Below are 106,986 nucleotides of genomic sequence, written 5' to 3'. Positions count from 1 at the left end.
CCACTGCCGATTGCGCCTGGGCATCCAGCCCCTGCTCGCCGGCCTCAAGCACCTCAATCGCCTCGAGAACGTCCTGGCCCGTGCCGAGTGGACGGATGCCGACACGGCGGAAGGGTTGCTCTGCGACAGCGAGGGGCGTCTGGTGGAGGCCACCTGCATGAACCTGTTCTGGCAGCGCGATGGCAAGCTGGAGACGCCCCGGCTCGACCGCTGCGGCGTGGCCGGCACGCTGCGGGCGGCACTCCTCGAGCGGGCGTCGATCCATGAGGTCGACGCCTGCCCCTCGGTGCTCGATGGGGTCGAGGCGCTGTGGCTCGGCAATTCGCTGCAGGGGCTCTGGCCGGTGGCGAGGCTCGACGATGCCGAGGGCAATCCCATTCGGCACTGGCGCCTCGGGCCGGGGCATCGCCGCCTGCAGGCCCTGGCCCATGAGGCGCTGGGCTATCCCCCCATCACGTGATGATTGAACGAGGACACGCATGCTGCGTCTGCTGAAGATCCTGCTGGTGCTGGCCGTGCTGGCGGCCCTGGCGCTACTCGCCGGCCACCGTTACTGGCAGTCGCGCCTCGAGGCGCCCATCGCCCTCGAGGCGTCGACGCTCTACGAGGTGCCGGCCGGCGCCGGCTACCATCGCGTGATTGGCGAGCTGGCCGAGCGCGGTATCCTCGAGAAGATCTGGGCCTTTCGCCTGCTGGCGCGCCTGGAGCCCGAGAGCCTGCCCGACCTGCGCCCCGGCGAGTATCGCCTCGAGCCCGGGATGAGCGGACGCGAGCTGCTGGCGCTGCTGGGGAGCCACGAGGTCGTCACCTACTCGCTGACCATTCCCGAGGGCTGGACCTTCGGCCAGATGCGCGAGGCCCTCGACGAGGCGCCCAAGCTCGAACACCGCACCGCGGGGCTCAGTGACGGCGAGGTGATGGCGCTGCTCGACCGGGAGCAGCGCCACCCCGAGGGCTGGTTCTTCCCCGATACCTATCGCTATCACAAGGGGCTCAGTGACCTGGAGATCCTGCGTCAGGCCCTCGAGCGCATGGAGACGACCCTTGAGAGCGTCTGGGAAGCGCGCGATGAGGACCTGCCGCTCGAGAGTGCCTATCAGGCGCTGATCATGGCCTCGCTGATCGAGCGCGAGACCGGTGCGCCCGAGGAAAGGCCCGAGATCGCCGGCGTGTTCAAGCGCCGCCTGGAGCGGGGCATGCGCCTGCAGACCGACCCCACCGTGATCTATGGCATGGGCGAGCGCTATGCGGGCAACATCACCCGGGCCGACCTGCGCGAGCCGACCCCCTACAATACCTATGTGATCGACGGGCTGCCGCCGACGCCGATCGCCCTGCCGGGACGCGACGCCCTCGAGGCGGCGGTACATCCGGCCGAGGGCGAGACGCTCTACTTCGTCGCGCGCGGGGATGGCACCCACCACTTCTCGCGCACCCTGCGCGAGCACAACAACGCGGTGAACCGGTATATCCGCAATCGCTGACCATGGAGCGGCATCGAACATGACCGAGCGCGGACGATTCATCACCCTGGAAGGCTGCGAGGGCGTGGGCAAGTCCACCAACCTCGCCCTGGTGGTCGAGCATCTTCGGGCCCGCGGGCACGAGGTGGTGGCGACTCGCGAGCCGGGGGGCACCCCCCGGGCGGAAGACATTCGCCGGCTGCTGCTGGATCCGGTCGAGGAGGAGCCCCTCGACCCGGATGCCGAACTGCTGCTGGTCTTCGCCGCCCGTGCCCAGCACCTGGCGCGGGTGGTCGAGCCGGCCCTCGCGCGCGGTGCCTGGGTGGTCTGTGACCGCTTCACCGACGCCACCTACGCCTACCAGGGCGGCGGGCGCGGCATCGACGCCGCGCGCATCGCCGAGCTCGAGGCCTTCGTTCAGCAGGGCCTCGAGCCCGATCTCACGCTGCTGCTGGACATGTCCATGGACGCCGCCCAGCGGCGACTCGACGGTCGCCTCGCGGGGCAGGGCGAGGAGCGCGACCGCTTCGAGCGCGAGCGCGACGACTTCTTCGAGGCGGTGCGTCGCGCCTACCTCGCGCGTGCCGAGGCCGCCCCCGAGCGGGTGGTGGTGATCGATGCCGGGGCCGGGCTAGACGAGGTCAAGGCCGAGCTGTTGGCCCGCCTGGACGCGCGGATGGGCGCATGGCGATGAGCCCCGTCGAGGTGCCGCGCCCGCTGCCCTGGCTGATGACGCGCTGGCGCGAGCTCGTTCAACTGGCCGATGCCGGGCGACTGCCCCACGCCCTGCTGATCTCGGGCGGTCACGGCATCGGCAAGCAATCGCTGGCCGAGGCGCTGGTCGCCCGCACCCTCTGCGCCTCGCCCGGCGAGACCGCCTGCGGCCGCTGCCACGCCTGCCACATGCTGGCCTCGGGCTACCATCCCGACCTGCTGCGGGTGGCGCCGGAGGAGGGCAAACGGCTGATCCGCATCGGCCCGGTGCGCGAGGTCAACGCCTTCGTCGCCCAGACCGCCCAGCAGGGCGGCTATCGGGTGATCACCATCGCCCCGGCCGAGGCGATGAACGTGGCGGCTTCCAACGCGCTGCTCAAGAGCCTCGAGGAGCCGGGCGGGCGCACCCTCTTCGTGCTGCTCTCCGACATCCCCTCGCGACTGCTGCCGACCATCCGCTCGCGCTGCCAGCACTGGAGCCTGCCCGTGCCGGCCGAAGACGACTGTCGGCCCTGGCTGACCGAGCAGCTGGGCGGCGAGGAGGAGGCCCGCTTCTGGTTTCGGGCCGCGGGCGGACTGCCGCTGCGCGCCCTGGAGCTCGCCGAGCCCAGCGCCCGGGCGTTGCGCCAGCAGCTGGTCGAGACCTTCGACGCGCTGATGCGCGGTGGCGAGCCGGTCGCCGAGGCAGCCCGCCTGGATCGTCAGTCCATCGATGCCATCCTGTGGTACGGTATCATCTGGCTCGAGGACCTGATTTGTCTGGGGCTCTCGGGCGATACCGCCGAGCTGCGCAACCCCGATCTGCTGGTGCTCTACCGCCAGGCGGTCAAGAATGGTCGTGTACGCGACTGGTTCCGCCTGCTGGACTATGCCCGCGAGCAGCGGCGCCTGCTGGCCGAGGGCGGCAACCCCAACCCCCAGCTGACCCTCGAGGCCTGGCTGGTACGCTGGTCCACGCTGCTGCGTTCCTGACACGCCGCGGCGCCCTGGATCCGCCGACGCATCGCAAAGGGAGATACCATGGCCGCACAGAAGGCGCTTTCGCTGACCATCCAGGATGTCCCGACCCTGCTCTCGGCCTACATGCCGGTGCTCGAGCGCGGTGGCATCTTCGTGCCCACCCGCGAGCGCTATGCGCTGGGCCAGGAGGTCTTCCTGCTGCTCATGCTGCCCGGCGACGAGGAGCGAGTGCCGGTCACCGGCCAGGTGGTGTGGGTCTCGCCCGAGGGCGTGGCCGGCCGCCGGGTCCCCGGCATCGGCATCCACTTCAGCCCCGACGACCAGGCCGTGCGCGACCGCATCGAGACCCTGCTGGCCGGCCAGCTGGACAAGGGCGCCCCGACCTACACCCTCTGAGGACGGGCCCGGCCGCGCGCCGGCCTTCACGCTTCTGAACCCACTCTGCGATTCCGGAATTCCCCTGCATGTTCGTCGACTCCCACTGCCACCTCGATCGCCTCGATCCCGCCAGCCACGATGGCGACCTCGCCGCCGCCCTCGAGGCCGCCCGCGCCCGTGACGTGCGCCAGTTCCTGGCCATCGCCGTGACCCTGGAGGACGTGCCGGCCCTGGCCGAGATCAGTCGCGCCCATGACGACGTGGTGATCTCGGCCGGCATCCACCCCCTGCAGTCGCTCGAGGCGGAGCCCGACGTGGCCGCGATCATCGAGTCGGCCGAGCGCTTCGGCGCCGTGGCCATCGGCGAGTGCGGGCTGGACTACCACTACCTCGACAAGTCCCCCGACGCGGTGCCCTCCCGGGAGGTGCAGCTCGAGCGTTTCCGTCGCCAGCTGATCGCTGCCCGCGAGCTCGAGCTGCCGGTGGTCATCCATACCCGCGAGGCCCGCGAGGACACCCTGGCGCTGATCCGTGAGCACGTCGACCCGGCGGTGGGCGGGGTGCTGCACTGCTTCACCGAGGATCTGGACATGGCCCGGGAGGCCGTGCGCCACGGCTTCTACATCTCGCTCTCCGGTATCGTTACCTTCCGCAACGCCGAGTCGCTGCGCGAGGTGGCCCGACGCGTGCCGCTGGACCGGCTGCTGATCGAGACCGACAGCCCCTACCTGGCCCCGGTGCCGCACCGCGGCAAGCCCAACGAGCCGGCCTGGGTGGTCGAGGTCGCCGAGTGCATCGCCGAGGCGCGGGGCATCAGCCTCGAGGAGCTCGCCGCCCAGACCACCGCCAACTTCTACCACCTGTTCCGCGCGGCGGCCCCCGAGGCCCCGGCGGGCGTCCGCGACGCCCTGTCCCGCGCCGGGCTGGTCTAGGCCGAGACGCCACCGACAGAGGCCGTTGCCATGACCCTCGATCCCCTGCTGGCTCAGATCGAGCCCCACGGCGAGATTCCCCCCGTGGATCGCTGGCACCCCGCGCAGCGCGGCGAGATGGACCTCACCATCGCCGCCGACGGACGCTGGCTCCACGAGGGCACGGCCATCGCCCGGCCGCGCCTGGTGCGCCTGCTGTCGACCATCCTGCGCCGCGAGGCCGAGGGCGACTACTGGCTGGTCACGCCGGCCGAGATGCAGCGCATCCGCGTCGAGGATCGTCCCTTCCTGATCGTCGATGCCGAGCTCGAGGCGGGCGACTGGTGGCTCACCACCAATGTCGGCGACCGCGTGCGCCTCGACGATGAATGCCGACTGACCCTCAGCGAGACGCCGGCCGGGGAGACGATCCCCGAGGTGCCGATCCGCTTCGGCCTCGCGGCCCGCCTGGGGCGCAACGTCTACTATCGGCTGGTGGAGCAGGCCGAGACCCGGGAGGGCAAGGAGGGCGCCCTCGAGCTGGGACTGACCAGCGGCGGGACCTGGCAGCCGCTCGGTCGACTCGAGGCGGACGAGCGCCGGGACGGCGACGGCCCATGAGCGAGCGCGGCGCCTCTTCCCCGTCGCTGACCGCCGAGCAGCGGGCGGTGGTCTCCCACGCGCGGGGGCACGCCCGGGTCGCGGCCGTGGCCGGGGCCGGCAAGACCACCACCATGGTGGCCCGGGTGCTGCACCTGCTGGCGCGCGGCGTGCCGCCGGGGCGGATACTCGTGCTGATGTTCAACCGCTCGGCCCGGGAGGACTTCCAGGCGCGGCTCGCGGCCATGGCGCCGGCCGGCCAGGCGCTGCCCGACGTGCGCACCTTCCACTCGCTGGGCCATCGGCTCACCGCCAGCCTGACCCGCTGGGGCGTGCTGGCCCCGCGTCAGCTGCTCACCGCCGACTGGCAGCTCGAGCGGCTGCTGCGTCAGGCGACCCTGGCGGCGCTCGCCGAGGAGCCCGAGGCCCGGGAGACGGCGCTGGACGCCGAGCGTCTCGAGGCGCTGGCGCACTTCTGCGGGCTGGTGAAGGCCGAGATGGCCTCGCCCGCCGAGCTGCATGCGCGACTCGACTTCGGCGAGGAGACCGGCCACTTCGTGGCCGCCTTCGAGCATGCCGAGCGGCTGCTGGCCGAGCAGGGGCTGATGACCTTCGCCGACCTGCTCTACCGGCCGCTGCTGGCGCTGGAGGCGGACGCCGCGCTGCGCCGCCGGGTCCAGGGCTTCCTCGATCACGTGGTCATCGACGAGTACCAGGACATCAATACCGCCCAGCAGCGCCTGCTGGCGCTGCTCGCCGGCCGCGAGGCCGAGGTGATGGCGGTGGGCGATGCCAACCAGTGCATCTACGAGTGGCGCGGCGCCCACCCCGACACCATGCTGGAGAACTTCACCGCCACCTTCGGCGCGGCGCACGACTACCCGCTCTCCACCACCTTCCGCCACGGCCACGCCCTGGCGCTGACCGCCAACCACGCCATCGCCGCCAACCGCCGGCGCCCCGACCAGCTGTGCCTGGCCGCCCCCGACAATCCCCACACCGGGCTCGCGGTGGGGCAGGGCGGCCGGGCGCTGCTCGACGAGCTCGGCGCCTGGCATCGCCAGGGACGGGGCCTCGACGAGGCCTGCCTGCTGGTGCGCAGCTGGGCGCTCTCGGTGCCGCTGCAGCTGGCGCTGCTGCGCGAGGGCATCCCGTTCCGGCTGGCCCGGGAGGATCGCTTCGTCTTTCGCCTGCCGCTGGTGGAGGCCCTGGCCGGCTACCTGCGTTTGGCGCTGGAGCCCCGACTGCTCCAGGATCCGGGGCACCTTTCGCTGCTGCTGGCCCAGCCCACCTCCTTCGTCGCCCGGGAGCGGATCGCCGCCCTGGCCACCCGGCTGGCCGAGACCCAGCGCTGGCCTGAGCGTCACGATCCCCTGCTGGAGGGGCTCAAGCCCCACCAGCGGCGCACCCTGAAGCGGCGCTGGTCGCTGCTCTGCGAGCTGCCGCGCCGCTCGGCCTGGCCGCCGGCACGCCTGCTCGACCACGTGCTCGAGGCGGTGGAGGCCGAGAAGGTCCTGAAGCGCGCCGCCGCGCGGCGCGACAAGGGGGAGGAGGACGTGCGCCTGCTCGACGTGCTGGTCGAGCAGGCCCGGGAGCTCGGCAACGACACCGCCGCCTTCATCGAGCTGCTGTGCCGCCCGGTCGAGAACCGCCAGGACGGCGTCCTGATCACAACCGTGCACGGGGCCAAGGGGCTCGAGTGGCCGCTGGTGCTGCTGGCCGGCACCAACGAGGAGGACTTCCCCCACTACACCCGCGATAACCCGCTGACCCCGGGGCGGCTGGAGGAGGAGCGGCGACTCTTCTACGTCGCCATCACCCGGGCCAGGGAGCGCCTGGTGCTGCTCCACGACGGCGGCGAGCACCGCCCCAGCCGCTTCATCGGCGAATCCGCCTGGCAGGACGGTGAGCGGGTCGCCCGCCGACTGGCCGAGGTCGATCACGGCGCCGGGAGGCCGGTCGAGCGTGAGGCGCCAGAAAGCGAGGCCGCCGAGCCGGGCGCCCCGCTGGAGGTCGCCGACCCCGCGCTCGTCGGCCGCTACCTGGCGGCGCTGGGCCACTCGCTGCCGGTGGCCAGGGCGCGGCCCGCCGCGCCGGAGCCGGGCCGCGTCGCCCCGGGCCAGTTCCGGGTCGGCCAGGCCCTGCGCCATGCGGTCTTCGGCGAGGGCCAGATCGACGTGGTCGAGGGCGATCCCGACAACCCGGTGATCGAGGTACGCTTCCGCACGGCCGGCCGGCGCCGCCTGATCGCCTGCCGGGCCCCCATCGAACTGCTGGACGGAGTCGACGCATGAACGGGCCGCTGATCTCGGCCGCCACCCTGGTTGATGCCCTCGAGGGGCCCCATCCGCCTCGCCTGCTGGACTGCCGCGCGCGGCTGGGCGAGCCCGATGCCGGTCGCCGGCTGTGGGTCGAGGCCCACCTGCCGGGCAGTCTGCATGTCGATCTCGATCGCGACCTGGCCGCCGCGCCGGGAGAGGGCGGTCGGCATCCGCTGCCCGACCCCGAGGCCTTCACCGCGGTGCTGCAGCGCCTGGGTATCACGGCGGAGCAACCGGTGGTGGTCTATGACGACATGGGCGGACAGCTGGCGGCGGCGCGCGCCTGGTGGATGCTCGCCTGCTGGGCGGGGCATCCCGACGTGCGCCTGCTCGACGGCGGACTCAAGGCCTGGCTGGCGGCGGGGAGCGAGCTGCTGGAGGACGGTGACCCGGACGCCGCGCCGGCGCCGTCGGACTGGCGGCCTGCCTATCGCGACGCGGCCCTCGTCGCGGTCGACGAGGTCGCCGGCGCCAGCGCGCTGAAGGTCGACGCCCGCAGCCGCGAGCGCTTTCGCGGCGAGGCCGAGCCCGTGGACCCGGTGGCCGGCCACATTCCCGGCGCGGTGTGCCGCCCCAGTGCCGATAACCTCGACGCCAGCGGCCATTTCAAGCGCGCCGACGCGCTGGCCCGCGAGCTGCCCGAGGCCGACGCCTTGATCGCCTACTGCGGTTCGGGGGTCACCGCCTGCCATAACGTGCTGGCCTACGCCGTGGCCGGGCGAGCGCTGCCGCGGCTCTATGTCGGCTCCTGGAGCGAGTGGATCCGTGATCCCGAGCGCCCCATCGCCATCGGCGACTGAGTCGACTCGGGTATGCGATCGGAACCTCACATAGAACGTAAAGCGGCCCCGCCATGGCGGGGCCGCTTCATTGGGGTCGTGCTATCGGGGCGGTGCGTTACATATTCGGGTAGTTCGGTCCACCACCGCCCTCCGGTGCCACCCAGGTGATGTTCTGGGCGGGGTCCTTGATGTCGCAGGTCTTGCAGTGCACGCAGTTCTGGAAGTTGATCTGGAACTTGGGCGTGCCGTCGTCGGCCTCGACCACCTCGTAGACGCCGGCCGGGCAGTAGCGGCTCGCGGGCTCGGCATAGGTGGGCAGGTTGTCGCGGATCGGCAGCTCCGGATCGGCCAGCTTCAGGTGACAGGGCTGGTCCTCCTCATGGTTGGTGTTCGACAGGAACACCGAGGAAGGCTTGTCGAAGGAGAGCTTGCCGTCGGGCTTCGGGTAGTCGATCTTCTCGCACTCGGCCGCCGGCTTCAGGGTGGCGTGGTCCGGCGTGGTGTCGTGGACGTTGGGCAGCTTGCCGCCGAGCAGCTGGTCGAGGAAGTTGTAGGCGCCGCCGCCGACGGTGCCGTACTTGTGGATCGCCGGCCCGAAGCTGGCGCTCTCCTTGAGCTCCTGATAGGCCCAGCTCGCCTCCCACTTCTCGGTGAAGGTGGTGAGCTCGCGTCCGCCCTCGTCGCCCTGTTTCAGGGCCTCGAAGACCGCCTCGGCCGCCACCAGGCCGGATTTCATGGCGGTGTGCAGGCCCTTGATCTTGGCGAAGTTGAGGGTGCCGGCGTCGCAGCCGATCAAGAGACCTCCGGGGAAGGTCATCTTGGGCAGACAGTTGAGGCCGCCCTTGGCGATGGCCCGGGCGCCGTAGGCGACCCGCTTGCCGCCTTCCAGGTGCTGCTTGAGCACCGGGTGGTGCTTCATGCGCTGGAACTCGTCGAACGGCGACAGCCAGGGATTCTGGTAGGAGAGGTCCATGATCAGGCCGACCACCACCTGCTGGTTCTCGGCGTGATAGAGGAACCAGCCGCCGTGGGTCTGCTTGTCCAGCGGCCAGCCGGAACCATGCAGCACCAGCCCGGGCTCGTGCTGCTCGGCGGGGATGTCCCACAGCTCCTTCAGGCCGATGCCATAGTGCTGGGGATCCTTGCCCGCATCGAGCTCGAAGTCGCGGATCAGCCGCTTGCCCAGGTGGCCGCGGGCGCCCTCGGCGAACAGGGTGTACTTGGCGCGCAGCTCCATGCCCGGCATGTGGCCGTCCTTGGGCTGGCCGTCGGCGCCCACGCCCATGTCGCCGATCAGGATGCCGCGCACGGTGCCGTCCTCGTCCTGGATCACCTCCTGGGCGGCGAAGCCCGGGAAGATCTCCACGCCCAGTGCCTCGGCCTGCTCACCGAGCCAGCGGCACAGGTTGCCGGCGCTGATCACGTAGCGGGTCGACTCTTTATCATGGTTCTGGCCGCCGGTGTTGTGCATGGTCTTGGGCACCAGGGCGTTGGGCAGCTTCTGGGCCTTCTCGGCATCCTTGAGCAGATAGAGCTCGTCACGAGTCGCGGGGGTGGTCAGCGGCGCGCCGCGCTCTTCCCAGTCGGGGAACAGCTCGTTGAGGGCGCGGGGCTCGAAGACGGCCCCGGAGAGGATGTGGGCGCCCACCTCGGAGCCCTTCTCCACCACGCACACCGTCAGCTCCTGGCCGGCCTCGTTCGCCTGCTGCATCAGGCGAGATGCCGCCGAGAGCCCCGAGGGCCCGGCACCAACGATGACCACATCGAAGTCCATGGAATCGCGTTCGACTTGTTCTTCCACCTGCACTCTCCTTGCTGTCCCGAGGACGCGGCCACCGGATGCGACCAACGTCGATAGGATTTAAAACGGTCGTTTGCTTCTAGCCATGTCTCATGATAGGCATAATAGCGGCAAAGGGTCACCCCCTGCGATGGTGCAGGGCGCAAGGGTACCCGGCGTGGCCCTGCACGGCCGGGGATTGTTGATCCGGACCGGCCATGGCACATTGGGGGCGTTTTTCGCTGCAGCGCCTATCAAACGCTTGCATGAAACGCATAAGGGTATGCCAGCCGGTTCCAAGGAGGCGTGTGTCCCGCCCGCTCGTTCGGGTGGTCGAGGCCGCTTCTTCCATCACCAGGTTCCCAGAGTGAACCAAGCGAGGACACTATGAAGGTACTCGTCGCGGTCAAACGCGTCATCGACTACAACGTCAAGATCCGGGTCAAGCCGGATAACTCCGACGTCGACCTCACCAACGTCAAGATGGCCATGAACCCCTTCTGCGAAATCGCCGTGGAAGAGGCCGTGCGCCTGAAGGAGAAGGGCGTCGCCACCGAGGTCATCGTGGCCACCGTCGGCCCCAAGGCCGCCCAGGAGCAGCTGCGTACCGCGCTGGCGCTGGGTGCCGATCGTGCCGTGCACGTCGAGACCGATGAGCGCGTCGAGTCGCTGGGCGCGGCCAAGGCGCTGGCCAAGATCGTCGAGGAAGAGCAGCCGGGACTGGTGATCCTCGGCAAGCAGGCCATCGACACCGACAACAACCAGACCGGCCAGATGCTGGCGGCGCTGACCGGGCTGCCCCAGGGCACCTTCGCCTCCGAGGTGGTCATCGAGAACGACACCGCCAAGGTGACCCGCGAGGTCGACGGCGGCCTGCAGACGGTGTCGCTGACCCTGCCGGCCATCGTCACCACCGACCTGCGCCTGAACGAGCCGCGCTACGCCAAGCTGCCCGACATCATGAAGGCCAAGAAGAAGCCGATGGACGTCAAGACCCCGGCGGATCTCGGCATCGAGGTGGCCTCGAAGGTCAAGCTGGTCAAGGTCGAGCCGCCGGCCGAGCGCCAGGGCGGCGTCAAGGTGGGCTCCGTGGATGAGCTCGTGGACAAACTCAAGAACGAAGCCAAGGTGATCTCATGAGCATTCTCGTCCTGGCCGAACACCATGACGGCGCCCTGGCCGGCGCTACCGCCCACGTGGTCGCCGCGGCCCAGCAGATCGGTGGCGACATCGACGTGCTGGTGGCCGGCGAGAACGTCGGCGCCATCGCCGAGGCCGCCGCCCAGCTCGACGGCGTCAGCCGCGTGCGCGTGGCCGACCACGCCGCCTACGCCCATCAGCTCGCCGAGCCCATGGGCGCGCTGCTGGCCGAGCTCGCCGACGACTACAGCCATGTGCTGGCGGTGGGCTCCACCACCGGCAAGAACGTGCTGCCGCGCCTCGCCGCGCTGAAGGACGTGGCGCAGCTCTCCGAGATCATCGCGGTGGAGAGCGCCGACACCTTCAAACGGCCGATCTACGCCGGCAACGCCATCGCCACCGTGCAGAGCGACGACGCCCTGAAGGTGATCACCGTGCGTGCCACCGCCTTCGACGCGGTCGCCGAGGGTGGCAGCGCCGCCATCGAAGCGGTGGACTTCGTGGCCGACAACGCCCAGTCCAGCTTCGTCGGCGAGGAGCTGGCGCAGAGCGACCGCCCCGAGCTGGGCGCGGCCAAGGTGGTCGTCTCCGGCGGGCGCGGCATGGGCAACGGCGAGAACTTCAAGCTGCTCGACGGCATCGCCGACAAGCTCGGCGCGGCCATCGGCGCCTCACGCGCCGCGGTGGACGCCGGCTTCGTGCCCAACGACATGCAGGTCGGCCAGACCGGCAAGATCGTCGCCCCGGAGCTCTATATCGCCGTGGGCATCAGCGGGGCCATCCAGCACCTGGCGGGCATGAAGGACTCCAAGGTGATCGTCGCCATCAACAAGGACGAGGAGGCGCCGATCTTCCAGGTCGCCGATTACGGCCTGGTCGGCGACCTGTTCGACGTCCTGCCGGAGCTCGAGCAGAAGCTGTAGGGAAGATCGCTTCCAGGTCGCGCTCTCGACCGTCACCGGCCTGGTGGGCGACCCGTTCGACGTCCTGCCGGAGTTCGAGCAGAAGCTATAAAACGACTTCGCTCGTCCCATCAAGGCCGGCCCCCTGTGGGCCGGCCTTGTCGTATGTCGACACTATCCGGTAGCAGCTCCTTGATTAACGTCCTCTATAAAAGAGATAACGAGAACTATTAGCAACAAGTGTGCTTCTCTGCCATTCTTGGGGGTGAATCGGGGCGAGGGCCCCACGGACACCCGCAAGGAGGAAGCATCATGCCGCATACCCTTCCTGATCTTCCCTATGCCTACGACGCCCTGGAGCCGTACGTCGATGCGCTGACCATGGAGATTCACCACTCCCGTCACCATCAGACCTACGTCAACAACCTCAACGCCGCCCTCGAGGGCACCGGCCTTGAGGAAGTGCACGTCGAGGAGCTGATCGCTAACCTCGACCACGTTCCGGACAGCCATCGCCAGGCCGTGATCAACAACGGCGGGGGGCACGCCAACCACTCCATGTTCTGGCAGATGATGTCGCCCGACGGCGGTGGCCAGCCAAAGGGCCAGGTCGCCGAGGCCATCGAGAGCGAACTGGGCGGCTTCGACGCCTTCAAGGAGGCCTTCACCAAGGCGGCGCTGGGCCGCTTCGGCAGCGGCTGGGCCTGGCTGAGCGTCACGCCCGAGGGCACTCTTAAGGTTGAGAACACCCTCAACCAGGACAGCCCGATCATGGAGGGCCGCTGGCCCGTGCTGGGCCTGGACGTCTGGGAGCACGCCTACTACCTGAAGTACCAGAACAAGCGTCCGGACTACGTGGCGGCCTTCTTCAACGTTATCGACTGGTCAGACGTCGAGCGTCGCTACCAGAACGCCACCGGCTAGGCTCGTCAGCCGAGACAGGCTGAGCGAGTCACCAGTCTGGCCGGCTGGATCCGAGCGAGAGCCGCGCCTTCATGAGGCGCGGCTCTCTTCGTTGCGGCGTCGGTGTCCTCAGCGCCGCGCGGGTGCGGCCTGCAGCCCCCACATGAAGTAGGCGCCGCCGAGCAGCGAGGCGACGAGCCCCGCGGGGATCTCCTCGGGGAACAGCAGCTGGCGACCCAGGCCATCGGCCAGCACCATCAGCAGGGCGCCGGTCAGCGCCGCCCCGGCCAGGTGCACCCGGGCCCGGGTGAAGCCCAGCAGGCGCGCCATGTGGGGTGCCAGCAGGCCGACGAAGGAGAGCGGCCCCACCACCAGGGTGGCCCCGGCGGTAAGCAGCGCCACCATCAGCAGCAGCACCAGTCGCGAGCGCGCCAGGGGCAGCCCCAGGGCCGTGGCGGTGGCACCGCCGATCGGCAGGATGTCCAGCCAGCGGGCCAGCGGCGCGGCGACCAGGGCCAGCAGCAGGGACGCGGCGGCCACCACCAGGGCGCTGGTCGGGTCGACGTAGTAGGTGGAGCCGGAGAGCCAGGCGATGACCTGCTGGCCGCGGGGGTCGCCCCCGGCGAGCACCACGCCCTTGACCGCCTCGAACAGCGCGGTGATCGCCACGCCGGTCAGCAGCAGCCGTTCCGGCTGGAAGCCGCTGGCGCGGTTGAGTCCCACCAGCACCGCCAGGCTGGCCAGCGCCCCCAGGGTGCCGGCGGCTACCAGGGTCAGGTTGCCGGGGGCGGGCAGCAGGAAGATGGCGCCCATCAGGGCGATGGCGCTGCCGCCGCTGATGCCCAGCACCTCGGGGCTGGCCATGGGGTTGGCGGTCAGGCGCTGGATCAGGGTGCCGGCGATGGCGAGCATGATCCCGCAGCCGGCGGCGGCCAGTGCCCGGGGGGCGCGCCACTGCAGCAGCGTCCAGTCGGTGGGCGAGGCCCACCGCCAGCCGTCGGGCCCCTGACCGGCCAGCACCGCTACCATGCCCACGCCCAGCATGGCGATGGCGAGCCCACCGGCCAGCCGCCCGGGCGCCGGATGTCGCCGGCCCAGGACCCGGGCCTCGCGCGGGGGCGTCTCGCCGGTGAGGCGCAGTCGCGGAATCAGCCACAGCAGCAGCGGCGCGCCCAGCGCCGCGGTGGTGGCACCGGTGGGAATCAGGGTCGGCAGGTGGCCCGAGACGTGCTGCAGCGCCAGGTCGGTGGCGGCCAGCAGCAGCGCGCCGAGCAGTGTCGACCATAGCAGTCGAGTCCCCAGGCGCCGTGCGCCGGCCAGGCGCACGATGTTCGGCGCGGCCAGGCCGATGAAGCCGACGATGCCCACGACGCTGACCACGCAGCCGGTGAGAAAGACCGCGAGTCCCAGGCCGGCGAGGCGCAGATGCTTGAGCGAGACGCCGAGGCTACGAGCACCCGCCTCGTCGAGGGCGAGGACCGCCAGGGGGCGCAGCAGCAGCCAGGCGAGCAGGCCGCCGATCGCCAGGCGCGGCGCCAGGAAGGCGACGTCCTGCCAGCCGTTCTGGGCCAGCGACCCGGCCCCCCAGATCAGCAGCCCCTTGAGCTCCTCCTGATGGAAGAGCAGCAGCACCATGGAGAGCGCCCCGAAGTAGAGGTTGACCACCAGCCCGCCGAGTACCACCACGACCGGCGCCAGGCCGCGTCGCCAGGCCAGGGCGAACACCAGGCCCATGGCCAGGCCGCCGCCGGCCAGCGCTACCCACTCTCGCCCCAGCCCCAGCAGGCCCGGGGCCATCAGCGAGGCGGCCATCAGCGCCAGGTTGGCGCCGCTGGCCACGCCCAGGGTGGTGGGCGCGGCCAGCGGGTTGCGCAGCACCTGCTGCATCAGCACCCCGGCGAGCGCCAGGCCGCCGCCTGCGAGCAGCGCCATGGCGAGTCGCGGCCACCAGGCGTAGTGCAGCACCAGGCTCGTGGCGGCCTCGGCCGCCGCCGCGGGATCAATCATCGCCGCCAGTCCCGCCCCCAGGCCGGGGCCGTCGAGCAGGTGGCCAAGGGCGAGGACCAGCACGCCGAGGGCCAGCGGCAGGCAGAGGCGCCCCGGGGTCAGCAGGGGGCGCCAGGGACGTCGGGAGGCGAGGGCGTCAGGCGGCATCGTCGGACTCCAGGGCGTTCACCAGCTGTTCGGCGAAACGCTCGGCCGAGGGCAGGGCGCCGAAGCTCCAGATCGGCGGCAGCACGATGGGCGTCCCACGGCTCGCCTCGACCAGGTGGCCCCAGAGGCCGCCGTCGTCCAGGCGCTCGCGGACCCCGGCGGGGTAGGGCTCCACCACGACCAGGCGGGCGTCGAGGCCGGCCAGCGCCTCGATGCCCACCAGCGAGAAGCCCCAGGCGTTGGTGGAGCCGGTCCAGGCGTTGTCGAGCCCCAGCCGATCGAGCACCGCCTGGTAGAGTCCGTTGTCGCCGAAGACCCGCACGTGGCGGCGATCCATGAACTGCACGACCAGCAGCGGCGGGGGCGTGTCGCCGAGGCGCCGGCGCAGGGCCTCGAGCCGGGCCTCGGTCTCCTCGATCAGGCGAGTGGCCGCCGCGGGGCGCTCGATCATCTCGCCGAGTACGCGGGTCAGTTCGCGCATCTCCGTCCAGGTGTCGCGCCCGGGGCGATAGAGTGGCAGGGACGCGACCGGGGCGATGCGCTCGAGACGCGGCGTCAGGTTGGCGAACATCGGTGAGATCAGGATGCGCTCCGGCGCCAGGCTCGCCAGCCGCTCGAGGTTGGGCTGGCTGCGCAGCCCCAGGTCGCTCGTCGAGGCAGGCAGGGCGGGCTCGCCCACCCAGGCATGGTAGGCCTCGACCTGGGCGACGGCGGCAGGGGGCGCGCCGAGCGCGACCAGCGTCTCGGCCAGCGTCCAGTCGAGGGTGGCGAGGCGCGGCGGGCCGGTCGCGGCCGAGGCGGCGACGGCCGAGGCGGCCACGAGCGCGGTCAGCAGGACGACGAGCCAGCGCAGGCGGGGCGATCCGAGAAACACGGCGAGCTCCAGGGGCGGATGAGGCCGATCAGTGGGCGATGGCGACGCGGTGCTCGCCACAGGGGTGGGCCATGACGTGCATGGGGATGCCGTAGATGGCCTGCAGGGTGTCGCCGTTCATCATCTCCTCGGGCGTGCCCTTGGCCAGCAGCCGGCCGCCGTGCAGGGCCACCAGGCGGTCGCAGTAGCGCGACGCCATGTTGATGTCGTGAAGCACGATGATCACGCCGAGGCCCAGCTCCCGGCACAGCCGGCGGGTGAGGGCCAGCACCTCCACCTGGTGGGCGACGTCCAGCGCCGCCAGGGGCTCGTCGAGCAGCAGGAAACGGCTGCCCTGGGCGAGCAGCATGGCCAGCCAGACGCGCTGGCGCTCACCGCCGGAGAGGGTATCCACCTGGCGGTCGGCGAAGGGCGCGGTATGAGTCAGCGCCAGGGCCCGGTCGATGGCCGCCTCGTCGTCGCGTCCATGACGGCCCAGCAGGCCGCGCCAGGGGTAGCGGCCGAAGCTCACCAGCTCGCGGCCCGTGAGGTTGTCGGCGGCGGGCAGGTGCTGGGGCAGGTAGGCGACCCGCCGCGCGAAGGCGCGATGGCCCCAGCTCGTTAGCGGCTTGCCGTCCAGCCTGAGCTCGCCCCGGCTGGCGGCCTGCTGGCGGGCCAGCAGCTTGAGCAGGGTTGACTTGCCCGAGCCGTTGTGGCCGATCAGGCCGTGGATCCGGCCCTCCGCGAAGGCCAGGTCGAGGGGCTCGAGCAGGCACTGGCCGTTGACCTCGAAGGAGGCGGCGCGCGTTTCGATCATGGGAGGCTCCGCTCGCGGCAGGCCGCCCCTGGGGGCGGTGAGAGTTTGCGCAAAGCGTAATTCAAATAATAATACTTATCAATGCTATTGGTTGGTTCACACGCCGTCATGGCGTAGGCTTGGCCTCCCGTTTGCAAGGATCCTCTCGATGTCTTCCACCGCTTCCAGCTTCCAGGCCCTGGGGCGCCTGTTGCGCTATGCCCGTGGCTATCGGCGTCGCATCATCGCCGCCACGCTCTGCTCGATCCTCAACAAGCTCTTCGATATCGCCCCGGAGATCCTCATCGGCGTGGCCATCGACGTGGTTGTCAATCAGGAGGAGAGCTTCGTCGCCGGGCTGGGCTTCACCACCGCCGAGCAGCAGATCCTGGTGCTGGGCGCGCTGACCTTCTTCATCTGGGCCGGCGAGTCGCTGTTCGAATACCTCTTCCAGGTCCTGTGGCGCAACTTGGCCCAGCGCCTGCAGGCCGACCTGCGGCAGGACGCCTACGAGCACGCTCAGCGCCTGGACATGGGCTTCTTCGAGTCGAGGAGCTCGGGGCAGCTGGTCGCGACCATGAACGACGACGTCAACCAGCTCGAGCGCTTCCTCGACGGCGGCGCCAACGCCATGATCCAGGTCGGCGTCACTGTGGTGGCGGTGGGCGCGGTGTTCTTCGTGCTCTCGCCGCTGATCGCCCTGCTGGCCTTCACGCCGATCCCGCTGATCATCTGGGGCGCCTTCTATTTCCAGCGCCAGGCCGGGCCGCTCTATGCCGATGTTCGCGAGCGGGTGGGTGAGCTCTCGAGTCGCCTGGCCAACAACCTGGCCGGCATCGCCACCATCAAGAGCTTCACCGCCGAGGCCCGCGAGGCCGAGCGTCTCAGGGCCGCCAGCGAGGCCTACGTGGAGGCCAATCGACGGGCGATTCGCTTGAGCTCGGCCTTCATCCCGGTGATCCGCATGGCGATCCTCGCCGGCTTCCTGGCGACCTTCACCGTGGGTGGCATGATGGCGCTCTCCGGCGAGCTCAACGTGGGCGCCTACGGCGTGCTGGTGTTCCTCACCCAGCGGCTGCTCTGGCCGCTCACCGGCCTGGCCCAGGTGATCGATCTCTTCGAGCGGGCCATGGCCAGCACGAGGCGCATCCTCGACCTTCTGGCCACGCCCATGCGGGTGCGCGACGAGGCCAGCGGGGCGCTGGTCGCGCCGGTTCGCGGTGCGGTGCGCTTCGAGGACGTGAGCTTCCGGTACGAAGGGGGCGCCGGGGTCCAGGGCATCGACCTGGCGGTGCCGGCGGGGCACACCCTGGCCCTGGTCGGGGCCACCGGCTCCGGCAAGTCGACGCTGATCAAGCTGCTGCTGCGCTTCCATGACCCGGCCGCGGGACGGGTGCTGATCGACGACCAGCCGATCCGCGAGGTCTCCCTGGCCTCGCTGCGCGGCGCCATCGGGCTGGTCAGCCAGGACGTCTACCTGTTCGAGGGCTCGGTGCGCGACAACATCGCCTACGGCAAGCCGGACGCCCCCGAGGACGAGATCGTCGCGGCGGCGCGTACCGCCGAGGCCTGGGACTTCATTGAGGCGCTGCCCCAGGGGCTCGATACCGCGGTGGGGGAGCGCGGCGTGCGCCTCTCCGGCGGCCAGCGCCAGCGCCTGTCGCTGGCCCGGGCGCTGCTCAAGGACCCGCCGGTGTTGGTGTTGGACGAGGCCACCAGTGCCGTGGACAACGAGACCGAGGCGGCCATCCAGCGCTCGCTCACGCGCATCGGCCATGGCCGCACCGTGATCATGATCGCCCACCGGCTCTCGACCATCGTGCATGCCGACGAGATTGCCGTCGTCGAGGCCGGGCGCGTGGTCGAGCGGGGCAGCCACGCCGAACTGCTCGCCCGGGAGGGCCGCTACGCCGCCCAGTGGCGGGTGCAGACCGGTGAGGTCGAGGCGGCGACCCCGACGCTGGACTGACGCTAGCCTCTTGATGTTCTACCAGGCGGCGGCCGGAGGGCCGCCGCCGCCATGTCGACCGGCCGGCGCATGACTCGCCCCATAAGAAGAAGTTCCCGCTCGGGTTGTTGTTATTAATGCGAGTCATTATCATGCGCGTTCCCGTGCATAAGACCCAGAGGCTTGCTTCCCCATGTTCCCATCCGCTTCTCACCGCGTCGGGGTCGATCCCCTCGCCGCGGCCGTGCGCCGCGCCCTCGGACTCGCCACCCTCGGCAGCCTCATGCTGGGCTCGCCCGCCCTGCTGGCCCAGACGGCCGAGCCCGCCACGACGCTCGAGACGGTCACCGTCGAGGCCGAGGCGCTGTCGCTCGTCACCGAGGGCGCCGACGACTATCGGGTGGCCCAGACCGGCACCGCGACACGGCTCGACCTGACGCCTCGCGAGACACCGCAGGCCGTCTCCACGGTGACCCGCGCCCAGATCGAGGATTTCCGCCTCGACGCCATCAACGACGTCCTGGAGAGCACGCCGGGCGTCACGGTAGAGCGGCTGGAGACCGACCGGACCTACTACACCTCGCGCGGCTTCGAGATCTCGAACTTCCAGGTCGACGGGCTGCGGGTGCCGATGCCCTACAACAACGTCCACGGCGACATGGATACCGCCCTCTATGACCGCATCGAGGTGGTGCGCGGAGCCACCGGGCTGATGTCCGGTTCGGGCAACCCGGCGGCCACCGTCAACCTCATCCGCAAGCGGCCCACCGCCACGCCCCAGGCCTCGGTGTCGACCACCCTCGGCAGCTGGGATCATCGTCGCCTGGAACTCGACGTCTCAGGCCCCCTCGACGACGAGGGTCGGGTGCGCGGCCGCCTGGTCGCCGTGGGGCAGGACGGCGACGCCTACCTGGATCGGCTGCACCGTGAGCGCGGCCTGCTCTACGGCGTACTGGAAGCGGACCTGACGGACAGCACCCAGCTGGCGCTGGGGCACACCTGGCAGCAGAACGATAGCGACGGCAACATGTGGGGGGCGCTGCCGCTCTACGACGCGGCCGGCAACCCCACAGACTACGTCGTCTCGACCACCTCGGCGCCGGACTGGTCCTACTGGGACGTGGAGACGCAGCGCAGCTTCGTCGAACTGAGCCAGCGACTCTCCGATGACTGGTCGCTCAAGGGCACGCTGACGCATCTGGACATGGTCTCCGATACCCAGCTGTTCTATCTCTACGGCACACCGAATGCCGACACCGGCGGCATCACCGACGACCAGCTGACCCTCAGCCAGTACGACCGCCACCTCGAGCAGTGGATCGCCGACGTTCACGCCAAGGGCGACGTCGAGGCGTTCGGGCGTCGCCATCAGCTGGTGCTGGGCACGGACTGGAGCCAGAGCCGCAACCAGCAGACGTCGCGCTACCCCACGGCGAGCTTCGATGCGGGCGGCCAGGGACTGCCGCCGCTGGACGACTGGAACGGCGACTACCCCGAGCCCGATGCCTGGGCGGCGTTCCCATCCACCGTGGGCGATGCCACCGTCAAGGAGCGCAGCGTCTACGGGGCCGGCAAGCTGGACCTGGCGGATCGCTGGACGCTGGTCACCGGCGCCCGGGTGAGCTGGCTGGATACCGTGGGCGAGCAGTACGGCAGCTCCCAGGACACCAGCCTCGACAACGAGCTGACGCCCTATGCCGGCTTGATCTACGACCTGACCGACCGGGCCTCGCTCTACGCCAGCTATACCGAGATCTTCAATCCGCAGACCGAAATGGACCGCAGCGGCCAGTATCTCGACCCGATCGAGGGGGCCAGCTATGAGCTGGGGCTGAAGGCCGATGTCTTCGACGGCGGCGCCGACGCCGCCCTGGCCCTGTTTCGCACCGAGCAGGACAACGTGGCCCAGCCGGACGGTCGGGTGAACGGGCGCGAGGCCTACAAGGCGGCCGACGGCATCACCAGCGAAGGCGTCGAGGTGACCCTCGCCGGCGAGCTGGCGCCGGGCTGGCAGGCCAGTGCCGGCTACACCTACCTGGAGGTCGAGGACGCCGAGGGCGAGACCACCAACACCTATATCCCGCGCCACCTGGTGCGCGCCACCACCAGTTACCGGCCGGCCGCCCTGGCCGCGCTCAAGGTCGGCGCCCGGCTGCGCTGGCAGGACGATATCGAGCGCGAGCGTGACTTCGACGACGGCAAGACCCGCCAGGACGCCTATGCGCTGGTCGACCTGATGGCCAGCTACGACTTCAGCGACAATCTCACCGGCTCGCTCAACGTCAACAACGTCACCGACGAGACGTACCTGACCAGCCTGAAGTGGGATCAGGGCTTCTACGGTGCTCCGCGCCACGTCATGGCCAACCTGACCTGGACCTACTGAGGCAGCGATTCTCAACCAGGCCAACCTGGGCCCATTCCGGCGACGGGGTGGGCCCTTGTCGTTTCTGAGGGAGGGATCGGCGCAGCCGTGCTCGTTGGAGCGATCGTTTAGGTCTCACCCATCGGACCTGCCCAGGTTCTCGAGGGGCGTTCGCCGAGGCTCTTCCGTATGCCAGGGCTTGTCGGGCATGAAAACACCGGCAGCCCGAGGGCTGCCGGAAACCGTGACCAGGCGGGCGTCGAGGATCAGAAGGCGTAGCTGAGCGTCGCCTTCACGCTGCGCTCGGCGCCGAAGTAGCAGAAGTCGAGGTCGCTGCAGCCGGCGACGTACTCCTCGTCGAGCAGGTTGCTGACGTTGAGCCGCGCGGAGACGCCCTCGAGGCCCGCCTTCGCCAGGTCGTAACCCAGGGTGGCATCGACCAGCGTGTAGTCGGGGACCTTCTCGGTATTGGCCTCGTCGGCGTAGATGTCGGCGTAGTAGCGCACCCCGAGCCCCGCCTCCAGGCCGGCGAGCGCGCCCTTCTGGAAGGCGTACTGCCCCCACAGCGAGGCCTGGTGGCGCGGCACCCAGTTGTCGGTGTTGCCCTCGTTGTCGTCGCCGGTCGCCTCGAGGGTGACGTCGGTGTAGCTGTAGCCGGCCTGCAGGCGCAGGTTGTCGGTCAGCTGGGTATGGGCCTCCAGCTCGACGCCTTGGGACTCGATCTCGCCGGTGGCGCGGAAGAAGGACTCGCTGGCGCGCTTGGTGGCCAGGTTCTCCTGGGTGATATGGAAGAGCGCCAGGCTGTAGCGGTCCCGGGTGCCCGGCGGCTGGTACTTCAGGCCCGTCTCCACCTGCTCGCCCTGGGAGGGCGCGATCAGGTCGCCGTTCCGGTCGACGGCGGAATTCGGGCTGAACGAGGTGGTGTAGGTGGCGTAGGGGGCGATGCCGTTGTCGAACAGGTAGAGGGCGCCGGCGCGGCCGCTGAACTGGGTATCGTCGAGGGCGCTCTCGATGCCGCTGTCGCGGTCGGTGTTGCTGATCGTCACCCAGTCGTGGCGCCCACCCAGGTTCAACCGCCAGTGGCCGAGGGCGAGCTGGTCCTGGAGGTAGACGCCGGTCTGCTCGAGCTCCCTCTTCTTGCGCACATCCGGATAGAAGGCGCTGGGCTCGGCCCCGTACTCGGGGGCGAAGGCATCGATGGCGGGAAAGGCCCCGGAGCCCCAGAGCACGTCGTTGTCGCGCTGCTGGTAATCGACGCCGGCCAGCAGGGTGTGCTCTGCGGCGCCGGTGGTGAGGCGGGCCTCGAGCTGGTTGTCCAGCGCCAGGGCCTCGAGCGACTCGTCGCCGCTGGAGTAGTAGCGGTTGAGTTCGCTGTCGTTGGCCCAGCCGAAGGCATAGACCTGCTCGAGCTCGACGTCGGATTCGGTGAAGCGCAGCGTCTGGCGGCCGGTCAGGGCGTCGTTGAAGCGATGCTCCAGCTCGTAGCCCAGCATGGTCTGCTCGCGCTCGAACGCGTCGAAGTCCTCCTCGCCCTCGAAGAAGGTATTGGAGACGCGACGCCCGGCATGATCGACCGCCGTGCCCGCGAAGGGCAGCCCCGAGTGATAGCCGCCTTCCGGGTCCTTGTGCAGGTAGGCGTGCAGGGTGAGGCTGGTGGCGTCGGTGACGTCCCAGCTCAGCTGGGGAGCGAAGGCATAGCGTTCCTCCTCTACCGGGCCGAACTGGGTGTCGGCGGCCCGCGCCAGGCCGGTCAGGCGGAAGGCGACGCGACGCTTGTCGTCCAACGGCCCGGTCAGGTCGAAGGCGGCGCTGCGCTGGGCGTTGTTGCCGCCGCCGAGGCGCAGCTCGCCGCTGCGCTCGAACTCGGGGCGCTTGCTGGTCTGGGCCACCAGGCCGCCGGGAGAGGCCCGGCCGTAGAGCACCGACGCCGGGCCCTTGACCACCTCGATCCGCTCGAGGAACCAGGGATCGATGACCAGCGAGCTGAAGGAGCCGCCGTCGCTCATCACCTTGAGGCCATCGAGGAAGGTATTGCTGACGCTGCCGTCGGTGAAGCCGCGCAGCACCAGGTAGTCGTAACGGTTGGAAGCACCGACCTGGTTGGTGTAGACGCCCGGCGTGTAGTCGGCGGCGCGCTGTACGGTCTCGGCGCCCCGGGCCTCCCACTCCTCGTTCTCGACGACCGAGATCGACTGGGGGGTCTCGTTGAAGGGTGTCTCGGTCTTGGTCGCCGCCTGGGCGGTGACGGTCAGGGTGGAGAGCCGTTCGGCCTCTTCGGCGTGGGCCGCCAGGGCGATGCCGGCGGCGGCGAGTGACACCGCCAGCGCCAGCGGACGTGGAGTCGACATGCAGAATATCCTTTCTGAGATCGTATGGCTTTAGTTAATGAGAATTATTACCTTTTGCTTGCCCTGAAGGGTATGTCGAATGCTCACACGCCTATGCGGGGTGCTCAGGTCGCCGATAGCAGGGAACTCGGCGGGTAGCCGAAGTGGCGGCGGAAGGCGGTCGTGAAGTTGCTGGCGTGGCGATAGCCCGAGAAGTGGGCGGCCTGCTGGACGCTGAAGCGACGCTCCAGGTAGTCGTGGGCCAGGGCCAGCCGGCATTCGCGGCGGTAGTCGAAGACGCTGCGGCCGAAGGCCGCCTGGAACTTGCGACGCAGGCTGGCGGGACTCATGGCGGCGAGTTCGGCCAGGGTCGCCAGGCGATGCTCACCGGCGGGATCACGACGGAGGGCGTCGCGGACCCGCTCTAGGCGTCGACGCTCCTGGGGAGCCAGCCGGGCCAAACGAGACGCCGGCGAGGCATCGATGCCGCCGCCATGGGCCAGCAGCTGCAGGCTCAGTCCCTCGAGCAGCAGACGCTGGGCGGCCCCTTCCAGCGAGCCGGCGAGCGCCTGTTCGAGGCCCTGGCTCAGCGGCTCGGGTAATCGCCAGGCCTGTAGCCGGGAGGCATCGGCTATCGACGGTCGCATCCCGAGCCGGGCCAGGCACGTCTCGTCGAGGCCAAGGGTCAGGGCCCGCAGGCGTTGGCCGGCTGCTTGGCAAGCGGTGAGGCCCCGCTGGCGCTCGAGCCTCACGCTCAATGCCATGCCGGGCGAGAGGCGCAGCGGTGGCTCATCGCCCAGGGCCACCTCGGCCCGTCCCTCCAGCATGACCACGATCGACAGAGGCGAGGCCACCCGTGAGCGGGAGTCGTAGCGATGGATCACCTCCACGTCGGAGGCGACCAGCTGCATGCCCGGGCGCGGCGAGAACTCCCGCACCACGCCGCGCACTACCGGGACCTCGGCCTGGATCGACAGGCCCGGCACCCGATAGTCGAGGCCGTAGCGCCGGCCATAGGCGTGCAGATCCCGAGGCGTATGGGGGCGCACCTGCGCGCGTTGCGAGCTCATGCGCTCGCCGTCGCTACCCGCTTGCCCTTCGCCGCCTTGGCGCCGCGCCGACATTCCAGCGGGCAGTTGGCGCAGTAGCCCAGCTCATCGATCAGGTAGCGGATGCAGCACAGTCGGCGGATGCGCGAGGGAGCCTGTGGCGCCTCGGGCGTGACGTAGCGTACTGGCCGATACAGCGGGTTGCGCCGCCCGTCGGCCAGGGTCCGGCTCTCCATCAGCGCCTGGGCGGGCTCGCCCACGTCCGGCCCGGCCATGGGGTGCTGGGCGAGGGCGCCGGTGAAGTGCTCGACGTAGTTGCCGGCATTGCTCCAGAACACCTTGGGCGAGGCGCCGCTCGCCGAGGCCAAGGCCTCGACCAGCGGCATCAGATGATCGTCGAGCAGGGTGGTGAAGCGCGAGAGGGCGCCCAGCTCGCTCAGTGGACGTCCGGCGTGACGGAGCTCGAGGCCGCTGGTCTGGCCATCGGCGTCCTGCACCAGGTGCAGGTCATGAAACCCCAGCGGAAGGTCGCGCTCGAGCAGCAGATTGGCCGCCAGGCCATGGGCCGCGAGCGCGCTGAAGTGCCACTTGGACCAGAGCGAGGCCACCGCTCGGCGGTCGCCGTGGCCATACCGGGTAGCGAAGCGGTCGATCAGCTCGGCGAGGTAGGCCGGCTCGAGCAGGGTGCGGGCGGGCAGGGTGTCGGGGCCGGGTGTCGGCGCGACTCGGGGGGGCGACAGGCCCTCCAGGGGACCGATGTAGAGCGTCGACAGCGCTTGGGTCATGGGGCCTCCGCCGGGGATGTCGATGCCGAATGATAAATAAAATGGGAATCGTTATCAAATGGGCATGTAAGGATCAGAGCGTGGCCTCCAGCTGCGCCCGGCACCGCTCGATGGCCTGGGTCACGTAGCGCCCGGCCATGCGTTCGGAGACGCCGAGGCGACGGCCGATCTCCGCCTGGGTCAGCCCCTCGAGTCGGTGCCAGGTCAGCGCCTGGCGCAGGCGGGGTGGCAGGGCGTCCATGGCCTCGCGCAGGCGCAGCTGGCAGAGGCGGCGCTCGGTGGCCTCCTCGGGGCAGGGGCGTGGACAGGCCAGGCACAGCGCGGGGTCGTCCAGGGGCTGGCTGGTGGGACGCGAGCAGCGGCGTCGGTGATGGTCGATGACCAGGTTGCGGGCCATGCGAAACAGATAGGCCCGGGGCTCCTCGAGCCGGCCGGGCTCGGGGTGCTGGCCGAGGCGCAGGAAGACGTCCTGGCAGAGGTCCTCGGCCAGATGGGGGCACGGCAGCTGGCGCCGCAGGTAGCCAGCGAGGTCCGTGGCGTGACGCTGGAAGAGGGCAGCGAGATCGGGGTGGGCCGTCATGTGAGCTCCGTCCTGGGAACCGTAGCGTTGCGTTTCATGATCATGAGGTGCGCTAGCACCCTTGGCGAGCCAGGCGCGGCTCGGTTGACGACGCCTGGCCCGCGGCTCGTGTCAGGCCAGGGCGGCCTCGGACGCCCGGGGCCCGGTCGGGGTCGGCCGATAGGCGGCGATGGGGTTGACCAGGGTGCCGGCGAACTGGAGGTTCTTCGCCGGGTCGGCCAGGTCGATCATCTGCTGGTGATCGTTGAGCTGCAGCCGGTTCAGGCAGGAGCGGGTGAACTCCGCCGCGAAGAGATCGTGGCGGGCGAACTGCTCCGCGAACTCGGGGTGGTCGCGCTGGTAGTCCAGCACGCAGCCGGCCACGCGCTCCCAGAAGGCTTCTTCGGTGATGTCGTCCTGTTCGACGAGGATCGCCGCCATGAAGCGCAGGAAGCAGTCGAAGACGTCGGTGAAGATCGACAGCACCTTGAGCGGCTCGGGTACCGCCACGCTGATCCGCGCGACCTCCTCGGGCAGCTCGACCTCGGTGTTCATGATGCCGATCTCCTCGGCGATGTCCTTCATGATGGCCTTCACCGGCACGCCGTCCTCGAGCTGCAGGATCAGGTTCTCGCCGTGGGGCATGAACACCAGGTCGTAGGCGTAGAAGCAGTGCAGCAGCGGCCGGAAGTAGACCCGCAGGTAGCGCTCCAGCCAGTCGCCGGTGGCGAGCCCCGAGGCCTGGATGAGCCGCGGCAGCAGCGCCCGCTCGCCCTCGTCGACGTGGAGCAGCGCGGCCATGGTCATCAGCCGCTGGCCGTCCCGCTGGTGGTGCATCGGGCTCTCCCGCCACAGGCAGGCGAGCATCTTCTTGTAGGCGCTGTAGCGGTCGAAGGCCGGCTCGATGGCGTCGCGGCGAAAGCCGATGGCGGCCTCCTCGCGCAGCACCGTGAAGCCCAGGGCACAGAGCTCCGGGTCGTCGTCGACCAGCCGCTTGATCCAGTCGTTGATGGCCGGGGTGGCGCGCATGTAGTGGGGCGAGAGGCCGCGCATGAAGCCCATGTTGAGAATCGACAGTGCCGTCTTCACGTAGCGCCGGCTCGGCTGGCTGACGTTGAACCAGGTGCGGATCGACTGCTGGGCACGATACTGATCAACGCCGTAGCCCAGGCAGACGATGCGCCCCCGCGCCACCTCACCGGCGAAGGTGATGGCCAGCTTGTGGAACCACTGCCAGGGGTGGGCCGGCATCAGCAGGTAGTCGTCGGGATCGAGCCCCCGGGCGGCGAGCCGGCGCTGGAAGTCGGCAAGCGTCGCCTCACCCAGCTCCTCGCGCAGCAGGCCCGCGTAGTCCAGGCCCTCGATGGCGCTGAAGTGGGCGTCCTCGCGGTGCACGGCGAGCCACACCAGGGTGACGGGCGCGGCCGCCTCCGGGGCATAGGCGTGATAGTCCACCGCATCGAAGCCCAGGCGGCCGTTGTTGGCCACGAACACCGGGTGGCCCTCGGTCATGGCGGCCTCCAGGGTCTGGAAGTCGGCCTCGACCAGGCCATCGGCGTCCGGGCGGGTGCCGGCGAGCTTGTAGGCGCCGCCGAACAGGGTGCTGGCGACCTCCTCCAGGTAGACCGGCAGCATGGCCTCGCCGATGCCCAGTGGGTCGCGGAACTCGAGGATGAACGCCTGGGCGTCCAGGTCGGCCGGCGCGCCCTCGACGCGCCGCTCAAGCGAGCCAAGGTCGATGGCCCAGTGGTCCAGCGCCAGCCGGCGGGCGCGGAAGCGATACTCGACGCGGCCCCCCGGCGCGGCCAGGCGATAGGTACCGACGTCCGCGTCACCTTCCAGGCACTCGGGGGCCAGCAGCTTCTCGTGGCTGAACTCGGCGATGGCCTTGCGCACCAGCCAGCGGTTGGCCCGGGCCCAGAGAGCGGGGGTCAGGTGCGCGGCGGCCCGGGCCGGGTCGGCGGCGAGTGCCGGGTCCAGGCGCGGGTTCTCGCCGCTCACCGCCGAGGCGAAGGCCGCACGGTCGCAGAAGGCCAGCTGGGCGGTCTTCTCGGGGAGCACGACCTCGCGGTCGTAGACGAAGCCGACTCGGCGGTTGAGGGGATGGATCTTGCGGTTGGTGACGTCCGGCTCGACGACGATCCGCCGGGTGGCGGGATCCTCGAACATGAAGGCCAGGATGGTGGTGATCACCTGCACGCTGAAGCCGGAACGGGGCGTGTCGGCCGGGGCCACCAGGAAGTGCATGCCGCGGTCGCCCTCGGCGACGTCATAGTGGTGGCCGATGGGGTCGTGGCGCGGGTCGTAGCACTCGACCAGGAAGGCCGGTTGACCGTCGAACAGCCCCAGGTAGCCCTGGGCGTGCTCGCACTCCTGGAGCTCGCGGTAGAACGCCAGGACGCGTTGTGGCGAGTGGCCCTGCATGCCCCAGAAGCGGGCGCGGGGGGCGCTGACCCAGGCGTGGATCAGTGCCAGGTCCTCGGGCAGCTGCAGTGGGCGCAGGCTGAAGGTGCCGAGCTCCTGGGCATGACGCGAGAAGCCGGCGCGGGTGGTCAGGGTCGGTTGGAAGAGGGTCATGGGTCAGGTCCTTGCAGAAGCGGAAGCGGAGGGCCGCGCGGGGCTCGCCTCGGCCCGGGCGAGCAGCAGGCGATGGGCCAGGGCGCAGGTGCCCAGGCCCAGGGCGGCGACGACAAAGGGGCTGGCGAGGCCCTGGGCGTCGACCAGGTGGCCGGCACCCCAGGAGGCGACGAGCACGCCGAGCCCCTGGAAGACGTGGATCTTGCTGAAGTCGCTGGCGTAGCGGTCGGGGGTGCTGAGCTGGAAGAGGCGCAGCTCCAGGCGCACGGTGACGCGGAACAGCGCCCAGCCGAACAGCAGCCGGCCGACCAGGAGGGCGGCGATCTCGCCGCTGGCCTGCAGCAGCAGGCCGGTGAGGCCGATGGCCAGGGGCACCAGGATGGCGTCGCCGGGGCGGCGGCGGCCCAGCAGGTCGAGGGCCAGCAGCGCTACGGCCACGGCGCCGGGGATGGCGAAGACCGCGCCGGCCAGCACCTCGCCGGCGAGCCCGGAGGCGCTCTCCCAGTAGCGGGCGAAGAAGGGCCGCGCCAGGGTGGCGCTGAAGGTGAACAGCAGCATCACCACGCCCAGGCGCAGGATGGCGCCGCTGGTGCCCGACCCCGCCGGGGTGTCGGGCGTGGCGTGGGGGGCGCGAGCGCGGCGCAGCAGCAGGAGGCAGACCGCGATCTGCAGGGCATCGCTGAGCGCCATCACCCGGAACACCTGCCGGGCCTGCCAGTGCTCCAGCACCAGGCCGCCGATCACGGCGCCGAGGATGCCGCCGGCATGCACCACCACCGAGAGCACGCCGATCAGGGAGGCGTGGCGCGCCCGGGGCTCGTAGTGCATCAGGTAGGGATAGACCAGCAGGTAGCTCGCCTTGGCCACCAGCATGGTCAGCGACAGCCCCCAGAACCACGGCAGCGAGGTCACCACCGCGCAGGCGAGGCTGAGGCCGCCGGCCACGACCTGGGTGCCGATCAGCAGGCGCAGGGTGCCCAGCCGGCGCGCCAGGCGCGCCCAGCCGGGCAGGGCCAGCATCACCACCAGGCAGCACATGGCCAGGTAGAGACCGATGTGCGACGGATCGGTCACGCCGAAGCGCGCGGCGAAGAACTGCGGGTAGAAGGGCAGCAGCATGGCATCGCTGACCACCGCCACGGCGGTCACGGCCACCAGCCAGGGGGTCGGGCTCATGCCGGCTCCGCGTCCATCGGTTCGAAGACGGCCTCGCTGGGGGCGCCGAAGCGCTGGTAGGCGATCCGCTCCTCGACGGGGTAGATCTCCCGGCCGGTCAGGGCGCGGATGATGCAGGCGTTGCGGTAGGGGCCCATCCCCAGGTCCGGCGCCACCAGGCCATGGGTGTGAAGCTCGGCGTTCTGGACGAAGATCTCGCCGCGCCCGCCATCGATGTCGTAGAAGCGGCCCACGGCGAAGCGGCCGGCGTCGTCGAAGGCGATCCGCGGGGTGAGGGGCGCCAGGAAGTCGGGCATATGGTAGCGGTAGCCGGTGGCCATGATCAGCGCCGGGGTGCGGTGGCGGAAGTGACGCTGCTGCTCGGCGTGCCACAGGGTCAGGTCGTACTCGCCGCGCGCGACATCGAAGCGGCAGGTCTCGAGGCTCACGTTGGTGAGCAGCTCGGAGCGCACCTCGCCGCCGAGCTCCTTGGCGTAGCGCAGGTCGTAGATGGCGTCGATCAGCTCCAGGTTGATGCCCTTGTAGAGGCTCTTCTGGCGCTGCATCAGCGCGTTGCGGGTGGCCTCGGGCAAGGCGTGGAAGTAGTCGATGTAGTCCGGCGAGGTCATCTCCAGGGTTAGCTTGCCGTACTCTAGCGGGAAGAAGCGCGGCGAGCGGGTGATCCAGTCGAGCCGGTAGCCGAAGCGGTCGATATCGGCGAGCAGGTCGTGGTAGATCTCGGCCGCGCTCTGGCCGCTGCCGACCAGGGTGATGGCCGACTGGCGCTGCAGCTCCTCCTTGTGCGCGAGGTACTCGCTGGCGTGCAGCGGGCGGGGCGCGACGTCGCGGCAGCCCTCCGGCAGGAAGGGCGTGGAGCCGGTGCCCAGCACCAGGTGCCGGGCCAGGTGATCCCTTGCCTCGCCGCTTCTGGTGTCGCGGCAGCTCACCCGGTAGACGCCTCGGGCGGCGTCGTGCTCGACCCGGGTCACCTCGGTGCCGAAGCGCAGGGTATCGAGCTGCGCCACCGCCCACTGGCAGTAGCGGTTGTACTCGTTGCGCAGCAGGAAGAAGTTCTCGCGGATGTAGAAGTTGTAGAGCCGGCCCTGCTGCTTCAGGTAGTTGAGCACGCTGAAGCGGCTCGTGGGGTCGGCCATGGTGACCAGGTCCGACAGGAAGGGGGTCTGCAGGGTGGCCTCCTCGAGGAGCATGCCGGGGTGCCAGTCGAAGCCGTCGCGACGCTCGAGGAAGAGCCCGTCGAGCTCCTCGATGGGGTCGGTCAGGCAGGCGAGGCCCAGGTTGAAGGGCCCGAGGCCGATGGCGATGAAGTCGTGGACGTGAACGTCGTGAAGGGACTGTGTCATGGTCGTGTCTCGCTGGAATCAGGAAACGGCGGCGCGGGTCGGAACTTGCGATTGGGTCTGGGCCTCGCACCAGTCGCGGCCGTGGTGGACGATGCGCTCGACGATGGCGGTGAGGTCGTCGAGGCGGGTATCCGGGTTGAGCAGGGTGAACTTGAGGTAGCGCCGGCCGCCGACCCGGGTGGCGGCGATCACCGCCTCGCCGTGGCGCGACAGGGCCGAACGGACATGGGCGTTGAGGTCGTCGAGGGCGGCATCGGTGAGGCCGGCCGGGCGGTAGCGGAATACGAGGGTGCTCATGGGCGGGTCGAGCAGGACCTCGAAGTCCGGGTGGCGGGCCAGTTCGGCGTGGGCCTCGCCGGCCAGGTCGATGACCCGCTCGAACATCTCGCCCAGGGCGTCGGCGCCCATGATGCGCAGGGTCAGCCACAGCTTGAGGGCGTCGAAGCGCTTGGTGGTCTGCAGGCTCTTGTTGACCTGGTCCGGGGTGCCGGCCTCGGCCTGGCACAGCGGGTTGAGGTAGTCGGCGTGATAGGTGACATGGCGCAGGTCGCTGCGACGGCGCACCAGGAAGGCGCTGCAGCTCACCGGCTGGAAGAAGGTCTTGTGGTAGTCGATGGTCACCGAGTCGGCCTGCTCGATGCCGGCCAGGCGATGACGATAGCGCCGCGAGCACAACAGGCCCCCGCCGAAGGCGGCATCCACGTGTAGCCAGATGCCATGCTGCTGGCACAGCGCGGCAATCTCCTCGAGGGGGTCGATGCTGCCAAAGTCGGTGGTCCCCGCGGTGGCCACCACGGCGATGGGGATCAGGTCCATCGCCACGCACTCTTCCAGGCGGGCCTTGAGGACCGCGGGATCCAGGCGGTAGTGGGCGTCGCAGGCCACCGGCATCACCGCCTGGTAGCCGAGCCCGAGGATCGCCGCGGACTTCTGCAGGCTGAAGTGGCTGACCTCGGAACCGAGGATGCGCAGGCGGCGGTAGTCCGCCGGCAGGCCCTCGTGCTTGTTGCCGCCGTGATCGTCCAGGGAGGCGCCGTGGTGGTCACGGGCGATCATCAGCGCCATCAGGTTCGATTGGGTGCCGCCGCTGGTGAAGACGCCGTCGGCGTCCTGGCCCAGGCCGATGCGGCTGGCCGTCCAGTCGATCAGCGACTGCTCGATGTAGGTGCCGCCGGCGCTTTGGTCGAAGGTGTCCAGCGAGGAGTTGATCGGCGAGAGGATGGTCTCGGCGAGGATGCCGGGCAGCACGATCGGGCAGTTGAGATGCGCCACGTAGCGGGGATGATGGAAGTAGACGGCGTCATCCAGGTAGACCCGCTCCAGCTCCTCCAGCGCCGGGCGCAGTTCGCCGAGGGGCGCGTCGAGGTCGATGGCCGCGATGAGCGCGCGGAGTTCCTCGGGGCGCGCGCCGCTGAAGGGTCGCTCCACGCTCCCCACCTTGCGCCGTACCAGATCGACGCAGCGGGTCGCCTGCTGCCAGTAGGCCTCGGCATGACGGGCATTGAAGAGAGCAGGAGCGTGGCGGGTGGGCCGCCCACAGGTACCGTCCGGCTGTATCATGGTGTCTCCGACCAGTCAGGGAATTTATTGATAATCATTATCGATTAATGGGCTTGCTCTGATCACGACGTATTCGCCATGGGGTTCTGAACCGCCGGCGGAGCAAATTTTTTCGTTGCTCGCCACGATGATGGGGTGCATTGATAAGCATTCCCATTTGTGTCACTGTCTCGACCCGTTCGAGATCACCATCGGAGAGTCGCCTTGAGGATGTTTCGCTTCCACGCCGCGCTCGTTGCGGTCGTCACCCTGTGCGGTGCCGGCCTGGCTCAGGGACAAGGGCAGTGGCAGGAGTCGCTGGTCGATCGATCCGCCGAGGCGCAGCGCCGCCAGGCCGAGTTGCAGACGCGCATCGACGCCGCCGATGACGAGACGCGCCGCCTGATCGACGAGTTGCGCCAGGCCAGGGCCGAGGCGCAGCGGGTCGAGGCCTACAACGCCGAGCTTGCGCGCGTGGTGGCGCGCCAGGAGGAGACGCTGGCGCGCCGAGAGCGCGCCCTGGAGGGCGCCGCGACGACCCGCGAGGGGCTGCCGCCCCTATTGCGTGGGATGGTCGAGCGCCTCGATCGCTGGATCGAGGCCGACCTGCCATTCCTCGAAGACGAGCGCCGGGCCCGGGTCGCGAGCCTGGAGCGCACCCTCTCCGACCCGGCGCTGTCGCCCGCCGAGCGGCTGGATCGCGTGCTCGCCGCCTGGCGCGGTGAGCTCGCCTACGGGCGCGAGCTGGATGCCTGGCGGGGGTTGCTGGACGGCGAGCGGGAGGTGGACTTCCTGCGGCTGGGGCGGGTCGGCTTCTATTACCTGACCCCGGACGGCCGCGAGGGCGGCGTATGGAAGGCCGATGAGCAGGCCTGGCAGCCCCTCGACAAGGCGTCGCGCCGGCGGCTCGAGAACGGCCTGCGCATCGCCCGCGAGCAGCGGGCCCCCGAGCTGCTGACGCTGCCGGTCTCCCAGCCCATCGCTCAACCGGAGACGACCCACGAGCGCGGGGGAGAAGCCTCATGACGCTGTCACGATACGCGGGCCGCCTGCTGCTGTGCGCGGCCCTGATGCTGCCGGCGGCGCTGATCCAGGCCCAAGGCGAGACTCAACAATCCCAGGCTCGGCAGGACACCCCGGCCTCCTTCGCCGAGGCGCGCCAGGCCGAACTGGAGCGAGACAGGGCGCGGCTGGCCGAGCTGGTCGATGACCGCGATGCCCTGCGGCGCGCCGTCGACGCCGCGGCCGAGCGCCGCGACGCGGCGGTCGCGCGGCGCCAGGCGCTCGAGGCGCAGCACGACGAGCAGCAGGCGCGCCGTGAGGCCTTGGCGCAGCGGCAGCAGGCCCAGGGCGGCGAGCTGTCGGCCGTCAAGCCGGTGCTGGAGCGTCATGTCGGCGAGCTGCGCGACGCCCTCGGCGAGAGCTGGCTCACCCTCGACGGGCCCGAGCTGCCCGCGCGCGGCGAGGCGGACACGCTGCCCGACCTCGCGCGAATCGAGTCGCTGGCCGATGCGCTGATGGCCCTCACCCGCGAGACCGGGCGCATCGAGCGGCTGACCCTGCCGGTGGCCTCGGTCGACGGTCGCGTCGCCCCCCGGGAGGTGCTGCGGGTCGGGGATCTGGCCATGATCGGCGACGGGCGCTGGCTGCGGCGGGAATCTCCCGAGCTGCCGCCGGCCGCGATGGCCGCGACCCCCGACGATGCCGTCGAGACCCTGACGGCCTTCGCGCGGGGCGAGAGCGACCGGGTCAGCCTCGACCCCACCGGCGGCGAGCTGCTCGAGGCGCTGATCCAGCGCCCCGACCTGCTGGCGCGCTTCCACCAGGGCGGCGCCGTGGGCTACGTGGTGGTGGCACTCGGCGCACTGGGGCTCTTGATCGCCCTGGGCCAGTACGGCTACCTGATGCGCGTGACCGTGCGACTGCGTCGCCAGCTCCGGGACGGCGCGAGCCTGCGCGATGACAATCCCCTGGGGCGCGTGCTGGCCAAGGTGCAGACGCTGCGCCAGGGCCTGGTGCCCGAGGCGCTGGAGGCGCGCCTCGACGAGGCGCTGCTCGCCGAGCTGCCGCGGCTCGAGCGGGGTCAGGCGCTGGTCAAGCTGCTGGCGGCGGTGGCGCCGCTGCTGGGGCTGCTCGGCACGGTGACCGGCATGATCGGCACCTTCCAGTCGATCACCGTGTTCGGCACCGGCGATCCGCAGCTGATGGCGGGCGGCATCAGCCAGGCGCTGGTCACCACGGTGCTGGGCCTGATCACCGCGGTGCCGCTGATGCTCGCCCACACCGCGCTCGCCAGCCGCAGCCGCTGGCTCTCCGGGGTGATTGAGGGGCGGGCCAGCGCTGCGCTTGCCGAGCACCTCGAGGCCCTGCCGGCCCCCGCCCCGCGTCGCGAGTCGCAGCATGCCGCTTCCCTGGCCTGAGGTGATGGCGAGCGCCACCGCGCCGCTCGCCTGGCTGGGCCAGGCCGGGGGGCCAGTGCTGGTGGCGATCGGTGCGGTGGCCATGCTGCTGTTCTCGCTGGCGCTGGAGCGCTGGTGCTACTTCCGCTTCGTCTGGCGACGCGAGCGTCAGGCCCTGGTGGCGCGCTGGGTGCGCCGCGACGAGCATGCCAGCTGGAGTGCGCTGACGCTGCGCGAGGTCTGGACCCAGGAGTTGATCGCCCGGCTGCGCCGCCCCCTGCCATGGCTCAAGCTGCTGGTGGCGCTCTGTCCGCTGCTCGGCCTGCTGGGCACGGTGACCGGCATGATCACCGTCTTCGAGGGCCTGGCCGCCAGCGAGACCAGCCAGGCCCGCGCCATGGCCGACGGCGTCGCCCGGGCCACGCTGCCCACCCTCGCCGGCATGGCGGTGGCGGTGGCCGGGCTGCTGTTCACCACCCGTCTCGAACACATCATTCGGCGCGAGGACCAGCGGCTGCATGACCGCATGGCCCGCGCCGTGGAGGAGCCCGATGCGTAGGCGTCGCCTGAGTGCCGACAGCGGCGAGACCAGCGAGGTCAACCTGACCCCCATGCTGGACGTCGTCTTCATCATGCTGATCTTCTTCATCGTCACCACCAGTTTCGTCAAGGAGAGCGGCGTGGAGATCGAGCGTCCCGCGTCCAGCGCCGCCACGCCGCGGCCCGAGGCCCAGGTGATGGTGGCCCTGACCGCCGAGGGCGCGGTGTGGGTCGACGGCGCGCCGGTGGACGCGCATCGCGTCGGCGAGGCCGTCGTGCCCCTGGTGAGTGAGCAGGGCGGGGTGGTGATCCAGGCCGATCGCGCCTCCACCACCGGCCTGCTGGTCGAGGTGATGGATCGCCTGCGCGAGGCGGGTATCGAGCAGATCGCGGTCGCGGCCTCCCGGGAGGGGGCGTGATTCGCTGGCCGTTGGCGTCCCTGGCCGGGGCCTTGTTGGCGCTGCTGCTGTTCTGGGGGCTGGCGCTGCTGGTGGCGCCGCCCGAGGCGGAGGTCGAGCGGCGCGAGAGGGTCATGACGATGAGCATGGCCGCGGCGGTCGACCAGCCGGTGCAGCCGGCCGAGACGACGGCCCCCGCGCCCAGCGCACCGCCCGCGCCGCAGCCGGCACCTCCCAGCCCGCCACCGCCGGCGCCGGTGCCCGACAGCACCTTGTCACTGCCGGAGCCGACGCCGGCCGATCCTCCGCCGGTGCGGCCCGAGGAGAGTGCCGAGCTGGACACCGCGCTGCCCGAGCTGACCGAGGCGGTGCCGACGCCTGAGCCAGCACCAAAGCCCGAACCGCAGCCCGCACCGCAGCCAGAGCCGCCACCCTCTCCCGAGCCGGCGAGCCCGTCGGCGACGACGACCGAGGCCACCGCAACGCAGCAGGCCGCCGCCTCGGGGCAGGGCGCGCCGAGCGCCGACAGCCAGGCCAGCCAGGCGGTGCAGGACGTGGGGCAGGCGACGCCTACCCGGCGCGTGCCGCCGAGCTACCCGCGGCGCGCCCAGCGCCGCGGCCTCGAGGGGCATGTGGTTGTGGAATTCCTGATTCGTCCCGATGGCCGGGTCAAGGCCGGCTCGGTCCGGGTGGTCGAGGCCCGGCCGCGTCGTGTCTTCGACGAGGCGGCCACGCGGGCCATCGCCGACTGGCGCTTCGAGGCCGATGGCCGCCTGCGTCGCGCCCGTCAGCGACTCGAGTTTCAGCTGAGGTGAGCCCATGTCGCATGCGTTGATTCGATGGCGTCCCTTCACGCGACGCCGGCTGCCCGGCCTCGCCGCTGGGCTGCTGCTGACGGCCTGTACCTCGGTGCAGGCCCAGCCGGCCCTGCCCGGGAGCTTCATTCGCGACCTCGAGGGTCTCGAGGCCCGGCTCGAGGAGGCGCCCGCCGAGGTGCTGACCGAGGTGCAGGCCAAGGCGAGCCGACAGGCCGAGCGCCTGACGGCGGGCAACGACGCCGATCGCTGGGCCCGTGCCCTCTACCTGCAGTTGGCGGCCGGCGCGGCGGCGCGCCAGGACGAGCACGGGCGAGCCGCCGCGTGGCTTTCCGCCGCGGCGGGAAGCGACGTGGCGCCCGAGGCCTGGCGCCAGGCGCGCCGTCGCGAGGCGGCGCTGCAGTACCGTGCCGCGGGGAAAACGGCCGTGGCCGCGGACCGCCTCGCCCGCTGGCTGGAGGAGGCCTCGGTGCCGCCCGTCGAGGAGCGCTGGCGGCTGATCGGCTGGCTGGCCGAGCTCGAGCGCTGGGAGGCTGCCGCCACCCGGCTCGAGGCGCTGGAGGAAGTGCCGCGGGGAGAGGGGCGTCGGACACTGGCGCTCGCGATCTATCGGCAGGCGGGCCGCGACGGCGAGGCCCTGGCGCTGCTGCGCGAGCAACTGGGGCGCGAGGCCGATCCGGCAGAGTGGCGCCGCGCCGCGGCGCTGGCGCAACAGCTGGGAGAGGCGGGGCTCGCTGCGGCGCTCTGGGAGGCCGGCTGGCGGCGGGGCGCCCTGTCGGGTGAGGAGGACCTGCGGCGCCTGGCGAGGCTGCACCTCGCCGGAGGCACTCCCGCACGGGCGGCCGAGCATCTGGAAAGGGGGCTCGCGGCCGGCGTGTTGGCGAGCGATGCCCGTCACCGGCGGCTGCTGGCCACGGCCTGGGAGGCGGCGCGCGATCATGGCCGGGCGCTATCGGCCTGGGAGGCGGTCGCCCGCGACAGCGAGCAGGCAACCGACTGGCTGCGCCTGGGCCAGCTGGCCCACGGCTGGGGGGAGGAGGCGCTGGCGGGCCGCGCCCTGAGGCGGGCCCGCGCGCTGGGCGCCGAGGAGGCCGAGGCGTGGCTCGCCTCGCTGCCCGACGCCGGTGAGGAGGGCGCCGCGGCGCTCGCCGATCAGGTCGAGAGGTCGGTCCAGACCGGGGCGTGATCCGAGGGCTTCTCCATGGCGCGCAGCGCGTAGTCGATGCCGGCGTCCGCGACGCGCTCGGCGAGCGGTGCACTGACCAGGATATGGTCGATGCGCAGCCCGCGCCGGGGCTCGCGCTCGAAGCCGCGGGAGCGATAGTCGAACCAGCTGAAGCGGTCGTCGACCTCGGGATAGCGGACGCGGTAGCTGTCGGTCAGGCCCCAGGCCTTGATGCCGGCGAGCCACTCGCGCTCCACCGGCTGGAAGCTGGTCTTGCCCTCGCGCAGCCAGCGTTTGCGGTTGGCCTCGCCGATGCCGATGTCGATGTCCTCGGGGGAGATGTTGAAGTCGCCCATCACCGCCAGGTGCTCATCCGCGCGGTGCTGCGTCTCCAGCAGTCGCTGGAGCTGAGCGTAGAACCGGCGCTTGTGGGGAAACTTCACCGGGTGCGCGACGTTCTCGCCCTGGGGAAAGTAGCCGTTCCAGACGGTGATCGGCGTGCCGCCATTCGGCGTGAATCGCGCGCCGATCATGCGGCGCTGGGCGTCGTCCCCGTCATCGGGGAAGCCCTTGAAGACCGCCTCGGGCTCGCCGCACTGGGCCGTGTCGATCATCAGGGCCACGCCGTAGTGGCCCTTCTGGCCGTGGAACTCGACGCGATAGCCCATCGCCTCCACGGCGGCCACGGGAAACTCGCTGTCCTGGACCTTGGTCTCCTGCAGGCCGATCACCGCCGGGCGATGCGCCTCGATCAGGGCCTCGAGCTGGTGCAGCCGGGCACGAATGCCGTTGATGTTGAATGACACCAGGCGCATCGGTCAGTCGTCCTTGTGCTCGGTCGTGTCGGGGTGGATCGCGATGGACGGCCCCGCTTCCTGGCGGGCCTGCTTGCGCGCCGCCTGCAGCTTGCGCTGCTGGCGCTTCTTCTGGGAGAAGCGGGTCGACGAGGTCACCTGATCGGGATTCTCGTGGCGCCACTTCTTGAAATCCTTGCGCTTGCCGGTGCGAATCTGCACCTTGTCGGCCAGCGAACGGGTCTTCTTTCGGCGTGTCATGGTGCAACTCCTGCATGTTAGGGCGCCATTCTAGCAGCCGCGACCCACCTGCCGACAGCAATCGAGCGCCGACGGGCGTCCGGGGGCGCCCTCGCCGCCGGAGGCTGTTACAATGGCGGTTTGCGTCACGCACCCCATCCACCCAAACGGACATGACAGCACAGCCTATGAGCGAGTCGGAACAGACCCCAGCACCGGCCCAGAACCGCAAGCCCAAGCGTCGTCGGCGCAAGCCGCGGCGGCGTCAGTCGAACTGGGATCTGCGCCAGTTCCAGGTTCCCGCCGTGGCGGGCAAGTGGCGCTTCCACGACTTCGATCTGCCGCTGCCGCTGATGCGGGCGATCCACGCCCTGGGGTTCGAATACTGCACGCCGATCCAGGCCGAGGCCCTGGCACAGACCCTGCTGGGCGGCGACGTGGTCGGCAAGGCCCAGACCGGTACCGGCAAGACCGCGGCCTTTTTGATCTCGATCCTGGCCTACTTCCTCGAGGAGGAGGCGCCCAACGCCCAGAAGCCGGGCGCGCCGCGCGCGCTGATCGTGGCCCCGACCCGCGAGCTGGCGCTGCAGATCGAGAAGGATGCCAAGGCACTGGCTCGCTTCACCGACCTCAAGGTGGCGAGCGTGGTGGGCGGCATGGATTACCAGAAGCAGCGCGAGGCGCTGGGCGACAAGCTCGACATCCTCGTCGCCACCCCGGGCCGGCTGCTGGACTTCCACGAGAAGCGCGACGTCGACCTGACCCAGGTGGAAGTGCTGGTGCTCGATGAGGCCGACCGCATGCTGTCGATGGGCTTCATTCCCGACGTCAAGCGCATCATCCGCCATACGCCGAACACCGAGCAGCGCCAGACCTTCCTGTTCTCGGCGACCTTCAGCCAGGACATCCTCAACCTGGCCAGCCAGTGGACCCATCAGCCGGCCCACGTGGAGATCGCGGTCACCGTCGACAACGCCGCCGACATCGACCAGCGCGTCTATCTGGTCGGCGACGAGGACAAGCAGCGCCTGCTGGTCAACCTGCTCAAGCAGGAAAGCTTCGAGCGCGTGATGGTGTTCGGCAACCGCCGCGACCTGGTGCGCAAGCTCGACGACCTGCTCGAGAAGGCCGGCATCAATGCTGCCATGCTCTCCGGCGACGTGCCCCAGAACCAGCGCATCGAGACCCTCGAGAAGTTCCGCGAGGGCCAGATCCAGGTGCTGGTGGCCACCGACGTGGCGGGACGTGGCATCCATATCGAGGATGTCAGCCATGTGATCAACTACACCCTGCCGGAAGATCCGGAGGACTATGTCCACCGCATCGGCCGCACCGGCCGCGCCGGCGCCAAGGGCGTGTCGATCAGCTTCGTCGGCGAGGAGGATGCCTTCTCCCTGCCGGAGATCGAGCGCTACATCAACGACAAGCTGCCGTGCGAACACCCGCCGGAAGGGCTGCTCTGACGGCCCATGCTTGACGAGGCGCTGAAGGGCGAGATCCAGGAGGCCTATCGCCGAGTGCTCGAGGGCCTGGGGCTGACGCCGCGCTACGGGCAGCGGCTGATGATCGCCGAGATTGCCCGCACCCTGGCGGGCATCGAGGCGGACGACGCCGGCCGGCGCCTGAGCGACGAACACGTCTGCGTGCTCGAGGCCGGCACCGGCACCGGCAAGACGCTGGCCTACCTGCTGGCCGCGCTGCCGGTGGCCAAGGCCCGCGGCAAGCGGCTCGTCATCGCCACCGCCACCGTGGCCCTGCAGGAGCAGGTGCTCCATCAGGACCTGCCCTCGCTCAAGACCCACAGCGGACTCTCCTTCGACTACGCCCTGGCCAAGGGGCGCGGCCGCTACGTCTGCGTAGCGCGTCTCGACCAGGCGCTGGATGGCGGCGAGGAGAACCCGACGCTGTCGCTCTTCGAGCAGTCCCTGGCCAGCGGCGGCGACGACTTCCAGGCGCTGGTCAAGGAACTCGGCGAGGCCTACGGCAGCGGGCGCTGGGAGGGCGATCGCGACAGCTGGCCCGAGGCCATCGACGACGGCCACTGGCGCCGTCTGACCGTGGATCATCGCCAGTGCACCAATCGTCGCTGCGGCCACTTCGCCTCCTGCGCCTTCTTCCGCTCCCGTCGCCACCTCGACAGCGCCGACATCATCGTCGCCAACCACGACCTGGTGCTGGCCGACCTGGCGCTGGGCGGGGGCGTGGTGCTGCCCGACCCCGGCGACTGCATCCACGTCTTCGACGAGGGGCATCACCTGCCCGACAAGGCGCTGCAGCACTTCACCCATCGCGTCGCCATCGGCGGGGCGCTGCGCTGGCTGCGCACCCTGAAGAGCTCGCTCACCGAGCTCAACCAGGCGCTGGCCGTGCAGCCGACCCTGGCCCGCCTGCTGGCCGGGCTGCCCGAGGCGATCAACGTGCTGGAGCCGCGCCTCGGCGAGGCCTTCGCGCTGGGTCACCAGCTCGCCGGCCGACCCCAGGGACTCGGCGAAGGCGAGGAGAGCCGGCATCATCGCTTCGAGATGGGCCGCGTCCCGGACGCGCTGCGCGAGCACGCCGACGGCCTGGTGACGCTGTTCGCCGAGCTCTCGCGGACCCTGGAATCGATGGCGGATATCCTGCGCGAGAGCCTCGACCCGGAGAAGCACACCGGCCTGCCCCGGGAGCAGGCCGAGGCCTGGCTGCCGCTGGTAGCGCTGCTGCACGGTCGGGCCCTGGAGGCCCATGCCCTCTGGGTGGCCTTCGCCGAGACGGACCCCGACGGCGAGCCGCCCCGGGCGCGCTGGCTGACCCTGGAGCGTTTCAATGGCGAGCCGGAGCTGAACTTCTCGGCGAGCCCGGTCTCCGCGGCGCACACCCTGGCGCGCAACCTCTGGGGCCGCACCTTCGGCGCCGTGATCACCTCGGCGACGCTCACTGCGCTCGGCCGCTTCGAGCGACTCCAGGAGCGGGCCGGGCTCGCCAATCGCTACCGCTACCAGCGCTTGCCGAGCCCCTTCGACTACTCCCGGGCGGTGCTCAGCGTGCCTCGGGAGGCGGTCGATCCCGCCGACCGCGAGGGTCATGAGCGGGCCATCGTCGACTTCGTCGAGGCCCTCGGCGAGCAGGAGGCGGTGCTGATGCTCTTCTCGTCCCGGGCGCAGCTGCGCGGCGTGGAGAAGGCGCTCTCCAGGCCGCGTCGCGAGCGGGTGCTGGCTCAGGATCGGCTGCCCAAACGCGAGCTGATCACCCGCCACCGGGGGCGGGTCGACGCGGGGGAGGGCAGCATCATCTTCGGCCTGGCGAGCTTCGCCGAGGGCATCGACCTGCCCGGCGACTACCTGACCCACGTGGTGATCACCCGGCTGCCCTTCTCGGTGCCGGACGACCCGGTGGGGGCGACCCTGGCCGAATGGATCGAGAGCCGGGGCGGCAACCCCTTCATGCGCATCAGCGTGCCGGACGCCTCGATCAAGCTGGTGCAGGCCTGCGGTCGACTGATCCGCAAGGAGGCCGACCAGGGTCGCATCACGCTGCTCGATCGTCGGGTGCTGACTCGCCGCTATGGCCGTGCTTTGCTCGACGCCCTGCCGCCCTTCGTGCGGGAGATCGACGGGGTCGTGCAGGACGCCGGATGAAGCTGATCCTCAGCCGCAAGGGCTTCGACAGCGCTGCCGGTGGCGTGCCGAGCCCGATCCTGCCCGACGGGCGGCTGATCGTGCTGCCCATTCCCGACGACCACTCCCTCACGACCTACGGCGAGCTCGCCCAGGACGGCGAGCCGCTGGCCCCCCTGGTCAGTGACCTGACCCGGGGCCGGCTCACCGCCCGCGACCGGGTGCACCTCGATCCCGACCTGCTGGAGGAAAGCCTGCCGCGCTCGCCGGGCTGGCGGCCGCTGTTCGGCCAGATGGGCCAGGCCCAGGGCCACCTGCGCAACCAGGGCGTCGGGCCGGGGGACCTGTTCCTGTTCTTCGGACTCTTCCGGCCGGTCACGCCAGGCCGCGACGGCTGGGCCTTCGTGCCGGAGGCGCGGCCTCGCCACGTGCTCTGGGGCTGGATGCAGGTGGCGTGCGTGCTGCCCCTGGATGGCCCGTTGCCGCCAGAGATGGCGTGGGCGAGCGGCCACCCGCACTGCCAGCGTCGGGCGAGCAACAACGTGCTCTATGTCGCCCGCCGTCAGCTGGCCCTCGACGGGCTCGCCGACACCCTGCCGGGCGCCGGCGTCTTCTCCCATGACGCGCCGGCCCTGCGCCTCACCGCCCCGGACGCCCCCAAGGTCTCCGACTGGCGGCTGCCGTCCTGGTGCTATCCGCACGGCGGCCGTCCGCCGCTCTCCTATCACGCCGATCCCGGCTGCTGGCGCCGGCAGGCGAATCACACCGAGCTCAAGGCCGTGGCCCGGGGGCAGGAGTTCGTGCTGGACGCCGCGGCCTACCCCGAGGCGCTGCCCTGGTCGGGCGAGCTGATCCGGGAGCACGCGGCGAGATAGGCCTGGCTCGAGACGGGGGCTTTCCTGAGACGGGGCTTTCAGAGAGCTCTTCCGCTAACGAGACGGGCCCGCCAAGTGGCGGGCCCGTCTCGTGTTTTGACCGCGGCTCGCGCGGGGCAGGGCGCTCAGGCGGCCTGGCGACGCTTGGCCAGCACCGGGGCGAGCTTCTCGTTCATGCGCTTGAACGAGTCGACGGTGGTGTCCCAGTCGATGCAGGCGTCGGTGATCGAGACCCCGTAGGCGAGGTCGGCGGGATCCTCGGTCATCTTCTGGTTGCCCCAGCCGAGGTTGGATTCCACCATCAGCCCGATGATCGAGTGATTGCCCTCGAGAATCTGGTTGGTGACGTTCTCCAGCACCAGCGGCTGAAGGGCCGCGTCCTTGTTGGAGTTGGCGTGGGAGCAGTCGATCATGATGTTGGCTTTCAGCTTGGCCTGGTTCAGCTCCTGCTCGGCCAGCGCCACGCTGACGCTATCGTAGTTGGGCTTGCCGTTACCGCCGCGCAGGACCACGTGTCCGTAGGCGTTGCCGCGGGTGCGGATGATCGCCACCCGGCCGGCCTGGTCGATGCCCAGGAAGTTGTGCGGGTGGGCCACCGACTGCAGGGCGTTGACGGCGACATCGAGGCTGCCGTCGGTGCCGTTCTTGAAGCCCACCGGGCAGGAGAGGCCGGAGGACATCTCGCGGTGGGTCTGGGACTCGGTGGTGCGCGCCCCGATGGCCGACCAGCTGATGCAGTCCTGGATGTACTGCGGCGAGATCGGGTCCAGCGCCTCGGTGGCCAGCGGCAGGCCCATCTCGGCCAGCTCCACCAGCAGCCTGCGGGCGATATGCAGCCCCTCCTCGATCTCGAACGAGCCGTTGAGGTGCGGGTCGTTGATCAGGCCCTTCCAGCCCACCGTGGTGCGCGGCTTCTCGAAGTAGACGCGCATCACGATGTAGAGGCTGTCCTTGACCTCGTCGGCCAGGCGGCGAAGCTGGCGTGCATAGTCCAGAGCGGCGTCCACGTCGTGGATGGAGCACGGGCCCACCACCATCAGCAGGCGGGGGTCGCGGCCGTCGAGGATGGCCTGGATGGTCTCGCGGCCCTCGATCACCGTGCGCTCGGCGGCCTCGGTCAGGGGAATCTCCCGCTTCAGGGCCTCGGGGGTGATCAGAACGTCCTGGGCGAGAACGTTGAGGTTGTTGACCTGCTGTTCTGACATGGTGCTTCCTGTGTCGTGTCTGCGCTGATGGCGAAATTATTTGGCATCTACTATCGCGCGCGGGGCCGGCAAATTCAATCGTCGCCGCTGCCCGTCGGGCCGGTCGCGATGGCCGTGACGGCGGTGCGGCGAGTCGATCGGCTTGATGGACGTTCAAGAAACAGGAACACTTGTACCTTTCGAGATTCACGACCCCGACCCTTCAGCGGCGACATGCCCCAGGTTGACACTATGCTAGCGACATCACGGCTTTCGCGACCCGAGCTCGGGTCGTCATCCACGCCTTTCCGTTCAGGGAGGGCCTGAATGGGCACCCGGGAAACCGATCAGCAGCTCGTCGAGCGAGCCCAGCAAGGGGATAGCCGCGCCTTCGACCTGCTGGTGAAGAAGTATCAGCACAAGATCATCGGCCTGATCAGCCGCTACGTGCACGATCATGCCGAGGTGCAGGACGTCGCCCAGGAGGCCTTCATCAAGGCCTATCGGGCGCTGGGGAAGTTTCGCGCCGAGAGCGCCTTCTATACCTGGATGTACCGCATCGCCATCAACACCGCCAAGAACTATCTGGTCTCCAAGGGGCGCCGGCCCCCCGGCAGCGATCTGGATATCGTCGACGCGGAGATCGTCGATCACAGCGGGCGGCTGGCCGATTCCGAGACGCCCGAGGCGGCCATGGCGCGCGACCAGCTGCAGTCGGCCATCTTCGAGGCGATCGAGGCGCTGCCCGACGACCTGCGCACGGCGATCACCCTGCGCGAGCTCGACGGGCTCTCCTACGAGGACATCGCGGCCATCATGCAATGTCCCGTGGGCACCGTTCGCTCACGGATCTTTCGCGCCCGTGAGGCCGTGGATCAGCATATCCGCCCGCTGGTCACCACTGCGCGTAACCAGGAGTCGGTGACCGAGTAAGCCGGCCGGGCCGGGAAACTGCATGTTTTTTGACGATTTGCTGAACTGTCCTCGCTCTGCGACGTCATATGCGGTGACCGGCCCGCCACCCGCGGGAACGTACATGCCGACATGGCCAGGGCGACACGCGCCGATGTCGGAAATTACAGGCAGTCAAAGGGCCCGGAGCGGGTCGCCTTGTCGAGTGTGAGGTGTGAAGAATGAGTCAGAACGCACGGGAATCGCTTTCTGCCCTGATGGACAACGAAGGGGATGAACTGGAGCTGCGTCGCGTCCTCAAGTCACTGGATGAATCCCCGGACGCAGCCGATACCTGGCGACGTTATCATCTCATGCGCAGCCTGATGCGTCGGGAACACGAGGTCGATGTCGCCACCGACCTCTCCGCCGGCATCATGGCGCGGCTCGAGGACGAGCCGCTGCCGCAGTTCGAGGCCGATGACAAGGCCGGCGATGGCGCCCGACGTTCCATGTCGCTGATGCGCGGTGCCGGCATCGCCGCCGCGGTGTCGCTGATGGTGATCACCGGCGTGCAGTTCTATCACGGCGGCATCGACTCCGGACAGGTGCCCGCCGACGTGGCCGCCCAGTCGCCCGCGCAAGCCCTGCAGGCCAGCCCGGCCGCCCTCGGTGGGGGCGAGCTTGCCGCGTCGCGGGCCGCCGAACGGCCTTCGCTCGCCGACCTGCCGCTGTTCCAGTCTCCCGCCGGTGATGGCCGGGGGCTGATGACGGTGGGCGCCGGCGTCGATTCCCCGCTGGTGCTTTCCCCCCGCCAGTCCGCTCGCGTCAATCAGCAGCAGGCCCAACTGCTGCAGTCCTACCTGGATCGTCACGCCGAGGGCGCGGCCTACGGCAGCGGTGATACCTGGATGCCGCTGCTGCGCGCCTCCGGTAGCGAGTCGCTGGGTCAGCGCTGATGCGTTCGGGTCACCCGACCCGCGGGGTCACGAGATCTCTTCCGGTGTTCCTGTTGACTGGCCTGCTCGCGGCGTTGCCGACGGCAGGCCTGGCGCAGGGCGAGTCGGCCCCGGCCGAGGGGGGCGCCGCCGAACCCGCGGAAGACAACCCTGCCGGCCACGGTCGTGCCGGCAACGACCGGGCCGAGCGCTTCGACTGCCAGGCGCTGAGCGCCCAGCCGGCTCCCGAGAGCGCCCGGGGCTGGCTCGAGAGAAGCCTCTGGGCCAATCATTGTTATGCCTTCCAGGCGCGCGCCGTGCGCATCGGCAGCGACGGCGTCCGCTCGCTGGCGCTCTCCCACGACATCGTGGAGGGGGTAGAGCGCGAGGTGGCCCGGTTTCTCGACGGTCCACCGGTAGTCTTCGAGCGGCGCGGGCGCGTCGGTCGCCTGAAGTGGGCCGATGGCGATGGGGCGGTGGCCGCCTCGCCGGCCGGCATCGTCGCCCATCTCGAGGGGCTCTATCGCCTGCGGCTCAGCGGTGAGGAGCGTCTCGCCAACCGCAATACCGTGCGTCTCGATATCGAGCCCCTGGACGATCTGCGCTATGGCCACCGCTTCTGGCTCGACATGGCCACGGGGCTGCCCCTCAAGCAGATCCTGCTGGACGAGCAGGGGCGCGTGGTGGAGACCTTCCAGATCACCCAGCTGAATCGGCCCCGCCTGCATCAGGGGGCGATCGACCTCGATCGTGCGCGTCCCGCCCCCGACGATCCCTGGCGGCCGACCTGGCTGCCCGACGGGTTCACTGCCAAGCCGGTCGAGACCCGCAGTCCGCGCCACAACGAGGCCGTCGGGCATCGCGTCTACAGCGATGGCCTGGCCACCCTCAGCCTGTTCGTCGAGCCCGTGGCCGGCAGGGACCAGCTGATGCCCGGCCTGCATCGTCTCGGGGTCTCCCATGCGGCCGTTCGCCACCGCGAGCTGGGTGGTCAGGCTCGCCAGGTGGTGGTGATGGGCGAGCTGCCGCCGCGGGTGTTGATCCGCGTGGCTGACTCGGTGACCTGGCAGGCCCCGGCGGATGACGCCTCGCCCTGACCGGAACCTTTTGGCACGAGCGCGGTAAGAAAAGGCACGCGCTTTTCTTCCCTTCCAGTCGACCCAGGAGTGCTTCATGAAACGCATGACGCGACATCTTTCCCTCTGGATGCTGCTTGCCACGACACTGCTGGCCTGGCAATCGGCCATGGCCCGCGAGCTGCCGGACTTCACCGAGCTGGTCGAGCAGGCCGCGCCCGGCGTGGTCAACATCTCCACCACGCGCACGGTGGAGGGGCGCGGACCCTCCTTCCACGACTTCGGCGGGCGGGAGATTCCCGAGATCTTTCGGCACTTCTTCGGCGATCGTTTCGGCGACCAGTTCGAGATGCCCCCCGGGCACGGTCAGCGCCCCCGCGAGGAGCGCCAGTCGCTAGGCTCGGGGTTCATCATCGACGAGGACGGCTACGTCATGACCAACGCCCACGTCGTCGACGGGGCCGATGAGATCGTGGTGCGCCTCAACGACCGACGCGAGCTGCAGGCCGAACTGGTCGGCGCCGATGCCAAGACCGACGTGGCCGTGCTCAAGGTCGATGCCGAGAACCTGCCCACCCTGGAGCTCGGCGACTCCGACGGGCTGAGCGTGGGGCAGTGGGTGGCGGCCATCGGTTCGCCCTTCGGCTTCGATCATTCGGTGACCGCCGGCATCATCAGCGCCATTGATCGCACGCTGCCCCGCGACGCCTACGTGCCCTTCATCCAGACCGACGTGGCCATCAACCCGGGCAACTCCGGTGGCCCGCTGTTCAACCTCGACGGCGAGGTGATCGGGGTGAACTCGCAGATCCTCACCCGCAGCGGCGGCTACATGGGGCTCTCCTTCGCGATCCCGATCAACGTCGCCATGGACGTGGCTGACCAGCTGCGTGACGACGGCCAGGTCAGCCGCGGCTGGCTCGGCGTGATGATCCAGCCGGTCTCCCGCGATCTGGCCGAGTCCTTCGGCATGGAGACCGCCGAGGGCGCGCTGATCGCCGACCTGGATCCCGAGGGACCGGCCGCCCGCGGGGGGCTCGAGGCCGGCGACGTGATCCTGTCGGTGAACGGCCGCGAGGTGGACCAGTCCAGCACCCTGCCGCGACTCATCGGCCAGGTGCTGCCGGGCAGCGAGGTCGAGCTGACCCTGCTGCGCGACGGCGAACGCCGCGAGGAGACCGTGACCCTCGGCGAGTGGCCGGACGCCCAGGGCGGGGCCGCCGCGTCCGCTGCGGATGAAGGCTCGAGCCGGCTCGGCATCGCCGTGCAGCCGCTGCCGGAAGGCGAGCGCGATGAGCTCGGCATCGATCATGGCGTGCGTGTCGCCGAGGTCGATCCGAGCGGCGCCGCCGCTGCCGCGGGGCTGCGCGTCGGCGACGTGCTGGTCAGCATCGACCACCGCGCCGTCGAGGATCCCGACCAGCTCGCGAGCCTGGTGGCCGAGCTGCCCGAGGATCGTGCGGTGCCGGTGCGCCTTTTCCGCGAGGGCCGCTCGATGTTCGTGGCCATGCGGCTTTCCAGCGACTGATCCGGCCGCTCAGCGGCCCACCCGGGCCCGCTGATGGGCCCTGATCCGGGCCTTTCCTGATCGCGACCCGACGGCCGCCGCCGTCGGGTCGCTGTATCTGGCAGGCGCATCCCGCTACAATGGCGCCCATTCCATCAGAGCCCGCCAGCCGACCGCCTCGCGATCCGTCGGGTCGGCCGTGGCCCGACACCCACAAGGCAGAATCGACTCGATGTCCCAAGACGCAACCTCCGATCCCCTCAAGCACATCCGTAACTTCTCGATCATCGCCCACATCGACCATTGACCTCCGGCAACAGACAGCCATAACCCGCCAAGAACACCCCGCCGCACCGCCTCCCGCCTGAATCTTCAAGACATCGCCAGCCGACCACGGCCACCAAAAGACACAGCCAGCCACTAGAAATCTGTACTTGCCTGCGTACATACTCAGCCCCTCAATGACACGATGCTGGGGAGCATGTACACATGGCGCTGACCGACGCCTGGCTGAAGGCCGTGCACCGCAAGCCGCGGGAGGCCACCACCGAAAAAGCCGATCGCGATGGACTGGGCGCGCGCGTCACCCTGACCGGCAAGGTCGTCTTCCAGCTGCGCTTTCGCTACCAGGGCAAGGCCGCCCGCATGGATCTCGGCAGCTATCCTGCGATGACGCTCAAGCAGGCCCGTGACGAAGCCACTCGAAGGCGCGGGCAGCTCGAACAGGGCCACGACCCGCGGACGATGAAACGGGTGGAGCAGGCCAGCATTGCCGACGCGCCCACCAACGAGAAGCTGATCCGGGACTGGCACGCGCGCTACTGTCAGGCGCACAAGGTGGGGGAAAAGGAGATCCTTCGCAGCTTCGAGCTTCACGTCATCCCCGACCTGGGCCGGCTGCCGGCCGACGAGACGGGGCTGCGCCAGTGGATGGACCTGCTCGAGCCCCTGGCGGCCAAGAAGCCGCGCATCGCCGAGCGGGTGCTGACCAACATGAAGCAGGTGCACAAGTGGGGTGCTCGCCGCGGGATCGTGGAGAACCAGCCGCTCGCGGCGATCTCGGCGAAGGAGGATCTCCACGTCAACAAGAAGCGGGTGAAGGGCAGAGCCCTCGACGATGGCGAGCTGTGGGTGCTGTGGCAGGCAGTGGAGCGCTCGCGGATGCCGCTGCGCTCCAAGCTGTTCATCAAGCTGGTGCTGCTTTACGGGTGTCGGCCGGGAGAGCTGGCCGGGGCAAGGCGGGAGGAGTTCGACTTCGAGGCGGGGGTGTGGGAGATACCGCCGGAGCGGCACAAGACGGGGAGGGTGACGGGGCGCGCGCTGCGTCGCCCCATCATCGACGAGATGGCGCCGCTGCTGCGTCAGGCCATGACGCTGTCTCACGCGCCGGACCTTCTGTTCAGCGGCGAGTCGAAGTCGTTACCGCTCAACGATCGGTCGATCCTGAGCTTCCCGTACAACGTGATGCGGGTGGCGAAGAGCCAGATGGGAAAGGAGATGGCCCACTGGTCGATGTACGACCTGAGGAAGACGGCTCGAACCAACTGGGCCACGCTGGCCGAGCCTCACGTCTGCGAGCTGATGCTGGGGCATGTGCTTCCCGGGGTGTGGCAGGTCTACGATCGGCACGACTACCTGGAGGAGCAGGCAGGGGCCTATCGGGCATGGCATGAGCGGCTCACGCGGCTTGTGAGCGGCGAGCCTCCCACGCCCTGACGTCACTCTCCCGCCACCGCGATTCGGCGCCGTGACCGCCGGCGATCACCGGCTTGGGAAATCCCATCTCGCGCTGCCAACGGTGCAGGGTGCGGGTCGAGCGGCCGTAGCGTTTACAGAGCTCGCTGGTGCTGATCATCGGATCATCGTGCATGGCATCCTCCTGAAACGAGAAAGCCGCCTCGCGGGCGGCATTGAGCGGCATGTTGCTCACTCTGAGGGTGGGGTGGTGGTCTCTGAGCGAGATAGTGCTCAGTGCGTGTATTCGCGCTCAAGTATCCGGCGGGCACCGGGCGGCCACTGGTTGAATTTCCGCCGCGTGCTCGAGACGGTGCCGTAGATCATCATCCGATCCACCTTGACCAGGTTGGCGGCCATGCCTCGGAGCGCGTACCGGCGATGGCTGTTGTCCATCCATTCTGATGCCGGCTCGTTGCAGACGTCGGCGAACATGCCACGGTATACGCCGAGACGCTGGCGATAGTCCTTCAGGCCTTTCGGTCCTCGGTAGCTCATCCATCACTTCCTGGCCGCGGCGCGGCGGCTGTCATCATCCGGTAGAGCAGGTCGGCCTGGGCCGCCTTCGGGACATGGCCGCTGCCCTGCATGGCATAGTCGGGCCAGCTCTCCAGGATCTCCGGCCCGTGGTAGAGCTCGCAGTGCGATCGGGCGTCCTCATAGGTCAGCGGCGCGCCGCCGGAGAGGAGGATCAGGAAGCCGCGGACTGCGTCGTCCATCTCTCCGGTCGTGCCGGGCGCCGGCACCGTCTGCCAGCCTTTCGGCGTGTGGCGGCGGTTCCACGCCTCGATGCTCGGCGCTGTGGCGCCACAGCCCATGCACTCGGGCCCTTGCTGGCCCTGGCCGTCGTACCATCCGTGCTTGTCCACGTCGGACGACCCGCAGAACGGGCAATGTATCGGCTCGCTCATTCTCCCTCCCTGGCCGTGTCGGCCTGCTCGCCATGAGCGTTTCGCCAAACCTCGAATGCGCCTTCGATATGCGGCCAGATGATCGGGTTTGTCGCGTCCTTCAAAGCCTCCTTGTATGCCTCGGCGCCCTTGAGCTGCTTCTCGGCATCCCGGCGGGCAAGGGAAGTGGCGGGGTCATACTCGGGCGACCAGTCGTTTTCATCGAACCAGTTATCCATGGGTTCCAGGTCGCCGTTGAGGTGGTGGTTAGCCACCATCAAACCTTCGCCGTAGAGGCACTTGTCGAAGTCTTCCAGCTTCGCGTTGAGTCTCTCAGCATGCGCCGCCAGCACATCCCTTTCGTCCTTCAGCCGGTTGAAGCCCTCCGTGAGCGCGTCTGCCAGTTCGCGGCTGATATGGGTATTGGCGCCGATGCTCTGGCGCATCCTGTCAAATTGCTGCCAAACGTCGTCGCTCATGACGCCTCCTTGAGCGCTGATTCCAGAATGTGAACGATGCCGGTGCCGGCGGCGGCCGGCAGGTGCTCGCCGGCGTAGTGCCGGGCGCGGCGCACGGCGCCGATCAGGCTCTCCACCCGCAGCTCGGCGCGGTCGAGCTGATCGGCTAGGGCGGCCTTCTCGGCCTCCAGCTCCTCGTTGCGGGTGCACAGCATGGCGTTGATGTCTTCGGTGGTCGGTGCCTGCTTCGCGGCGGTGGCGGTCATGATGCGTTCTCCAGGTTGTCGCGGATCCAGTCGAGCTCCTCGGCGTGAGTGGCGTCCTGCAGGACGGCGCGACCATCCGGGGCTCGGATGATGCGGTGATGCTTGCCGGCGCCGCGGCGGGGAAGTCGCTCGACTCGGTAGCCGTAGCGGGCCCACTTGGCGTTGGGGCTGTCGGGGTGGGGCGTCATGCGGCTTCCCACTGCTCGATCTCCTCGTCGGTCAGGTCCAGTTCGTGCCGCAGACGGCGCAGCACCGGCAGCATCGACGGCCAGTTGGGCGACCAAGGCCGCATGATCACGGCCCGGTCGAAGATGTGGTTCGGGTTGCAGCTGGCTTCGGCGGTCTCGAGGGTCTGCTGGATGATCGGCAGCAGCTGGTCCTCGAACTCAGGGCGGCCGTCCTCGTCGCGGATCACCTGCCCCTGGTCATCGGTGCGCGCTCGCCAGGCGGCGATGCGCTGGTGGGCGCGGCTGTCGGCCAACTCGCGGTACTGGCTGCCGTCCCGGGCGCGGCAGTAGACGATGCACAGCACCTCCCAGAGTTGCGGCGAGCGCTCGGCCATGCCGAGCACTGCGTTCTGCTTGTCGGCCGGCACCGGCGCCAGGAAGCCGTGGCGATCGTGCTCCAGGCCGTAGCCGGCCCGGCGGTGGAAGTAGGCGAGGTTGACCCAGCGCTGGGAGCGGCCGGTCATGACGTCCTGCTGGCGGCGGCTCAGCTTGCGGCTTCGCTTCTTCATGCGGCCTCCTTGGGTGCTGGCATGTATTTGCGCTCGTGGCTGAAGTTGGCCTCGACGATGGCGCGCGCCATCGGTGGGCAGACGGAATTGCCGATCAGGCGGACTTGCTGGTACTTGGGCACGGCCCGGCCTGCCACCTCGGCGAACTGGTAGTCGGCGGGGAAGCCTTGGGCGGCGGCGAGTTCATGGGGCTGGAGCATGCGCATGCCGATGTCGACGATGGCGTACTGCTCGCCCTCGATGGTCACGGTCACCAGCCCGAAGCGGTCCTTGGTCGGCATGGTGTGCATGGGCTCCCCCATCACCTGGCCCACGCCCTGGCCGTAATACTTCACCAGGAAGGCGGCCACGGCCGCGGCGTGGGTGCCGCCGGCGCAGACGGTGGGCATGGGGTGCCGAGGATCCCGCCCGCCGCGGTCGCTGCCCTTGAGGTTGATCAGGCTCACGGCCACTGGGGCGTTGTGGTCGGTGGCGGTGATGGTTGGCAGGGGCTTGCGCAGGTCGTCGCCGACCACGCCTGTGTAGTGCTTGGCCAGGAAAGCTGAGACCAGGGCGTGTTTCTCACCGCCGGCAACCACGGTGCCGAGTGGGCGGTTCAGGTCCAGCACCCGCGGGGACTGCCCGGGGCGCTCGCCGTAGCCGGTCTGGATCATGAACGGCTCGGCCGCCTCGACCACGTAGCGCATCACGCCCTTGGCGATCCGCCGAAGGGTGGCGTCGGCCAGCGGGCGCGGCCGGTCAAAGATCGATGGGCACGGGATACTCCAGTCGATGCACTCGGCGGCGGTGCGCCACGGCTTCACCTTTCCCAGTCGGACATGGGGCGCCGCTGGGTCGGCGTGCGTCGGCTTGGGCCACACGATCGGTAGGCCATCGCGCCGGGCCACCAGGAACAGCCGGCGGCGAATGGTCGGGGCACCGAAGTCGCAGGCGCGCAGGATCCGCCAGTCCACTTGGTAGCCGTGGCGCTTCATGGTGCGCACGAAGGCCCGGAAGGTCTGCCCCTTGCGCCCCGGGTCCGGCACGATGCGGCCCTGGGCATCCTTGAGCAAAGGGCCCCAGTCGAGGAACTCCTCCACGTTCTCGAGGCAGATCACCCGCGGTTTCACCTTGGCCGCCCAGCGGGCGGCGACCCAGGCGAGCCCGCGCACGCTCTTGGAAACCGGGCGCCCGCCCTTGGCCTTGCTGTGGTGGCGGCAGTCCGGAGAGAACCAGGCCAGCCCCACCGGCATTCCGTGGGTGGCCTGTTCGGGGTCGATGTCCCACACGTCGGCCACGCTGTGCTCGGCGCCCGGGTGGTTGGCGGTGTGCACGGCGATGGCGGTGGCGTCGTGGTTGATGGCGAGATCCACCGGGCGGCCCAGGGCCTGCTCGATGCCCTCTGACGCGCCGCCACCACCGGCGAAGTTATCGACCACCAGCTCGTGGCCGAACAGGTTCAGACTGGTCATGCGTCTCTCCCTGGCATGAAAAAGGCCACCAATCAGGGGTGGCCGAGACGGGTGGGACTGGTCTAGGTTGAGAGGCTCAGTCCAATGAGGAGGACGAATGATGTCCAACGTGATGCGGATTCTTGAGTCTCAAGTCGAACAGACGAATCAGGGTGAGTTCGACCTGATTGCTACCGTGGGCGCCGGTGAGGCGGATGATGTGGTCAGTGGTCGGGAAGTGAAGCCGGACAAGCGGCTGCCGCCATTCGTGTCGATCGAAAGCCTTGGCTCCGATATGACTCCGAAAGTTTTGTTGATCGAGACGGAGAGCCCCGATGATCCGTCCACGATCCAGCGCCTCAAGGACGACTTGGGGGTTTATCAGCCCCGCATGCCCTAAGCCTGGCCCAGTCGCTTCACCTGCCGCCGGGCTTTGCGCTTGGCGGTTTTGAGGCAGTGAATTTATACTAAAATATGAAGATAAAGTCAGTTTTTGGTGTGGTGATATGAAGTATTTCTTATATTTAAGATTTTTAGGTGTAGTGGATGATATTTGAAGCCGTTTTTTGGTTTGCTTTATTTCTATTATTTGCAAGAGTTGTTGGTGCAGCTTGTAGCGATATGCTTTCTGGGACGGAAAGATTTTCATTGAATGCTAGAGCTTTTGTAGGAGTTTTAAGGTTTTTTATAGCAGTGGGTTACTTTGTTTTTTTTGGTATTTTTGCTTATTGGTTTTTATTTTAGAGGCTTTTTTCAATTGCTCTCCTCCCGGTGTTGGGACGGGACAATGCTAGCCGTCGCGGCGTCCGCCTCCTGCTGCTGATCAATTCGGCGGAACTCCAGCACCCAGACCCACGGGTTGGCGTCCCAGCTGCCATCGCCATTGATCGACTTCCAGAGCCTCGCGAACGATGACCGCGCATCCTCGTGGACTTCTTTCTGGTCATGCCGCCATCCGCTGTGACCTACGCCCATGCCATCGTGGAATGCGGCACCCTCGGCGCGCGCATCGGCCTCGGTGGTGTCCTGCAGGCGCTCGACGCGCACATCGGTGACCTCAAGCAGCAGGCGGCAGGCCCAGCGGGGCATGTGGATGGAGGGGCGCCACCTAAATCCGCTGGTGGAGCGCTCCCACCCAGTCCGGTAAATGGCGGCTTCATAGTCGTCGTCAGGGTCTTGGGCTATATCGACGCCAATGCTTTGCGCGTAGGCGGTGATTGGCACCAGGGCGTGCGCCTCCCGCACCCACAGCCGGTCGCCGGGCTGGCCGTAGGGGCAGACCGTGCCCGCGAACCCCTCCCAGCCACCTGCCTGGTTCTGCAGCTCCCGCTCTACGTGCACCATCGAACCGACGCCATTGCACGGCCACCAATGGCCTGGTGCCCCCGGGTAGTCGTCCGGAGTGGTTCCCGGCTGAGGCTTCAACAGACGCCGCGTCTGTGTCTTCCGGCCGTCGAGCAGGGCGCGGACCATCTCGTCGTTGAACAGGATCGGGCGCTCTTTCATGCCGGCACCTCCAAGTGCTCGACCTCGAGGTCGGACATGTCCACGAACTCCGGGTCGCCCTTCTGTGAGACGCAGTTCAGGACGTTGCTGTGGGTGATCACGGCGTTCACGGCCTCGACCAGCTCGTCCTTGTCGTACCACTCATCGTTGACGATCGACTTGGCGACTTCGCGCAGGGTTTCCGCGTCGCCGCTGAGCTGCCGGCGAAAGCCGTTCATCGAGAACTTCATCTCTCGCTCCTTGGCCCTGCGGGCCGGTGGTGGGTGTCACGCCGCTTCCGGCGTGGCCGGGGCCATGAGGGCCTGGGCGAGCGGCGTGGTCGGCTTCACTGCTAGCATCACGATTTCAGAATCCTCATTCCCCCAGCGGCCTATCTCGGTGAAGCCTTCCGGCACCTCGAACGGCAGCGTGTCGATGTAGGCCTCGACGTCGGCGAAGTAGCGCTCGCTCTCTTCTGGCTGCTCGTCGGGGTCGGGCTCTTCGACGACATGCAGATGAGTCTCGAAGCCCATCGGCTCGAAGATGTCTTTCACGGGCCGCTCTTCGAGGAGCGGGTGGTTCGTCAGCTGGTCGATCAGTCGCATTGCTCTGCTCCTGCAGTTGAGTGATGCCCCATCTCGGAGGGGTAGCCGGCACTGCCCGCGCCTGCCGCGTTGCGGTACGCCCGGCCCGCCACTCCAGCCCAGTTGCTGGAACGGTGACGGGGTAGGGCGGGAGTAGCGGCGCGTCTCTGCTGCCCTGGAATATTCGGTACAGGTGACCCACCGGCCGCGCCCGTTCCTGCGGGCAGCTCGGTAACAGCCGGATGTGGCGAAGGTGTCAGGCGGCGCGCTTGATGCGCAGCCGCATGCGGTGGGCGTTGGTGCTAATGCGGCGCCGGCCGTTGGCCCGGGCCTCGTCCCGCACTTCCTCTGGCATCTGGCAGACCCGGCTCCAGACGCCGTTGTAGCTGATCACCAGTCCCAGCCCTTTCAGGTGCGCCACGGCCTGCTTCATGGACAGGCCGCGCTCGATGCAGTCGATGATCAGCGGGTCGATGGCGCTCCAGTTCCGGGCGTGCCAGCCGCGGCGGTGCGGGCCGGTGAAGCCGTAGCGGCGAGCGGCGCCCTTGATGCTCTCCAGCGGCAGAACCATCGCCTCGGCCGCCTGGGCGTAGGTCAGGCCCTGGTCGAGCAGCTCGCCGAGCCGGCGGCGCTCGGTGGTGGTCCATTCGTGCACGATGGCCTCCATGAGAAAGGGCCCCGCAGGGCCCGATGTCGTCAGGGGGAGAAGCTGCCCAGCAGGCACTCGAGCTCGGGAAGCGCCTCCTCGATACGGCTGGCGAACTCGCCGGCGATCTCCTGCTCGGCGGCATCGAGGGCCATGGCGCGCAGGCGGAAGCCGGGGCCGCCCTTGGTCAGGCTGGCGACGCGCATCTCGAGGTTGCGCTCATCGAGTCCCTCGTAGGGCGCGAGGCGCCAGGTGATTGTGGCCGGCAGGCGCTCGGCGTTCTTCACCGTGACCTTGCTCATCACACCGACCTGCGAGCTGTGCTCCTGCTTCTCGCTGTCGATGCTGGTCAGGTCGTCTATGGAGACTTTCCGGAAGGCGTGGATCACCTTGCGCAACTCCAGCGCTTCGCCCTTGCTGTTGGCGAAGGTCATCAGGTGCCCCCAGTCCTCGAGCAGCTCGACCATGCCCTCCTGGTCGAAGGTGTTGCCGTTGGCACGATGGAAGGCGATGAACTCTGGCGTCTTGGGCAGCGACAGGATGGCCGCGTGGTCGCAGTGCCCCGGGGCTTCATGACTGCCGATGTCGAGGTAACAGCGTGCCGCCATGTCGTCGCGGTCGATGAAGACCGGCGTCTTCGCCGCGGCCCGCTCGCCCAGGTAGTGGGTGAAGTCGCCAAGCCCCTTGGTCGAGAACTTCCCGCGGAAGCGGCGGCGCTGGTCCTGGTACTTCTCCATGTCCTGGAGGCTGAACTGGTCGCCGATCACCAGGGCGTGGCCGTTGGCGACTTCGGTGCCGGTCTTGTGGGACTGCTCGATGTGCTGCAGGGCTTCTTTGGTGAGGCTCACTGGTCATTCTCCTGTTGCTGCTGCGGGGTGGTCTTGCGGTGGGGGTGGCCGATCATGTCGAACTGGTTCTTCGGCTCGAGGGTCATCTCGCCGCCGGTGTTCACGTACATCACCGTTTCGGTGGTGTGGTCCTCGGCGGTGGTGCCGTGGGCCGTCGGCACCTTGAAGGCGAGCTTGTGTGCCACGCTCACCTGGCTGCCGGAACCGATATTCTCGACGGTCAGGTCAAGCGTGACCTTGGCCTTCTTCTTCGGATTGTCGGTGGCGGCCGCCGCGGCGTGGCTGAGGATGGTGCCCAGGCGCTCGGCCAGGACGCCGCCGTCCAGATCCTCGAAGAAGCGGGTCACGTCGGTAGGGTGTGACATGGTGGGTTTCCTCTTTCGGGTAGTGGCGGGGCCCGGCAGGGCCCCGGGTGGGTGGTCAGGCGGCCTCGAGCGAGGCCAGGGCGTTCCGGTAGCCGCTCCACTTCTCCACGCCGGCATCCAGCAGGGCGTCGAGCTTGGCCTGGGCGGCGAGCAGGGCGTCGTATTCCTTGCGGGGGATCTCGACCGTCTCCGGCTTTGCCACCTGGCTGCCGCGCTGGAAGGTGTCGGCGGCCTGGGTGATGCGGCTGGTGTCGATCGTCTGGCGCACTGTGCGGTCAGTGCCCGGCTGGGCGGGATCGACGCCGACCTGCGCAGGTTCCTGGGGCGCCTCCTCGCGCGCCTGCGGCTCAGCCTCGGCCTTCGCTTTGGCTTCCTCCTCCTGGCGGATGCGCTCGCGCTCGGCCTCGAGCCGCTTCTGCTCCTCCTGCTGGTGGTGGGCGATGCGGTTCTCGACCTGGAGCTTGATGAACTCGGCATCGCGCTGGATCAGGTCGCGCCAGTCGCTGAACAGGAAGGCGTAGTCGCCCTGGTGCTTCTCGATCAGTGCCTTGTTGTCGGCCAGGCGCTGGGCTTCCTGCTGCCCCTCGACCTTGGCCCGGGCCACCTCGTCATCGGCGGCGGCCTGCAGGGTGGCGATGGTCTTCTTGCCCTTCATGGCGCCGGCCACGTTCAGGCTGTGGGCCGGCTCCACGGGGCAATCCAGCTCGGCCAGGAATGCATCGAAGGATGCCGCGGCCTTGCGCTGGATCTCGAGGCGGCGGTTGTCCTTCTCCGCCCTGACCAGCTTCTCGAGCTGCAGGCGCTTCTTGCGCATGGTCTCGGTCAGCTCATCGATGGTGGCGAACACCTCGGCGATGCTGGCGGTCTGCTCGAGCGCGGCCTGCTTGCTGGCCTTGAGTTGCTTCTCGCCCTTCTGCAGGAACTTGACCGTGGACTCGGCGTCGGCGAAGTCCTTGTCGGTGGCGAGCTCGGTCTTGATGCCCTCGATCATGGCCAGAGCGCGTTGCTTGAAGTCCGGCAAGTTGCTGGCGGTGACCGCGCCGTCGAGGTTGATCTTGAGCGACGGCAGGGCCTCGGGCGCCTCGCCCTGAGGGGCGACCGTTTGCTCGGTGGGCTGGTAGTCGGCGAGGTCCTGGCGGAACTGCTCCCAGCCGGTGATCAGCTGGCTGGCGTGGAAGTCATCCAGCGAGGCCCAGGTGTAGACGGTGTTCTCCTCGGTCCCGTCGGTCACCATGTAGAGCCACTTGTCGGCGCCACTGACCAGCAGCTGCTGGACGACTTGCCAGTAGTCTTCCTCTGGGATGCTGCCGCCACGCACTGCTTCTGCCTTGGCGGCGTTCCACTGCTTGCACTCCCAGCCGATGCTTTCGAGCATGGTGATGCCGTCCATGCTCGCCAGAAGGGTGGGGTGCTCGTCGCTGATGCCGGTGACGGGGAACAGCTCCTCGCCGACGATCGCCTCGGCGATCGGGCGGGCCTTGGCCTCGATCTCGTGCCCCCTGTCCAGTACGTTGCGCTGGAACCAGTCACTGAACTCGCGTTCCGATCCGGTCGCCTTCATGTGCAGAAGGTCGTTGCGCTTCACGTACTTTGAGCGGGCCATCATGATCGAGGCCTCGCTGGCGGTGTCGTGCTGGGCACGTAGGGTGTGCCACTCCTGGCTGCCTTGCTGGACGTTGACGATCTTCATGCCTGCACCTCGCGGATCTGCTGTTTCTGTTCGTCGGTGAGCTGGGCCTTGCTGGTCAGGAAGTCGATGACCTGCTCGGGCGTTCGCTTGCCGGCCTCGATGGCGGCCTCCCAGGTGGGGAAGTTGGCCTCGAACTGGTCGGCCGGGTAGAAGGGCAGGGCCTGTGGCTCCTCCTTCGGGGGCGTGACGTCGCGCTCCACGTTGGTCGAGCGGTAGCGGTCGGCCTCGTCCTCGTCGATGATCCCGGAGAGCCCGAAGGCGTAGCGGGCGCACTGGATGGTGGACTTGTGGCGCAGCATGCGAACGGGCCATTTCTTCCACGGCTCGGTGGTGCCGCCGCACTCGCTCAGGTACTCGGTCACCTCGGTGGGGCGGCTGCGGTCCTTGCGGTAGATCCGGCAGGTGATGGCCAGCAGGTTGCCCTGGTCGTCGAGCCGGTCGTCGAACTCCATGCCGTCGAACTGCGGGTGGCTGTTTATGATCTTCAGCCAGCCGTCGATCGAGACAATGGGCTGGATAGCGCCGCGGTTGTTGAAGGCGTAGATCTCTTTCGCCAGCGGGTTCAGCCGGTACTCGTTGGCGATGGACATGAAGACCATGAGCTCGTCATGGGTGACCTGTTGCGGGTTGCCCTGGCGATCCTTCTTGGCCTGCATGAGGGTGTTGGTCATGATCTGCTGCACCGTGTCGGGATCGACGCTCAGGCGCGTGGCCATGGCCTGGAAGGGGGTGAGCTGCTGGCTTTGTTGCCCCGGGTGCTGGTGGACTTGCGCGGTCTGGTTCATCAGGGTGATACTCCTCTCGATTCGTATGGACTCGGATCATCCGGCCCTGCCCAGCTCCACACTGGTCAGGGCCTTTTTCATGCCGCGATGTCGGCGGCATCCTCGTCGGCGACTGCCATCGCCCAGGCCTTGAGCTCGGCGATGCCATCCACCGACTGGATATAGCGCTCGACCATCTGGGCGACGGTCAGGTCGAGGGTCATCTCGCCGGCGCCTTCGCCCAGCAGGCCTTCCTCTACCAGATGCTCCGCGAAGCCGGCGATGGCGTCGGGGTTGCCGTCCTGCACGGCGTCGTAGGGGCGTTGGGCGCGGGGCGACAGGGCGTGGCGGTAATCGATAGCGGTGGGCATCAGGCGGCCTCCTTGGTGATCCGGTGGGCGACGATCCAGCGGGCGAGCCGGTCGCGCTGCTGGGCGAGGGTGCACTCGTGCTCGCCGATGAATTCCGGCGGCGCGTCGGCGGCCGTCTCTTTCCCGTTCGCGCTGACGATGGCGTTGGTGATGTGCACGAGGTAGCCGTCCTCCCGACACTTCACGCACGAGACCGTGGCGCCATTGGCCAGGAAATCGACGTCGTGCTGTACGTAGCGCCCGGTCTGCGCTCGGCCGGAAGCGGCCAGCGACTGAATGGCGGCGAGAAGTTGAAGCTGGTCATTGCTCAGCATCGGGGTGGTCCTCCATAAACTCGCGGGCAGCCTCGGGCGCGTTCTTGCCCAGCTGCTCGGCGGTGAGGCGGTACAGGCGGCCGTCGATCAGCACCACATCGGTGCCGCCGGCGGCGATTAGGTGCCGGATGACCCGGCGGGCGGTGGGCTCGTCCACGTCACGCCCTCCACAGCTGCAGCCGCGGCTCGGCCCTGTCGTGCCAGCGGGCATGGAACTCGACGGCCCTGGCGGCGTTGGCCGGATCCTTGGGCTGATTCCAGCGGCTACCGATGATCGGCCGCTCGGGGCCGCGGATGATGGCGCCCCGGGCGCGCTGCTGAGCGCGGTGCTCGGCGACCCGGGTGCGGCGTTCGATGAATGTCATGCCGACCTCCTGACGGGCGTGATAGTGGGATTGGCGATGCCCTCGCGGGCCGCGGCTTCTTTGGCTGCCTTGCGGCTGGTGAAGGGCGAGCCGGGCAGATCACAGCGCGGCGTGCGGCCCTGCCAGGCGATGTATCGGGCGCTCATGAGTCCAGCTCCCACACCTCGCGCAGCTTCTGCTCGAGGCGCTTTTCGTCCAGCCAGTGGTCAAGCTCGAGCCGGCGACTGTGGGCCGCGGCCGCGTCGTCGATCTCGCGCTGACGCTCGCTTTTGGTCTTGGGCAGAAGGGTCTCCATGGTGATCTCCATGTCATGGGCGCCGCCGGTCGGGGCCAGCGCGCTGGTGCAAAAAAGCCCGCCGGGGAGGGCGGGCAGTGCAGGGAAGGGGGTGTGCGCGGCGAATTCTCAACCCACCGGGAAGCTATGGGCCGCACTGCGCAGCGGATCGCTGGCCGGCCTGCCCCGGCTGCCTCACCACTGTGCAGGTGACGCTTATCTCCTATGCTGTGATTTCCACATCGCAACATAAGGAAGTTCCGATGACTCGTGTGTCAGCCAAGTGTCAGAACTGCGGGAGCGATCAGTTCCAAATCCCGGAAGACGGAGACCAGGATCAGATGATTCGTTGTGCATCCTGTGAGACAGAGATCGGTGAAAAGACCGAAGTAATGGCCGAGCTGCGTCAGCGCGCGACTCAGGAAGCCGAGAAGCAGGTCGGTGACATGATGGAGCGCACCTTCAAAGGCTCGAAGGGGTTCACCTTTACTCGGAAGAGGTAGCTGCCCCCGAAGCCGGGCGGCCTATCCCCTCAGGTCGCTCGATTCCTACTTCAAGCCAGCACGCTGCTGAACTAGCTGGCACCAACCTCGATCTTCAGTCGTGACTCTCGCTTTGCCTCGCTTATGGCAACCTCTTCTGATTGTCATCCGTAGAGCGGCCTTCAGCTCTCTCGCCGACCCGTCGTAGCTTTCGCTGATAGGCCATCAAGGCCGCTCTCGGATGGCCCCGATATGCTCAGGGCCAACGTGCCGGTACTGACCCCGGCGTGGTCTTCAATCGAGCGGCTTCGCTACAGCCGGTGCCAACCGCCGCCAGGGTCTAGCCTTCTTCCCGTGCCTGACCTGGCGGCCCCGCTAGGGGCTCTCGAAAGCACGCCTCATGGACGTGGATGCAGCACGCCTGCACCTGCGGATCTCGAGTTGTGAAAGAGCAGGCCCTTGGAGGGCCGTGCCGGAGGGTGTTCGCCCTGCTGGCGTGGTTAAATATCACAAAGCGTGTTCATTCCGTCAACCACAAAATGTGATATTCATGGGCAAAAGTAATCAAGTGCCTGATTATCAAGCACAAAAAAACCCGCCTCGGTGGGCGGGCTTGGAGACTGCGGCTGGAGGGGGTATGTCAGTCGTAGCTGAATCCGCTGTAGGGCTCGCCGCTGGAGTCGATGCCCTGGTGGTAGGTCTGATTGCCGATTTGGCGAGAGGTGCCGCTCCAGCTATTGCCGTCGCTACTCATCCCGTTGTGGAAGGTGGTGCCGCCGATCTGGCGGCTGGTTTGATTCCAGCTGGAGCCGGTATTGCTGTTGTAGCCCTGAACGCTAGTGGTGTTCCCGAAGCGCTGGACGTTATAGCTGTTGCCTGACTGGGCGTCATAGCATGTCTGAAAATTGCCGGATCCGGTGCAGCTGGCTACGCCGGGGCCCGCCACGAAGAGAGCTGTCGCGGCGGCAATCGATACGATGAAGGTACGCATGTGGCTCATCCTTGTGCGATGGGGTGAGCCAACAGCGTAGCAAAATCTTCTTTGATGGGCCGGGGGGGATGGGGGGGAGATGGTCTCAGGCGGCGCCGGCAGCCTGTAGGAGAGGTGTCAGTATCTGCTGAACCACCCACCATGCGATTCCTGCTAGGCCGGCCAAGAGCACGGCCAACCCCCCGAAGGCAGCTTTCCAAGTCACACAATTGTCGAGCTTGCCCTCAATGCGTGCCAACGTGACCTTGATTTCGCTGACGTCGCGCTCCAAGTGCTCGACCCGGGACTCCAGGTTGCTCATGGGTGGCTCTCCCCCTGAACCATCACTTGAGCCGCTAGCGTAAGGCAGATACGACACCCTGTCAGCCATTGCGGCTCTCCTCTTTCAGCCAGTCTAGTACGTTGCCTGCCTGAAAGTGGCGTACGAATCCACAGTTACGGCAGGTGAGGGACATAAACGGAACTTCTCTCCCTGCGAGTCGCGGCGGGGAGTTGATTGTCATGAATATCGTTTGCACCGGGCCGTCGGCAGCATCCGCCATGATAGCTACGTTGTCGTTTTCGCAAGCGGGGCAATTTAAAGAAATACCTTTTTCTATCAGGAAGTTATGGAAGTCAGAGCCAGTGACCTGCTCATAATCACTATCATCGTATTTCATTAGTCGAAATTCTCCCACCAGAAGACCCGCCCAAGGATCCTCGGGGCGTCCGGGTCGGCCAGGCTGTAGACCTCCTCCGGGTACTCCTCACTGTTCTCGCTGACTACGCGAACACGGCCGAGCGGCATGCGATAGAGGCGCTTGATCCTCAACATGCCCCCGTGATCCAGGGCATAGACCTTGCCGTCGATGATGCCGCGGCAGCCCTTGTCGATGCCGATCGTGGCGCCGTCGTTGATGGCTGGCATCATCGAGTCGCCCTTGGCTACGGCCAGCGCGGCGTTCTCGGGCTGAACCCCAGCACGGGAAAGGCGCGGCAGGCTGAATCGCTCCTCGGCGCCATGGTTCTCGATGACTTGGGTGCAGCCTTCGCCTGCCGCGAACTCGACCTCGCGGAACATCGGCAGCATCACCTCGTCCGGGCGAAGCGGCTCGTCCCCTTCGATCAGCTCGTGATCGAGCATTTCGGCGTTGCCTTCAATCGATCGCTTGGGCCTCAGCTCGGTGACATTGCCGCCGACGTCCTCGCCAGTCCAGAGCCACCCCTCGCTAACGCCAAGAGCCTTCGCCAGCAAAACAACATCACTGCTCTTAGGCTCGCGCAGCCCGCGCTCGTAGTTGGAAACGCGCCCTTGCGAGTTCCATCTACACGCCTTGGCTAATTCAGGCTGAGTCATATTCGCCTGCTGCCTAGCCTGCTTGATGCGGTCGCCGATCGTAGAGCCTGCCACCTGAACCTCTCTATCCATGGAGCCGGCGGACCGTAGACACGCCGGTGACACGGTTTGTGTCAACTGACCTGCATTATCAACACGGAGCGTGTTAGCTGCACTCGACGTTTTGTGATTGCTTAAACCACAAAACGTGATATTCTGCCCAGAAACACAGCGAGGCGATGGCATGGACATTCGTTCCCTCCGCGCCAAGGCGGGCATGACCCAGAAAGAGCTGGGCGAAGCCTGCGGCCTTGGTCAATCGACAATCGGCAACTACGAGGCGGGCATCCGCGCCCCAAGTCTCGAGGTGGCTCAGAAGATCATTGAGGCGGTTCGGTCCCGCGGTGTTGACGTGTCCATCGAAGACCTCTTCACCGCGGCGGCTGCCGCCTGATTTCCCCAACCGCCTGCCTGTGAAGGCCGCGAGACCAGCAACGCCACAGAAGGAATTGCACATGCTGTCACGCATTGCCGAAGGCGACCGGCGCCACAAGCCGGAAGGCGAGCACTTGGACAACCCGACCCGGGTTAGATGGAAGGACGCCGAGTTCGTGTCCTTGGAGAAACTGGCCGCGATGCGCCACGAGGGCGTGATCGCCCACGCGATTCGCGAATGTGCGCTGATCGGCATGGATGTGCTCGAGGCCCGGCAGGACGTCCTGCTGGCTCGGCTGGCCGAGAACCTGGGCATGGAACACGCCCAGGAGGAGATGTTGGCGGCGCTCATGGCGAACCTCGTCGAAGCCCGTATTAGCGAAAGACTGGACCAACGACAGACGGCCTAGAAGGGCCCGGGAGTACCGCATGAATCAGCGGATGCTGAGAAGGAGCCTGGCAATGGTAGGGCCGCAGACGCGGCAGGCACTGGAGCAGGAGGCGGTACGCCAGGGAACGAGCGTGGAGCAGGTATTCCTCGACGAGATGATCGAGGCTGCCGGCCCGCTGAAGGATCAGCTCTACAGCCTGAAGCGTCGGCGCACGATGCGCGTCGTGGAGTAGGACGGCGGGGCTTCGGCCCTGCTGGTTCGGGAAATACGGGGCCCTGTTAGGTCATTTCCCACTACGCGATATAAGGCCGTAAACGAGAAAGCCCGGCGCAAATGCTGGGGAGCATGCCGGGCTTCAGATCACAAGCAAGGTGATGAGTGAATTATGAGCGATACAGCCGAGATTATCCAGTTCCCTGAGCGTCGTGATGACGCCCAATCGCCGGGCCCTAATAGGTCGGGCAGGAGCATCCAGGTGGAAGATGGATTCACCCGCACAGCCAATGCGCTCGTCGAAGCATTCGCCCGCTCGCCGCTGACAAGCCGGGAGGCCCGGGTGATCCGTGTCGTCGAGCGGATGACCTACGGCTGGAACAAGGCCGAGGACTGGATCGCTGCATCCGTCATCAGCGAGATGACCGGCATGTCCGAGGGCAAATGCTCCGAGACGCTCAACGGGCTCATCCGCAAGCGTGTGCTGGTCCGTAACGGCGGTGGCCGCTCTCCGGTGCGCATCAACAAGGACATCGGGCAGTGGGACTTCACCGCCCAGAGATCTCGAGTTACCCCAAAACGGAAGCCCGAATCAACTTGGGGTGACTCACCCCAAGATGGGGTATCTGAGTCACCCCAAGATGGGGAGACACCGAAAGACATGAAAGACATACCCCCTCTCCCTTCGGTCGAGGGGGAAGGAGCCTCGCCGAAATCCGGCCAGGCCCCAGATCCTGCCAAGCCGAAACCGGCGAAGCCTGCCCAGAAGGCCAAGCCGACTCAGCTCGACCTGAGCAACCTGCCCAGCGAGGTCTCCACCGAGGCCGTCCAGGGTTTCATCGAGCACCGCAAGGCGCTCAAGAAACCGCTGACCCAGCGGGCGCTGAACCTGAACGTCAACGAGGCGCTGCGCGCCGCCGAGCGTATCCCTGACCTGACTGCCGACCAGGCGCTGGACGAGACCGTGCTCGCCGGCTGGCAGGGCGTAAAGGCCGACTGGCTGGCTCGCCGGCTGGGCAGCCAGCAGCAGCGGCCCGGCAGTGGGATGAATCAAGCCGAGCGGCTGCATGCCGCCAACCAGCAGGCCATCCGCGAGGCCGTGGCTCGCCGCCAGAACCGCCCGGATGATGTGGGCGACCTGCTCGACGCCGAGGGAGGGCACTGGTGATGACTGAGCACGACTTCGAGAAGTTCGCCGAGGTGTGGAGCCAGGCGCAGGAGATCTACAACCGCAGCGTCACGCCGGGAACTATCGAGCTGGTGTTCCGTGCCCTCGAGCAGCTCGAGCTCGACGAGATCCAGCGCGCTCTGACCCTGCACATCCAGAGCCCGGACACCGGCCAGTTCCCGCCCAAGCCCGGCGACGTGATCAAGTTCGCCCGCGGCGACAGCCAGAGCCGCACCCTGCAGGCCTGGGCCAAGGTCGAGCGAGCGATCCGCAGCGTGGGGCATTACCGGGATGTCGCGTTCGACGACCCGCTGATTCATGCCGCAATCGAGCGCATCGGGGGCTGGCCCAAGGTGGCCATGGTGGACAGTGAGAAGGACATGGTGTGGCTCCGCCAACGCTTCGAGGCGCAGTACCGGGCCTATGCCGTGCACCGCCCCGAGGGCTGGCCGGCTTTCCTGGCGGGTGCCGCCACCCAGCAGAACGTCCAGATCGGGCAGCACACCCGAGGCGTCCTGCCCGGCAAGGACATTGCCGTGATCGGCAACCAGCAGCGCGCCATGCGCGTGATGGAGAACGGGCGAGAAGCTCTGGCCAACGGCACCGAGGTGAAGCGCCTGACCGACGACAGCCTTGCCGGCCTGCTGGGCCACATGAAATCCAAGCAAAAGGGAGCGGCATGACCATGGGCACTGTGACATCACTGGCGCCGCGCCGCGGCCGGCGCCTGGACAACCCTGAGGGCCAGCTGGGCAGGACTTACCTGGTGCTGCGCGACGCTGAGGGCTGGCTGCAGCTGCACGAGATCGGCGCCGAAATCCTCGAGCGCTTCGGCCGCATGGACAGCCATGCCGCCATCTCGGCGCGGATCCGCGAGCTGCGCGGCTACGGGGTGACGATCGCCAACCAGGAGGCGCCGGGGCCGGGCGGTACGAGGCCCCATGAGTACCGGATGTATGACGCCGGCAGCGCCGGGCCGGGAGGGGCGGCGTGACTCTTCGCATCGGCAACTGGGAAATCATTATCCGCCGCAAGCCGCCTCGTCCCAACGTGCCGATCACTCGGGCGCAGAGCCTGGGGCGGAAACGGCTCGCGACGAGCCGGAGGAGTGCACTGTGAAGGAGCCCAAGCGCTACGTGGCCACAGCCGGAACGATTGAGGAGGCCTTGGCCGCCATCGCCAAGTTCCCGGGGATGCTCAACCAGGCATTCCGCCGCTGGAAGCGGGTACGGATGGTGATCGAGGAGGAGCCTGAGCGTCGAAGCATCGACCAGAACTCCCTGCAGTGGAAGTGGTGCAGCGATGCCGCCAAGCAGGGCGACATGACCGCCGAGGACTACCAGGCCTTCTGCAAGCTGCACTTCGGCATCCCGATCCTGCGTCGCGACAGCGCCGAATACTGCGAGGCCTACGACCGGATCATCAAGCCGCTGCCCTACGAGCAGAAGCTTGAGCTGATGAAGGCGCCCTTCGAGTGGCCGGTCACCCGGGGCATGACGAAGAAGCAGCTGACCGAGCATCTGAACCGCGTCTACGAGCACTTCACCGGCCTGGGCTTCCGCCTGACGGACCCGGGGCTCAAGGGCATCGGCCCCAACCAGTATCGCGAGGTGGCAGCATGAAGCGCGGCGGGCCTCTCAAACGAAAGACGCCGCTGCCCCAGGGCGAGCCGCTCCGGTCCCGAAAGCCGATGAAGCGAGCCGGCCGGCGCAAGACTCCGGCCAGCCACTCCAGTGACCAACGATGGCGCAGCGAGGCCTATCTCGCCTGGGTTCGGTCCCTGCCGTGCTGCGTGTGCGGGGCCACCACCGGCATTGCCGCTCACCACCTGATCGGCATGTGGCAGCTGGGCGGCATAGGGCTGAAGGCTTCGGACAGCTTCGTCATGCCGGCCTGCGACCCGATCTACGGCCACGACCGTGACTGCCACCAGCAGATCCACGCCCACAAGTACCTGCGCGACCGGCAGCCGGGCTTCGTGCGCGACACGATCAGCCGAGCCGTTCGCCGGTTCGATGGCGAGATCCGGGCCGAGCTGGTGAAGGCCTGGCAATTCATCGACGAGAGAGAGGCAGCGTGATGTTCGACCTGGGCCAATGCGAGAAGTGTGACGAGTCGGCAGTAGCTGTCAACGAGGACGGCGAAGCGCTGTGCGAGGACTGCATCTTCGAGCAGACCTGTGAAGAGATGTTTGGCGACCAGGAGGGCGACTGATGCTGCTGTTCGTTCCCTACCTGGGGCCATCTACCAATGCCATCTACGCCGGCGTCCACTGGGCGAAACGCAAGAAGGCCAAGGATGCCGCGCTGGCGGCGACGCTTGAGGCGGTGCGCGGCATCGGCCTGGGCGCCGTGGACGGAAGGGTAGACCTGGTCTTCCGCCCGCGGCTGGGCAAGGGCGTGCGTCGTCGAGACACCAGCAACGCCAGCATGACCGCCAAGCTGATCGAGGACGCCTTGGTGAAGGCCGGGGTGCTGGCCGACGACACCGAGGCCCACGTGCGCCGGGTGATCCTCGAGCCTGCCGAGATCGATCGCCAGGCAGAGACGGGCACCTGGGTGGAGATCATCGAGCTGGACGGGGATAAATATCCGCTCCAGGGGATAGGCGGAGGTTTATCCGCCAAGAGGGATAAATGAGGCCGAAATCCCGGCTCCGGTGGACGGAGTAGACAGGGTGGACGGCAGTGGACAGCAGCGGACAGCGAAGGCAACTCAACAGAGCAACGGAAGGGTCGACAGGATGCGATACGGCAGTGCACGGCAGATGATCTTCGATGCGTACCGGACGACCGGCAACAGCGTGATGGCGGGGGCCGCGGAGAAGGCGAAGCTGGGGGCAGACGTGCAGCTCAGCCAGCGGCAGAGCAACGACTGGCGGATAGTGCACGGCCTGGAGGCAGGGGCGGTGATCTCTCAGGTGGAGGCGTTGCCGGCTCACTTGCAGGCACTGGCCCGCTACTGCTTCGGGCCGTTCACCCGGGACGAGCTCGCGGCGGATGCTGAGGTGGTGCAGATTGCGCTGTACCGGAAGCTCCTGGCCGATGGTGTGAAGCTGCCGGGGCAGGGCAGGGGGAAGCCTACGGCTGAGCAGTTGGAGACGCTGCGCTATCTAAGTGCCGCGGCGCTGTACCACCACAGTGAGACGACCTGGCCTTATCGGCGTCAAGGCCTACCAACTCCAGTAGCTGTGAAGGCGTGGATGGCTGGCGAACTCGGTGTGAAGATCGAGACTCGTTTCTGGAGACGTGCAGACAGGGCAACTTGGGGGGTTGTTTGGGATCAGGGATTAAGCATACTGGACTCTTGGGAGCGTCAGTGTTTATCCACAATTTCATCAGCAGTTCCGCAAGCTGCTTGAGCGTTAGGGAATAGCATTGGCGATGTAGGCTGCTGGTGAATACTCAAGGAGTCGAGTCTTATGGTTGATGAGCACGGGTTTAAGAAATCTGACGACGGGCTTGATGATAACTTCAAAGACAAACTTTTAGCCATTGGTAAAGGTGTTGCTGGAGTTTGTCCTTACGGGGGCGTTGTTGCAGAAGTCGTGAGTTCAGTGATTCCCGGTCAGCGAGTTGACAGAATAACTGAATATCTTCGTCAGCTTTCCCTTCGAGTAGATGCGATGGATGAGCAGGTCAAAAAAGAGATTGCACGTAGCCCCAACAAGATTGATCTTGTTGAAGAGGGTGGCCATCAAGCTGCTAGGGCGATCTCTCGAAATCGCATCGAAATGATAGTGTCAGCTGTTGAGCGAGGGTTGACTGAAGATGAAGCTGAAGTCTTGAGAAGAAAGCGCTTGCTCAAGCTATTAGGTGAACTGGATGATGATGAGCTGGCTTTGTTAAATGCTTATGGTCAGAGTTATGGTGGTGGTGCTGGAGAGGATAATCCTTTTGAGAATGTGAATATGCCACACCCACCTAACCTGAGCTCAGGTCCGGAAGAAATAGATAAATACCAGCTTTTCCAAGCTGGTAGGGACAGCTTGCTGAGGCTGAAGCTTCTCAGGAAAAATTACGGAAATGTTAAGAAAGGTCAGCTTCCTGAGTTTGATCCACGTGAGGGAGATTTCAAAAGTCGTGTAGAAGTTTCACAGCTGGGCAGGATGCTTCTAAAAGAAATTGGCATGCCCTCGCCGTTTGATCAAAAGCAGTAAGTAGTTGGCCCTGCTCAAGGGGTTGTTTCCTGCATCTGAATCGCCTACCATCATTCCATGATCAGAATACTGCGCCCTAACTTCTATGTCGGGGCGTTTTCGCATGGAGTGCGATGTGCCCGATTACCTGTTTCCTGCGCTGAGCCACTGCCTGGTTGTGTTGGAGACAGCCAAGTCCTCGTGGATCGAGTGGGCAACTCTAGCAGCACCGCTTGCTGGCGTGGTGCTTGGTGCTGGGCTAGCGCACTGGCTCAGCAAGAGGCAGGACAGAGAGCGGCTCAAGCAGGAGAAGCTCGAGGAAATATTCTCTGCCTGCACAGAGCTAGAGAACGAGCTCATCGCCTTTATCGACGACTTCATCCACTCTCTGAGGGTCAATGAAGACGGTGAGATTGAGTGCCAGAGAGAGCGTCGCGAGTCTTTAAATAGGTTGAAGGCCATAATGGACAGGCTTGATTTCCTCATGCTTGTGCACATGCCTTCTCACGGAGTCCTCAGAAGCAGGCTTCTCCAGGGCGTCATCAGTATCGGAATGAAGATATCGACAACGTCGAGCTCTGTTCACCAAATGGAGGCTTCTTCTCTGGATAGTCGAAAGAAGTCCCTGCGTGACACACGAGGTCATGTCGTCCTCGGCATTCGCGCGGTCAAGGAAGCTGCCCATACTGAGGCGCGACGCCGATTGGGCGTTAAGCAATAACCCCGAGGCCCTGCCAGTTCCTGGCGGGGCCTTTCCGTTTACTCCCACGCCGTGAGGCGCCGGAGACCCTATGAAAGCATCAGACCTCAACTTCGCGGACGACGTGGAGCACTTCGCCCCGGGCGAGTTCCCGGGTGATGCGCTCAACCACACTGACGCGAACCTGATCCTCGCCCTGGACGAGCTACGCGACATGCTGGGCGCGCCGATCCTGCCCTCGCCGGTGCTGGCCGGCTGGTATCGCACCAGTGGCAGCAAGGGCAGTCGCCACTACGCCGTGGGGCGCCTGTCCGACGCCGGCGATGTCTTCCCCGACTGCAACATCGTCCATGCCCTGCTGACCGCCATGCGCCAACGCGCCTGGGGCGGGATCGGCGTCTACCTGGACACCACCGGCCCGAACGGCCAGCCCTGGCCGATGTTCCACCTCGATCTTCGGCCCGGGGAGCAGGTGCTGTGGATGCGCCTGCCGGGCAACCGCTACGTCTACCCGCAGTCCTCGGCCGCGGCCCGGGAGGAGTTCACCCGGCGCCTGGCGGAGGTGGCGTGATGGCATCGAAGCAGGAGGGGACGATGCTCGAGCGCCACTTCCAGACCGGGGTGCAGATGGTGATGGTCGCGCTCCTGCTGTGGGCTGGCCGGGAACTGGTGGCCCTGGGCCAATCCAGTGCGGTACTCGAAGAGCGCCTGGCAGCCCAGGGCACTCTGCTCGCCGAGATGCGGGCGGAGATGCAGGAGATGAGCCAGGTCTATTTCCGCCGGGCCGACGCCCGCCGGGAGCTCGACGCCATCGAGAGCCGGATCGAAGGCCTGGACGTCCGAGTCTCCGAGCTGGAGGCCCGCTGATGCGAACCATGATCACTGCGGCCTGCCTGGCGGCACTGTCAGGATGTGCGTCCATCGAGTCGCCCCTAGACGACGGCTATCGGGTCGGTGACTTAAGCCGCACCGTCTACGGTGGGACCGCACACCTGATGTCCCTGCGTGATGCCTACTGCGACGCCGCGGATGACACCGCGCGCAACGCCCTGCTGCTCGGCATCCGCGCCATCGAACCGGGATATCCGGTAGAGGGCGTCTGCATGAGCCTCCCGGGCGCTGGCCGATGAACGCCGAGATCCTGCAGCTTCCATGGACCGAGCGCTACTTCGGCGACGCGCCGGAGTGGATCGCGCCGGGCCGGGCCATGGTGATTCTCCGGCGCGCCATGCGCCTGCGGATCACCGAGGACGACGGCACACGCTGGGTGCTGGAGATCCCCGAGGGCTATGTCAGTGACCGGGCCAGCGTGCCGCGGCTCGCCGCCTGGTTCGCGCTGCCGGCGGGTGACCTGGAAGTTGCCAGCTACCCCCACGACTGGATCTACAGTCACGGCGGCCGGCTCTATGGCAAGGACAAGACCTGGGCCGATGCGCTGTTCCGCGCGGTCATTAAGGCCACGCCCACCGACGTCCCCGGCTGGCGTATCGCCGGCAGCTATTACGCTGTGCGTCTGGGAGGTGATGGCGGATGGAAACACGGCTGGGCCGATTGGCCCGAACCGCAGCAGGGCCCCGTTTCTTGAGAGGGAACGGTGATTTTCCATTCGTCTCAGTCTTCGCAGAACTCCTCCACGGGAGCTTTGATCTGTCGGCCTCCAAACCAGACGATCTTGGCATCGTAGTCATCGGCGAAGAAGTCGATCAGATCTGGCCAATCGCGATGCGGGCGCTTCCGGTAGGGCGTTTCGTAGTCAGGCTTCCACCACCGGTTGTACGTCACAATCGCCCGGTCAGGGGATGTCTTCCGCTTTTGGGTATTCAGTGGGAGCTGCAGGAAGTAGGCGTGTGACCATTCTGCCAAGTCGAGCATACGGTCGGTGACCTTGATCTTCTTGCCGGGAGTGCGTGGCGACACAACCTCCCCAAGCCAGATTTCTCGCTCCTTGGTCACCTTGTGCAAAGGGTGCTTGGGAGCTCTGAGCCTTCTATGTAACCGCGAAGCCAGCCCGACGTATTGCAGCGACGCATCGCGCTCGTCTGGTTGTTTGCCGATGATCATGTACAGGCCGTCGTCATAATCGAATTTCGTGACGTCCTTCGCTTCTTCAAGCGTGTAAGGGCCAAACCAGTCGATGATCGCCGTCAGTGCTTTCTGCATTGATGTTTTCTAATTAAGTTGAGTTGAGCAGGAAGGCTACCTCAACTCCGAGGGTTTGGGCCACGCCGTGAGGCGCCGCCCGCACTCGCCTGGCACGCCGTGAGGCGCCCGGGCCCTATTCATGGAGACAGTCATGGCCGACAAGCCTCGCTACCGGCAGACCGACATGGCTGCCCAGGTTCGGCGCGTGGAGCCGAAGCCGACGTTCAATCCCACCTATCAATTCACTGGCCGCACATTCGTTGAGCGTGACAAGCCGGGCAAGCGCCCGGAGTAAGCGAAGGGCCACCTATCCGAGGACGGTGGGCACTATGGCAAGACCGAGCAAATACACGAAGGCCATCGGAGATCGAATCTGCCGGCGCCTGGCCGAAGGGGAGTCTCTGCGCTCCATCTGTTCTGATCCCAAGCTGCCGACCAAGTCAACGGTGCTCCTGTGGGTGGTGGACGGTAAGCACGACTCATTTTCGGACCAGTACACACGGGCGAGAGAGGCGGCCGGCTACTCCCATGCCGATCGCATCATCGACACCATCGATCAGGTGGGCGCCAAGGACATGAAGCCTGAGGTGGCGAAGGTGATCCTGGACGGCCTGAAGTGGTCGGCCGAGCGCATGTCCCCCAAGGCGCATTCTCCGCGCCACCAGCTGACAGGCGCAGGGGGCGGGCCGGTCGAGAGCGTGACCACGATCGAACTGGTGGCTGCCGACGGTGATGAAGGAGATGCCTGATGGGCACCGTTCAGGTCAAGCTGCCGCCCAAGCTGGTCCCGGTCTTCTCCGACCCGAACAAGCGCTACCGCGGAGCCTACGGCGGGCGGGGCTCGGGCAAGACCCGCACCTTCGCCAAGATGACGGCCGTGCGCGGCCTGATGTTTGACCAAGAAGGGCGCAGTGGGCTGATCCTCTGCGGCCGTGAGTTCATGAACTCGCTGGACGAGTCCTCGATGTCGGAGGTGAAGGCGGCCATCCAGTCCGAACCCTGGCTGGCGGCCCACTACGACATCGGCGAGAAGTACATCCGCACCAAGAGCGGGCGCATTCAGTTCGCGTTCTCCGGTCTGCGCCACAACCTGGACAGCATCAAGTCCAAGGCGCGCATTCTGATCCTGTGGGTGGACGAGGCCGAGCCGGTCAGCGAGAAGGCCTGGCTGAAGGTCATCCCCACGGTGCGCGAGCACGGCTCCGAGATCTGGATCACCTGGAACCCGGAGCTGGAGAGCAGCGCCACCCACCAGCGCTTCCGCGTGGACCCGCCGGCCGACTCGATCATCGTCGAGATGAACTGGCGGGATAATCCCTGGTTCCCGGACGTGCTCAACCAGGAGCGCCTCGACGACAAGAAGAAGCGTCCGGATCGCTACGACCACATCTGGGAGGGCGACTTCGTGCGCGTGGTGGACGGCGCCTACTACGCCGACCTACTCACCCAGGCACGCCTCGAGGGACGGATCGGCAAGGTGATGCCCGACCCCTACCTGCCGTTCAAGGTGTTCACCGACATCGGCGGCACCGGGGCCAAGAGCGACGCCTTCTCGATGTGGGTCTGCCAGTTCGTGGCCCGCGAAGTGCGGGTGCTGGACTACTACGAGGCCGTCGGCCAGCCGTTCGCCGCCCACCTGCAGTGGCTGCGCCGGCGCGGCTACGATGACCGCAACACCTCGGTCTGGCTGCCCCACGATGGCGCCACCCACGACCGGGTGCACGACGTCAGCTACGAGAGCGCCTTCCGTGACGCCGGCTACCGGGTGACGGTGGTGCCCAACCAGGGCAAGGGCGCTGCCGCGGCGCGCATCGAGGCCCTGCGCCGGCTGTTCCCGGCGCTGTGGTTCAACGAGACCACCACCAAGGCGGGGCGCGACGCCCTGGGCTGGTATCACGAGAAGATCGACGAGCAGCGCAACATCGGCCTCGGCCCCGATCACGACTGGTCTTCGCACGGGGCCGACTCGGCGGGCCTGATGGCCATTGCCTACGAGCCGCCCCGCGGTGCCGAGCCAGAGTCGTTCGAGCCCGACTTCGTCGCCTGATCCTATCCATCATCATGCCGGGAGGCATCATGAGCAGCCCCATCGTGACATTCGACACGCCCGACGAGGCGGAGCTGGCCGTGGCGTCCGATCGCCTGTGCCGGCAGATCGGCGCCCTGCTGTGCAAGCACTACCCGGGCCGCAAGTGGTTCGTGGAGGTCAGCGTGCGGGGTGGCGTGGCCCAGATCCAGTGCCCGGCCATCTCCCAGCTGTACGGCTACACCCTGCACCTCCACAACAAGACCCACGACCAGCTGCGCGACGCCGTGGTGCGGGCCGGCGGGCAGGTGCTCGAGATGTTCCACCTGAGCCGGGACCGCGGTGCGTCCGGCGGCGAGGAATCGCTGCTGCGTGATGCCCGTGGCGAAGCGCTCAATGCGGCGACGGGGCTGTGATGCAGGGCGAACACTACGACATCGACGCCGAGGCCGCCCAGACGACCGATCGGCCTGGCATGGACCCCGTGCACAGCGACTGGCTGCGGCGCGCCTCGCTGCTGTACCGCGAGTCCACCGACTACTACCAGTCGAGCCTGTTCCAGTCCTGGCGCGACTCCATCGCCCACTTCCGCAGCGAGCACGCCCCGGGCAGCAAGTACACCCAGGACGCTTACCGCAACAAGTCGCGGGTGTTCCGGCCCAAGCCCCGGGCGGCGGTGCGCACCCTGGACGCCACCTGTGCGGCGGCGCTGTTCACCAACGACGACCTGCTGCAGGTGCGCGGCATCAACCCGGATGATCAGCGCCAAGCCGACGCGGCCAGGCTGCACCAGGCGATGCTCCAGCACCGGCTCGAGGTCACGATCCCGTGGTTCATGACCGCCATCGGCGCCCACCAGGACACCCACGTCTACGGCGTGTGCGTGTCCCGCCAGTACTGGGATCGCCGAGTGAAGACCACCACCGAGATCGTGCCCGTGGTGGACGAGGCCACTGGCCGGCCGCTGATGGACGACGACGGCAACCTGTTGGGCGAGGAGGTGGAGCGCCAGGAGGTGCTGGCCGACGAGCCCGCCATCGACCTGATCGCCCCCGACAACTTCCGCTTCGATCCGGCCTGCGACTGGCGCCAACCGGTCAAGACCAGCCCGTACCTGATCGAGACCATCCCGATGTACGCCGGTGACGTCATGGCCGAGATGGCCAGCGGCGAATGGCTGCCCTACAGCCTGGGTCAGCTGGTCGCGCATGGCAGCGAGGAGGAGGGCGGCGAGACCGTGCGCGACGCTCGCCACGGCAAGGGCCGCGAGGACGCCGACGACGTCAACCAGGGCAACGAGTACAGCGTCGTCTGGGTGCACTTCAACATCATCCGCGACGAGCAGGGCGAGGACTGGGCCTTCTACACCGTGGGGACCGGCCTGCTGCTCACCGAGCCGGCCCCGCTGGCCGAGGTGGATCCGCTGGGCCGCGAGCGCTACGCCGTGGGTTTCTCCAGCATCGAGGCCCACCGCAGCCATCCGGCGAGCACCATCGAGCTCAACAAGCCGCTGACGGAGATGATCAACGACGTCACCAACCAGCGGCTGGACAACGTCAAGCTGGTGCTCAATAAGCGCTATGCCATCCGCAGGGGCTCGAACATCGACCTGGGCGCCCTGATGCGCAACGTGCCGGGCGGCGGCGTGATGATGGATAACGTCCACCAGGACTACGCCATCATGGACACCCCGGACGTCACGCAGTCCAGCTACGTCGAGCAGGACCGGCTCGCGGTGGAGTCTGATGAGCTGCTCGGCACCTTCAGCCAGTCCAGCGTGCAGTCCAACCGGGCCCTGAACGAGACCGTGGGTGGAATGGACCTGATGGCCAGCGGCGCCAACCAGGTGCAGGAGCTCGGCCTTCGCACCTTCATTGAGACCTGGGTGGAGCCCGTGCTGCGCGCCATGGTCAAGCTCGAGGGGCTCTACGAGACCGACGAGACCATCCTCGCCCTGGCGGCCGGCAAGGCCGAGATCGAGCACGAGATCGACGACGACCTGCTGATGCAGGACCTGGTGGTCAAGGTCAACGTCGGCATGGGCAACACCAACCCGCAGCAGAAGATCGCGCGCTTCATGCAGCCCATCCAGGCGGCGGCCAAGCTCCCCGAGTTCGTTCAGGAGATGGACTTCGAGGAAGTCGGCAAGGAGATGTTCGCCCTGGCCGGCATGGGCGACGGCGAGCGCTTCATGCTCAGCGAGGAGAAGAAGCGCGAGCGCGCCGAAGGGCAGGAGATGCCGCCGGAGCTCCAGGTCAAGATGAAGGAGCTCCAGCTGCGCGAGCAGGAGCTCCAGCTCAAGGCCCAGGAGCAGCAGGCCGAGAGCCAGAACGAGGCCCGCCAGCAGCAGTGGGACCAGCAGTATCAGGCGGCCAAGCTGCGCCAGGACTACGAGATAAAGATGGCCGAGATCGCCCTCAAGCAGGGGCTGACCATGGCCCAGCTCGAGGCCAAGCTGCAAATGGAGTCGGCCAAGCAGCAGAACCAGCGCGACCTCGAGGCCGCCAAGCTCACCGACAGCCAGAACGAGCGCCAGGCCCGGCGCGAGAACATGGACAACGGCTTCGACGCCTACGGATAACCCGGCCCGCCACCGCGCGGGCCTTTTCATGGATGCCCTATGGATGACATCAAGCAGACCCTCGAGGAGGGCGTGCCCACGCCGGATTTCCTCAACCAGGAGGAACAGGCGCTGTTCGCCGAGGCGACCCTCGGCGAGGAGACGATCCGCTTTCTGGACTCCGACTTGGGGCGCGTGCTGCGCGGCTACGCCCTTCAGGAGCGCGCCGAAGCCAAGGAGGCGATGCTCAAGGAAGACCCGATGACCGCCGCCGGCCGCCAGGCCATCCGTGATCACCAGTTCCGCGCCGCCGTCGCCGACTACGTCCTGACCTTCTTCCGGGAGGCGCTGGACCGCGGCGAGGTAGCATACCAATCGCTCAAGCAGCTGCGCGAGCAGGCCTGAGCGTCACCCACCACATCCGTGAGGATGAGGACCCATGACCCAGCAGAACGACGCTATCGATCCCCAGGCTGAGCCTGGCACCGACGTGTCGGCAGACCCGAATCACCAGCCTGCCGGCGACGATACCCCCTCCGCACCGGAGCCGACCGAGCGCGAGCAGCGCCTGGCCGACATCGCCCGGCAGTACCGCGAGCACCACGGCTACGGCGACGAGCCGGAACCGGACCAACCGGCAGCGGCCGACCCTGAGGAAGAGCCCGAGCCGGGCAACGATTCCGAGGCCGACGCCGACCCCGAGCAAGACCCCGGCGAGCAGGATGCTGGCCGGGAGCAAGACCCGAACGGCGACCCCGCCGCAGACGAGGATCCCCTCGAGTCACTGGGGTACTACCGCAAGCCTGACGGCAAGCTCTACACGACCATGAAGGTGAATGGTCAGGAGCGCGAAGTGCCGGCCGAGCAGGTCAAGGCGTACCTCCAGAAGGACATCGCCGGGGATTACAAGCTGCAGCAGGCCGCCGAGCGGGAACGCCAACTGGCGGCATGGGAGCAGACCCTGCGCGAGCAGGAGAGCCAGCGCCGTCAGGCCGCATCGCAACAGCCACCCGAATCGGGCGCTGAAGAAGCGAGGCAGAAGGCGAAGGACGTTCTGGCCAAGTTCTACGATGGCGATGATGACGCCGCGGCGGAAGCCCTGGTCAGCTTCATGACCCAGCATCAGGGGCAGCAGCTGAGCCCGGACGAGCTTCTTACCCAGGCCGAGCAACGCGCCACCCAGGCCATCGAACGTCGGGAAGCCGCGCAGCGGCAGGAAGCATGGAATCAGTCGGTCAACGATGGCGTTCAGTGGCTGCAGGAGACGCACCCGGACATTACCCCGGGCTCCGACCTGCATCACCTGATCGACCTGCAGACCGAGCGCTTCCTGGCGGCGCAGCAGAACGGCGACCCCGAGTTCGCCAACATGGCCCCGCGAGACATCATCGAGCGGGCGACGACCGACACCCTGCGACTGGCCGGCCGCCAGGATGCCGGCGGCAAACCGGCGGGCAGCGCCCGCGAGGCGCGCAAGCGCAGCCTCAAGCCGGTGCCGCGCGGTCAGTCCCGGCAGCCCAGCCAGAAGGTGCCGCAGGAGCCGGACACCAGCCCCGTCGCGGTGATCGAACGGATGCGCCAGTCGCGGGCCGTCAACTAACCCTTTCTCTTCAATCCCTAGACAGTCGAGGTGACTGACTATGTCCGGCAACGCATGGACCGATACCGGCTCTGGCTATCTGGCCAACCCGACCCTGAGCGACGAGTTCCGCACCGCGCTCCAACCCCTCAGCCGCTTCCGCCAGTTCTGCGACGTGGAGGCCGCTATCGGCAAGAACCGCGGCCAGACCTACGAGTGGAACGTCTACGGCGATACCGTGGATGACGGCGGCGAGCTGCAGGAAAACGAGGGCATGCCCGAGAGCAGCTTCCCGATCGGACAGGCCTCCGCGACCATGACCGAATACGGCATCTCCGTGCCGTTCAGCGGCAAGCTCGAGGCGCTCGCCGAGCACGACATCAAGAAGATCGTGCACCAGACGCTGCGCAACGACTGCAACAAAACGCTGGATCGCAGCGCCCACGCGCAGTTCGACAACACCCTGCTGCGCTATGTCGCCACCGGCGCCACGGCGTACAACCTGGATGACGACGGCACGCCCACCGGCAACAACGCCCAGTCGCTGGACACCACCCACGTCAAGCAGATCGCGGACCTGATGCAGGAGCGCAATATCCCGGTCTTTGACGGCGAGAACTACGTGTCCATCGGCCGCCCGACCACCTTCCGCCCGTTCAAGGATGACCTGGAGTCGCTGCACTCCTACACCACCGAGGGCTGGAACCGGGTGATGAACGGCGAGAACGGCCGCTACGAGGGCATCCGCTTCGTCACCCAGACCAACATCCCGTCCGAGAGCTGGACCAACGGCAACTCCGACGCGGCTTACTTCTTCGGGGCGGACACCGTCACCGAGGCCGTGGCCTGCCCGGAAGAGATCCGCGCCAAGATCCCGAGCGACTACGGCCGCAGCAAGGGTATCGCCTGGTACTACCTCGGCGGTTTCGGCATCACCCATGCCGACGCCACCGACGCCAACACTAAGGCCCAGGCCCGCATCATCAAGTGGGACTCCGCCGCCTGATCACCCACGGGGCCTTCGGGCCCCTGACACGAGGTAACCGCAATGGCCTATCACGATCCATTCCATGCGACCTACACCCTCCCGGCCGCCAGCCTGGCCAGTGCGGCCACGCTGCTGTCGGTCACCGGACCTGCCGGCAAGAAGGGCCGGCTGGTGGGGATCACCGGCGTGGTCACCACCGGGGTGACCGATGCCGCGGCTGCCGTAACGGTGGGAACCGGCGCCGATGCCGACGCCTATGGCGCGCTCAGCGTGCCCGTGTGCGCGGCCGGTACCTCGGCCAACGACGCCACCGTTCAGCCGGCCGATGCCAACCTGATCCCTGCCGATTCCGTCGTGGAAATCGCCACCGACGGCGCTGCCACTGCCGGCGCGGCAGACATCGCCGTTCACATCGCCTGGTTCTAAGGAGGACCGACATGAAGAAGCAAAAGGGTACCCATCGCAGCATGGGCAAGACCGGCGGCGTGCAGGCCGGCCTCGAGTCCGGCGTGGCGTCCACCGAGAAGGTGGGCAACACCAACCCCGACCAGGTGGGCAGCACCGGCCGGGTGAAGCCTCAAAGCCACGGCTCGATCGCCACCAAGCGCTGATCACCATCACCAGAGCAAAGACCAAGGGGCCTGCGGGCCCCTTCTTCATGGGAGGCCGCCATGCGCCGCTGTATCTCCGACCCCTTTATGGATGAGCCGCCGAAGACGCTCGACGAGCGCCTCCGCGACGGCAAGAGCATGACGGATGGCCTGGCCGGCCGCGCCGCCATGCACGAACACCCGCTGGATAGCCCCATCGACCAGTGGAATCTGGCTCGTCGAACCCACGGAACCACGCGAGGTCGCCATGACGATCAGCATTGACTTTACCCGCCCGTTCACCACGATCGGCGGCCGCCTGCCGCTGAGGTACATGCAGAACGGCTTCGGCTTCAATCCCGGCGGCGAGTACCTGGGGCGCTGCAACGTCCAGGGCGAGCTGATGGAGGAGGGCGAGCCCCTGCCGCCCGAGCCCGCTGCCGATAGCGTCGCACTCGTGGGCGAAGAGCCGGGCGTCCAGCCGCCTGCCGACGCGCCCGAGAACAACCCAGCATCCAGCCCCGCGCCCGAGGCTGAGGCCGACAGCGAAGCAGGGAAGGGCGCCGACCTCGAGGCGCTGACCGCTCACTACCAGGCCAAGCCGATCAAGGAGCTCAAGGCGATGGCCAAGGACGCCGGCATCGCCAATGCCAGCACCTTGAACAAGGCGGCCCTGGTCGAAGCCCTGGCCGAGCACGACGCCAAGGCTGAGGACGCGGCATGACCTTCATCCAGATGGTGCAGGAGCTGGTACGCCTGGCGGGCATGGCCGGCGTCGGCGGACCACCGGTGATCAGCGGTCAGACCGGCGAGTACAAGCGGGCCATCGAGTTCATTCGCCTCGCTCACCAGGACGTCTGCAACCTCCATCTGGACTGGGACTTCCTGTGGGCGACCGACACCCTGGCGCTCGAGGCCGGCACCGCCACCTATGCCGGGCCGGCGGATCTCGGCGCCTGGGACGGGCAGCGGCTGTTCATCGACAACGAGCCGCTGCCGCTCATCGACTGGCCCGACTACCAGCCGGAGACGCTCAGCCCCGCCCGGCCCCATTCGGCCGCGCTGCGCCCCGATGGCCAGCTGCTCATGCTGCCGGCCCCGGACGGGGACTACACGCTGGCCTTCGAGTACTGGAAACAGCCGCCCGACCTCACCGACGACGCCGACGAGCCGCTGATCCCGGCACAGTTCCGGCGCGTCATCGTCGGCCGCGCCCTGATGCTCTACGGCAACTACGAGGCCGCTGAGGACGCCAAGATGCAGGGCGCCGAGCTGTACCGGTCCTACCTCGAGCTGCTCGAGCGCCACCAGCTCAGTCGTCGGCAGCAGACCTATGGCCGCACCAACGCCGCACCGATCGTGGTGACCCCGCAATGAGCCAATCCGCCTACATCCGCCTCGGTGGCGGCATCGACCTCGTCACGCCGCCCGAGCAACTGTCGCCCGGGGCGGCGATCTACGCCGTCAACTACGAGTGCCCGATCAGCGGCGGCTATCGGCGCATCGAGGGCTATGCCCAGCTGGGCCCGGCTGTGCCCGGGGAAGGGCCAGTGCTCGGCGTGGTGACGTTCAACGACAAGGTCTACGCCGTGCGCAAGGACGTCGGCGCCGACTCCGCCACCCTGTATGTGCTCAACACCGGCACCGACAGCTGGGATGTGGTGGGCACCAGCGGGGCGCTCCACAACGGCCGCCACGAGTTCGTGGAGGGCAACGTCAAGGGCCTGGACAAGGACCGCGCGCTCTACGGCGTGGGTGGCGGCAAGCCGTTCCAGTTGATGGCCGAGCAGCCGGGCGCACAGACCTTCGAGGGCCTGGTCGAGTTGACGGCCTACTTCAAGGGCTCGCCGCCCGAGGGCGTGACCTACCGCGCCGACAACGACACCCTGACGCTCTCCGACGAGGATGGCCGCACCATCAACGGCGTCGAGGTGCAGGACAAGAGCGGCACCACCCTGAGCACCGAGCCCGATACCGCCGCCGGGGGCGACAACGGCACCGAGGTGGCGATCGACTTCACCGGCATCGACGTGAACAACGTCGGCCATGTGCTGTTCACCGTGGGCAGCGAGCCGGCGACCACCCTGACGATCCCCGAGCTGGCCGATCCCTTCACCGAGATCACCGCCGCCCAGGCCGGCGCCACCTTCATCGCCCTGCACAGCAATCACCTCTTCCTCGGCTACGAGCAGGGCAGCGTCCAGCACTCCGACCTGGGCAATCCCGTCGCCTTCAACGCGGCCACCGGCGGCGCGGCGGAGATCGCCGTGGGTCAGGCGCTCACCGGCCTGCTGTCCGGCACCGGGGGCGCGCTGCATTTCATCTGTCGCGATAGCGTGAAGACGCTCTACGGCACCTCGGCGGCCGACTGGCAGCTCAAGACCACGGTACCCAACTCGGGCGGGCGGCCGTATTCGGCACAGTCGCTGGTGCAACCCTACTTCATCGCCGAGCGCGGCATCGCCAGCCTCGAGGCGACCAACGCCTACGGCGACTTCCGACCGATGCAGCCCGGCGCCAAGGTAGAGCCATTATTCACCGCCGACGGCTACGCCTCGCGCGTCGTGGCCAGCGCCGTCAGCAAGAGTGCCGCCCAGTACCGCGTGTGGTTCGACGATGCCACAGGCATCTACATGAGCCCGACCGGCATCACCCGCGTCCAGTACCCCGCCCAGGTGGCCGTGGCCCACACCGGCGAGCTGTCCAGCGGCGCCGAGCAGATCCTGTTCGGCGACGACGCCGGCAACGTCTACCGCCTCGACAATGGCGCGACCTCCTTCAACGGCGCCGACATCGAGGCCTTCCTGACCCTGGCCTACAACGACCTGGAGTCGCCCAACATCCGCAAGCGGTTCCGCCGCGTGTTCTGGGACGTCCGGTCGGGCTCCAACGCCAACATCGCCATCCAGCCGGACCTCGACTATGGCGGCACCGAGACGGCCCGCCAGCGCCGCGCCTTCATCCAGTTCCTACTCGGCGGCGGCTTGTGGGGCGTCGATGACTGGAACGAGATCAACTGGTCGGTGCCCAGCCTGGGCCAGGAGCCGATGGACATCACCGGCACCGGCGTCAGCGTGAACTTCGCCATCTACTCCAAGTCCAGCTCGGCCAGCCACGAGCTGCTGGGCTACGACGTGCATTTCGACCCGAGGAGGCGCCGCCGTGGCTAACCCGTATTACGACAACTCCGATGCCGGCCAGCGCTTCCAGCCTGGCACCACCGTCGAGGCCTCCGACGTCGATGGCAAGTTCGACAGTGTGCAGGCTGGCTTCGACGGCGCGGACACCGACATCAAGCGCTCGCTCAAACTCCCCGACGAGGGCACCGACCAGGCGCTGACCGAGAGCGCCCTGGACCGGCGCAACAAGGTGGTGGGCTTCGACAAGGACGGCAAGCTGGTGCTGACCGCCGGCTTCACCTGGCGAGCCGACTGGGCCACCAGCACCGCCTACGCAGTCAACGACGTGTTCCGCGACGCCGCGACCAAGAACCTCTATGTGGTGAAGGAGAAGCACACCAGCGGCACCCTGGCCGACGACATCGGCGCCGGTAAGGCGGAACTGGCGATCAGCGTGGCCGAGGTGGAGCAGTTCAAGGTCGATGCCGAGAGCGCCGCGAGCACGGCGACTACCAAGGCCTCGGAAGCGGTGAATTCCGCCTCCAGCGCAAAAGCGGATGCAGACCGAGCAGAGGACGCGACTGCTGTTCTGGATTCAGGCGCCATAGTGGATAGCACCGCATCCCAGAGCGACACATGGTCGTCGCAGAAGATACTCGAACACTCTCATGCCGCCGCCCTGTCATTCTAAGGAGACACCGTGATGACAAAGACCTTTACTGCCCCGTTCGCTCAGACCCCAAAGACTGCCAGCTCAGTGACTACGGCTGCCGCAGCCTCGCTCACCACCGACACGCCAACCGATACCGTGCAGCTGATGACGGCCGGCGCTGACGGCGCGATCCTCACGAAACTGCATGCCATTCCGCGCGACACCGTCACCGCCTCGTCCTTGGTGTTGCTGATCAGCAAGGATGGAGGCACGACTCAGCGGTTGATCGACAGCGCGCTGATGGAAGCACACACGGTGGCCGCCACCACCGCGATCCCGGTAACCGAGTTCGGACGGTACTCAGAGACCACGCCACTTAGGCTTGAGGCCGGTGACATCCTTTATGTGGGCAGCCAGGTCGCCGCATCGAACGGCATCGTGTTCCACGCCGAGTTCACTGACTACTGAGGAGGCCTGGGATGTCGTATCCGTATGGCATGAAGGGCGCGCCGCTTGCCGGGAATGGCCTTGGAGGGCTGCCACGCCGAGCTGACCGAGCAGGAATATCGGCCCGAGGAGAGTTCGTGGTTGTTGGGGCTTACAATTCCTATGGGCATTCATTGGCGTACCTGACCGTGACTGAGGGGGTCGATGAAATTGCAATCCTGGGCGTAGCCAGCGGAGAGAGCGGCGGCAGTGTCGGAGGCGCAGATCGCCGCGCGGTAGCGGGCTCGGGAGGCAATCTCCGATACCTCAACGGGGTCAAGGTCAATGCTGGCGACAATCTCGTTATATACGCAGGGAATGGAGCGCCTGGTGCAACGTCATTTAGCTCACCCGGTCCCAGCCATCGGTCCTATGTGCTGTTGAATGGTGTGGAAATTTTTGGAACCGACTGGAGCCTTTCATTGGTAGATGGCGGTGGCGATGGCGGGGCTGGCGGCACTTATGACACCGGCCTTAGCTTGCCCTGTGCGAGCGGCGGCGGCGGTGCCGGTGGTTATGTGGGTAACGGTGGTGACGGCGGTGAGTCGTTTTCAGGAGCCGACGGCGGCGATGGCCTCGGTGGGGGGGCTGGCGGCGGTGCTGCAACATCGTATTCCGGCACTTCGGTCACTGGTGGTGACGGCGGTGGCGTCGGCCTTTATGGAATTGGTGAGAACGGGGCTGGCGGGCAGTACGTCTCTGATAGCGGTACAAACGGAGAAGACGGCGGCGATGGGTCGGCTGCAGAGACCGCGCCTTATGGTGTCTTCGGAGCCGGGGGCGGTGGGGAAACACACGATAGCTCCGGCCAGCCTGGTGGGCGTGGCGCGGTGCGAATTATATGGGGGAAAGGTCGAGCTTTCCCGTCCGGTGACGTCGGACCTAGCTGATGGGAGTGAGAGATGATTAAAGTGAAGAATGGCGTGGCAGTGCGTGAGTCGCTGCCAAGATTCCTGCGCGGCCTCTCCCGCGACTCTCTAGCCGACCTCTCTTGGATCGACCCCGCGCTTGGCCTTCAAGGAGTGGCTTGGTGGCCCGCGGAAGATCAATCATCGCCGCTGCCGGACGATTACCACCGCTACGGAACCGAGGCGCTGACGCCAGATCCTGAGCGTCGGGTGGTGGTGGTCGTGCGAGAGGTGGTGCCGCCCACGGCATCCGAGCAGGCCGAGCGGCTGGAGCAAGCGAAGACACGGCAGCGCCGCCAGATCGAGGAAGCCCTGGCCGCCGCGATCGGCGAGGGCCTGCCCTACACCATGCCGGACGGCACGGCCGACGTGATCCAGATGCGCGGGGAGGATCGCCAGAACCTGCTCGGCCTGGCGGTGGAAGCCCGCGACCTCCAGGCGGCCGGTGAGACGGGCGCCGTGCAGGAGCTGCGCGCCATGTCGAACGCCCGCTATCCGATGACTCCTGCCGAGATGATCGCCGCCACCGACGCAGCCCTCGCTCATTTCAAGCAGCTCATGGCGCGCAGCTGGGATCGCAAGGACGCCGTGACCGCGGTGGTCCTCGAGGACTACGCGAGCGCTACCGAGGCCATCGCCGCCGTCGAGGCGATCACCTGGTAGCACCTACATTCCGGCAAACCGTGAGGGTTTCCCATGGCAGCATTCGATACCACCGCCTACCTGAACAACAAAACGGCCCAGCTCAACAAGACCGGCGAAGGCGGTCGCAACGACTGGACCGTGGCTGATGTGCAGAAGGCCTTCAAGGACTCCGGCCTCTCCGCCCAGGAGCACTACAGCCGCTATGGCAAGGACGAAGGGATCAGCACCAGTCGCTCCTCCCCGCGCCCGTCTACCGTCAGCTCACGCTTCGACACCAGCACCTATCTGCAGAACAAGGCTCAACAGCTCAACCGGACCCAGCAGGATGGTCGCACCGACTGGGGCGTGGGCGATGTCCAGCAGGCGTTCGCGGATGCCGGCCTGTCTGCCCAGGAGCACTACAACCGCTACGGGGCGGCCGAGGGTGTGATGCCCTACGCCGAGGCGCAGTCGCAGGGGCTGCTCGGGTCCGTGCCGCAGACCTCGGTGACCGGCAACCAGACCTCCCAGGGACAGCTGCAGCAGATGCTGGCCAGCAACTCGCCGCTGATGCAGCAGGCGGCCACCCAGGGGCAGCAGCGCGCCAACCAGCGCGGCCTGCTCAACAGCTCGATGGGCAGCCAGGCCGCCCAGGGCGCGATGATCTCCGCGGCGGCACCCTTCGCCCAACAGGATGCCCAGACCTACTTCCAGAACAGCCAGGCCAACGCCGACCGCCAGCAGCAGGACTACATGAGCCGGCTTGGCTACCAGCAGCAGATGGGGCTCAACCAGCAGCGCTTCGGTTTCGATCAAGCGCTCAACGAGCAACAGCACGGATTCAGCATGGACCAGCTCCAGGGCTCGAGCGTTGCTAACGCCTGGGGCGCCATGTCGGGCCAGGTGACGGACATCGTGGCCCAGTCCATGGACGCCATCAACAACGTGCAGATGAACCCCAACATCAAGCCCGAAGACAAGTCGGCGATGATCGAGCAGATCCTGGAAATGCGCGACAGCGACATCCAGTTCCAGGGCGACCTCTACGACAGCCTGTCCTCCTATCTGGGAGATACCGGGCTTTTCCCCAGCCTGTAACCGAGGAGCGACGACATGGCAGGACTACTCAGCGGCATCGGCTCCGCGCTCGACAGCGGCGCCGTGGACGCGGCGGTCGATGCGGGCTCGTCGGCGATGGACTTCATGGATCGCGTCGATACCACGACCACCGGCGGCTTCTTCGACAACGTGGCCGATTACGCCACCGACGCCTTCGGCTGGCTCAACGACAACCCCGAGGCGGCCAACCTGATCGGCGGCGTCGCCGCGGGCGTGGGCCAGGCCTACCTCCAGGGGCAGCAGGCCGAGGACCAGCGCGCGTTCGAGATGAAGATGTACAAGCGCCGGCGCGAAGACGCCTACGCCAAGCCGGGCCAGGTGAGCGGTTACGGCAGCCACCGCCAGGCGATCACCCGCGGGGCGATCACCGACGGCGACATCACCGGCGACCGGGAGGAGGGCTGATATGGCATTCGGTGATCCGGGCGGCCCGGGCGGCGGTCGCGGCGGCTGGGGTGATCCCGGCGGCCCGTCCGATGGCGCCATGGGCGGCGGCAACTTCGGCGGCATGGATGGGCATGGCGGCTTTGCCGACTCCGTGGCTACCGAGGGCCCCGGCAAGGGGTACGGTGGCGGGCACAGCGGCGGCTCGTCCGACGCCGGGCGCGGAATGCTGGGCAGCGAGCTCGCCACCGAGGGTGCCGGCAAGGGGTATGGCGGCGGCCATGCCAGCCCCGGCGCCGGGACGGGCTCCAGCGGTGGCACGGTGCGCGGCCAGGTGCGTTCCGAGCGCATGGGCCAGCAGCCCGCCGCCGACTTCGACACCATCGCCACCGGCGCCATCGCCTCCTTCGAGGGCCAGCAGCGCGGCTTCATGAGCGAGGTGGACGCCCAATCCCCCCGCGGGCTGACGCAGGACATGGGGCCGGGCCTTCAGGAGGGCGACCTCGACACCGTGGCGCGGGACATACAGGCCACGGCCAAGCCCGGTCTGATCGGCCGCGGGCTGACGACCCTGGCGGGCGCGGTGCCCGGCCTCGGCGTGGCGGTGGACGCCACCGCGCGCACCTTCGACGCCACCAGTCGGATCGGCCAGCTCAACGACGACTTCGGCGCCGACCTGGACAACTCGTTCAGCGGCAACATCGGTCAGCAGGCGCGCGGTTCCCTCGGCGGGTTGCTCGGCGGCAAGCTGGGCGGCACCGCGGGCGGTCGCGTGGGTGCGGCCGTGGGCGGCCTGCCGGGCGCCATCGCCGGCACCCTCGGCGGGGCGGCGCTGGGCGGCAGCTTTGGGCGCAACGCCGGACTGGGCCACTATGGCGGCAGCACCCCAGGCACCGGCATGGGCGCCGGCGCGTCCACACCCGCCTCCACGCCTGCTACCATGTCACCCAAGGCAACGGCCGCCGCGCCGTCCGTCTATGGCCCCGTGGACTTCGACGGCTATGCCAGCCACGCCGCCAGCTTTTTCGGATAACTCGCCGGGAGGCGACACATCATGGCAGGACTTCTCCAGCAGGGCATGGGCCAGCCGGCTCAACCCCAACCTGGCGGCACACCGCCGCCGCTACCGGCCCCGCAAGGCCAATCTTCCCCCCAGCCTGAACCGCAGCAGCAGCCCGCCCCGGGCGACCGCGATCCCCGCGTGGACATGGACCCCGAGCAGGGGCCGCAGCAGCGCCAGGCGCTCGTCGGCGCCATGCTCGAACCGCTCTACGGTGAGCGACGCGACCAGGTGCTGGCCATGCTCGAGCAGCAGGCCGACCAGCCCGCCGAGGCCATCGGGCGTGTCGTCTCACGTCTCATGGTCACCGCCTGGCGGGCCCTTTCCGAGCAGGGCCGCACCGTGCCGCCGGGCGTGATGTTCCAGGCCGGCATGGTCGCCGCCCAGGCCGTGGGCGAGATCGCCGTCAACATGGGCGTGCTGCCCGAGCAGGGCAACGCCGAGCCCATCGAGGGCGGTTTCCTGCTGGCCATGGGACGCTTCGGCGAGGCCACCGCCGAGCAGATGCCGCCCGAGCAGCGGCAGCGCTACGGCGAGCTGATCCGCGCCATGCAGCAGGCGCGACAGCAGGCCGGGCCGCAGGGCGGCCAGCCACCCCGGCAGCCCGCCGCGCCGCGCGGCCCGCAACCTTCCGCCCAGCAGCCGGCCGCCCGGCCCGGAGGTGCATGATGGCAGGACTACTCGGCCAGGCCCTGGCCGGCGCCCTGATGGGCGGCGGTCAGGCCGTGCAGCACAACGCCCAGAGCCGCATCGAGCAGAAGCGCCAGGAGGCGCTGGCGGAGGTCAAGCACCGCTATCGCATGGCCCAGCAGGACGATCAGCAGCAGTTCACCCGCGGCGAGAACCAGCGCACCCGGGAGTTCAATCGCAGCGAGCGCCTCGAGGGGCAGGACTTCACCGCCGGACAGAACCAGCTGACCCGGGAGCAGCAGCGCGAGCTGGCCCTGCTGCGTGAGCGAGGGGCCAACAGCCGCGCCGCCATGGGCCGCAACGACTGGGAGGTCATGCAGGCCAACGATGGCAGCCTGGTGCGCATCAACACCCGTTCTGGGGACATTGAGCCCATGGATGCTGGCGACATGCGGTTTGGCGGCGAGAGCTGGACGGAGCGCGACCAGGCCTATGTCGAGTCTCTGCAGTCCGAGATGGAATCGCTCCAGGAGATCGCCAAGACCGGCATGCTCTCCGAGGAGCAGAAGGCGCGGATGCAGGCGATCCCTCAGGAGATGCGCACCTACGCCCAGGGCATCGATTCTGGCAGTGAAACGCTCTCCGCTTATGAGCAATGGCGCCAGGGTCAGCAGGGTAGCACCGGAGGCGGCAGTGGAGGCCCGCCACCGCTGATCGCACGCCCGGGCGCCCAGGGGAGCGGCGGCGGGCAGAGTGGTCAGGAGGGCGGCACCACCGCCTCCGACTACATGGCGGAGCGCGAGCGGCAGCAGGCCGAAGCCGAGCGCAACCGCGAGGCAGACGCCCGGGTCAGCGAGATGACCGACGAGGCGAAGCGCATCGCCGGCCGCCTGACCATCCCCGACCGCTTCAGCGGCGGCTTTCAGCGTGGCGGCCTGCTCAACCGAGCGAACGGCGGCGGCATCGACACCCAGGCCGAGCGCCAGGCTGCCCAGCAGGTGCTGGTCGAGGTTGCCGCGCAGCACGACACCGAGCGCGATCCGGATCGCAAGGCGCAGCTCAAGGAGGCGATGGACGCCCTCCTCGAGGCTGGCGTGACCCTACCGAACCAGCGCTGAGCTCGGCTGAACCTCGCCGAGCATCACGCTGGGGCCCTTCATGTCGGGAGACATCTTCATGGCCCTAGTTGACGAACTGCGCAAGCAGAACCCCAAGCTGCAGAACCTCTCTGACCGGCAGATCGCCGAGCCGCTGCGCCGCCACCCTGATTTTCAGGGCATGGACGAGGCCGAGTTCAACGCTCAGGTGCTGGGCATCCAGCCCGAACCCCAGCAGCAGAACGACGGTGGACCCGGCTTCACCGGGGGCGTGAAAGCCGGGCTGAACCAGCTGCAGGCCATGGGCGGCGGCCTGCAGATGCTGGCCGGCGATGCCCTGGACAATCCCGGCTGGGTGCGCTCCGGCCGCGAGAGCTATCAGCGCAACATGCAGGAGGCCGCCGAGACCTCGCTCGACTACGGCTTCACCGACCTGTTCACCGATCCCGAGACCAGCACCTGGGAGTGGGCCAAATTCACCGCCGGCAACCTGCTGCCGGTGATGGCCACCTCCATCGCCTCGGGGGGTGTGGGTGGCGTGGCGGCGGGCGGCGGTGCGCGCCTGCTGGCCGGCGCCACCATCAAGGAGAGCGCCAAGCGCCTCGGCCAGACGATCGGTGCGGCGGCCGGCTCCACCGCCATGGGCGCCGGCGAAATCATGGGGCAGACCGAGGATCTCGAGACCACCTTGGCGCATGCCCCCATCATCGGCGCCCTGGATGCCCTCACGCCTATCCGCGCTCTGCGCGCCATGGGTAAGAGCGGCCTGGCCGATAAGGCCGCCAGCGAGATCAGCGACGGCGTGCAGGCTGATCTCAGACGCCAGGCTGGGCGAGGCACCCTGCGCGCGGCCGGTGGCGGCAGCGCCCTGAACCTGATGCAGGAAATGAGCACCGAGGGACTGCAGAACCTCGTCGAGCAGCATGCGGGCTACTGGGCAGAGAACAACGCCTCGCTGCTGGGTGACGTCAGCGAGGTGGATCTCAAGGCGATGGTGGACGAGGCCGCGGCCGGTGGCCTGATGGGCGGTCTCATGGGCGGCCCGGTGGGCCTCGGCGAGCGCGGCCAGGCAAGGCGCGACGTGGCCCGCATCGAGGCCGCCCGCCAACAGGCGGCCGCCCAGGGCGGCGACGCCCTCGATCAGGCGATGGCCGGCCAAGAGGCGGAGACCGTCGCCCAGGCCGAGACGTCGGCACGGCCCGCCATGGACCCGCAGGCCGCCGCCGAGGTGGGTAACCAGTTGCATCTGACCATGGGCGAGCTTGATGACCTGCAGCACCTGGCCAAGGGAGCGAGCTATCAAGGGCAGACTCGGCTGCGCAACATGGACCGCCAGCTCAAGATGGCCGAGGAGCAGTACGAAGCCGGCAATCTGGAGGGCGCTCGCCGCCGACTGATGTCCGCCCAGCGCCTGGGCAAGGACCTGCGCGCGTCGCTCTCCCGCGAGGGCACCGCCGAGCGCCCTGCCCGCCGCGAGGGCGAGCTCGTCGGTGAGGAGCAAAGCCAGCAGCGCCCGGCCGGCCTGCTGGGCCAGGACGGTCGCCGCCTGCCCCCGGGCGACCCCGATACCATCTTCGCCGGCGGCCCCACCGCTGACCAGACCCAGTACGATCACCGGGCGCGCAACGTGCGCCGTGATGAAGGGCTGGCCGTCCAACGCCAGGGCAGCGAGCGACTGCGCGAGCAGGTGGCCGTGCAGCGCCCACAGATCCCCGACCAGGGTATTGTGTACGGTGAGGGCCCGGTGGCCGGCAATGCCAACACCGGCCTGGATCAGCCGTTCGCGGATCCGCGCTTCACCGACACCGGCGCCCGCCAGGAGGCGGAGGTCGGCCGTGCCCGCCAGCAGCAGGAAGCCGCGCGTGTCGCCGAGCTGGCCCGCACCCGCGGCCGCGGGGAAACCGCCTACCTCCCCGACAACACTCCCGTCCGCACCCGTTTCCGGGTGATGGACGCTGGCGAGCTGCGCCCCTCCAACACGCCCGATGGGCGCATCAACCCCGACTACCCCCAGGAGCTCCAGCCCCGCGACCGCACCAACGCCAACAGCCAGGTGCAGGTGCGCAACATCGCCGCCCGACTGAACCCGGAGCGGCTGGGCTCCAGCCGCGACGCCGGTACCGGGGCGCCGATCATCGGCAGCGACGGCGTGGTGGAGTCCGGCAACGGTCGCGCCATGGCCATCACCCAGGCCTATCAGCAGGGCGGGCCCCAGGCGCGCGCCTATCGTGACGCCGTGCGTCGCCAGGCCGAGGAGCAGGGCATCGACCCCGCGGCCGTGGACGAGATGGAGCGCCCGGTGCTGGTGCGCGAGCGGGTGAGCAACATCGACCGCGCCGACTTCGCGCGCCGGGCCAACGAGAGCCAGGTGGCCGGCATGACCGCCTACGAGCAGGCGATGGGCGACGCCGACAGCCTCACCGCCGACGACCTGCAGTCATGGGCCCCGGATCAGTCCGGCGACCCGCTGGCGGCCAGCAACCGCGCCTTCCAGCGCGCCTTCGTCCAGCGGCTGGGTAACAACGAGGCCGCGCGCTACACCACCCGTGACGGCCAGGCCGGCGCCGAGCTGGGAAGCCGCATGCAGCGCGCCGTGTTCGCCAAGGCCTACCAGGATGCCGACATGGTGGAGATGGCCACCGAGCAGGGTGACCAGATGCGCAACTTGGTTACCGCCCTGCAGGCCGCGGCCCCGGATCTCGCCCTGGCGCAGGAAACCGGCAGCAGGGACGCGCTGGATGCCATCGGTACCATCAACGATGCCGTGCGTATCCTGCGCAACGCCCGCCAGGACGGCATCAGCGTGCGCGAGCTCACCCGCCAGACCGACGCCTTCAGCGAGCCGGTGCCGGAGACCACGGCTCTGCTGGCCGTGACCCTGCGCAACAACCTGCGCAGCCGCCGGGCACTCACCGAGGCCATGCGCTACATTGGCCAGGCAGTGCGGACCCGCGCCGAGAGCGAGCGCAACGGCGCCCTGTTCGAGGACACCACCACCAACGAGGACGTCTTCAATGCCGCCTTCCAAGCCCAAGATCAAGATCAGCGCGCCGCGAAACGATCACCTGAAGGGGATGTTCGGCCAGGCGCTGAGCGAGGCGAACGAGAACCTGCCCAAGGGCGAGAAACTGAAGCTGCCCCAGGGGATGCGGCGGGACAGCAAGCCGACGCGGTAGACGACGCGCCCCTGCTCGCCAGCTACGACGAGCAGGAGCTGGCCGACCGCGAGCAGACCCAGCGCCAGGCCGAGCAGGCCGAAGCCGACCGTCGCCTCCAGGAGGAGCAGCGCGCCCAGGCCGATGCCGAAGCCGACGACTTCCGTCTCTCCGGGAGCGATCGTGCCGCGGATGTGGCCGCTGCCGGCGGCCAGCAGGACCTGATGAGCGCCCAGCCGACGCAGGAGCCCGCGCCGACCCAGCAGGCCGAGGGGGTGGCTACCCGGGACGAGCCTTCGTCATCGCCCACCCCCGACGCAAGCCTTCAGTACCGTGCCAACGGGGAGCCGTTCGCCTCCGCACGCAGCGCCGAGGCCAGCAAGTACGCCAAGGAGGCGCGTCGCGAGGGCCGCCGAGTGGAAGCCGTTGAGGTCGAGGGCGGCGTGGTGCTGTCCATCGAGAGCGAGCAAGCCCGGGTCTCTCGAGAGCGGGAGACCATTCTCGACATCATGCGCGATATCGGGCGCCGCTATCCGGATCGCGAGTACAGCGTGGCCCTGGAGCAGGGCGGCGCTGCCAAGCGGGTGATCAACGCCCTCGGAAAGGGGGTTCGTCCCGCCGACATTCGCGACCGTGCCGGCCTGACGACCGCCGATATGCGCGCGGCCTTCGAGGAGGGGCGGCAGGGCGCTCCGGCTGAGGACGCAGCGCAGCAGTCCGCCCCCCAGGCGAGCCCCCGCGATACGCTGCGCCGGGCCGCACACGAGACGCTGGTGGCCAACCCCCATGCCGAGTTCAGCGAGATCCGCCAGGCCATGGCGGAGGCAGTGGGTGAGCCAGGATCACCGAGCGCCGCGCGTCGGGCCGGCATGAGCCTGAGCGACATGGACGAGCTGATCCACGACGTGCGCCACGCCATCCAGATGGAGCGCGCTCGACAGAACCCGGTGCCCATCACCCCGGAACTGATCGGCTACGACCTGGGCGAGCAGGCGGCCCGCGGCACCCACATGATGGCCGAGAAGGCCGGGCGCCATAAGGTCGATGGCCACGTCCTGCACATGCTCGGCGCCTGGGACAAGCTGGCCCGTCTGGCCCGCACCGATGGCCAGAAGGCCGTGCTGGCCGAGGAGTTCAAGCGCTACCGTAGCGGCTACGTCCAGCGGGTGAAGGCGCAGCTGGAGCGCGAGTCGCGCACCATGAGCACCATGATCACCGGCGCCGGCAACTTCAACGTCGAGCGCAACAACAAAAAGCTGCGCAGCGCCGAGAAGGCGCTGGACGACCTCGAGACCTTCGACGAGAAGGCCCAGAAGGCGATGCGCAAGCGGCTGCGCAACACCAATGAGGACGGCAGCCAGAAGACCGAGCTGCAGCAGGCGCGCGAGCGCCTGGAGGCCGCCGAGCAGGCCCAGGAGCAGATGAAGGCGGCCAACCGCATCATCCGCTCGGACAAGGACGTGGACCGCCGGCTGGTGGAGGAGGCCGGGCTGACCGAGCAGCAGGCGACCGACATCCAGCAGCCCAACGCCCTCGGCGATACCGGCTTCCCGGCCTACACCCTGCGCAACAACAACGCCCGCCTGAAGCAGGCGCGGCAGCGTGTGGCCGAACTCGAGGCCCTGGCACTCAACGAGCAGGAGGCCGCTACCGGCGAGCTGGCCACCGAGCATGCCTTCGAGGGTGGGCGCCTGAAGATGGCCATTGAGGACCAGCGACTGCGCCTGCACTTCGACGAGAAGCCGACCGAGGAGGTGCGCACCCGGCTCAAGGCCCGGGGCTTCCGCTGGAGCCGCAAGCACGGTGCCTGGCAGCGCAAGCTGACCCGCAGCGCCATCCAGGTGGGCGCCGACATCGCGGGGCTCGATGGCCAGGCCATCGCCCGCGATCTCGATAGCGATCCGCGGTTCTCACTGGGCGGCAGCGACACCCGGCCGCCACAGGCCGAGGACGTGGCCGCCATGCTCGAGGAGCATCCCGAGCTGGCCGATGCCCGCGTGATCCAGACCGTCCGCGAGCTGCCACCCAAGGCCCTGCTGGGCATGGCGCTTCGCGGCGTGGATCCCGCCGACGTGCGGGGTATGTACATCGGCGGCGAGCTCTACGTCGTCGCCGACAACCTGGAGTCCGCCCAGGAGGGCCTCGAGGTCGCCGTCCACGAAGCCGTGGGCCACAAGGGCATCCGTGGCGTACTCGGCGAGGATCTCGATCGGGTGATGCTCGACCTCTACCGAAGCCTGCCCAACAGCAAGGAGGGCAGGGCGGCGCTGGCCGAGGTGCGCCGCGACTATCCCTTCCTCGATCCGGCGAAGCGCGAGGACCGCATCACCATCGGCGAGGAGATGGTTGCCCACCTGCTGGAGAAGGGCGCCCGGCCGAAGGCCTGGCAGCGCGCCGTGGCCAAGCTCCGCGAGCTGCTGCGCCGCGTCTTCCCCATGGTGGGGTGGACCTATACCGACGTGCTGGCCCTGGGCGAAAAGTCCCGGGACTACCTGCGCCGGCAGCAGGCCGAGCAGGAGGGTGAGGACGTCCAGATCTACAGCCTCCGCGGCAAGCAGCGGGTCGCCTTCGAGCAGGCCTTCGACGACTTCACCGACGCCGACCAGGCCGCCGCCCAGAAGATCGGCGAGCCGACGGTAGTCCGAAGCGCCATGCAGTGGTGGAAGGAGAAGACCGACCGCTGGCGGGCCAAGGTGCGCCAGGGCGTGGTGGACCAGTACGGCCCGCTGATGGAGCAGGACCTGGCGCTGTACGGTGACGAGGCGACCACCGAGCAGATCACCCAGTCGGCCTGGGTCAAGGCGCGGATGTCGAAGTCGGCCAACGGCGTGGCCGAGGTGCTGCTCAAGAACAGCCGCATCGAGTGGAACGCCAAGGAGCAGGTCTTCCAGCCCAAGGACGACGACAGCATGGGGCTGGGCGCGGTGCTGGGCCAGCTCGGCGACGCGGCCGAGATCCACCGCTTCCTGGGCTGGATCGCCGGCAATCGCGCCGACAAACTGCGCGCCGAGGGCCGGGAAAACCTGTTCGATGATGGCGACATCGACGCCATGAAGGACTGGGATCGCGGCAGCCTGGCCGATGGCCAGAGCCGCCGCGAGGCCTATGGTCGGGTGTTCAAGGAGTTCCAGCAGTACCGCGACGACGTGCTCGCCGCCGGCGAGGCGCTGGGCGTGATCAGCCCCGAGCAGCGCGCCGCGTGGCGCGACGAGTTCTATGTGCCCTTCTACCGGCTCAGCGAGGACAAGGGCTTCGAGGCCGGGCAGCTGGCCACCAGCGGCCTGTCCCGCCAGCAGGCGGTGAAGAAGCTCAAGGGCGGCACGGGCAACCTGAACAACCTGCTCGAGAACACGATGATGAACTTTCACCACATCATCGACGCCGGACTCAAGAACAACGCCGCCCGCCAGGCCATCGAGAACTCGAAGCAGCTCGGCGTGGCCCGCCAGGTGCCCGAGAGCCGTCGGGACACGGCCACCAGCACCTTCGTGATGGAGGATGGCCAGAAGGTCTACTACGAGATCGACGACCCGCTGGTCTATAACGCCATCACGGCGCTATCGCAGACCGGCATGAACAGCACGCTGATGAAGGTCATGCGCGGCTTCAAGCGCGTGTTCACCAACACCGTGACCGTGACGCCGCAGTACATCGCCGCCAACCTGCTGCGCGACAGCATCCAGGCCCCGGCCACCAGCGACCTGAGCAAGAACGTGCTGGGCAACATCCTGGTCGGTCATCGCACCCTGCGCGACCAGAAGGCGCGCGCCAGGATGCTGGCCTCGGGGGCGAACTTCAGCTTCGGCCACCTCTACGGCACCGGCAACGTGGACGAGCTGCGCGCCGGCATGACCCGCAACCTGCGGGATGCCGGCGCCGCCGGCACGCCGGGCAGCGCCATTCCGCTGGGAGTGGGTCAGGTGGCTTCGGTGGTGCGCGCGGGCTGGGCTCGCTGGAACGACGTCAACAATCACGCCGAGAACCTCAACCGCGCCGCCATCTACGCGCAGAACGCCACCGAGGGCAACCAGCTGCGCGCGGCCTTCGAGGCGCGAGACCTGATGGACTTCTCGTCCCATGGCGCCTGGCCGGCGACCCGGGTGTTGATCGACATCATCCCGTTCTTGAATGCGAGGATTCAGGGCCTGGACAAGATCTATCGCTCCGGCGTGCGCCCCGGCGGCAGCGTTGTCTTCGACGCCCTGCGCGGCAAGACACCGAACGCCACGGACAAGCAGGTAGCCGGTCGATTCTGGGCGGTGACCGGCGCCGTCTCGCTGGCGATGCTGGCCCTCTATCTGGAGAACCGCGACGAGGAGTGGTTCAAGGAGCTCGAGGAGTGGGAGAAGGACACCTACACCCACTTCAATATCGGCGACCAGCTCTACCGTATCCCCAATCCGTTCGAGGTCGGCGCCATCGGCACCATGATGATCCGCACCGCCGAGCAGTTCCTGGACGACGAGGCCACCGGCGAGCTGTTCGCCCAGCGCATGGGCCACATGCTGACTCAGACCTTCGCCGTGGGCATGCCGCAGATCATGCAGCCCGCCCTGGACGTCTACGCCAACAAGGACTCGTTCACCAACCGCCCCATCGAGAACATGGGCATGCAGCGGCTGTCGCCCGAGCTCCGGCAGCGATACAGCACCACCGCGGTCGCCACCGGGGTCAGCCAGCTGCTGAACAGCACGGTGGGAGCGCTCGGTAACCCGGAGACCAACCCACTGGCGCTGTCGCCGGTGCAGGTCGATCACCTGATCCAGGGCTATTTGGGGCAGGTGGGCGCCTGGGGTGCCGGCATGGCGGACACCTTCTGGCGGGCATCCCAGGGGCATGAAGCCCCCGACCGGAAGTGGTACGAGTTCCAGCCGATCCGGCGCTTCTACCGCAACCTGGATGACACCGACCCTTATACCAAGTACGGGACCGTGTTCTACGACGGGCTGACGGAGGCGCGCCGCGCCTACGCCGACGTCAAAGAATTGCGTGAGATGGAGCATTGGGAGGAGGCCAACGAGATCCGGAACGAGAACCGGCGCCTGCTGATGCTGCGTAAGGGCCTGAACCGCGCACAGCGCCAGATGGGGAGGCTCAACAACCAGATCACCATGATCAGACGCTCCAACCTGGATGGTGCGACCAAGCGGCAGCGGCTCGACCGGCTGCAGGCCCGCAAGGCGCAGATCCAGCGCATCTGGGGCGCGCGGATTCAGGAGGCGCGCGCTAACGAGCGCTGATGCCGGCCAGCAGGATCAGGAAGAACAGCAGAAAGGGGAGATTGACCGCGAGGGCGATGAGCAGGAAGGCGCCCGGGATGCCGACGAAGCTCATCAGCAGCCAGCCCTGGACGGTCTGCCAGCGGGCAGGGACGCCCGTCATGGCGATCAGGCCGAAGATGGGGAGGGCGATCAGCACCGGGCCGATATGGTCGAGAGTGAGGCTCATGCGCCCAGCGTAGCCGGGCGCGTGAGGAGATGCGAGGGCCTAGCTATCAGAGAGGTCGATATTCATCCGCTCTTTCCATTCTTCTCTAGTTTCTGGCTCTTCCTGCAAATCTTCTCCATGCTTATTGAACAGTCGTTGAACATTTTCATTTCTTCTGTTGCTGATAATTTCGGCGGCCAGCTTGTTTATACTTTCTTCAACAGAGTTTGAGAATGGCTCATTCAGGCTTCTTCCCATTGCTACCGATCTTTGGCGATAAAAATTGATACTTCCAAGTAAGTATGACTCACCAATAGATCTGCTTGAAGTGTCTTGAATGCCTACCTCTATGGATCCAAAACAAGCAGAGGATGAGGAGCGTTTTCCGAAGGCTTCAATGTAAATGCTTGCTGAATAGGGGTAATTTTCGGAAAGCTCTTCAAGGTAAACGCTGACCCCGCTCTGCTCCAGCGTGAGCCTGGCTTTTTGTTTTATAGCTTCCGCATTAGTCCAGCACCCGCCTGTCACATCATCAAAAACTTCAATAGACGCGTTGTGTATTAACCCCAGGCTTTCGTTTGAGCTGAGAAGATGTATTTGAGAGTAGGCCGAGCTTTGGAATAAGACAGTTAGAGGAACCGACAGAATAATCGATCCTATTGCTCTAATTTTTTTTATTTCAGGAAAAAACTTACTCTTCACCATGTTGCCTCCCTGCGTTGTAAGTCTTGCTCAACTATTACTGGTTCAGCTTTTCGCCTTTCAGCGTAAGCGTGTAGTGCCAAGGCACTTGATACCATGTTGAGTGACGCCCATGCCCACATCCCTGCTTGGAGGGGAGGGCTGGCTAGCTGTCTTGCTGCTTTCTGGTCAGAAGCTTCTTGTATTCTCCCATGGCCCGGTCTAGCTCGGTGCGCAAGCGCTCGAGATGCTCCCACGCTTCTATGAGGGGGTATTCACCCATCTTGTCGATCTCGAGACCGCCGCCGAAGCTCTCCTGTAGGCGCGCGACGATTTCCGCGTTCATGGAGCGGTGATTTCCGGCTGCCGCCTCCTTGAGCTGAGCCTTCAGCTCTTCGGGCATCCTCAGCGGATACGGTGTTGTCTGGTGTCTGTCGCTCATGCCGCTCCCCTGCATTGTGGGGAGTAAGAATGTTCGTGGGCTCTAATTGAGTCAAAGAGTCTACTTGATATCCACAAGCGTGGATGCCATAGTGATGTCACATCGGCTATGAGTGACATCGACATGAGGAAGTACAGAACCCAGATCCGGATACCCGGCGACCTTGCCGAATGGGTCAAGGCACGGGCCGGCGAAGAGCACAGGTCTATGAACGCGCAGATCGTTCACTACCTTGAAACGCAGCGGCAACGTGAGGGGAAAAATGGAAGGGCAGGCACCAAGAAATGAAGAAGCCCCCGGTGCGGGAACACCAGGGGCTTCGAAAGCAGAGCAAACCACTGTAACGAGGAAAGCTCACATGAAAGATTCTAGCACCAGCACCTCAGCCATGCACCCGGTCATCGCCGGCCACGAGATCACCACCGACGAGCATGGCCGCTTCAACCTGAACGCCATCCACAAGGCGAGTGGGGAGGGCGATCACAAACGCCCCTCGAAGTGGACAGTAACCACTCAGTCCAAGGAGCTTGTTGCGGAGCTCGAGACCCAAAGCCCGAATTCGGGCTTTGCTCCGCTGGGGGCAAAGCACGGAGGTACCGGCCGAGGCACCTACGCCCACGAGCTTCTGGCCATCAGCTACGCTGGTTGGATCAGCCCGAAGTACCAGCTGCAGGTGAACCAGGTGTTCCTCGACTACCGCATGGGGCGTTTGCAACGGCTCGAGCAACCACACGAGGCCCTGCCAAGTCCTCTCACAGCGGCTCACCAGCGTACTCTGCAACGCGCCATCGCACGCCGCGCGCAAGCGCTGCCGAAGAGCCAACGGCGCTCGGCCTTCAGCCGCATCTACAACCACCTGAAGGACCGCTTCGAGGTGGCCACCTACAAAGACGTGCCTGATGAGCGCTTCACTGAGGCGCTGGGCGCTGTGGAGTCGGTGGCGCTGGATGGCGAGTACCTTCCGAAGCCTGATCCGATCGAGGGGGAGGGCGTCTTGCACCTTTCGCCCGATGAGGCATGCAATCTGCTGGCCCTATGCACCCACGCCAAGTGGATGGCACAACGCTGGCAGGCTGAGCTGGGGCCCGCCCTGAATGCCCTGGGCAGCCGCCACGCCAGCGAGTGCCACGAGCACGTCCTGGCGGCGGGGCGGATCGCCCAATCCATGCAGCGTAAAGCGGGGGTTCTGCCGCCGGCCGCCTAAGCGACTGTCCTAGATGTCTTACATCGTTTCACTGCTTTCTTATCTAGGATGGAGGCGTGACGCCGACATGCGTGCCGCGGGATGCGGCTCGCCGCCAGGGAAGGCAAGGTGTCACCCGATCAATCACTGTCACTGACACCGATCTGGCCGCCCCTCCCGGGCGGTTTTTTCGCGTATCAGCTCCTCGATCAGATCGGCCGCCTGTCGTGCGGTTCGGTCGTACGGCCGACGCCTGAGCTTCTCGACAACCTGCTCGGGTGTCATTGATCTCGATACTCTTAACCTGGGCGGGGCGGGCATGGCAGATCTCCGTGGCGAGGGCTCAGCAGCTACAGCTTGAGAAGCCATTCCTGGTCTTGCTCTTCCTCAACGTAATATGCCACTCCATCCCAATCCTCAAAGTGAGACGCAGACTGAGGATTTACTGGCATCCCGGTTGAAGAAAGGGAAAACTCAACTTTGCCGGGCAAGCTTCTTCTTGGCCCATTCACCGAACTGTGCACTACATCCTCACACTCTGCGGCTACGTAATCTTGCACACCATCTCCATCGACTACCTTGATCATCCTGGACATACGGCTTCCTTATCTTCGGTGCTTACATGAGCTGTTGAGGGTAGACCATGGAATATCGGAATGTCTCTTGATCAAACCGGCATCCGTCGGTGCACTTGCCCAACCAGGGCGGACTGGGCTCGGCATACCCGCCACGCACCATCCGTGACATCCACGCCCCGCATGAACAAGTAGGCTGGCGTTCCAGGCTGCCACCAGCCGGCGTCGGTCGTGTCGGCCAGGCGCACCCGGCCTGACACCAGGTGGCCGCGCCAGATCAGGTGGTACTCGATCAGCCGATCCCGCGGCGGCGCTCGGCGGCGAATGCCGGTCCAGCCGTTCCGCTCGAGGCGCTTCCTCCAGCGGGTGACGCGGAGGAGGGTATCGCTCTCGATCATGAAGCAATGCACCAGCGGCGTTCTAACATCCTGCGGAGGCCAGGTTCGATAGTCATGGGCTCAAGGTAGGGCAGTGGGGATGGCCATGCTAGGGCTGGCGACACCGCGCCCCCGTCACGCTACAATGCGCGCATTCTCCACGCGCGCCCGCCGAGGGTAATTCCCACGATACGTACAGGGGCGCGTACATGAAGCGGATTTTAGCGAATGTCGAACAGCGAAAAACCTAGCCAGCTCAGCCACATACGGAACTTCTCGATCATCGCCCACATCGACCACGGCAAGTCGACCCTGGCCGACCGGCTGATCCAGACCTGCGGTGGCCTGACCGAGCGCGAGCTCAAGGAGCAGGTGCTCGACTCCATGGACCTCGAGCGCGAGCGCGGGATCACCATCAAGGCCCAGTCGGTGACGCTGGACTACCATGCCGATGACGGCAACGTCTATCAGCTGAACTTCATCGACACCCCGGGCCACGTGGACTTCTCCTACGAGGTGTCCCGCTCGCTCTATGCCTGCGAAGGCGCGCTGCTGGTGGTGGATGCCGGCCAGGGCGTCGAGGCCCAGTCGGTGGCCAACTGCTACACCGCCATCGAGCAGGGGCTCGAGGTGCTGCCGGTGCTCAACAAGATGGACCTGCCCCAGGCCGACCCGGACAAGGTGGCCCACGAGATCGAGGAGATCATCGGGCTGGACGCCACCGACGCCTGCCAGGTCTCGGCCAAGAGCGGGCTCGGCATCGACGCGCTGCTCGAGCGCCTGGTGCGCGACATTCCGCCCCCCAAGGGCGATCCCGGCGCGCCGCTGCAGGCGCTGATCATCGACTCCTGGTTCGACAACTACCTCGGTGTGGTCTCGCTGGTGCGGATCTTCGACGGCACCCTGAAGAAGGGCGACAAGATCCGCATGACCTCCACCGGTCGTGACTGGCCCGCCAGCGAGGTGGGCATCTTCACGCCGCTGCGCAAGGAGACCGGCGTCCTGCGCGCCGGCGAGGTCGGTTTCGTGGTCGCCGGCATCAAGGACATCCATGGCGCGCCGGTGGGCGATACCATCACCCATACCAAGACCCCGGACGTGGCGCGCCTGCCCGGCTTCCAGAAGGTCAAGCCGCAGGTCTACGCCGGCATGTTCCCGGTCAGCGCCGACGACTACGAGGATTTCCGCGACGCCCTGGAGAAGCTGGCGCTCAACGATGCCTCGCTGGACTACGAGCCGGAGAACTCCGACGCCCTGGGCTTCGGCTTCCGGGTCGGCTTCCTCGGTACCCTGCACATGGAGATCGTCCAGGAGCGCCTGGAGCGCGAATATGACCTGGACCTGCTCACCACCGCGCCCACGGTGGTCTACGAGCTCGCGATGAAGAACGGCGAGATCGACTACGTCGCCAACCCCTCCAAGCTGCCCGACATGGCCGACGTGGAGGAGATGCGCGAGCCCATCGTGCGTGCCAGCATCCTGGTGCCCCAGGAGTTCGTCGGCAACGTCATCACCGAGTGCGAGCAGCGCCGCGGCACCCAGCTCGACATGCAGTTCCTCGGCAGCCAGATCCAGCTCACCTACGAGCTGCCCATGTCCGAGGTGGTGATGGACTTCTTCGATCGCCTGAAGTCGATCTCCAAGGGCTATGCGTCGCTGGAGTACAACTTCGAGCGCTTCCAGGAGGCCAAGCTGGTGCGCCTGGACGTGCTGATCAACGGCGACCGCGTCGACGCCCTGGCGGTGATCATCCATCGCGATCACGCCCACAGCCGGGGTCGGCTGCTGGTCGAGAAGATGAAGGAGCTGATCCCGCGCCAGATGTTCGACGTGGCCATCCAGGCCGCCATCGGTGGGCAGGTGGTGGCGCGCTCCACCGTCAAGGCGCTGCGCAAGAACGTCACCGCCAAGTGCTACGGCGGCGACGTCAGCCGCAAGAAGAAGCTGCTCGAGAAGCAGAAGGCGGGCAAGAAACGCATGAAGCAGGTCGGCCGGGTGGAGATCCCCCAGGATGCCTTCCTTGCCGTGCTCAGGGTCAATGACTAGGGACGGATAACCGCATGGACTTCTCTTTGATGCTGGTGGTGGCCGTGGCCGTCACCGGAGTGATCTGGCTGCTCGATCTGCTCTGGTGGCGTCCCGCGCGCCGGCAGCGGCTGGCCACGGTCGAGGCCGGTACCACCGAAGGACTCGGGGAACGGGCGCGCGAACAGGCGATCAAGGAGCCCTGGCCGGTCGACTACGCCCGCTCCTTCTTCCCGGTGCTGCTGGTGGTGCTGGTGCTCAGGAGCTTTCTGGTCGAGCCGTTCCAGATTCCATCGGGCTCCATGCGCCCGACGCTCGAGATCGGCGACTTCATCCTGGTCAACAAGTTCGCCTACGGACTGCGGCTGCCGGTGATCAACACCCGCTTCGTCGAGGTCGATGACCCCGAGCGAGGCGACGTCATGGTGTTCCGCTTCCCCGACGAGCCGTCGGTGAACTTCATCAAGCGCGTCGTGGGGCTGCCGGGCGACCGGATTCGCTACGAGGACAAGCAGCTCTTCGTCAACGGCGAGGCGGTCCCCAAGCGGCTGCTCGAGGCCGGGCCCGTCAAGGCGCCCACCGAGCTGCTGATGGCCGAGCAGCTGGGCGAGCTCGAGCACCGTATCTACAATAACCCTCGGGATCCCGGTCCCCAGGTGCGTGAGCTGGTGGTGCCGGAAGGCCACTACTTCACCATGGGCGATAACCGCGATCACTCCAACGACAGCCGCTACTGGGGCTTCGTGCCGGAGGAGAACATCGTCGGCAAGGCCTTCGCCGTCTGGATGCACTGGGATGGCGGCCTGCCGAGCTTCACCAGCGTGCGCCGCATCCAGTAGCCCCTGGACAGCAGGCCGGCCCGCCTGCCGGGCCCGACCGATCGTCGGGCCCGGCGAGAGAACACACCCTTATTGATATCGACGTATTCAGGAGCTCCGTGAGCAACTCCCTCAACGCCTTCAGCCGCCGCATCGGTCATGCGTTCGCCGATCCCGGTCTGCTCGAACTGGCCATGACGCACCGCAGTTACGGCGGTCAGAACAACGAACGCCTCGAGTTTCTCGGTGACTCGATCGTCAACTTCGTCATCGCGGAGGCGCTCTTTCGGCGCTTTCCCCAGGCGCGGGAAGGGCAGCTGTCGCGGCTGCGCGCGCGCCTGGTCAAGGGCAAGACCCTGGCCGAACTGGCCCGCGAGATGGCCTTCGGCGAGTGCCTGCGGCTCGGCTCCGGCGAGATGAAGAGCGGGGGACACCGCCGCGACTCGATCCTCGCCGATGCCGTCGAGGCGGTGCTCGGGGCGATCTATCTGGACGCGGGCATGGAGACGGCCCGCACCCGCGTGCTCTCCTGGTACGCCGAGCGCC

121 protein-coding genes (2 of these 121 only partly in view) are annotated in these 106,986 nt (G+C 67.6%); 75 read left to right on the top strand and 46 right to left on the bottom strand.

The genetic code is table 11. From position 1 onward, the window contains the following. The 9 genes from pabC to ACGTNG_RS13000 all read left to right on the top strand — a co-directional run. A protein-coding gene (pabC, locus tag ACGTNG_RS13040) for an aminodeoxychorismate lyase (RefSeq protein WP_394577489.1) crosses the window boundary here: on the top strand, positions 1 to 460 show its 3' portion. 338 nt of this gene lie to the left of the window's left edge; only the last 460 of its 798 coding nucleotides appear in the window; the start codon falls outside the window, past its left edge; its stop codon occupies positions 458 to 460. Between the two features lie 19 nt (positions 461 to 479). Further along, complete coding sequence (gene mltG / locus ACGTNG_RS13035) at positions 480 to 1,484, top strand: endolytic transglycosylase MltG (protein ID WP_394577488.1); 1,005 nt, start codon at positions 480 to 482, stop codon at positions 1,482 to 1,484. A 19-nt stretch (positions 1,485 to 1,503) separates the two neighbouring features. Beyond that, positions 1,504 to 2,157: a dTMP kinase gene (gene tmk, locus ACGTNG_RS13030; protein ID WP_394577487.1), complete on the top strand. Its 654-nt coding sequence runs from the start codon at positions 1,504 to 1,506 to the stop codon at positions 2,155 to 2,157. Beyond that, complete coding sequence (locus ACGTNG_RS13025; RefSeq protein WP_394797199.1) at positions 2,154 to 3,149, top strand: DNA polymerase III subunit delta'; 996 nt, start codon at positions 2,154 to 2,156, stop codon at positions 3,147 to 3,149. Before tmk ends, ACGTNG_RS13025 begins: the two co-directional genes overlap by 4 nt. Before the next feature lie 48 nt (positions 3,150 to 3,197). Beyond that, positions 3,198 to 3,533, top strand: coding sequence for a PilZ domain-containing protein (locus tag ACGTNG_RS13020; RefSeq protein WP_108446859.1), 336 nt, complete (start codon positions 3,198 to 3,200; stop codon positions 3,531 to 3,533). 68 nt (positions 3,534 to 3,601) lie between these two features. Continuing rightward, positions 3,602 to 4,447 carry a TatD family hydrolase gene (locus tag ACGTNG_RS13015; RefSeq protein WP_394577486.1) on the top strand — a complete coding sequence of 282 codons (846 nt, stop codon included), beginning with the start codon at positions 3,602 to 3,604 and terminating at the stop codon, positions 4,445 to 4,447. A 30-nt stretch (positions 4,448 to 4,477) separates the two neighbouring features. Continuing rightward, positions 4,478 to 5,047: a DUF1285 domain-containing protein gene (locus ACGTNG_RS13010; RefSeq protein WP_394577485.1), complete on the top strand. Its 570-nt coding sequence runs from the start codon at positions 4,478 to 4,480 to the stop codon at positions 5,045 to 5,047. After that, on the top strand, positions 5,044 to 7,320 hold the full coding sequence (locus ACGTNG_RS13005) for an ATP-dependent helicase (RefSeq protein WP_394577484.1): 2,277 nt from the start codon (positions 5,044 to 5,046) through the stop codon (positions 7,318 to 7,320). Before ACGTNG_RS13010 ends, ACGTNG_RS13005 begins: the two co-directional genes overlap by 4 nt. Further along, positions 7,317 to 8,147, top strand: coding sequence for a sulfurtransferase (locus tag ACGTNG_RS13000; protein ID WP_394577483.1), 831 nt, complete (start codon positions 7,317 to 7,319; stop codon positions 8,145 to 8,147). Before ACGTNG_RS13005 ends, ACGTNG_RS13000 begins: the two co-directional genes overlap by 4 nt. 97 nt (positions 8,148 to 8,244) lie before the next feature. Here ACGTNG_RS13000 and ACGTNG_RS12995 read toward each other — a convergent pair whose 3' ends face one another. Next, entirely contained in the window at positions 8,245 to 9,903 is a 1,659-nt protein-coding gene (locus tag ACGTNG_RS12995; protein WP_394797198.1) for an electron transfer flavoprotein-ubiquinone oxidoreductase, read from the bottom strand. 393 nt (positions 9,904 to 10,296) lie between these two features. Here ACGTNG_RS12995 and ACGTNG_RS12990 point away from each other — a divergent pair, with 393 nt between their 5' ends. The 3 genes from ACGTNG_RS12990 (at position 10,297) to ACGTNG_RS12980 (ending at position 12,875) form a co-directional block, all read left to right on the top strand. Next, on the top strand, positions 10,297 to 11,049 hold the full coding sequence (locus ACGTNG_RS12990; protein WP_394577482.1) for an electron transfer flavoprotein subunit beta/FixA family protein: 753 nt from the start codon (positions 10,297 to 10,299) through the stop codon (positions 11,047 to 11,049). Continuing rightward, positions 11,046 to 11,972 (top strand): electron transfer flavoprotein subunit alpha/FixB family protein, encoded by a 927-nt coding sequence (locus ACGTNG_RS12985; protein ID WP_394577481.1) that lies wholly within the window; start codon positions 11,046 to 11,048, stop codon positions 11,970 to 11,972. Before ACGTNG_RS12990 ends, ACGTNG_RS12985 begins: the two co-directional genes overlap by 4 nt. A gap of 291 nt (positions 11,973 to 12,263) precedes the next feature. Continuing rightward, positions 12,264 to 12,875 (top strand): superoxide dismutase, encoded by a 612-nt coding sequence (locus ACGTNG_RS12980; RefSeq protein WP_394577480.1) that lies wholly within the window; start codon positions 12,264 to 12,266, stop codon positions 12,873 to 12,875. 108 nt (positions 12,876 to 12,983) lie between these two features. On the opposite strand, the gene fhuB is transcribed toward ACGTNG_RS12980, so the two are convergent. From fhuB to ACGTNG_RS12965, 3 genes are read right to left on the bottom strand one after another with little or no spacing between them, the layout of a single operon-like run. Continuing rightward, positions 12,984 to 15,008 carry a Fe(3+)-hydroxamate ABC transporter permease FhuB gene (fhuB, locus tag ACGTNG_RS12975; RefSeq protein ID WP_394577479.1) on the bottom strand — a complete coding sequence of 675 codons (2,025 nt, stop codon included), beginning with the start codon at positions 15,006 to 15,008 and terminating at the stop codon, positions 12,984 to 12,986. Further along, entirely contained in the window at positions 14,998 to 15,882 is an 885-nt protein-coding gene (locus tag ACGTNG_RS12970; protein ID WP_394577478.1) for an iron-siderophore ABC transporter substrate-binding protein, read from the bottom strand. Before ACGTNG_RS12970 ends, fhuB begins: the two co-directional genes overlap by 11 nt. A 28-nt stretch (positions 15,883 to 15,910) precedes the next feature. Continuing rightward, a complete protein-coding gene (locus ACGTNG_RS12965; RefSeq protein WP_394577476.1) occupies positions 15,911 to 16,678 on the bottom strand; it encodes an ATP-binding cassette domain-containing protein in 768 nt (255 codons plus the stop codon). Positions 16,679 to 16,826: 148 nt separating this feature from the next. Here ACGTNG_RS12965 and ACGTNG_RS12960 point away from each other — a divergent pair, with 148 nt between their 5' ends. Both ACGTNG_RS12960 and ACGTNG_RS12955 read left to right on the top strand, forming a co-directional pair. Further along, the gene (locus ACGTNG_RS12960; protein ID WP_394577475.1) at positions 16,827 to 18,626 is read left to right on the top strand and encodes an ABC transporter ATP-binding protein; all 1,800 of its coding nucleotides are present in this window, start codon (positions 16,827 to 16,829) and stop codon (positions 18,624 to 18,626) included. A gap of 172 nt (positions 18,627 to 18,798) precedes the next feature. After that, positions 18,799 to 20,991: a TonB-dependent siderophore receptor gene (locus tag ACGTNG_RS12955; protein WP_394577474.1), complete on the top strand. Its 2,193-nt coding sequence runs from the start codon at positions 18,799 to 18,801 to the stop codon at positions 20,989 to 20,991. 245 nt (positions 20,992 to 21,236) lie between these two features. On the opposite strand, the gene ACGTNG_RS12950 is transcribed toward ACGTNG_RS12955, so the two are convergent. From ACGTNG_RS12950 to ACGTNG_RS12915, 8 genes are all read right to left on the bottom strand, one after another. Continuing rightward, complete coding sequence (locus ACGTNG_RS12950) at positions 21,237 to 23,318, bottom strand: TonB-dependent siderophore receptor (RefSeq protein WP_394577473.1); 2,082 nt, start codon at positions 23,316 to 23,318, stop codon at positions 21,237 to 21,239. Positions 23,319 to 23,422: 104 nt separating this feature from the next. Further along, positions 23,423 to 24,367, bottom strand: a complete 945-nt coding sequence (locus tag ACGTNG_RS12945; RefSeq protein ID WP_394577472.1) for a helix-turn-helix transcriptional regulator — start codon at positions 24,365 to 24,367, stop codon at positions 23,423 to 23,425. Then, complete coding sequence (gene fhuF, locus ACGTNG_RS12940) at positions 24,364 to 25,131, bottom strand: siderophore-iron reductase FhuF (RefSeq protein ID WP_394577471.1); 768 nt, start codon at positions 25,129 to 25,131, stop codon at positions 24,364 to 24,366. Before fhuF ends, ACGTNG_RS12945 begins: the two co-directional genes overlap by 4 nt. A gap of 73 nt (positions 25,132 to 25,204) precedes the next feature. Then, positions 25,205 to 25,711 (bottom strand): RNA polymerase sigma factor, encoded by a 507-nt coding sequence (locus ACGTNG_RS12935; protein ID WP_394577470.1) that lies wholly within the window; start codon positions 25,709 to 25,711, stop codon positions 25,205 to 25,207. 111 nt (positions 25,712 to 25,822) lie between these two features. Further along, on the bottom strand, positions 25,823 to 28,267 hold the full coding sequence (locus ACGTNG_RS12930) for a GNAT family N-acetyltransferase (RefSeq protein WP_394577469.1): 2,445 nt from the start codon (positions 28,265 to 28,267) through the stop codon (positions 25,823 to 25,825). A gap of 3 nt (positions 28,268 to 28,270) precedes the next feature. Then, on the bottom strand, positions 28,271 to 29,443 hold the full coding sequence (locus tag ACGTNG_RS12925) for an MFS transporter (protein ID WP_394577468.1): 1,173 nt from the start codon (positions 29,441 to 29,443) through the stop codon (positions 28,271 to 28,273). Further along, a complete protein-coding gene (locus tag ACGTNG_RS12920; RefSeq protein ID WP_394577467.1) occupies positions 29,440 to 30,783 on the bottom strand; it encodes a lysine N(6)-hydroxylase/L-ornithine N(5)-oxygenase family protein in 1,344 nt (447 codons plus the stop codon). The genes ACGTNG_RS12925 and ACGTNG_RS12920 overlap by 4 nt, the downstream gene beginning before the upstream one ends. A gap of 18 nt (positions 30,784 to 30,801) precedes the next feature. Further along, the gene (locus ACGTNG_RS12915) at positions 30,802 to 32,343 is read right to left on the bottom strand and encodes a pyridoxal phosphate-dependent decarboxylase family protein (protein ID WP_394577466.1); all 1,542 of its coding nucleotides are present in this window, start codon (positions 32,341 to 32,343) and stop codon (positions 30,802 to 30,804) included. Between the two features lie 210 nt (positions 32,344 to 32,553). On the opposite strand from ACGTNG_RS12915, the gene ACGTNG_RS12910 reads away from it, so the two are divergent. The 6 genes from ACGTNG_RS12910 to ACGTNG_RS12885 are packed head-to-tail and all read left to right on the top strand — an operon-like array spanning position 32,554 to position 37,660. Beyond that, entirely contained in the window at positions 32,554 to 33,348 is a 795-nt protein-coding gene (locus ACGTNG_RS12910) for a DUF3450 domain-containing protein (RefSeq protein WP_394577465.1), read from the top strand. After that, on the top strand, positions 33,345 to 34,742 hold the full coding sequence (locus tag ACGTNG_RS12905) for a MotA/TolQ/ExbB proton channel family protein (RefSeq protein WP_394577464.1): 1,398 nt from the start codon (positions 33,345 to 33,347) through the stop codon (positions 34,740 to 34,742). The genes ACGTNG_RS12910 and ACGTNG_RS12905 overlap by 4 nt, the downstream gene beginning before the upstream one ends. Then, positions 34,723 to 35,280, top strand: coding sequence for a MotA/TolQ/ExbB proton channel family protein (locus ACGTNG_RS12900; RefSeq protein WP_394577463.1), 558 nt, complete (start codon positions 34,723 to 34,725; stop codon positions 35,278 to 35,280). The genes ACGTNG_RS12905 and ACGTNG_RS12900 overlap by 20 nt, the downstream gene beginning before the upstream one ends. Continuing rightward, positions 35,273 to 35,680 (top strand): ExbD/TolR family protein, encoded by a 408-nt coding sequence (locus tag ACGTNG_RS12895; RefSeq protein ID WP_394577462.1) that lies wholly within the window; start codon positions 35,273 to 35,275, stop codon positions 35,678 to 35,680. Before ACGTNG_RS12900 ends, ACGTNG_RS12895 begins: the two co-directional genes overlap by 8 nt. Beyond that, on the top strand, positions 35,677 to 36,474 hold the full coding sequence (locus ACGTNG_RS12890) for an energy transducer TonB (RefSeq protein WP_394577461.1): 798 nt from the start codon (positions 35,677 to 35,679) through the stop codon (positions 36,472 to 36,474). The genes ACGTNG_RS12895 and ACGTNG_RS12890 overlap by 4 nt, the downstream gene beginning before the upstream one ends. A gap of 4 nt (positions 36,475 to 36,478) precedes the next feature. Next, complete coding sequence (locus ACGTNG_RS12885; protein ID WP_394577460.1) at positions 36,479 to 37,660, top strand: hypothetical protein; 1,182 nt, start codon at positions 36,479 to 36,481, stop codon at positions 37,658 to 37,660. Here ACGTNG_RS12885 and xthA read toward each other — a convergent pair. Together xthA and ACGTNG_RS12875 are read right to left on the bottom strand one after the other, a co-directional pair. Continuing rightward, on the bottom strand, positions 37,627 to 38,454 hold the full coding sequence (gene xthA, locus ACGTNG_RS12880; protein WP_394577459.1) for an exodeoxyribonuclease III: 828 nt from the start codon (positions 38,452 to 38,454) through the stop codon (positions 37,627 to 37,629). The two genes, ACGTNG_RS12885 and xthA, sit on opposite strands and share 34 nt — an antisense overlap. Before the next feature lie 3 nt (positions 38,455 to 38,457). Continuing rightward, entirely contained in the window at positions 38,458 to 38,694 is a 237-nt protein-coding gene (locus ACGTNG_RS12875) for a hypothetical protein (RefSeq protein ID WP_394577458.1), read from the bottom strand. Positions 38,695 to 38,861: 167 nt separating this feature from the next. On the opposite strand from ACGTNG_RS12875, the gene rhlB reads away from it, so the two are divergent. The 3 genes from rhlB to ACGTNG_RS12860 are packed head-to-tail and all read left to right on the top strand — an operon-like array spanning position 38,862 to position 43,144. Continuing rightward, positions 38,862 to 40,136 carry an ATP-dependent RNA helicase RhlB gene (rhlB, locus tag ACGTNG_RS12870; RefSeq protein WP_394577457.1) on the top strand — a complete coding sequence of 425 codons (1,275 nt, stop codon included), beginning with the start codon at positions 38,862 to 38,864 and terminating at the stop codon, positions 40,134 to 40,136. 6 nt (positions 40,137 to 40,142) lie between these two features. After that, the gene (gene dinG / locus ACGTNG_RS12865; protein WP_394577456.1) at positions 40,143 to 42,290 is read left to right on the top strand and encodes an ATP-dependent DNA helicase DinG; all 2,148 of its coding nucleotides are present in this window, start codon (positions 40,143 to 40,145) and stop codon (positions 42,288 to 42,290) included. Beyond that, positions 42,287 to 43,144, top strand: a complete 858-nt coding sequence (locus ACGTNG_RS12860) for an Nmad3 family putative nucleotide modification protein (RefSeq protein ID WP_394577455.1) — start codon at positions 42,287 to 42,289, stop codon at positions 43,142 to 43,144. The genes dinG and ACGTNG_RS12860 overlap by 4 nt, the downstream gene beginning before the upstream one ends. Positions 43,145 to 43,269: 125 nt before the next feature. Here the strand turns inward: ACGTNG_RS12860 and ACGTNG_RS12855 are convergent, their stop codons facing one another. Beyond that, on the bottom strand, positions 43,270 to 44,349 hold the full coding sequence (locus tag ACGTNG_RS12855) for a 3-deoxy-7-phosphoheptulonate synthase (protein WP_394577454.1): 1,080 nt from the start codon (positions 44,347 to 44,349) through the stop codon (positions 43,270 to 43,272). 306 nt (positions 44,350 to 44,655) lie between these two features. Here ACGTNG_RS12855 and rpoE point away from each other — a divergent pair, with 306 nt between their 5' ends. From rpoE to ACGTNG_RS12830, 5 genes are all read left to right on the top strand, one after another. Continuing rightward, positions 44,656 to 45,261 carry an RNA polymerase sigma factor RpoE gene (gene rpoE / locus ACGTNG_RS12850; RefSeq protein WP_394577453.1) on the top strand — a complete coding sequence of 202 codons (606 nt, stop codon included), beginning with the start codon at positions 44,656 to 44,658 and terminating at the stop codon, positions 45,259 to 45,261. Between the two features lie 200 nt (positions 45,262 to 45,461). Continuing rightward, positions 45,462 to 46,178: a sigma-E factor negative regulatory protein gene (locus tag ACGTNG_RS12845; RefSeq protein WP_394577452.1), complete on the top strand. Its 717-nt coding sequence runs from the start codon at positions 45,462 to 45,464 to the stop codon at positions 46,176 to 46,178. A 44-nt stretch (positions 46,179 to 46,222) separates the two neighbouring features. Further along, positions 46,223 to 47,254, top strand: a complete 1,032-nt coding sequence (locus ACGTNG_RS12840) for a MucB/RseB C-terminal domain-containing protein (RefSeq protein ID WP_394577451.1) — start codon at positions 46,223 to 46,225, stop codon at positions 47,252 to 47,254. Positions 47,255 to 47,330: 76 nt separating this feature from the next. Further along, positions 47,331 to 48,761, top strand: a complete 1,431-nt coding sequence (locus tag ACGTNG_RS12835; RefSeq protein ID WP_394577450.1) for a DegQ family serine endoprotease — start codon at positions 47,331 to 47,333, stop codon at positions 48,759 to 48,761. 468 nt (positions 48,762 to 49,229) lie between these two features. After that, on the top strand, positions 49,230 to 50,456 hold the full coding sequence (locus ACGTNG_RS12830; RefSeq protein ID WP_394577449.1) for a tyrosine-type recombinase/integrase: 1,227 nt from the start codon (positions 49,230 to 49,232) through the stop codon (positions 50,454 to 50,456). Here ACGTNG_RS12830 and ACGTNG_RS12825 read toward each other — a convergent pair. From ACGTNG_RS12825 to ACGTNG_RS12790, 8 genes are all read right to left on the bottom strand, one after another. Then, positions 50,419 to 50,610, bottom strand: a complete 192-nt coding sequence (locus ACGTNG_RS12825) for a helix-turn-helix transcriptional regulator (protein ID WP_394577448.1) — start codon at positions 50,608 to 50,610, stop codon at positions 50,419 to 50,421. The genes ACGTNG_RS12830 and ACGTNG_RS12825 overlap by 38 nt on opposite strands. A gap of 98 nt (positions 50,611 to 50,708) precedes the next feature. Further along, positions 50,709 to 50,972 (bottom strand): hypothetical protein, encoded by a 264-nt coding sequence (locus ACGTNG_RS12820; RefSeq protein ID WP_394577447.1) that lies wholly within the window; start codon positions 50,970 to 50,972, stop codon positions 50,709 to 50,711. Then, entirely contained in the window at positions 50,969 to 51,385 is a 417-nt protein-coding gene (locus ACGTNG_RS12815) for a hypothetical protein (protein WP_394577446.1), read from the bottom strand. Before ACGTNG_RS12815 ends, ACGTNG_RS12820 begins: the two co-directional genes overlap by 4 nt. Continuing rightward, positions 51,382 to 51,843, bottom strand: a complete 462-nt coding sequence (locus tag ACGTNG_RS12810; RefSeq protein WP_394577445.1) for a hypothetical protein — start codon at positions 51,841 to 51,843, stop codon at positions 51,382 to 51,384. Before ACGTNG_RS12810 ends, ACGTNG_RS12815 begins: the two co-directional genes overlap by 4 nt. After that, positions 51,840 to 52,088 carry a hypothetical protein gene (locus tag ACGTNG_RS12805; protein WP_394577444.1) on the bottom strand — a complete coding sequence of 83 codons (249 nt, stop codon included), beginning with the start codon at positions 52,086 to 52,088 and terminating at the stop codon, positions 51,840 to 51,842. The genes ACGTNG_RS12810 and ACGTNG_RS12805 overlap by 4 nt, the downstream gene beginning before the upstream one ends. Further along, positions 52,085 to 52,276, bottom strand: a complete 192-nt coding sequence (locus ACGTNG_RS12800; RefSeq protein ID WP_394577443.1) for a hypothetical protein — start codon at positions 52,274 to 52,276, stop codon at positions 52,085 to 52,087. The genes ACGTNG_RS12805 and ACGTNG_RS12800 overlap by 4 nt, the downstream gene beginning before the upstream one ends. Then, positions 52,273 to 52,824 carry a hypothetical protein gene (locus ACGTNG_RS12795; protein WP_394577442.1) on the bottom strand — a complete coding sequence of 184 codons (552 nt, stop codon included), beginning with the start codon at positions 52,822 to 52,824 and terminating at the stop codon, positions 52,273 to 52,275. Before ACGTNG_RS12795 ends, ACGTNG_RS12800 begins: the two co-directional genes overlap by 4 nt. Further along, a complete protein-coding gene (locus ACGTNG_RS12790) occupies positions 52,821 to 54,275 on the bottom strand; it encodes a DNA cytosine methyltransferase (RefSeq protein ID WP_394577441.1) in 1,455 nt (484 codons plus the stop codon). The genes ACGTNG_RS12795 and ACGTNG_RS12790 overlap by 4 nt, the downstream gene beginning before the upstream one ends. 97 nt (positions 54,276 to 54,372) lie before the next feature. Here ACGTNG_RS12790 and ACGTNG_RS12785 point away from each other — a divergent pair, with 97 nt between their 5' ends. Together ACGTNG_RS12785 and ACGTNG_RS12780 are read left to right on the top strand one after the other, a co-directional pair. Continuing rightward, the gene (locus ACGTNG_RS12785; protein WP_394577440.1) at positions 54,373 to 54,654 is read left to right on the top strand and encodes a hypothetical protein; all 282 of its coding nucleotides are present in this window, start codon (positions 54,373 to 54,375) and stop codon (positions 54,652 to 54,654) included. Between the two features lie 146 nt (positions 54,655 to 54,800). Then, complete coding sequence (locus ACGTNG_RS12780) at positions 54,801 to 54,998, top strand: hypothetical protein (protein ID WP_394577439.1); 198 nt, start codon at positions 54,801 to 54,803, stop codon at positions 54,996 to 54,998. A 9-nt stretch (positions 54,999 to 55,007) separates the two neighbouring features. Here the strand turns inward: ACGTNG_RS12780 and ACGTNG_RS12775 are convergent, their stop codons facing one another. From ACGTNG_RS12775 to ACGTNG_RS12690, 18 genes are all read right to left on the bottom strand, one after another. After that, a complete protein-coding gene (locus tag ACGTNG_RS12775; RefSeq protein ID WP_394577438.1) occupies positions 55,008 to 55,760 on the bottom strand; it encodes an ASCH domain-containing protein in 753 nt (250 codons plus the stop codon). Next, a complete protein-coding gene (locus tag ACGTNG_RS12770) occupies positions 55,757 to 55,990 on the bottom strand; it encodes a hypothetical protein (protein WP_394577437.1) in 234 nt (77 codons plus the stop codon). Before ACGTNG_RS12770 ends, ACGTNG_RS12775 begins: the two co-directional genes overlap by 4 nt. A 36-nt stretch (positions 55,991 to 56,026) precedes the next feature. After that, complete coding sequence (locus ACGTNG_RS12765) at positions 56,027 to 56,344, bottom strand: hypothetical protein (protein WP_394577436.1); 318 nt, start codon at positions 56,342 to 56,344, stop codon at positions 56,027 to 56,029. Positions 56,345 to 56,579: 235 nt separating this feature from the next. Beyond that, positions 56,580 to 56,978: a hypothetical protein gene (locus ACGTNG_RS12760; RefSeq protein ID WP_394577435.1), complete on the bottom strand. Its 399-nt coding sequence runs from the start codon at positions 56,976 to 56,978 to the stop codon at positions 56,580 to 56,582. Positions 56,979 to 57,019: 41 nt separating this feature from the next. Beyond that, the gene (locus ACGTNG_RS12755; RefSeq protein ID WP_394577434.1) at positions 57,020 to 57,817 is read right to left on the bottom strand and encodes a DUF2303 family protein; all 798 of its coding nucleotides are present in this window, start codon (positions 57,815 to 57,817) and stop codon (positions 57,020 to 57,022) included. Further along, entirely contained in the window at positions 57,814 to 58,182 is a 369-nt protein-coding gene (locus ACGTNG_RS12750) for a YfdP family phage-associated protein (RefSeq protein ID WP_394577433.1), read from the bottom strand. The genes ACGTNG_RS12755 and ACGTNG_RS12750 overlap by 4 nt, the downstream gene beginning before the upstream one ends. A 55-nt stretch (positions 58,183 to 58,237) precedes the next feature. After that, positions 58,238 to 59,872, bottom strand: a complete 1,635-nt coding sequence (locus ACGTNG_RS12745; RefSeq protein ID WP_394577432.1) for a YqaJ viral recombinase family protein — start codon at positions 59,870 to 59,872, stop codon at positions 58,238 to 58,240. After that, positions 59,869 to 60,657, bottom strand: a complete 789-nt coding sequence (locus ACGTNG_RS12740; protein WP_394577431.1) for a RecT family recombinase — start codon at positions 60,655 to 60,657, stop codon at positions 59,869 to 59,871. Before ACGTNG_RS12740 ends, ACGTNG_RS12745 begins: the two co-directional genes overlap by 4 nt. 77 nt (positions 60,658 to 60,734) lie before the next feature. Beyond that, positions 60,735 to 61,007: a hypothetical protein gene (locus ACGTNG_RS12735; protein WP_394577430.1), complete on the bottom strand. Its 273-nt coding sequence runs from the start codon at positions 61,005 to 61,007 to the stop codon at positions 60,735 to 60,737. Then, positions 61,007 to 61,321: a hypothetical protein gene (locus tag ACGTNG_RS12730; protein WP_394577428.1), complete on the bottom strand. Its 315-nt coding sequence runs from the start codon at positions 61,319 to 61,321 to the stop codon at positions 61,007 to 61,009. Before ACGTNG_RS12730 ends, ACGTNG_RS12735 begins: the two co-directional genes overlap by 1 nt. After that, entirely contained in the window at positions 61,308 to 61,478 is a 171-nt protein-coding gene (locus ACGTNG_RS12725) for a hypothetical protein (RefSeq protein ID WP_394577427.1), read from the bottom strand. The genes ACGTNG_RS12730 and ACGTNG_RS12725 overlap by 14 nt, the downstream gene beginning before the upstream one ends. Before the next feature lies 1 nt (position 61,479). Then, the gene (locus tag ACGTNG_RS12720; RefSeq protein WP_394577426.1) at positions 61,480 to 61,686 is read right to left on the bottom strand and encodes a hypothetical protein; all 207 of its coding nucleotides are present in this window, start codon (positions 61,684 to 61,686) and stop codon (positions 61,480 to 61,482) included. After that, on the bottom strand, positions 61,683 to 61,832 hold the full coding sequence (locus tag ACGTNG_RS12715; RefSeq protein ID WP_394577425.1) for a hypothetical protein: 150 nt from the start codon (positions 61,830 to 61,832) through the stop codon (positions 61,683 to 61,685). The genes ACGTNG_RS12720 and ACGTNG_RS12715 overlap by 4 nt, the downstream gene beginning before the upstream one ends. Beyond that, positions 61,829 to 61,981, bottom strand: coding sequence for a hypothetical protein (locus ACGTNG_RS12710; RefSeq protein ID WP_394577424.1), 153 nt, complete (start codon positions 61,979 to 61,981; stop codon positions 61,829 to 61,831). Before ACGTNG_RS12710 ends, ACGTNG_RS12715 begins: the two co-directional genes overlap by 4 nt. Before the next feature lie 1,101 nt (positions 61,982 to 63,082). Continuing rightward, positions 63,083 to 63,433 carry a hypothetical protein gene (locus ACGTNG_RS12705; protein ID WP_394577423.1) on the bottom strand — a complete coding sequence of 117 codons (351 nt, stop codon included), beginning with the start codon at positions 63,431 to 63,433 and terminating at the stop codon, positions 63,083 to 63,085. 85 nt (positions 63,434 to 63,518) lie between these two features. Continuing rightward, positions 63,519 to 63,734, bottom strand: a complete 216-nt coding sequence (locus ACGTNG_RS12700; RefSeq protein ID WP_394577422.1) for a hypothetical protein — start codon at positions 63,732 to 63,734, stop codon at positions 63,519 to 63,521. 61 nt (positions 63,735 to 63,795) lie between these two features. Beyond that, entirely contained in the window at positions 63,796 to 64,092 is a 297-nt protein-coding gene (locus ACGTNG_RS12695) for a hypothetical protein (RefSeq protein WP_394577421.1), read from the bottom strand. After that, entirely contained in the window at positions 64,092 to 64,841 is a 750-nt protein-coding gene (locus tag ACGTNG_RS12690) for an XRE family transcriptional regulator (RefSeq protein ID WP_394577420.1), read from the bottom strand. The genes ACGTNG_RS12695 and ACGTNG_RS12690 overlap by 1 nt, the downstream gene beginning before the upstream one ends. Before the next feature lie 151 nt (positions 64,842 to 64,992). On the opposite strand from ACGTNG_RS12690, the gene ACGTNG_RS12685 reads away from it, so the two are divergent. The 17 genes from ACGTNG_RS12685 to ACGTNG_RS12605 all read left to right on the top strand — a co-directional run bounded on the left by ACGTNG_RS12685 (position 64,993) and on the right by ACGTNG_RS12605 (position 73,378). Next, the gene (locus ACGTNG_RS12685; RefSeq protein WP_394577419.1) at positions 64,993 to 65,202 is read left to right on the top strand and encodes a helix-turn-helix transcriptional regulator; all 210 of its coding nucleotides are present in this window, start codon (positions 64,993 to 64,995) and stop codon (positions 65,200 to 65,202) included. Between the two features lie 61 nt (positions 65,203 to 65,263). Beyond that, on the top strand, positions 65,264 to 65,593 hold the full coding sequence (locus ACGTNG_RS12680) for a hypothetical protein (RefSeq protein WP_394577418.1): 330 nt from the start codon (positions 65,264 to 65,266) through the stop codon (positions 65,591 to 65,593). A gap of 52 nt (positions 65,594 to 65,645) precedes the next feature. Further along, positions 65,646 to 65,807: a hypothetical protein gene (locus ACGTNG_RS12675; protein WP_394577417.1), complete on the top strand. Its 162-nt coding sequence runs from the start codon at positions 65,646 to 65,648 to the stop codon at positions 65,805 to 65,807. A gap of 153 nt (positions 65,808 to 65,960) precedes the next feature. Beyond that, entirely contained in the window at positions 65,961 to 66,956 is a 996-nt protein-coding gene (locus tag ACGTNG_RS12670; RefSeq protein WP_394577416.1) for a replication protein, read from the top strand. Further along, positions 66,956 to 67,639 carry a DUF6475 domain-containing protein gene (locus ACGTNG_RS12665; RefSeq protein WP_394577415.1) on the top strand — a complete coding sequence of 228 codons (684 nt, stop codon included), beginning with the start codon at positions 66,956 to 66,958 and terminating at the stop codon, positions 67,637 to 67,639. The genes ACGTNG_RS12670 and ACGTNG_RS12665 overlap by 1 nt, the downstream gene beginning before the upstream one ends. A 2-nt stretch (positions 67,640 to 67,641) precedes the next feature. Continuing rightward, entirely contained in the window at positions 67,642 to 67,950 is a 309-nt protein-coding gene (locus tag ACGTNG_RS12660; protein WP_394577414.1) for a hypothetical protein, read from the top strand. A gap of 121 nt (positions 67,951 to 68,071) precedes the next feature. After that, positions 68,072 to 68,578, top strand: coding sequence for a NinB/YbcN family protein (locus tag ACGTNG_RS12655; RefSeq protein ID WP_394577413.1), 507 nt, complete (start codon positions 68,072 to 68,074; stop codon positions 68,576 to 68,578). Beyond that, positions 68,575 to 69,036 carry a DUF968 domain-containing protein gene (locus ACGTNG_RS12650; protein ID WP_394577412.1) on the top strand — a complete coding sequence of 154 codons (462 nt, stop codon included), beginning with the start codon at positions 68,575 to 68,577 and terminating at the stop codon, positions 69,034 to 69,036. The genes ACGTNG_RS12655 and ACGTNG_RS12650 overlap by 4 nt, the downstream gene beginning before the upstream one ends. Next, positions 69,033 to 69,170 (top strand): hypothetical protein, encoded by a 138-nt coding sequence (locus tag ACGTNG_RS12645; protein WP_394577411.1) that lies wholly within the window; start codon positions 69,033 to 69,035, stop codon positions 69,168 to 69,170. The genes ACGTNG_RS12650 and ACGTNG_RS12645 overlap by 4 nt, the downstream gene beginning before the upstream one ends. Continuing rightward, a complete protein-coding gene (locus ACGTNG_RS12640) occupies positions 69,170 to 69,595 on the top strand; it encodes a RusA family crossover junction endodeoxyribonuclease (protein ID WP_394577410.1) in 426 nt (141 codons plus the stop codon). Before ACGTNG_RS12645 ends, ACGTNG_RS12640 begins: the two co-directional genes overlap by 1 nt. A gap of 127 nt (positions 69,596 to 69,722) precedes the next feature. Continuing rightward, positions 69,723 to 70,316, top strand: a complete 594-nt coding sequence (locus ACGTNG_RS12635; RefSeq protein WP_394577409.1) for a hypothetical protein — start codon at positions 69,723 to 69,725, stop codon at positions 70,314 to 70,316. A 60-nt stretch (positions 70,317 to 70,376) separates the two neighbouring features. After that, positions 70,377 to 71,114: a hypothetical protein gene (locus tag ACGTNG_RS12630; protein ID WP_394577407.1), complete on the top strand. Its 738-nt coding sequence runs from the start codon at positions 70,377 to 70,379 to the stop codon at positions 71,112 to 71,114. Between the two features lie 115 nt (positions 71,115 to 71,229). Further along, entirely contained in the window at positions 71,230 to 71,814 is a 585-nt protein-coding gene (locus tag ACGTNG_RS12625; protein ID WP_394577406.1) for a hypothetical protein, read from the top strand. A 70-nt stretch (positions 71,815 to 71,884) separates the two neighbouring features. Next, complete coding sequence (locus ACGTNG_RS12620) at positions 71,885 to 72,364, top strand: hypothetical protein (protein WP_394577404.1); 480 nt, start codon at positions 71,885 to 71,887, stop codon at positions 72,362 to 72,364. Then, entirely contained in the window at positions 72,364 to 72,660 is a 297-nt protein-coding gene (locus ACGTNG_RS12615; RefSeq protein ID WP_394577403.1) for a hypothetical protein, read from the top strand. Before ACGTNG_RS12620 ends, ACGTNG_RS12615 begins: the two co-directional genes overlap by 1 nt. Continuing rightward, the gene (locus ACGTNG_RS12610; RefSeq protein ID WP_394577402.1) at positions 72,660 to 72,923 is read left to right on the top strand and encodes a hypothetical protein; all 264 of its coding nucleotides are present in this window, start codon (positions 72,660 to 72,662) and stop codon (positions 72,921 to 72,923) included. Before ACGTNG_RS12615 ends, ACGTNG_RS12610 begins: the two co-directional genes overlap by 1 nt. Then, the gene (locus tag ACGTNG_RS12605; protein ID WP_394577400.1) at positions 72,920 to 73,378 is read left to right on the top strand and encodes a DUF1353 domain-containing protein; all 459 of its coding nucleotides are present in this window, start codon (positions 72,920 to 72,922) and stop codon (positions 73,376 to 73,378) included. The genes ACGTNG_RS12610 and ACGTNG_RS12605 overlap by 4 nt, the downstream gene beginning before the upstream one ends. Positions 73,379 to 73,404: 26 nt before the next feature. Here the strand turns inward: ACGTNG_RS12605 and ACGTNG_RS12600 are convergent, their stop codons facing one another. Beyond that, positions 73,405 to 73,953, bottom strand: coding sequence for a hypothetical protein (locus ACGTNG_RS12600; protein ID WP_394577399.1), 549 nt, complete (start codon positions 73,951 to 73,953; stop codon positions 73,405 to 73,407). Between the two features lie 133 nt (positions 73,954 to 74,086). Here ACGTNG_RS12600 and ACGTNG_RS12595 point away from each other — a divergent pair, with 133 nt between their 5' ends. The 23 genes from ACGTNG_RS12595 (at position 74,087) to ACGTNG_RS12485 (ending at position 100,152) form a co-directional block, all read left to right on the top strand. Next, entirely contained in the window at positions 74,087 to 74,230 is a 144-nt protein-coding gene (locus ACGTNG_RS12595; protein ID WP_394577398.1) for a hypothetical protein, read from the top strand. Positions 74,231 to 74,264: 34 nt separating this feature from the next. Continuing rightward, positions 74,265 to 74,684, top strand: coding sequence for a terminase small subunit-like protein (locus ACGTNG_RS12590; protein ID WP_394577397.1), 420 nt, complete (start codon positions 74,265 to 74,267; stop codon positions 74,682 to 74,684). Beyond that, positions 74,684 to 75,982 carry a PBSX family phage terminase large subunit gene (locus ACGTNG_RS12585; RefSeq protein WP_394577396.1) on the top strand — a complete coding sequence of 433 codons (1,299 nt, stop codon included), beginning with the start codon at positions 74,684 to 74,686 and terminating at the stop codon, positions 75,980 to 75,982. The genes ACGTNG_RS12590 and ACGTNG_RS12585 overlap by 1 nt, the downstream gene beginning before the upstream one ends. A gap of 29 nt (positions 75,983 to 76,011) precedes the next feature. Then, entirely contained in the window at positions 76,012 to 76,377 is a 366-nt protein-coding gene (locus tag ACGTNG_RS12580) for a hypothetical protein (RefSeq protein ID WP_394577395.1), read from the top strand. Continuing rightward, positions 76,377 to 78,542, top strand: coding sequence for a portal protein (locus ACGTNG_RS12575; protein WP_394577393.1), 2,166 nt, complete (start codon positions 76,377 to 76,379; stop codon positions 78,540 to 78,542). The genes ACGTNG_RS12580 and ACGTNG_RS12575 overlap by 1 nt, the downstream gene beginning before the upstream one ends. A gap of 39 nt (positions 78,543 to 78,581) precedes the next feature. Next, positions 78,582 to 78,926, top strand: a complete 345-nt coding sequence (locus ACGTNG_RS12570) for a hypothetical protein (RefSeq protein WP_394577392.1) — start codon at positions 78,582 to 78,584, stop codon at positions 78,924 to 78,926. Positions 78,927 to 78,960: 34 nt separating this feature from the next. After that, positions 78,961 to 80,121 carry a hypothetical protein gene (locus tag ACGTNG_RS12565; RefSeq protein ID WP_394577391.1) on the top strand — a complete coding sequence of 387 codons (1,161 nt, stop codon included), beginning with the start codon at positions 78,961 to 78,963 and terminating at the stop codon, positions 80,119 to 80,121. Positions 80,122 to 80,161: 40 nt separating this feature from the next. Then, positions 80,162 to 81,106 carry a major capsid protein gene (locus ACGTNG_RS12560; RefSeq protein ID WP_394577390.1) on the top strand — a complete coding sequence of 315 codons (945 nt, stop codon included), beginning with the start codon at positions 80,162 to 80,164 and terminating at the stop codon, positions 81,104 to 81,106. A 42-nt stretch (positions 81,107 to 81,148) separates the two neighbouring features. Then, positions 81,149 to 81,514 (top strand): hypothetical protein, encoded by a 366-nt coding sequence (locus tag ACGTNG_RS12555; protein ID WP_394577389.1) that lies wholly within the window; start codon positions 81,149 to 81,151, stop codon positions 81,512 to 81,514. An 11-nt stretch (positions 81,515 to 81,525) separates the two neighbouring features. Continuing rightward, positions 81,526 to 81,699 (top strand): hypothetical protein, encoded by a 174-nt coding sequence (locus ACGTNG_RS12550; RefSeq protein ID WP_394577388.1) that lies wholly within the window; start codon positions 81,526 to 81,528, stop codon positions 81,697 to 81,699. A gap of 60 nt (positions 81,700 to 81,759) precedes the next feature. Continuing rightward, on the top strand, positions 81,760 to 81,963 hold the full coding sequence (locus tag ACGTNG_RS12545) for a hypothetical protein (protein ID WP_394577387.1): 204 nt from the start codon (positions 81,760 to 81,762) through the stop codon (positions 81,961 to 81,963). Next, entirely contained in the window at positions 81,947 to 82,402 is a 456-nt protein-coding gene (locus ACGTNG_RS12540; protein ID WP_394577386.1) for a Rho termination factor N-terminal domain-containing protein, read from the top strand. The genes ACGTNG_RS12545 and ACGTNG_RS12540 overlap by 17 nt, the downstream gene beginning before the upstream one ends. Then, positions 82,399 to 83,055, top strand: a complete 657-nt coding sequence (locus ACGTNG_RS12535) for a phage adaptor protein (protein ID WP_394577385.1) — start codon at positions 82,399 to 82,401, stop codon at positions 83,053 to 83,055. Before ACGTNG_RS12540 ends, ACGTNG_RS12535 begins: the two co-directional genes overlap by 4 nt. Continuing rightward, positions 83,052 to 84,848, top strand: coding sequence for a hypothetical protein (locus ACGTNG_RS12530; protein ID WP_394577384.1), 1,797 nt, complete (start codon positions 83,052 to 83,054; stop codon positions 84,846 to 84,848). The genes ACGTNG_RS12535 and ACGTNG_RS12530 overlap by 4 nt, the downstream gene beginning before the upstream one ends. Then, on the top strand, positions 84,841 to 85,488 hold the full coding sequence (locus ACGTNG_RS12525) for a hypothetical protein (protein WP_394577383.1): 648 nt from the start codon (positions 84,841 to 84,843) through the stop codon (positions 85,486 to 85,488). Before ACGTNG_RS12530 ends, ACGTNG_RS12525 begins: the two co-directional genes overlap by 8 nt. 12 nt (positions 85,489 to 85,500) lie before the next feature. Continuing rightward, positions 85,501 to 85,917, top strand: coding sequence for a hypothetical protein (locus ACGTNG_RS12520; protein ID WP_394577382.1), 417 nt, complete (start codon positions 85,501 to 85,503; stop codon positions 85,915 to 85,917). A 920-nt stretch (positions 85,918 to 86,837) separates the two neighbouring features. Then, positions 86,838 to 87,506: a DUF4376 domain-containing protein gene (locus tag ACGTNG_RS12515; RefSeq protein ID WP_394577381.1), complete on the top strand. Its 669-nt coding sequence runs from the start codon at positions 86,838 to 86,840 to the stop codon at positions 87,504 to 87,506. A 33-nt stretch (positions 87,507 to 87,539) separates the two neighbouring features. Further along, complete coding sequence (locus tag ACGTNG_RS12510) at positions 87,540 to 88,565, top strand: hypothetical protein (protein WP_394577380.1); 1,026 nt, start codon at positions 87,540 to 87,542, stop codon at positions 88,563 to 88,565. A gap of 15 nt (positions 88,566 to 88,580) precedes the next feature. Beyond that, the gene (locus tag ACGTNG_RS12505) at positions 88,581 to 88,991 is read left to right on the top strand and encodes a hypothetical protein (protein WP_394577379.1); all 411 of its coding nucleotides are present in this window, start codon (positions 88,581 to 88,583) and stop codon (positions 88,989 to 88,991) included. A 1-nt stretch (position 88,992) separates the two neighbouring features. Further along, positions 88,993 to 90,003, top strand: a complete 1,011-nt coding sequence (locus tag ACGTNG_RS12500) for a hypothetical protein (protein WP_394577378.1) — start codon at positions 88,993 to 88,995, stop codon at positions 90,001 to 90,003. 21 nt (positions 90,004 to 90,024) lie between these two features. Beyond that, positions 90,025 to 90,699, top strand: a complete 675-nt coding sequence (locus ACGTNG_RS12495; protein ID WP_394577377.1) for a hypothetical protein — start codon at positions 90,025 to 90,027, stop codon at positions 90,697 to 90,699. After that, positions 90,699 to 91,778 (top strand): hypothetical protein, encoded by a 1,080-nt coding sequence (locus ACGTNG_RS12490; protein ID WP_394577376.1) that lies wholly within the window; start codon positions 90,699 to 90,701, stop codon positions 91,776 to 91,778. The genes ACGTNG_RS12495 and ACGTNG_RS12490 overlap by 1 nt, the downstream gene beginning before the upstream one ends. 58 nt (positions 91,779 to 91,836) lie before the next feature. Next, entirely contained in the window at positions 91,837 to 100,152 is an 8,316-nt protein-coding gene (locus ACGTNG_RS12485; protein ID WP_394577375.1) for an LPD38 domain-containing protein, read from the top strand. Here the strand turns inward: ACGTNG_RS12485 and ACGTNG_RS12480 are convergent. The 3 genes from ACGTNG_RS12480 to ACGTNG_RS12470 form a co-directional block, all read right to left on the bottom strand. After that, complete coding sequence (locus ACGTNG_RS12480; RefSeq protein WP_394577374.1) at positions 100,139 to 100,360, bottom strand: hypothetical protein; 222 nt, start codon at positions 100,358 to 100,360, stop codon at positions 100,139 to 100,141. The two genes, ACGTNG_RS12485 and ACGTNG_RS12480, sit on opposite strands and share 14 nt — an antisense overlap. A 39-nt stretch (positions 100,361 to 100,399) precedes the next feature. Further along, positions 100,400 to 101,044: a hypothetical protein gene (locus ACGTNG_RS12475; RefSeq protein ID WP_394577373.1), complete on the bottom strand. Its 645-nt coding sequence runs from the start codon at positions 101,042 to 101,044 to the stop codon at positions 100,400 to 100,402. 142 nt (positions 101,045 to 101,186) lie between these two features. Then, entirely contained in the window at positions 101,187 to 101,462 is a 276-nt protein-coding gene (locus ACGTNG_RS12470) for an Arc family DNA-binding protein (RefSeq protein ID WP_394577372.1), read from the bottom strand. A gap of 108 nt (positions 101,463 to 101,570) precedes the next feature. Here ACGTNG_RS12470 and ACGTNG_RS12465 point away from each other — a divergent pair, with 108 nt between their 5' ends. After that, positions 101,571 to 101,750 (top strand): Arc family DNA-binding protein, encoded by a 180-nt coding sequence (locus tag ACGTNG_RS12465; RefSeq protein WP_394577371.1) that lies wholly within the window; start codon positions 101,571 to 101,573, stop codon positions 101,748 to 101,750. A 70-nt stretch (positions 101,751 to 101,820) separates the two neighbouring features. Beyond that, complete coding sequence (locus tag ACGTNG_RS12460) at positions 101,821 to 102,666, top strand: KilA-N domain-containing protein (protein ID WP_394577370.1); 846 nt, start codon at positions 101,821 to 101,823, stop codon at positions 102,664 to 102,666. Positions 102,667 to 103,312: 646 nt separating this feature from the next. Here the strand turns inward: ACGTNG_RS12460 and ACGTNG_RS12455 are convergent. After that, complete coding sequence (locus tag ACGTNG_RS12455) at positions 103,313 to 103,618, bottom strand: hypothetical protein (RefSeq protein WP_394577369.1); 306 nt, start codon at positions 103,616 to 103,618, stop codon at positions 103,313 to 103,315. Between the two features lie 207 nt (positions 103,619 to 103,825). Here ACGTNG_RS12455 and lepA point away from each other — a divergent pair, with 207 nt between their 5' ends. The 3 genes from lepA to rnc all read left to right on the top strand — a co-directional run. Beyond that, positions 103,826 to 105,643 carry a translation elongation factor 4 gene (gene lepA / locus ACGTNG_RS12450; protein WP_394577368.1) on the top strand — a complete coding sequence of 606 codons (1,818 nt, stop codon included), beginning with the start codon at positions 103,826 to 103,828 and terminating at the stop codon, positions 105,641 to 105,643. A 14-nt stretch (positions 105,644 to 105,657) separates the two neighbouring features. Beyond that, the gene (gene lepB / locus ACGTNG_RS12445) at positions 105,658 to 106,461 is read left to right on the top strand and encodes a signal peptidase I (protein WP_394577366.1); all 804 of its coding nucleotides are present in this window, start codon (positions 105,658 to 105,660) and stop codon (positions 106,459 to 106,461) included. Between the two features lie 98 nt (positions 106,462 to 106,559). Next, on the top strand, positions 106,560 to 106,986 hold the 5' portion of the coding sequence (gene rnc / locus ACGTNG_RS12440) for a ribonuclease III (RefSeq protein WP_394577365.1). Its footprint extends 278 nt past the window's final position; the window shows 427 of its 705 coding nt (coding positions 1-427); its start codon is at positions 106,560 to 106,562; its stop codon lies beyond the right edge, outside the window.

Source organism: Halomonas sp. B23F22_3 (assembly GCF_043496965.1).
In the GTDB taxonomy this organism is placed as follows: Bacteria; Pseudomonadota; Gammaproteobacteria; order Pseudomonadales; family Halomonadaceae; genus Halomonas.
Note: the sequence above shows the minus strand (reverse complement) of the source record. Positions and strands in the feature narration are given on the sequence as shown.

Bases quoted from the DNA above. Each gene is read 5' to 3' on its own strand.
- ACGTNG_RS12720 (WP_394577426.1), bottom strand. From the start codon at position 61,686: ATGACATTCATCGAACGCCGCACCCGGGTCGCCGAGCACCGCGCTCAG.
- ACGTNG_RS12500 (WP_394577378.1), top strand. From the start codon at position 88,993: ATGGCATTCGGTGATCCGGGCGGCCCGGGCGGCGGTCGCGGCGGCTGG.
- ACGTNG_RS12470 (WP_394577372.1), bottom strand. From the start codon at position 101,462: ATGAGCGACAGACACCAGACAACACCGTATCCGCTGAGGATGCCCGAA.
- ACGTNG_RS12640 (WP_394577410.1), top strand. From the start codon at position 69,170: ATGCTGCTGTTCGTTCCCTACCTGGGGCCATCTACCAATGCCATCTAC.
- ACGTNG_RS12585 (WP_394577396.1), top strand. From the start codon at position 74,684: ATGGGCACCGTTCAGGTCAAGCTGCCGCCCAAGCTGGTCCCGGTCTTC.
- fhuF (WP_394577471.1), bottom strand. From the start codon at position 25,131: ATGACCCAAGCGCTGTCGACGCTCTACATCGGTCCCCTGGAGGGCCTG.
- ACGTNG_RS12570 (WP_394577392.1), top strand. From the start codon at position 78,582: ATGGATGACATCAAGCAGACCCTCGAGGAGGGCGTGCCCACGCCGGAT.
- ACGTNG_RS13005 (WP_394577484.1), top strand. From the start codon at position 5,044: ATGAGCGAGCGCGGCGCCTCTTCCCCGTCGCTGACCGCCGAGCAGCGG.
- ACGTNG_RS12510 (WP_394577380.1), top strand. From the start codon at position 87,540: ATGGCAGCATTCGATACCACCGCCTACCTGAACAACAAAACGGCCCAG.
- ACGTNG_RS12790 (WP_394577441.1), bottom strand. From the start codon at position 54,275: ATGACCAGTCTGAACCTGTTCGGCCACGAGCTGGTGGTCGATAACTTC.
- ACGTNG_RS12520 (WP_394577382.1), top strand. From the start codon at position 85,501: ATGACAAAGACCTTTACTGCCCCGTTCGCTCAGACCCCAAAGACTGCC.
- ACGTNG_RS12690 (WP_394577420.1), bottom strand. From the start codon at position 64,841: ATGGATAGAGAGGTTCAGGTGGCAGGCTCTACGATCGGCGACCGCATC.
- rpoE (WP_394577453.1), top strand. From the start codon at position 44,656: ATGGGCACCCGGGAAACCGATCAGCAGCTCGTCGAGCGAGCCCAGCAA.
- ACGTNG_RS12620 (WP_394577404.1), top strand. From the start codon at position 71,885: ATGAAAGCATCAGACCTCAACTTCGCGGACGACGTGGAGCACTTCGCC.
- ACGTNG_RS12680 (WP_394577418.1), top strand. From the start codon at position 65,264: ATGCTGTCACGCATTGCCGAAGGCGACCGGCGCCACAAGCCGGAAGGC.
- ACGTNG_RS12535 (WP_394577385.1), top strand. From the start codon at position 82,399: ATGACCTTCATCCAGATGGTGCAGGAGCTGGTACGCCTGGCGGGCATG.
- ACGTNG_RS12810 (WP_394577445.1), bottom strand. From the start codon at position 51,843: ATGAGCGACGACGTTTGGCAGCAATTTGACAGGATGCGCCAGAGCATC.
- lepB (WP_394577366.1), top strand. From the start codon at position 105,658: ATGGACTTCTCTTTGATGCTGGTGGTGGCCGTGGCCGTCACCGGAGTG.
- ACGTNG_RS12815 (WP_394577446.1), bottom strand. From the start codon at position 51,385: ATGAGCGAGCCGATACATTGCCCGTTCTGCGGGTCGTCCGACGTGGAC.
- ACGTNG_RS12915 (WP_394577466.1), bottom strand. From the start codon at position 32,343: ATGATACAGCCGGACGGTACCTGTGGGCGGCCCACCCGCCACGCTCCT.
- ACGTNG_RS13015 (WP_394577486.1), top strand. From the start codon at position 3,602: ATGTTCGTCGACTCCCACTGCCACCTCGATCGCCTCGATCCCGCCAGC.
- ACGTNG_RS12895 (WP_394577462.1), top strand. From the start codon at position 35,273: ATGCGTAGGCGTCGCCTGAGTGCCGACAGCGGCGAGACCAGCGAGGTC.
- ACGTNG_RS12900 (WP_394577463.1), top strand. From the start codon at position 34,723: ATGCCGCTTCCCTGGCCTGAGGTGATGGCGAGCGCCACCGCGCCGCTC.
- ACGTNG_RS12795 (WP_394577442.1), bottom strand. From the start codon at position 52,824: ATGAAGAAGCGAAGCCGCAAGCTGAGCCGCCGCCAGCAGGACGTCATG.
- xthA (WP_394577459.1), bottom strand. From the start codon at position 38,454: ATGCGCCTGGTGTCATTCAACATCAACGGCATTCGTGCCCGGCTGCAC.
- ACGTNG_RS12580 (WP_394577395.1), top strand. From the start codon at position 76,012: ATGAGCAGCCCCATCGTGACATTCGACACGCCCGACGAGGCGGAGCTG.
- ACGTNG_RS12965 (WP_394577476.1), bottom strand. From the start codon at position 16,678: ATGATCGAAACGCGCGCCGCCTCCTTCGAGGTCAACGGCCAGTGCCTG.
- ACGTNG_RS12905 (WP_394577464.1), top strand. From the start codon at position 33,345: ATGACGCTGTCACGATACGCGGGCCGCCTGCTGCTGTGCGCGGCCCTG.
- ACGTNG_RS12830 (WP_394577449.1), top strand. From the start codon at position 49,230: ATGGCGCTGACCGACGCCTGGCTGAAGGCCGTGCACCGCAAGCCGCGG.
- ACGTNG_RS12785 (WP_394577440.1), top strand. From the start codon at position 54,373: ATGATGTCCAACGTGATGCGGATTCTTGAGTCTCAAGTCGAACAGACG.
- ACGTNG_RS12615 (WP_394577403.1), top strand. From the start codon at position 72,364: ATGGCATCGAAGCAGGAGGGGACGATGCTCGAGCGCCACTTCCAGACC.
- ACGTNG_RS12920 (WP_394577467.1), bottom strand. From the start codon at position 30,783: ATGACACAGTCCCTTCACGACGTTCACGTCCACGACTTCATCGCCATC.
- ACGTNG_RS12555 (WP_394577389.1), top strand. From the start codon at position 81,149: ATGGCCTATCACGATCCATTCCATGCGACCTACACCCTCCCGGCCGCC.
- ACGTNG_RS12845 (WP_394577452.1), top strand. From the start codon at position 45,462: ATGAGTCAGAACGCACGGGAATCGCTTTCTGCCCTGATGGACAACGAA.
- ACGTNG_RS12685 (WP_394577419.1), top strand. From the start codon at position 64,993: ATGGACATTCGTTCCCTCCGCGCCAAGGCGGGCATGACCCAGAAAGAG.
- ACGTNG_RS12550 (WP_394577388.1), top strand. From the start codon at position 81,526: ATGAAGAAGCAAAAGGGTACCCATCGCAGCATGGGCAAGACCGGCGGC.
- ACGTNG_RS13025 (WP_394797199.1), top strand. From the start codon at position 2,154: ATGAGCCCCGTCGAGGTGCCGCGCCCGCTGCCCTGGCTGATGACGCGC.
- ACGTNG_RS12695 (WP_394577421.1), bottom strand. From the start codon at position 64,092: ATGAAATACGATGATAGTGATTATGAGCAGGTCACTGGCTCTGACTTC.
- ACGTNG_RS12930 (WP_394577469.1), bottom strand. From the start codon at position 28,267: ATGACCCTCTTCCAACCGACCCTGACCACCCGCGCCGGCTTCTCGCGT.
- ACGTNG_RS12545 (WP_394577387.1), top strand. From the start codon at position 81,760: ATGCGCCGCTGTATCTCCGACCCCTTTATGGATGAGCCGCCGAAGACG.
- ACGTNG_RS12955 (WP_394577474.1), top strand. From the start codon at position 18,799: ATGTTCCCATCCGCTTCTCACCGCGTCGGGGTCGATCCCCTCGCCGCG.
- ACGTNG_RS12505 (WP_394577379.1), top strand. From the start codon at position 88,581: ATGGCAGGACTACTCAGCGGCATCGGCTCCGCGCTCGACAGCGGCGCC.
- ACGTNG_RS12455 (WP_394577369.1), bottom strand. From the start codon at position 103,618: ATGATCGAGAGCGATACCCTCCTCCGCGTCACCCGCTGGAGGAAGCGC.
- ACGTNG_RS12990 (WP_394577482.1), top strand. From the start codon at position 10,297: ATGAAGGTACTCGTCGCGGTCAAACGCGTCATCGACTACAACGTCAAG.
- ACGTNG_RS12700 (WP_394577422.1), bottom strand. From the start codon at position 63,734: ATGAGCAACCTGGAGTCCCGGGTCGAGCACTTGGAGCGCGACGTCAGC.
- ACGTNG_RS12635 (WP_394577409.1), top strand. From the start codon at position 69,723: ATGATCTTCGATGCGTACCGGACGACCGGCAACAGCGTGATGGCGGGG.
- ACGTNG_RS12715 (WP_394577425.1), bottom strand. From the start codon at position 61,832: ATGAGCGCCCGATACATCGCCTGGCAGGGCCGCACGCCGCGCTGTGAT.
- ACGTNG_RS12630 (WP_394577407.1), top strand. From the start codon at position 70,377: ATGGTTGATGAGCACGGGTTTAAGAAATCTGACGACGGGCTTGATGAT.
- ACGTNG_RS12825 (WP_394577448.1), bottom strand. From the start codon at position 50,610: ATGCACGATGATCCGATGATCAGCACCAGCGAGCTCTGTAAACGCTAC.
- ACGTNG_RS12610 (WP_394577402.1), top strand. From the start codon at position 72,660: ATGCGAACCATGATCACTGCGGCCTGCCTGGCGGCACTGTCAGGATGT.
- ACGTNG_RS12995 (WP_394797198.1), bottom strand. From the start codon at position 9,903: ATGGACTTCGATGTGGTCATCGTTGGTGCCGGGCCCTCGGGGCTCTCG.
- rhlB (WP_394577457.1), top strand. From the start codon at position 38,862: ATGAGCGAGTCGGAACAGACCCCAGCACCGGCCCAGAACCGCAAGCCC.
- ACGTNG_RS12935 (WP_394577470.1), bottom strand. From the start codon at position 25,711: ATGACGGCCCACCCCGATCTCGCTGCCCTCTTCCAGCGTCACGCCACG.
- ACGTNG_RS12705 (WP_394577423.1), bottom strand. From the start codon at position 63,433: ATGCGTACCTTCATCGTATCGATTGCCGCCGCGACAGCTCTCTTCGTG.
- ACGTNG_RS12730 (WP_394577428.1), bottom strand. From the start codon at position 61,321: ATGCTGAGCAATGACCAGCTTCAACTTCTCGCCGCCATTCAGTCGCTG.
- ACGTNG_RS12765 (WP_394577436.1), bottom strand. From the start codon at position 56,344: ATGCGACTGATCGACCAGCTGACGAACCACCCGCTCCTCGAAGAGCGG.
- ACGTNG_RS12460 (WP_394577370.1), top strand. From the start codon at position 101,821: ATGAAAGATTCTAGCACCAGCACCTCAGCCATGCACCCGGTCATCGCC.
- ACGTNG_RS12950 (WP_394577473.1), bottom strand. From the start codon at position 23,318: ATGTCGACTCCACGTCCGCTGGCGCTGGCGGTGTCACTCGCCGCCGCC.
- lepA (WP_394577368.1), top strand. From the start codon at position 103,826: ATGTCGAACAGCGAAAAACCTAGCCAGCTCAGCCACATACGGAACTTC.
- ACGTNG_RS12835 (WP_394577450.1), top strand. From the start codon at position 47,331: ATGAAACGCATGACGCGACATCTTTCCCTCTGGATGCTGCTTGCCACG.
- ACGTNG_RS12665 (WP_394577415.1), top strand. From the start codon at position 66,956: ATGACTGAGCACGACTTCGAGAAGTTCGCCGAGGTGTGGAGCCAGGCG.
- ACGTNG_RS12980 (WP_394577480.1), top strand. From the start codon at position 12,264: ATGCCGCATACCCTTCCTGATCTTCCCTATGCCTACGACGCCCTGGAG.
- ACGTNG_RS12605 (WP_394577400.1), top strand. From the start codon at position 72,920: ATGAACGCCGAGATCCTGCAGCTTCCATGGACCGAGCGCTACTTCGGC.
- ACGTNG_RS12565 (WP_394577391.1), top strand. From the start codon at position 78,961: ATGACCCAGCAGAACGACGCTATCGATCCCCAGGCTGAGCCTGGCACC.
- ACGTNG_RS12875 (WP_394577458.1), bottom strand. From the start codon at position 38,694: ATGACACGCCGAAAGAAGACCCGTTCGCTGGCCGACAAGGTGCAGATT.
- ACGTNG_RS12530 (WP_394577384.1), top strand. From the start codon at position 83,052: ATGAGCCAATCCGCCTACATCCGCCTCGGTGGCGGCATCGACCTCGTC.
- ACGTNG_RS12735 (WP_394577430.1), bottom strand. From the start codon at position 61,007: ATGCCCACCGCTATCGATTACCGCCACGCCCTGTCGCCCCGCGCCCAA.
- ACGTNG_RS12860 (WP_394577455.1), top strand. From the start codon at position 42,287: ATGAAGCTGATCCTCAGCCGCAAGGGCTTCGACAGCGCTGCCGGTGGC.
- ACGTNG_RS12925 (WP_394577468.1), bottom strand. From the start codon at position 29,443: ATGAGCCCGACCCCCTGGCTGGTGGCCGTGACCGCCGTGGCGGTGGTC.
- ACGTNG_RS13010 (WP_394577485.1), top strand. From the start codon at position 4,478: ATGACCCTCGATCCCCTGCTGGCTCAGATCGAGCCCCACGGCGAGATT.
- ACGTNG_RS12495 (WP_394577377.1), top strand. From the start codon at position 90,025: ATGGCAGGACTTCTCCAGCAGGGCATGGGCCAGCCGGCTCAACCCCAA.
- ACGTNG_RS12885 (WP_394577460.1), top strand. From the start codon at position 36,479: ATGTCGCATGCGTTGATTCGATGGCGTCCCTTCACGCGACGCCGGCTG.
- ACGTNG_RS12740 (WP_394577431.1), bottom strand. From the start codon at position 60,657: ATGAACCAGACCGCGCAAGTCCACCAGCACCCGGGGCAACAAAGCCAG.
- ACGTNG_RS12910 (WP_394577465.1), top strand. From the start codon at position 32,554: ATGTTTCGCTTCCACGCCGCGCTCGTTGCGGTCGTCACCCTGTGCGGT.
- ACGTNG_RS12660 (WP_394577414.1), top strand. From the start codon at position 67,642: ATGGGCACTGTGACATCACTGGCGCCGCGCCGCGGCCGGCGCCTGGAC.
- ACGTNG_RS12780 (WP_394577439.1), top strand. From the start codon at position 54,801: ATGATATTTGAAGCCGTTTTTTGGTTTGCTTTATTTCTATTATTTGCA.
- ACGTNG_RS13020 (WP_108446859.1), top strand. From the start codon at position 3,198: ATGGCCGCACAGAAGGCGCTTTCGCTGACCATCCAGGATGTCCCGACC.
- ACGTNG_RS13000 (WP_394577483.1), top strand. From the start codon at position 7,317: ATGAACGGGCCGCTGATCTCGGCCGCCACCCTGGTTGATGCCCTCGAG.
- ACGTNG_RS12960 (WP_394577475.1), top strand. From the start codon at position 16,827: ATGTCTTCCACCGCTTCCAGCTTCCAGGCCCTGGGGCGCCTGTTGCGC.
- ACGTNG_RS12480 (WP_394577374.1), bottom strand. From the start codon at position 100,360: ATGAGCCTCACTCTCGACCATATCGGCCCGGTGCTGATCGCCCTCCCC.
- ACGTNG_RS12560 (WP_394577390.1), top strand. From the start codon at position 80,162: ATGTCCGGCAACGCATGGACCGATACCGGCTCTGGCTATCTGGCCAAC.
- ACGTNG_RS12540 (WP_394577386.1), top strand. From the start codon at position 81,947: ATGACGATCAGCATTGACTTTACCCGCCCGTTCACCACGATCGGCGGC.
- ACGTNG_RS12465 (WP_394577371.1), top strand. From the start codon at position 101,571: ATGAGTGACATCGACATGAGGAAGTACAGAACCCAGATCCGGATACCC.
- ACGTNG_RS12985 (WP_394577481.1), top strand. From the start codon at position 11,046: ATGAGCATTCTCGTCCTGGCCGAACACCATGACGGCGCCCTGGCCGGC.
- ACGTNG_RS12710 (WP_394577424.1), bottom strand. From the start codon at position 61,981: ATGGAGACCCTTCTGCCCAAGACCAAAAGCGAGCGTCAGCGCGAGATC.
- ACGTNG_RS12855 (WP_394577454.1), bottom strand. From the start codon at position 44,349: ATGTCAGAACAGCAGGTCAACAACCTCAACGTTCTCGCCCAGGACGTT.
- ACGTNG_RS12485 (WP_394577375.1), top strand. From the start codon at position 91,837: ATGGCCCTAGTTGACGAACTGCGCAAGCAGAACCCCAAGCTGCAGAAC.
- ACGTNG_RS12805 (WP_394577444.1), bottom strand. From the start codon at position 52,088: ATGACCGCCACCGCCGCGAAGCAGGCACCGACCACCGAAGACATCAAC.
- ACGTNG_RS12745 (WP_394577432.1), bottom strand. From the start codon at position 59,872: ATGAAGATCGTCAACGTCCAGCAAGGCAGCCAGGAGTGGCACACCCTA.
- fhuB (WP_394577479.1), bottom strand. From the start codon at position 15,008: ATGCCGCCTGACGCCCTCGCCTCCCGACGTCCCTGGCGCCCCCTGCTG.
- ACGTNG_RS12490 (WP_394577376.1), top strand. From the start codon at position 90,699: ATGGCAGGACTACTCGGCCAGGCCCTGGCCGGCGCCCTGATGGGCGGC.
- ACGTNG_RS12515 (WP_394577381.1), top strand. From the start codon at position 86,838: ATGATTAAAGTGAAGAATGGCGTGGCAGTGCGTGAGTCGCTGCCAAGA.
- ACGTNG_RS12650 (WP_394577412.1), top strand. From the start codon at position 68,575: ATGAAGCGCGGCGGGCCTCTCAAACGAAAGACGCCGCTGCCCCAGGGC.
- ACGTNG_RS12820 (WP_394577447.1), bottom strand. From the start codon at position 50,972: ATGAGCTACCGAGGACCGAAAGGCCTGAAGGACTATCGCCAGCGTCTC.
- ACGTNG_RS12750 (WP_394577433.1), bottom strand. From the start codon at position 58,182: ATGTCACACCCTACCGACGTGACCCGCTTCTTCGAGGATCTGGACGGC.
- mltG (WP_394577488.1), top strand. From the start codon at position 480: ATGCTGCGTCTGCTGAAGATCCTGCTGGTGCTGGCCGTGCTGGCGGCC.
- ACGTNG_RS12800 (WP_394577443.1), bottom strand. From the start codon at position 52,276: ATGACGCCCCACCCCGACAGCCCCAACGCCAAGTGGGCCCGCTACGGC.
- ACGTNG_RS12770 (WP_394577437.1), bottom strand. From the start codon at position 55,990: ATGAAGTTCTCGATGAACGGCTTTCGCCGGCAGCTCAGCGGCGACGCG.
- ACGTNG_RS12590 (WP_394577397.1), top strand. From the start codon at position 74,265: ATGGCAAGACCGAGCAAATACACGAAGGCCATCGGAGATCGAATCTGC.
- ACGTNG_RS12775 (WP_394577438.1), bottom strand. From the start codon at position 55,760: ATGAAAGAGCGCCCGATCCTGTTCAACGACGAGATGGTCCGCGCCCTG.
- tmk (WP_394577487.1), top strand. From the start codon at position 1,504: ATGACCGAGCGCGGACGATTCATCACCCTGGAAGGCTGCGAGGGCGTG.
- ACGTNG_RS12475 (WP_394577373.1), bottom strand. From the start codon at position 101,044: ATGGTGAAGAGTAAGTTTTTTCCTGAAATAAAAAAAATTAGAGCAATA.
- ACGTNG_RS12575 (WP_394577393.1), top strand. From the start codon at position 76,377: ATGCAGGGCGAACACTACGACATCGACGCCGAGGCCGCCCAGACGACC.
- ACGTNG_RS12945 (WP_394577472.1), bottom strand. From the start codon at position 24,367: ATGAGCTCGCAACGCGCGCAGGTGCGCCCCCATACGCCTCGGGATCTG.
- dinG (WP_394577456.1), top strand. From the start codon at position 40,143: ATGCTTGACGAGGCGCTGAAGGGCGAGATCCAGGAGGCCTATCGCCGA.
- ACGTNG_RS12675 (WP_394577417.1), top strand. From the start codon at position 65,646: ATGGTAGGGCCGCAGACGCGGCAGGCACTGGAGCAGGAGGCGGTACGC.
- ACGTNG_RS12600 (WP_394577399.1), bottom strand. From the start codon at position 73,953: ATGCAGAAAGCACTGACGGCGATCATCGACTGGTTTGGCCCTTACACG.
- ACGTNG_RS12595 (WP_394577398.1), top strand. From the start codon at position 74,087: ATGGCCGACAAGCCTCGCTACCGGCAGACCGACATGGCTGCCCAGGTT.
- ACGTNG_RS12670 (WP_394577416.1), top strand. From the start codon at position 65,961: ATGAGCGATACAGCCGAGATTATCCAGTTCCCTGAGCGTCGTGATGAC.